This window comes from Alicyclobacillus fodiniaquatilis (assembly GCF_042678105.1).
GTDB classification, from domain to species: domain Bacteria; phylum Bacillota; class Bacilli; order Alicyclobacillales; family Alicyclobacillaceae; genus Alicyclobacillus; species Alicyclobacillus fodiniaquatilis.
In genome coordinates this window covers 130,397-224,419 of the sequence record NZ_JBHUCX010000083.1, presented here as the reverse complement: position 1 = coordinate 224,419, position 94,023 = coordinate 130,397, and the positions used below count along the sequence as shown (strand labels likewise).

The following is a 94,023-nucleotide window of genomic DNA, read 5'->3' as shown; positions in this document are numbered from 1 at the left end:
AGTATGGTCTGATCGCATTCGAGAACTTGAACACGCAGGGCATGGTCAAGAATCACCACTTGGCAAAGAGCATCGTTGATGCGTCATGGAATCAACTCGTCACACTCACCGCGTACAAAGCGGAAGAAGCTGGTCGTGGTGTTGTGCTGGTTGATCCCAAGAACACAAGTCAACTTTGCTCAAACTGCGGTGAAATGGTACCGAAGAAGCTCTCCGAACGTACCCATCATTGCGAACACTGCGGATACGTTCAGGACAGAGATATCAACGCCGCAAAAAACATTTTGAAGCGTGCAATATAGCGTTACTGGTTGGCTTGGACTGAGCCTTCAGGACATAACGTAGGCGGGTTGCGCCATGCGTGTTCTGAGAAGCCCCTGCCTTTAGGCATGGGGAGTGGTCACCAGAGAAGCTTTCAAGCTGTATGACAATTTCAATGACAGTGTGGTGTACGGCATGTTGGACAGAGAGTGGAGCGTATTGCGCAGTGCGGGTACTACCAAATAAGAGAGATGATGGTGAGTTTTTATGATTCCGTTTGCAGCCTTATTTGATATGGATGGAACGATATTCAAAACGGAGACAATTGTGGATTCTGCTTTTGAAGCCACATTTACAAGCTTACGAAATGAAAACAAATGGCATGGCGAAACCCCATTAGCGCAATATCACTCAATTCTTGGGGTTCCGTTGGAACAAGTTTGGATTGAAGTTATGCCAGAGGCCTCTGATGAGGTGCGGCGAAAGGCCGATCAATTGCTTTTATCATTCTTAATCGAAGAATTGAAGTGCGGAAACGGTGAGCTATACGAAGGGGCAAAGGAAACGCTTGTGGAGTTAGCTGAAATGGGAGTCCCTTTGTTTATTGCGAGTAATGGTTTAGAACCATATATTGATGCAATTATTGAATCCGAAGGATTGCATGCGATATTTCAAGATTTATATAGTGCTGGTCGTTTTGGCACAATGTCAAAAACCGAACTCGTTTCTAAGCTATTGAATGATTATGGAATTCAATCTGGGGTGTTTATCGGCGACCGGAAAGGGGATATAGTCGCAGGGGCTCAAAATGGTCTTACGACGATTGGATGCCAATTTGGTTTTTCTCACTTCAATGAACTGAAAGACGCAGATCACATGGTTACTGAATTTTTTCAGATAGGAAAACTGATTAAACGTGCTTACCAATCCGTGTTGAAATAGAGAGTGCAAAAATTTCATTTCAAGTAACCTTAACCGCCACATGCATCTCGGTAGTTTATGCGGCACAAGTGTGGTTTTCTTCTTCAATGATATAATCGGAGTGTTGAAAATGGTCCAGATATTGGAGGCGTGTAAATGGAACACAATATTGAAAACATGGAGGCAATACGTACCCTGTTTATAGGCCTGGTTGAAGCCTGGAACAATGGGGATGGTATGGCTTACGCCAACCATTTCACTGACGACGCGGATTTTGTTACGGTCAACGGTATATATCTAAAAGGTAGAGCGGAGATCGCTGAAGCTCATCAAAGGTTGTTTAACGGTCCATTAAAAGGATCGAAACTGGAGTTAACGGAAGATGTCCATGCTCGATTTTTGACTGAGGATATTACAATTGTCCACGGTGGTGGGGAAGTCAAATTAGAGAATATGAATGACAATCCAGAAGACCGATTGTCAATCAACACGAGTGTCGTCGTTCGTCAAAATGGGGAATGGAGAATTACGGCATTCCACAATTGTAGTGTACAAAAGATACAAGGTGGATTTCGGAAATAGGATAGTTATTCATAGGTTTCTATTTAGAGCGGGAGTGTGAATGTTTAACAAGCTTCGCAATTCGTTCTCTGCATCGCTACATTCCAACGCGACCCGGTAGTCGCGTTTTTGTTACTTGAATCTGTCTTACACACTGAACAACTTTATGTCGAGGATCGCGCCGTCTTGGGTTGATTGGTATTATTGTGCAAACGAAGCTACGTTTAAATGGAGGGGGAACATGAACCAATCTCCAATGATTCGAGGTAAAACAGTGGTACTTAGAAAGCCCAAAGAAAGCGATATTCTGGATCGCTTTAAGTGCGGGAGAAGCAAAGAGCTTGTCAGAATGTATGGCGGGGACACACGGCACTTAAAACCGTTCACGATGGAAGATGCAAAAAAGTTTGTTGACAGCGTTTTATCGCATGAGCTTGATTGGTGTATTGAATTTAAGGGACGGTGCATAGGCCAAACACGACTTACCTTGAGTAGGGAGGATTACCGTGCGAGATATGCAATTGGCATCTTTGACACTTCCGAATTAGGCAAAGGTCTTGGAACCGAAGTTACTCTACTGGTGCTACGGTATGCTTTCGAAGAACTGAAACTACATCGAGTAGATTTAAGAGTACTGGAATACAATCATCGTGCAATTGCTTGCTACGAGAAGTGTGGATTCATGAAAGAAGGCATAGAAAGAGAAGGAGTTTTTATTGAAGGTAAATTTGAAACAGATGTTTTCATGAGCATTTTAGATCGAGAGTACGCAGCTAAAAAAGGGACCTTTGTCCAGTGAAGATGGTGAACACTCGGGTGAATCTTTAACAAGGGTCGTGATTCGTTCTGCGTCTCTCCATCCCCATTGAGTCGCGTCGATTGATTTGGGTCGCCTTGTATCTGAACGCATATGAGTGGAGCTGTGTACGGCGTCATCCCATGTGCCATTTTAGCCACTCCGTTTCGCCACCTCGCCTTCGTGGCGTTACGTCAAAACCGCGTCGGCTTGGTTTGATTTCTTTTGTTTTGTTATCAAAAGTTTAATGATTGTTCTTGTAAACACTGGTTGAGGTGAAAAAATGATACTGCATAATGGCGACATACGATTACGTCCGCTTGTTTTGCCAGATGACATTGATCTAGCAGTTCCGTGGTATCAAGACCCAGAGCTGCTGTATTACTCCGAAGGTGGAGCCGGTGCAGTTCCGTATGATGCAGACGTGGTTGACAAGATGTATAAATACCTGTTGAACAAAGGTGAAGTCTTTATTATCGAGGTGCAGACCGCTGATGGCTGGTTCGCCATTGGTGATGTGGCTCTTTGTACGGATTGTCTGCCCATTGAAATTGGTAACGCAGAATATCGGTCCAAGGGTATTGGCGCTAAGGTACTCGACTTAATCATAGACTACGCCAAGTCTCAAAGGAGAGAGAAGCTATTTGTTAACGGTATATACACATACAATGAACGCTCCTACCGTTTGTATAGAAGCCGTGGATTCTCTGAATTAGAGAGGCGTGTTGATGATGATGGGAACGAGTGCATACCGATGGAATTGTTCTTGAAAGGGCGCGAATCTTGAAGAAAACACCATATCACCTCCTGTATCATCATTTTAACACGCTATGACTGGCGTGTTTCTATTGCTGCGTTTTTCACGTCGTATCTCTATACGAAAAAATCAAAACCCAGTCACCTTGCAGCACCTGATTTTGGTATTATTGTGTAAATGGGCGTTTTAGTCCAACAAGAAACTCGGTAAAAGGACTGATGTCATGATACGCAATGATGCGCTCATCGACTTGGGAGGAAGGTATCTTCACGAGTTAAACCTATCTCACGTGAAATACGCATTCGCTGGCGGTTCAGTGGGACGTGGAGATGCTGATGAATTCAGTGATCTTGACATCACAATTTGCGTGGAAGAGTCTGAAATATACGAAAATAAAAATCTAGTTTATGAAGGTGAATTTGTTCAGGTGGACTTCGTTGCGCCCATTATTATGAATGCGATTAGCGAAAACCCACTAGAATATAGATACTTGCTGGAATCAAAGCCATTGTATGATCCGCTGGGGAATTTCAAAGCCATTCAAAATCATGCATGCCAATACTTTGGTTCGACTGTTGGACGGATGGAGACTTTGAGTCAATGGACGAAGCTCGTTGAGCAAAGGAAGCAACGGGCCATCCAAAGTATTGACCAGAATATCCCGTATTCAGCTACCGTCGCTGGCGGAGCCGCTTGGGCGGATGCCGCCTTTATGGCAATGTTCTTTGCGTCTGGTTCTTGTTCCACAGGCAAGTTAATTCCTTGGATGGAAACCAACTATGAATTTCAAATCATTAAAGATATATGCAAATGGCTCAACGTATCCGATGAGGATGTGCCGCTGATTTTACGAACCGTGGAACGCTTTAGAGAGTTCTTACAGGGGCAATATCCAGATAGGGCAAATGATTTTGTGCTTTCACCACTCCAAGATGCTTTAAATGCAAAGAAGGCAAAACGCTTGGTAAACACAGGTCAATTAGCAAATTTGGCTTGGCAGTTTTCAGGAGAAGCATTTTGGCTTTATCTTGAAACTTCTAATGGATTGTCACTAGACGAATATGTTGAACGACTACCGAAACCTTTGGCAATGGATTTAGAGAGAATCGGTTTTGCGAAATTGGATTCATTCTCAATACATGAACTCAGCAGAGTAGCAGATGAATTGATGCTCCGCATAAAGGGAGATTCATTATGATAAAAAAGATGACGTCTGCAAATATGAATGACTATAACAAGTCAAACGATGGCTTCGTTGTTTCAGGACGGATTATACCCAAGTATGAAGACAACACGTGGACATATACGGAGGAGATATTTTCAGAGCCATATTTAAAGCAGTATGAATATGAAGAGATCGATGTAAGTTATACAAATGAAAAGGGAAAAGCTGTTTTTTTGTACTACGGAGACAACGAGTGTATTGGTCAGATTAGGCTTCGTTCCAATTGGAATGGTTATGCTCTTATCGAGGAAATTGGGGTCCGTAGCGATTGGAGAAAACAAGGTATCGGAACGGAGTTATTGAAAAAGGCCATTGAGTGGGCAAAGCAAAAGAACTTTGCTGGAATTATGCTCGAAACGCAAGATGTTAATGTTTCAGCTTGCCATTTTTATGCCAAAAACAATTTTGTAATCGGTGCAGTTGACAATATGCTGTATTCTAATTTTTCCACAGCCAATGAAATAGCGATTTTTTGGTATCAAAAGTTTTAGTTTTATTTCGAAGGTATAGAATCCTTATGTGTCAAGAGGTTGCAAATTATTAACAAGCCCGCGCTTCGCCGACATATCGATGCGGCTCTGGTCGAGTCGATCCGGATTACTTGAACTACAGAACCAGCACACAGCATGTAGATTGGGAAAAACTATATATGAGAGGGATAATATGATAACGAAAATAATCGATGGAGTATCATTTGAACTGAAAGCAGATTTTAATTTTGATTTTCCTTATGAATATGGTCAGGACAAGTAAGAGCGTATTGAATCAGCCGAGGCAGGTAGGATCCAAAAATCTCGCTAATGTCACTAAAATGGGCAAATAGTTGCATCGTTTAACACCGATAAGGGCTCGTGCCCATACCGCACAAGCCCATGCTCATTTGCGCTCGTTGAATACATTCCCAATGTGGCTGAGGACGTTGTTCTCACTTTAAATCAAAAATGCCCTTTCCCGTTTCCATATGGATTGGCAGTGATGAATGCTCATGTTTAATGATCCAAGATCCATTTTCTTTTCTCAACCCGAATGTGAATCGATTGGATATCTGACGAAGTTTCTCCCCAGATTGGGTATAGGCAGCGTACGTGACACGACAATGGGCGAAGGCGAGATTGTCATTTTCTTCAATGACTACATCGTCAAAATCGGTTTTGAGTACAACGTCTTCCTCGCGCAAACCATCAAACCATGCTTTGACGCCTTGCTTCCACTTCGAGATTCCGATGCACGCCCAATCATTCCAACAATCATAAATGTGGATGTCCGTAGCGTATGTAGATAAAAACTTCTCAACATCTTTCTCATAAGTCGCCGCTTTGTAATTTTCCAGTACATCTTGAACGTGATCGAAAACTGCTGTCATGTATAAAATCCCCTCCGGTATTGAAGTATATGGCCTGGATTTAACGGCTTTTCTGACAATTCCGCCACTGACCAATCACTCCTCAATGATGTGATTCACATATATAGACGAACAAACACACCCCAAATCATCGGGGCAGCATAGAACATTTTCATTTTGTAGATATTTCCTATCCTGAGAGTAAAGTCGATACCTCGGTGCCGCGCTATCCGCGATGCCTTGATTGACTTGTATTTTCATGGATCTGCTGGTGCGGGATGCGTCACGCATGGCGGTCTATTGGTTGATTGGCATTCAGTCGACTTGGTAAACCAAATCGCGCATACAGTGCAGCATCGATAAACGTGTGGATATGTGCAATTTTACTGTCTTTGACCTCCAGCACATGTATGCCCCAGGGTTCTAAAGTTTCGTTCGATCCCGCTGGCACATATTGTGCAAATGCAGGGGTGTTTCCGTTCACTGTGACTGGCACCAGTCGGGAACCCACGCAGTGGCTTTTCGTAGCTTGGTAGAAGGAAACGAGATTGGATCGACCACGAACCCACATGACAAAAGGTGGCATGGACAAGCTGCCATCTTCGTGGAAGAGTGCCATCAGCGCGTCGATGTCGTACGCTTCGAAAGCGTCAACATAGCGGTTAAGCAACTGGAGATCGATAGTGACGTCCAAGTCGCGAAACGCCGCTGACCGAAGATTGGCTTGGCTGATGTTCTTTCGCGCTCGTTGCAGGGCGCTGTTTACACCTGCCGCAGTCATTCCCAATGCATCCGCGGATTCTTTGGCTGACCATCGAAAAACATCGCACAGAATGAGGACTGCTCGTTGGCGAGGCGGTAAGGTTTGCAGTACAGCGATAAATGATAGGCGAATGGTATCTTTTTGAGCCACCAATTCGGCCGGATCGCGAATGGTGCCAGGCGCTGGCCAAACCCAGGCGGTCAGAGGCAATTGGTCCTGCGGTTCGCTGATTGGTGAAGTTGGTCCAGACAGGTCCATGGGAAGCGCGCGTCGCTTCGCACTCCGCAGCTTGTCCAAACAGATGTTGGTGGCAATGCGGTACAGCCAAAATCTGCGCGAAGATTCTTCCCGCAACTGATCCCAATTCTGCCACGCGCGAATGAAGGTGTCTTGCACGGCGTCATCTGCATCGAAAATGGAGCCAAGCATCCTATAACAGTATTGGGTGAGTTCGGGGCGTAAAATCTCAGCCGCAGCCAGCTCGACTTGCTTTTCACTCATGACAGCCGCCCTCCTTTTAGCTTAAACCTCTTTCAACTTTAACACGGATACGAGAGATTTTACGTGTCATTCTCTGTGGCAAAGAAAAAGTTCCTTACCGTGGACGTAGAAGGCAGGTAATCCTGTCTCAACCCACGAAAAGGAACACACGTGATCGCAATCTTCTTTTTCACATATAGAGCAGTCATGCCTGAAAACAATTTACATTTGGCTCAGCCAATATTGTAGGGCTTCACTTGGAGGCGCCGCCCCATTCCTGATGGACATCCGCAGCATGTGAAGAATCATCACAGACCGCCACACAGTCATAAACTCATCACTCACTGGCGCTTCTGCGGTATAACCGTCAAAGACACTCTTTTGATCCGCAGTCGCTCGCCATGGCATGAAATCATACGCAGGGTGGTTGATGTAGGCGTCGCCAAAGTCGATCACGCCAGAAAAAGTATGGTTCTCTACGTTAACAAATGTGTGCGGTGGACCTGGATTGGCGTGGAGCGCAACCGTTCCAACATTTGCTGGAAGTGCATCCAATACACGCTTCGCCACTTGTTCAGTTGTGATGGTCAGCGACCAGCCGGTTGGTCTATCTCCCAGTTGTTCAATCACTGTCGCAAACGAGTGCTGGATGGCGTCCTTTACATCAGTTACACAGAAGTCTCCTTGGAACAGTGGACTTTCTTGAAAAGGTGTTTGGTCGAGCGAATGGATATGCCTTAGCGTTCGTCCTAAGTCATAGAGCACCCGATGTCGCTCTTCACCTTCGAGCTGTAACCATCGCCATGCCACACCGGGCATGCGCGTCATCACGGTATATTCGATGTCGCCGTCTTTTCCATATCCGAGAACACGCGGAACTGATATATGTTCATCTTTTGCACAGATTTGATTGAGGAAGAAAACCTCTTTTTCCAAGCTGGTTTGAGGCCGGATTTTAGACGGACGTTGTGTCTTCAGAACGAGGTGATCGTCGACGAGATAAGTGCGGGCTCGATTTCCTGTTTCATCGACCTGCTTTACCTCCCGCGCCTCTGGTACATGCCTTTGTATCAAATCAAGGACAACTTCATTGCTGAGTACGGGATCCAGCGTGGTATTTATATCCTTCATTCTCTTGATTCCCCACTCTCTTCGTTCGACACATCTTCACTGGGCACTTGAGTGACTTCAATTTCTCCTTCACCATCTTCACGTTCATAAAGGTCAAATAGTTCAATGAACTCGTTCCGAATTAATTCGACGGCTTTTAATTCTCCACTGACAACCTGGTGGATTGCCTGTAATTCCGGTTGGGCCAGTTGCTGAACAAGTGTTGCACGCTTGACGTCCAACCGCTGCAAAAACTCAAGCGCACGCCCACGGCGGAATGTTTGGGGGCCATGATGCCTGTGCCCATGTCCAGGCCCATGATGCCTATGGTGTCCAGGTTTCTCGTGCCCACGATGTTCTCCATGTCTCATCTAAATCAATCTCCTTGTATGCACATGCAAGTGCTTTTGCATCGGATTGTATACAAATGAATACATCATGTCAACTCAGATATTTCTTCGTTTCATGCAACCTTCATGAATGCGCTCATACGCTATCAAGCTATTTTCAACTTTATTTCGGCATAATCAGTAGTATTAGATGACTTCAATTTGCGGGGGTGCATGTATGCGGTGGATCATTGGAGATGTACATGGGTGTTTCGCGGAATTGATCCGGTTGCTGCAAAAAATCGATTTTCGTTCAGACCGAGATCATGCAATCTTCCTTGGGGATCTCGTCGATCGCGGTTCTCAGTCCAAAGATGTTCTAGACTTTGTTCAAGCTGGTCAGGCGAAAGGGTGTTTTCAGGTCGTTCGCGGCAACCACGAAGACGATTGGATGCGTGCGGTACGTACAGGTGTAGTCGATTGGTTCAGCAGCTTGTATCCGGAGACGTGGAAGAGTCTAGCTGGGCGGGATGGTATCAAACGCTTGGCGGATTGGACAGAAACGCTGCCTTTTTATGTGGAAACAGAATGCGCTTTGTTGATTCACGGCGGGATGATTGCGGACAAGCACTATACCAAACAGGATGACAAGGACTTTTTATGGTCGCGCAATTCCGAGTTTATTCCTGCTGAATATCGCGATAACAAGTTGATAGTGCATGGGCACACGCCGTCGGAGTATCCGATTGTGTTGCCGGATCGCATCAATATTGACACGGGCTGCGTATTTGGTGGGCATTTGACCACATTGTCTCTAGATGCATTGGAGCGAGGTGAAATCGTTTGGCAGAGTGTGGAGGGGTGGGGCAGGCGAGAAGTATGCTGACAAGCACTAACTATAGCCTGGAAAAGCTTCCAACCAATCAGGGCCAAATGGCTTTTAGGAGCTCCGCCGACACTGATTGACAAGGAGAATATCTTCAATGATTAAGAATCTATCATAATGCTTGAGAATTTAGCGAAGTTGCCATACGGTAAAAGGAAGAGTGCTCTTCGACAGCGAAATAACAAAGTGCACATATATTTGAATGCGTTTTCAAGTGGTTGGTGGTGGGCACTGTCACCATTTGCTCCGGTCAATCGATGTTATTGTGATAACGGTAACTCAACATCGGCCGATGCGTAGGGTTCGGTAAGTTTGAAAGAACGGAGGATAGGGTATGAGCACAAAGGTCGAAACCGCTCAACAGACGATGAGTTCGCGGGAGCGGTCATTTGCGGTCTTGCACTTTGTCTGCCGGATCATTCTGGCGGCTACGTTTGGCATATCGAGCATTCAGAAATTTATTTTCCCGACGGCGTTTGAGAAGATTCTTCAAGCCTATCATTTAGGGAACGGAATCGCGCATATTGCCGTTGCGCTCATTCCCTTGCTGGAGTTTGCCCTGGCGGTGACACTGCTGTTTGGCATCGTCATCAGAACTTCGGCAATGACGGCAATGGTCGTATTGGCTGTCTATATTGCGCTCATGGGCGTCAGTTTGTCGACTGGCAACGTCAATCATGGCTGTGGTTGCTTTATTGGCGTGTCCAGCTCACATTCATGGGCAACTTACGTGGTGGGGGGAAATTCCATCACCATCGCCGATGTCATTCGCGATTTATTATTGCTTTTGGTGGCACTGGTTGTTTGGCTCACGCGCGACCCAAAACTTGGTCTCGACAAATTTTGGACCAACTCACCTGACTACTGGCGTTGGTATCGAGGGCATGGGTATCTGACGGGAGCTTTGATCATCGTTTTCGCAGTTTCAACCGCCTTGGCGGCGATGGCAGAAGTAAATTTGAACCGCGTTCAAAATGCGCCGCTGTCGATGGCAGCAGACTTTCATCCTAGCGCGAAAATTGCTATAGGGAAACAAGCGCCAAATTTCTCTTTGCAGACGGCAAATGGCGCGAAGTATTCGCTGAAAGCCTATCGAGGCAAGGTGGTGCTACTGGAATTTTTCGCGATCTGGTGCTCGGATTGTCATGCGGAAGCGCCCATTGTCAATCAACTTGAGAAGACATTCCCAGCCACGAAGTTTCAAGTGCTCTCCGTGATTGCGAGCCCGTATTCGAAAGACTACGAAACGTCTAACGGATCGGACACCAAACCTTATACAACTGCTGATATCAGCTGGTATAAGCGTACATACCACGTGGAGAACCCAATTTTGCTAGATCCGCAGTTTTCTGTGACCAATGAATACATTCAACAATCCTATCCGAATCTGATCTTGATAAATGGACAGGGCAAAATCGAAGACACTTACATTGGACCCACGCCATTGAACAAAATCAGCGCCGCCATCAAAAAGTTGTTGCATTAATTGTTTGATTGAAGTGACGCCATGTGGCCGGAGTGATACAATGTCGCCACCCCGGCCATATTGAGTGATATAGGCCATTTCATGTTTACGAGCAACGAGTTTACGGATTGAGTGGCGATTCAATTTCCCGAACAGCATGTTCCCAGGTGGGGAAATAGTAAAGCGCATGTTGCATCAATACGGGATTGGATTGTTTCACTTTCTTCTTATTCAAAGATTCGCCTTGTTCACCAAGCTGCTTGATTTGAGTTACGACTTCTTCTGCGCTCATTTCCAGTTTCATCGTAGTCACTCCTGTCAGCTGAGATGGGTACATCCCCAGTCTGTCCCTTGATGCGGCGCATTAGACGCACCAAATGGCGTTATCTACGCCTGTCCAGCGCGTGATAAGCGTAGATAACTGTCTTAATAGGCTGTGATGATTCCACGCTTTCTATATTCCGATGGTGGCATCGAAAAGTGGCGTCGGAATGCGCGGGTGAAGGAGTAGAGGTCTGGATAACCGAGCGAAAGCGCGATCTCCGTAATGCTGTAATGGGATGTTTCCAGCATTTCCGCCGCCTTGCTCATTCTGATGTCTTGTAAATACTGATTGGGACTCAAGCCGTATTTTGTCGCGAAGGAACGTGAAAAATGGGAGCGGTTTAACCCGGTGCGCCTGACCACATCGTGAACTGTGATGCCATCCATGTAGTGGAGGTGGATGTATTCTGCCGCTTTGCTTAACCAATCGTCGTCTTCATCCAATTGGCGTTCTATCGCCTGTATCGATAGTTCGTGAAAAAGCGCATAAATCAGGGAAAGGATTTTCGCATCATAGCGTGATGACGCGTTGCTTGTGTCCATTTCTGCGAGCAGTGCGCAAATGTCGTCGATCACGCTTTCGACATGCGGGTTCAGGATATTTTTGAGAATCAACTTGTTTGGCGCAACTCGAAGCTTCTTTGCAAGAATTGGAGCTTGTCTGCCGCCTAGCGCAATCCAGAACATGCGAAGCGGTTGGGGAGATGCGGAAAAGACGCTTTCGTGCATCTTTTCTTTCTCCGCATGCGGATATCCATATTGATGTGTGAGATTTGGCCAAAGACAAAACATATCGCCGGATTCCAAGATGTCGTTTTCATTGAAGACCAGCTTGCCTGAACGGATGAAATGGAAACTATAATATGTGATAAACCGCGGCCCCATGTGATAATTTGGTTTGGCGATATTTTGCCCAGCGCGGATGAGCCATAGTCCGCTCGTCTTTTCAAGCGACGAAGGCGTATGGAACCAATGATCCACAAATTCGTGATTGTGTTCTCTCATGCATCGCTCCTCCTCACAAATTGACCAATCTATTTGCAACAGAATGACATTTTGCAGCATTCATATAAAACTTATAATACGCCTAGGTCCACCCGTTATCTAATTTTTGACTTTCTGCTCGCCATCGCTTTGCTTGCATCAAATCAAATCTTTGCGAGGTGAATGAATTCGTGTCAACCACAGCAAGTATCCACGTGAATTGTTCTAAATCGCTTCACCGCATAAGTCCATATCTATGGGGAAATTTCGTAGAAGACATCCGTGATCACATGGAAGCGATGTTGGCTTATCCGATAAAAGGGATGGATTTTGAACAGGAAGCTGACGCTGCGCCAGGAGTTTCCGGGGCTTGGACGCCCATCACCAATGGCAAGACGACACATTTCAGTCTGGAACCTGCTGCGCCTAAACATTCAGGTCACAGTCAGAGTATAAAGGTATACAGCGCGGACAAAGGGTTTGCTGGACTGTCGCAAAACATTTCTGTGCAAGCGGATACAACTTACACAGTCAGCATTTACGCGCGGGCTTCTTTGGAAATCAAATCCGCGGTCATCGACTTGGTCCATCCTTCTACTGGAACGGAATATGACAGCGCAACCATCACTTTTACAAGTCATGATTGGCGAGCGTACGCAGGAAAGCTCCATGTGCCGGCAGGCTGTACACAAGCTGTGTTCAGAATTCGAGTGTTTGCAGGTGAATGGGAAGATTCCATCGTGTCAGGAATGGTCTGGTTCGATCACGTCTCATTGCTTCCAGCCGACCACGTCGCAGGGGTCAAGCGCGCTGTATTTGAGCTGACAAAAGAGCTGAATTGTGGCATGTTGCGATTTGGCGGAAATCATATCAGTTCGTATCACTGGCAACATTTTGTCGGGCCGATTGAATATCGACCATCCATGCGAAACGAAGCGTGGGGCGGATGGGCCACCAAGTATTTTGGCACGGATGAGTTGATTGAATTTTGCAGGATGGTCGGTGTAGAACCGCTGATTTGCGTGAATTTTGGTTCAGGAACGCCAGAGGAAGCCGCTTTGTGGGTGGAGTATTGCAATGGCGATGAGACGACCGCAATGGGCGCGTTGCGGGCATCGCACGGCCATCCTGAACCTTACAAAGTTCGGTTCTGGGAGGTTGGCAATGAAGTCTACGGCAAATGGCAGATTGGCCATTGTGACGCGAGGGCTTATGCGACGCGCTATCTGGCGTTCGCCCACGCGATGCAGGCGGTGGATCCGAGCATCACGCTGATGGCTTGCGGTCATGTGGAAGCGGCTTGGAATGAAACCGTATTGCGTACGGCTGGCGAAATGATGGACATGCTCACCGTACACATCTATCCAGGAATCAGGAACATGGGGCAATCATCGTCTGCAAGCAGTGTGGATGTGTTCAAAACCATGCGTTGTTTTCCCGAATACACTAGGCGCATTTTGCAGAAGGCAGCGCGCTTGATAGAGGGAGCGCCGTATTTGCGCCACATTAAGCTCGCTTTGACGGAGTATAACACGATGTACCAGCCGCAACCGGAGCGGCAGGGGTTCGCGTACGAACATACACTGCAATCCGCTGTTGCCAACGCTGCAAATCTGAATGAGTTGATTCGCGGTGGTGATCGGATCGAAGTCGCCAATTTTTCCGATCTCGTCAATGGCTGGCAGGGCGGTTGCATCCGTGTAGGCGACTATCTCGCAGATCAGAACCACGGGGAAAAGGATGACATCTGTCGTCATCATGTCGTGTATGGCACGCCGACTTATCATGTGCTGAAGTTATATGGCAACAGCGGCATTCGCCAGATGCTTTCAACTTCTGTGGCATGCGACGAGTTTCAAATCGAGGGAGAACACGCTTGGACGGATTTGGACAAAGCGCCGGTGCTGGATGTGGTTTCAGGCTTGGATGACGAGCGCGCAAATGTCATCGTGTTTGTCGTGAATCGAGGTCTGGAAGAGATGGAATGTCACTTTGATTTGGACGGTTTCTCTAGTGAAACAGGTCATGTCTGGGAAATATCGTCTGATGACTTAAATGCGCGCAACACCAGCCAAAACCCGGATGCCATCAAGTGTGCTTCTACTGAAATTTATCAGATGAAAAATCAGTATCGTTATCGTTTGCAGGCGCATTCGGTTTACAAGTTCAAGTTTCACAAGCGCAACCATTGATGCTGTCGAAGGTGTCATCAATGGCTTCATCAGGATGATGAACGTGTACCAGCAAGCAAAAGGAAAGGGGCGCGAAAACGAATGGCGAAACGTCCAAATGTCATCGTCATTTTGAACGATGACATGGGGTATTCCGACATCGGTTGTTACGGCGGCGAGATCGACACACCTAATTTGAATCGACTCGCAGCCAGGGGAATCCGCTTTACGCAATTTTACAATACTGCGCGTTGTTGTCCTTCTCGCGCTTCGTTGTTGACCGGATTGCATCCGCATCAGACTGGGGTTGGCCTGATGGTTGACGATTTGCGGCCAAACGGCTATCCCGGCAATTTGAACGAACATTGTGTGACCATCGCCGAAGTGTTGAAACAAGCAGGGTATCGCACCTATATGTCTGGAAAATGGCATGTGGCTTCGGATAAATTCAATGCAAACGACACCTGGCCGCTGCAAAGAGGGTTTGATCACTTCTATGGGATCATCAATGGCGCGGCCAACTACTTTCAACCCGGGACATTGGTGCGGGATAACACAAACATCAATGCAGAAGCCCGTGCGGACGAGCACTATTATTTCACAGATGCCATCAGTGACAATGCGGTTGATTTTATCAAGCGACATCAGCGCGTGGGTGGCGATGATCCCTTCTTCATGTATGTGGCGTATACGGCGCCGCATTGGCCGCTGCATGCGAAGCAGGCGGATATCGATAAGTACAAAGGCCGCTTTGACGCCGGGTGGGATCAGCTTCGCGAGGCGCGGGTGAAGCGCATGGTCGAGATGGGGATCATCGACGCTGCTTGGCCATTGTCAGAACGGGACCCGGCTGTCCCTGATTGGGAAAGCGCAGATGACAAAGCGTGGCGGTTGCGCTGTATGGAAGTCTATGCCGCGCAGATTGATTGCATGGACCAAGGGATTGGCCGGATCATCGAAGCCTTGGCGGAGGCGGGTGAGCTTGAGCAAACGCTGATTCTCTTTTTGGCGGACAATGGCGGATGTGCGGAGGAATTTAATCCCTCGACGGGGGAGGGCTTTATCCGCAACGGCATAGCGACTGCCCATACAAAGCAAGGCGAACGCGTGTCGTTTGGCAATGCGCCCCATCTCATGCCTGGCGCGGAAAACACGTATCAGAGTTATGGAATGGCCTGGGCAAACCTCTCAAATACCCCTTTCCGTCTATACAAACATTGGGTGCATGAAGGCGGGATTTCCACCCCTTTTATTGCACACTGGCCAGCGGGCATTCAGGATAAAGGCGCACTGCGTCATACGCCAGCGCAGTTGCCAGATGTGATGGCCACGATTTTGGAAGCGACGGCATCTACTTACCCAACACACGACAAAGGTCACGTGATTGAGCCTTGTCAGGGTGAGAGCTTGTTGCCCGTTTTCCATGCGGACCGACAAAGAGCGACGCCGCTTTATTGGGAACATGAAGGAAATGCTGCCATACGGATTGGAGATTGGAAACTCGTTCGCAAGTATCCCGGTGAATGGGAGCTATATGATATGCAGCGGGATCGCACCGAGGTTGACAATGTCGCTGAGGCGCACGTGCAAACGGTAAGCGAGATGCGCCAGCAGTATGAGGATTGGGCGCGGCGCTGTGGCGTGATCCCACGGGAACAAATACTAAATATCATGCAAAGCAAATAAAAACAAAGTGTTTCAAGGTTGAAATCCACATCCAATCGGCATAGATTTAAAGCAGAGAGACTTGGAAGACAAGCATGAACGCGAGTAGTCCCCCTGCCGACGAGGAAATGATGCAATTTTGCAGTAAACGACAGGAGATGATTTCTTGGCAAGACCGAATATTCTGCTCATTACCAGCGATCAACAACATTGGGACACCATTGGGGCGTTCAATCGCGAGATCTCGACGCCGAACTTGGATCGCTTGGTCAAAGAGGGGACGACATTCAAGCGAGCTTATTGTCCGAATCCGACGTGCACGCCTTCTAGGTCCTCTATCATTACGGGTTTGTATCCCAGCCAGCACGGCGCTTGGACATTAGGCACCAAATTGTCTGAAGACAAGCGTACAGTCGGCGATGTGCTTATGGAAGCAGGGTATCGCACATCTTTGATTGGCAAGGCGCACTTTCAACCTTTGCAAGGAACAGAAGCGTATCCGTCTTTGGAGTCTTATCCGACGCTGCAGGATTTGGATTTTTGGCGTGAGTTCTCTGACCCGTTTTATGGGTTCGATCACGTTGAACTCGCGCGCAACCACACCAATGAAGCGCATGTCGGCCAACATTATGCGCTTTGGCTTGAGGAAAAAGGATTCACCGATTGGCGCAAACACTTCCTGCCGCCGACTGGGACGATGGATAAAGCCGTGCGCCGAACGTGGGGAATTCCCGAAGAATATCATTATGACGCATGGATTGCCGAGCGAACGAACGCCATGCTGGAACAATATCAAAATGACGAGGAAAACTTCTTTTTATGGGCGAGTTTCTTCGACCCACATCCGGACTATTTTGTGCCAGAGAACTGGGTAGACATGTACAATCCCGACGATTTGACAATTCCGTCCGGACAACCGGGGGAACACGAACAAAATCCACCGCACTTTCAATTGACACAGCAGGCAGAGCCCGACTTCTCCGCTTACCGCGAAAGCGGGTTTGGTTGTCACGGATTTCACTCGCATGTGCATGATCCAGCTGAACTGAAAAAAGATGTGGCCATCTATTACGCGATGATCAGCCTGATGGACAAATACATTGGAAAGATTCTCGATAAGTTGGATGAATTAGGTTTGGCGGAGAATACAATCGTCATTTTTGCCTCCGACCATGGCCACTTTTTTGGTCAACATGGCCTGATTGCCAAAGGCGCTTTTCATTATGAGGACATGATTAAGGTCCCTTTTTTGGCCAGATATCCTGGCCACATCCCTGCTGCTAAGACATCCGATAGGATGCAGTCCTTGGTCGACTTTGCGCCGACCGTCTTGAGCTTGGCGGGCATTTCTGTGCCGCATGAAATGACAGGCGTGGATCAAAGCCGTGTATGGCTTGGTCAACAGGATATGGCTAGAGATCACATCCTCTGTGAGAACCATCACGAACCAACCTCCATCCACCTCAAGACGTATGTCGACGCGCGTTATAAAATCACGGTTTACTATGGGCAAACGTACGGCGAACTTTATGATTTGGAGGCGGATCCGAACGAGTTTCACAATCTCTGGGACGATGAGCAGTATGCCGAGTTGAAAGCGCAGTTGCTGCTCAAATATATTTGGGCCGAGCTCGGAAAAGAATCGATGTGGATGCCGCGAATCGCTAGCGCATAACTATGAAATTGATAAAGAAGCGATGGGAGGTTTTTGTATTGAGCGCACCAAGAAAGAAACAACCGAATGTCATCGTCTTTTTTACGGATCAGCAGCGGTGGGACACGACGGGGATTCATGGAAATCCATTGGGGTTGACCCCAAACTTTGACCGCTTTGCGGCGAACAACACACATGTTTATCACTCTTTCACTTGCCAACCCGTCTGTGGTCCGGCCAGATCGTGCTTGCAGACAGGGCTTTACGCCACGACAACAGGGTGTTTCAGAAATGGCATCCCGTTGCCAGCCGACAGCAAGACATTGGCGCATCATTTCAAGGCGGCGGGCTATGATACCGCCTACATTGGGAAATGGCATTTGGCAGATGGCGACCCTGTGCCAGAAGAAAAGCGGGGGGGATATGCGCATTGGCTGGCGGCGAATGCGCTGGAGTTCACGTCCGACGCGTATGATGCGGTGCTGTTCAACGAGGCATGCGAACGGGTCAAACTGCCAGGGTACCGAGTGGATGCCTTGACAGATGCGGCCATCCGCTACATCAATGACCATCAGGAACATCCTTTCTTCATGTTTGTCTCCTATTTGGAACCGCATCATCAGAATCATCGCGATGACTATCCCGCGCCGGATGTGCTCCGCGAGCAATACGCAGGTCGCTGGACACCACCGGATCTGGCAGCGCTTGGCGGGACAGCGCAGCAACATTTGGGTGGCTACTACGGGATGGTGAAACGGCTGGATGAAGCGTTTGGTCGCATGCTGGATGCATTGAAAAGCCTCGATTTGTCGGATGACACGGTTGTGCTCTACTCATCGGATCACGGGAATCACTTCAAGACTCGAAACGGCGAATACAAGCGCTCCTGTCACGAAGCTTCGATTCGGGTGCCGACGGCCATTGGCGGGCCGGGATTCCAGGGCGGAGGACGTTTGCAAGAACTCATCAGCCTGATTGATCTGCCGCCTACACTGTTGGATGCTGCAGGACTTCAAGTGCCGAGCGAAATGGAAGGCAGGTCCGTGTGCCCTTTGGTCAATCGAACGGACAAGACGTGGCCGGACGAGGTGTTTGTTCAGATCAGCGAAGCGCAGGTTGGGCGCTGTATTCGGACGCATCGCTGGAAATACAGCGTTGTAGCGCCGGACAAGGACGGAGGACGCGACGCGGGTTCTGACGTTTACGTGGAGGAATTTTTGTACGACTTGGAGGCAGATCCATACGAGTTGACCAATTTGATTGGCCTCGAATCTCACAGTGAAGTTGCTGGCAAGCTACGGGCAAGATTGATTGAAAGAATGGTGGAACATGGGGAAACAGCGCCAGTGATTGAGCCAGCGCCTTCCAGAAAGAGCGGGCAGCGTCATGTGGCGGCTCATGAAATCCCGTTTCACTGAAGTGAGAGATGGAGGATAGGAGCAGACGCGACTTATTCGGACCACGTTCCATAAGGGAGAGGATAAAATGTCTAGTACAGGTCCTCAGGTGCGATGGGAAGACACTGCGAAATCAGGTGCGGAACCGACGCCGTCATGGTTAGAGCGGTTGCGTTTGCGGAATTTTTGGTTCTGGCGCAACATCGGCGGCCCACTGCCGCATTCAGCCCCGGAGCCTTTGCGGCTCCGCGGGATTTTTCATCTCATGAGTTACATTCGTCACGTCTGGTGGGCGGCAATCGGGCTTTTGGCCACCATATTTATCTCCGGCTACCTCGGCGTGCTGCCGGCTTTTGTCATCAAACAGATTGTAAACCAGGACATCACGGTGCATAGCACAGGCCCACTGTTCAAGGATATTGGTCAACTTATCATCTTATATTTGCTCATTGCGCTGGTCAATGTGTTGAATGGCTGGCTGGGGAGTTGGTCAAACAGCCGCATTGTCTGGCGGATGCGGGAGGATATCTTTCAGCGGCAACTCTCCATGCCTTTGAGCAAACTCGTGGGCAGAGGTGCAGGACAGACGACGGTGCGGGCCATCAACGAAGTTGGCGTACCTGGCGGGGATTCGCCCGTATTCTCTGGCGTCGCGGGTATTCTGAATACGATTACATCCGCCATCAATAACATTGTGACGCTCATTTCCGCCGTGATCGCCATGTTCGCATTGAACGTCGAACTCACGCTCTGGAGTTTCATCCTGCTCCCCATCGCGCTTGTGCTCGCGGTTTGGTGGGGGAGAATCGCGTATGGCGCTGCACATCGCCAGTATGAATCGCTGACGAGTCTCACAAATTTTCTTCTGCGGCACACGACGCGGGAGCGGTCACTGCTTGACGCGCTACTGGGGCGCAGGCGGCAGGTGGCACGCGAATTCAGCGAACAGAGCCGCATTCTCACAAACGCGTCGATTTTCGAGCGCGTGTTGCCCAATTGGTACAACAATCTATTCACCATCATCACGGGCGCAACCACCGGGATCATCTGGCTTGTCGGCGGCCATCACGTTTTCGCGGGCACGCTCACGGTGGGCGTGGTCGTTGCGATGATCTCGCTGATCAGCAAACTGAATGGGCCAATCAATTCTCTCGCGGACCTGTGGTTTTCCTTTCGCAGCCTGGCTGCCATTGCCGACAGAGTGAGTCAAGATTTGGAGGATCGGTCAGGAGAAGCAGACGGACAAGAGGCGCATGCCGCAACAGCCACACCGCTCATGCCACCCTATACACTCAATGGGGCTACACTCTCAGATGAGCGCGGAGCAACGTTGGTGTCGAATTTCAACTTCACGTTGCACGCTGGGGAAGTATTGACCGTTGTGGACTCGTTGCTGCCAGAAGACGGCGCGTGGTGCTGGGCCGCCTCGTTTGCAGGCTGGTTGCCGCTCGCCAAGGGCGCGCTTGAAGTAGGAGGCGTCCGGTTGGATGGGGTTGATGCAGCGCGACATCGCGCAACCATCTCTCTAGTCAGTAGCGCGGTTCCAGTTGTCGGGATGACATTACAACAACTCTGGCAGGCCACAGCCCCAACGAGCGATGAGCAGATTTGGAGAAAAGTGTGGAAGGACACGGTGGATGACGCCATCGCGTTTCCTCGCTTAGATCTGGACTTAGATGACGAAATATTCACACCAGTTGTTCGCTTTGCGGCGAATTTGGTCGCTGCGCAGTTGCGCGGCACGACGGTGTGGGTCGTTGTTGGCGAACCGGATGGGGTAGAGTGGCATTGGGCGAAATTTGGGAAAGCGGTCATACGAATTCAACCTGCGCCAACACAAGTGGCTGCCGGTTCTCGTTATTTGATCCGGCGGCAGGATGGCTCAGTCATGTTGGATCCGGCGCTGGAAGTGGCGGAAGCATGCTTGACCGCCGCAGTAGCGCAGAAGGTCGTTCAGCCGGTCAAGCTGGGGTGGTCGCCTAGCATCTTGAAGGGAGACGGTGCTGGCTGGTGGGCCTCGATGGGGTTGCGCCGCAATGCGACCAAGGAGACTGGCCGTTTTTTTGTTCCGTTCAAGTGGCTGTTTGACTACATTCGCCGTTATTGGGTGTATTGGTTGATCATTTTGGTGCTCGGCGAGACGTTGGCCACGTTCGGGCAGACGCTCAGTCCCCTGTTCTCGAAGAATATTCTCGACAACGGCATCACTGACCACAATCTAGGCGCGTTGAACATCAATGGCTTCCTCATCATTGTTTTTGGGGTCATGCAAGGGATATGCAACGCGCTGTTTGTCACCTTGTTTGTGCAGTCGGGCGGCAAACGGATGTGTGGCGAAATCCGCGAAGATTTCTTCGCGAGTCTCATGCGTGCGCCGATAAACTTTTTCCGAAAACATGATTCTTCGGAGATTGCCACACGGGGGATCAACGATATCAACGCGATTTTCAGCGGCACGGATCAGTTGATCAAGGTGCTGACATGGCAGATTATACCGAATATACCGGGCATGGTCTTGCTCTGGACCATCGGTGGAGCGCGATATGGTTTTCTCACACTGTTGGTAGATTTGCCGTTCATCGCATTGACCATTTGGGTGGCGCGGTTGAATTCGTTGCTCCAACAAAGACTTTTCCAAATCGTGGGCGCGCTGTTCAGCGAATTGCGGCAAATGGTCAGTTTGCCGCGAGCCACACTCGTGCGCGCAACTGGTATGGAATCGGAGCAAACCGCTGTGATGTCCGCGTTAAATCACCTGATTTACCGATTGGGGCTCGTGCAATCACTGCGAACAAACTGGTATGCCACGGTCAGTACGATTGAGGGAAATGCGTTGACCGTCGTCTTCTGGTTGGTCGGTGGCTTGGCAGTCATCCACGGTCATTTGACCCTGGGCGTTTTGACCGCCATCATGACCTATTCGCAGTTGTATATTGGCCTCGGTGGGGGCGTCAGCAGCTATGTGACCATTTACGGGACACTGGCCAATGTGGACCGTGTCGCAGGATATGTTGACACCGCCGTGGATGTAAGCGCTGTGAAGGCGGATCGGCTGACTGACACAGATACACAAACTGCCACCCAGGGAGATAATCATGTACTGTCGATGACACCCGGAACGGTTCAACGAATACATGGGACGCCGCAATATGTCGCCGATATGCGCGATGCGATGCTGCGTTTGCGGCCTGTCGCAGGCATGGATGTCCGCGTAGGCGCGGTGCACGCGCATGATGTCGATCCCGACACCTGGCGCAAGACCGTCGCTTGGATCACGTTGGACTTTCCTTTTGCGGGGGCGTCCGTGCGTGAATTGCTGGACTGGACTGCCACATCAGCGCAGGCGCTCGCAGAGGCCAAACGGTTTTTGCACGCGGATGGCGAGAACGCCGCGCTTGATGTCCCAGCCGATCGTTGGACGCAGGGAAGGAAACCTGAACAGATGCTGCAGCTCTTGGGCGCGCTAGCCATTGCGCAACAAGCACGCTTGGTCATCGTGGAAATACCCGCAGCTTGGGCGCGTCAAGCTGAGGCGTTGATTCAATCCTTGTCGTCGTATTTGACCGAGAGTGCAATGGTGGTACTAGAGGCTGACGGCGAAGATGAACGCCCGGCTTAGCCATTCAGCATGAGAGGCATCCTAAAATACCCGTTGTCATAGCAAGAGCAGTTCTGCGCAGATGTGCGTGGAACTGCTCTTTTTCTGCTTTATGAATGAGTGTCCGTCACACAGCGGAAGCCAGTATGGCCCGCAGAACTGTCGGGGGTATTCGAGCTGCGCGCGGCCACTCTGTATCGATTGCAGTAAGAGTCATGGCAGAGATAGGAGCCACCGCGAATGATTCGATTCATGCCCTTCGCGGGCCCCTTGGGATTGCGGAACGCGCTCCGCCGATAATAGTCGTTGGCAAACCAATCTGCACACCATTCCCAGACATTCCCGCAGACGTTGTGCAGTCCATAGCCGTTTGGTTCAAAGGCATCAACAGGGCAAGTTCCCAAATACCCGTCCGATCCGGTGTTTTTCTGCGGGAATTTCCCCTGCCAGATATTGCAATGATGCTGCCCGTTTTGGCGAAGGATGTCTCCCCAAGCGTATCGCTTTTGCACAAGGCCACCTCGTGCGGCGTATTCCCACTCGGCCTCAGTCGGCAGGCGCATGCCCACCCATGCGCAATAAGCCATCGCATCATTCCAACTGACGTGTACAACAGGGTGATTCAATCTGTCGGCAATGTCGGAATCTGGTCCCTCTGGCGTCCGCCAGGTGGCTCCTTTCACGGCGATCCACCAAGGCGCCTGCGAGGAATACTGGGTGATCTCGTCTAACAGACTGGCATCGAGAAAGCTGTAAAATACGAACGACCAGCCATATTTTTCAGCGTCTGTCTGGTAGCCAGTAGCATCTACAAACGCCGCAAATTCCGCATTCGTCACTGAGTGGCGCGAAATGTAGAACGCGTCGAGCGACACCTTGTGGACTGGACCTTCGCCGTCGGCCGGAAAACCTTCATCGCTGTCTGTGCCCATGAGAAACTCGCCCTTGGGGATGTAGACCATGTTTTCCAGCGTTGGTTTGGTCTTTGCAATGTTCATTTGAGTGGATGAGGGAGAAGCATGCGCTTGGACAACTGCTCCTGCCCCTTCCTGTTGGTTGTCAACCGCCAAGCTCTGACGAGAAGTCGTGCCACAACATGGGGCGGGTGGTTGGTTGTCAACCGCTAAACTCTGACGAGAAGTGGTGCCACAACATGGAGCGGGAGAATTTTTCGTCATGTAAATGCCTCCTTCATCAGCGGATAAGAGGCAATCCTGCCCCTGATTTGATTTGTCTTACCCCTTGCTCACACACGCCATAGGACAACCAAGCGCATTTGCTGCACAAACGAGGAATGTCAGCAGGCTGCATGTCTGCAATCAGGGCATCCTCTAGTTCTTTCCAAGTTAACTTCTGTCCAACTTTAAGTCCTAGTTTGCGAAGAACGGCTGCGTCGTGATCGTAAACAGATGTATTTTTACAGTGATAAGGTTGATTGTCAGGAAATTTACGACACAATTCGTCCGGACCGAGCACCAGTAAGATCTCGGTTTGCGGATTGTTCCGGAGCGTCTGGTGAATGCGCGTCATGTTCTCGACGTATTCCTGTGAATATCCCATACCTTGGTAACCCAATAGGCATAATAGGTGATGTCCGCGCAGATGAACCATAGGTACATTCCCCACATGAGTCATGACTTGTTTTAAGCATATCGGATTCTGATAATTTGTCCAGTTCATATCAGGGTTGATAGCGCGTTTGGCGGGAGCGGCTGAATGTATTTTGGACAAGCTTACGACGATAATTTTTGTTTCCTAACAGGCCGTTTTTGTACACATCACAAATGGTTTTAGTGGTCGATCACAATGGAAGCTCAAGTCGATGAATTGGAAAAATTTCGGTTGACTAATATTTACATATGACAGGATAATGGCTTCATGGGAGGCTTTTGAACAGGAGGGGAACAAGTGGTGACCGTATCTGTAATCGCACAGTTAGATAATATATTGAATCGGAAAAAACAGAAACGCGCGCCAGGATGGCTCGGTGACGCCATTTACGGGGTCAATGATGGTCTCGGCGCGATTTTCGGCATCATCGCTGGTGTCGCTGGGTATACCCCGAACAGTCATGCCATTTTGGTCGCTGGCTTTTTTGGCGCTGTGGCGAGCACGTTGTCGATGGGTGCTGGGGCATGGTTGTCGACAAAGTCGAAAAATGAACTGATGGAGAGCGGATTTCAAAAAGCGCAGGAAGATATTCGTCGCAACCCAAGTCACGAATGCAAATCATTGTCACTGATATATCAGGAAAAGGGATTTTCTGAAGCAGAAGCGGAACACATCGCCCAAACCATTGCATCTGACGAAAGCAGATTTTTGCAGGCAATCGCGCAAGAAAAACATGGATTGCACGAATCGAGTCGCGGGAACCCGTGGTCTTCGGCTGTTTTCGCCGCATTGTCCACTTTTGTGGGGGCAATCGTACCATTGCTTGCATTTTTCTTTATGCATGGAGAAGCGGCGCTTGTGGCTGCGGCGGCAGTCAGTTTGTTCGCCCACTTTGTCGTCGGCGCGGCCAAGAGCGCTGTCACGGTGCGTTCGTGGTGGGCAAGTGGCATAGAGATGACATTGGCTGGCGTCATCGTCGGCGCGCTTTCCTATATCCTCGGCGTCCTAGGCAATGTCATGCTCGGATGAATCAAAGCAACGCGGATGGCGCGGCACCAAGGTATCATGTTATTTCTAGGGTAGAAGGAGCGAGGCATTTATGGCGACGACAGCCATTCGCTTTGAGCAAGTCCATTTCGAAGTGGATGGTCATCCATTGTTGAAAGAGATTCACGCAAATGTGAAAGCTGGCGGCATTACGGCACTGATTGGCCCATCTGGCGCAGGAAAGAGCACACTATTGTCCCTGTGCAACTTGCTGCGGACACCCACAGCGGGGCATATATATGTCGATGACAAAGAAGTGAGGGACTGGGACATCCAAGTGCTGCGCCAAAAAGTAGGTATGGTATTTCAGTCGCCGACGATCTTCCCGGGGACTGTAGAAGATAATTTGGCGTACGGCCTTCGGTTGCATGGCAAGTCATTGGCGGATGGCGTCAGCTTGTTGCGGGATGTGGGGCTGTCGGAAGATTTGTTGCAACAGGCGGCCGATGAACTGTCCGGTGGGCAAAAGCAGCGTATCGCGCTTGGGCGAACACTTGCGATGGAGCCGCAAATTTTATTGCTCGACGAGGTGACCTCTGCGTTGGATGTCCACGCAAAACAGGAGGTTGAGCGGACCATCCTCGCGTTGCAGAAGAAAATCAATGCGACCATTCTCTGGGTGACCCATGACTTGGCACAGGCAAAACGAGTCGCGGAGGATGTCTGGTTTATGCAAGATGGGCAATTAGTGGAGTCCGCGCCTGCGGACGATTTTTTTTATGCACCAGCAACCAGTGGCGCAAAGGCGTTTTTGGAACACATGGAGGTTACAGAGCAGTGAGCTTTTTGACGTTGGCATTCACATTGGCGTTTGTCGTGGTGGCGCTCGTCCTCTCCTTGTGGCTTAAATTGGGCGTGGAACGGGATCTCGTCATTGCCACTGTGCGAGCAGCCATCCAGTTGATTCTCGTCGGTTATATCTTGAAGTTTGTCTTTCAGGCGAATAACGCAGTGCTGATTCTAGCGATGGTCGGTGTGATGATTCTTGTTGCGACATTGAATGCGCGCACCCGGGCCCGTTCTATTCCTGGGGTGGGTTGGCGGATTGCAGCGGCGCTTGTCGTGACAGAACTGGTTACGCAAGGTTTGCTCATTGGTCTCAAGGTCGTGCCTTTTGAACCGCGGTACGTCATTTCCATCAGTGGTATGATCATCGGGAACGCGATGATTGCCGCTGGTGTATTTTTAAACCGTCTGCAATCCGAGGCCAGCAACAAAAGGAATGAAATAGAAGCGGTCCTGGCCATGGGCGGGACGCCGCGGCAAGCGATTTACCCTCATTTAAAACAGGCGATTCGAGCTGGCCTGATTCCAACCATCGATTCCACCAAAACCACTGGGCTTGTCCAATTGCCAGGGATGATGACTGGCCAGATCATTGCAGGTGCTGATCCGGTGCAAGCCGTTCGGTATCAATTGATGATCCTTTTTTGTATTTTGGCTGGCGCATCCATCACCAGTATTTTAGTAGGCTTTTTGACATATCCACTGTTGTTTACCCGCTTCCAGCAACTCTCGCACCGGGTTTTTCGCGCGCCGTGATCGAAAAAGAGGACGGCAAGTCGAAGGTACGTATACATAGCGAAGCGTTTGGCCAAGGGGAAAGTGCAGCCTATGAAAGTCGGCTGCAAAAAAACGATCATCTTGCGTTGAAAAGGAATTATCGTAATAGCTGGGGAAGTTATGAATGGTCATTACTTTTAGATGAGATTGGTCACTGAAGGAGGGAGGTCAGTCACGATGGAACAGGTTGAAGTTCGATTGTTGCAGCCTGGAGAGTATCCAGCTGCTGTTGCATTATCAGATGTCACATTTCGCGATGTTTCACAAAAATCAATGGGAAGCGCGTTTCCAGCGATTTTTTCGCCAGCGCTGTCTCAATGTTTTGGCACGTTTGTCGACGGGAAATTGGCTGCTTTTATGGGACTGGTGCCGTCAGTGGTGCATGTAGGACCCTCGCGGTTGATGGTGTACTCCTTAGGGTCTGTTTGCACACATCCGAATTATCAGGGCAAAGGGTACGCCAGTATGCTTTTAGCTCAGGTCCAGAACTTCATTAGACAGGCAAATGCTGCGCTTCTGCTGGTTTCTGGAGAGCGTTCTTTGTATACGCGCGCCAATTGCTTTGCGTTCGGTCAAGTGTCAGAAATAACGCTTGAAGCGGATTCAGATGCGATCACGGCGGCTGAAACCGACATTGTCATCCGGGAACTAGAATCGAGGGATTGGCTTACGGTGCATGCATTGGCAAGTGGGCGTGCAGTGCGCTACGAACAAGGTGTTTGGGAAATGGCGACGCTGGTGGAATCAGAGGCGCATGCGAGCTGTGTGCATCTACGGCATAAAGCCTTAGTGGCCGAGCGGGATGGAGAACTTGTGGCGTTTGCCATCTTGGCCTTGCCAGAACGAGAGAATCAGCCAGGGCTGGCAGTGGAGTGGGGCGGAGATGCGCAAGGCGTCGCAGCGATTTGCCGCTTTGCCACGGCGACATCCGGATTGGCGCGTTTGGTCGCGCATGTGCCTTGGCATGAAGCAGACCTTATCGAACAATTGACGCAGGGGCCACATCAAAGCAAACAGGCGCATAATCAAGGAACGCTGTATGTGACAGATGTTTCCTTGCTGCTGACGCAGATGAAGGCCTATCTGGCGGAAAAGGATCCCGTATTGTCAGCGCAGCTTGCTGTGGAAACGGACGAACAAGGCGCATACCACTTGACCTTAGGAACTGAAAAAGTTGTATTGGGGGCAGAGGATTTGATTTCCTTTTTCTTCAATCCGACCTGGGAAGCGACAAAAGCCAGCGATGAGATGGGAAGACTGCGCCAAAAGCTTTTTCCGCTGCCCTTTCCGTACACAGCTGGGCTGAACTACGTGTAGGAAACACAGCTTTTCATATCGTTTCCCTCTAAAGTTGGTATCTTGGCCAGCGCCATTCGCGTTGCTTCGATTGGCGGATGTTTTTCGCGATGCCGTTGGTGTGAGACACATCACGCATCGCGGCCCGTTGAAGTGGCATTTTGGGACGCGCTCATCCTTTGGGTGAACGCGTCCCAAATCGTGTGCGGCTGTCTGACCATCGTGCTGTTCACATACACGACACCTTCCATGTTTACATATCGCATTGGGCGCGATGATATGGCACCAAAACTGTCCTGGTTTACTACCCTGAGAATAAAGTCGGCACATGGGCGAGCGTCATTCGTGAGTTGATGCCTATGTATTCAATGCGATCACGTCAAAGCAAAGTGGAGTATGCGCATGAAAGATAATGTGTCTGTTTTAAAGATGATCCTCGGCAGCAGCAGGGGGTCAATTGCCGCGTATTGCGCGCACGCGGAGGCCCGAATTGCCCGTATTGACACGCCGTGGGTTGTATGGGGTGGGCCTTTTGACACTTGGCACATTGAACATCCGCATGTGTTGGAGATGCTTCTGCAACATCGTTGTCAGGATGTGGATGTCGTCGAGATCGAGCAAAAAAGTAAGGATAATCCTGCAGGCAGGGCGACGGTGGGCAGGCCTGTGCTTTGGCGGACAAAGACGCTGCAAAAGCTACTCAGTCAAAACCCGCCAGTCATTCCCTCGCTGCAGTTTCTGACGTACGATTTGGCCGCACACATTCCCCTTGAGGCGCACGCGCGCATTTCGCAGGCGGAAAGTGGCTTAAACCACAATCGAGCACAGCCGTTGGTTCCGACAGACGAGGCGCATGCGCTGATCTTGCCTTTGCTGTCAACGCAAATAAACGCAAACCCAGTCACCGCAGACATTAAGGTGTCCGTCATCACTTGCGCCTACAATAGAGGCGCAGATATCAGTTGGTGTATCCGATCGGTCATGGCCCAATCCGCAGACAATTGGGAAATGCTCATTGTCGACGATGGTTCCACAGACCAGACACCAGATTGGTTGCGGGGGGTAGCACATCCCCGTATACGCATTTTGCGCAATGAGCAGAATCTTGGTAAAGCGCGTGCGCTCAATCGGGGATTGGCCGCGGCCAACGGGGATTATGTGCTTGAGCTAGATGCGGATGATTGGTTGACACCGCATGCCGTGCAAGCACTATCCCAGGCAATGGACGAACGTGACCATCGCGTTGGCATGCTCACCGGACAGCATCACCTATGGTATCGTGATAGGCGAAGAGATCTGTATTACCGCGGTCTTTTTGGTGGTGGGCAGTACTGGAAATTTGACCGCAAAGAGGCGCTGCCCCCCATCCCGCGCTTTTATCGTGCCAACGCCCTACGGGCTGTCGGTGGCTGGCCAACGGATGATCTGTCTTCCGGTCGCCTGTTCGAGGATATTGCAATTTGTACGAATCTGCTCAAGAAATATCAGATTGATACACTGGAAACACCTTTATATCATCGCGTCATACACGCGCAAAGCATCAGCCAACAAAATACGGATAAATATCCTCATTGGGCAACGCGTTGGTTTGCTGATTAAACGAGAATGCGCACAAAGTCGATGTTGTTCGTCAAAATGTTGATGATTTGACCGGAACCGCCGTATGTCGTGGCGGTTTGCTGGATTTCAATCAGCCCGGTTTGAACACTGATGAGTGTGCCGCTCACGAGTTCGTTTGGAACCATGATTTCCGCTGATTTGTCGATATACGTTGACAGCATTTGTTGAAAGTTCATCGCTCTTGTCCTCCTCTTTGCCAGTGGGCCTTGGATTAAACTTGGACCGTTGTGATTTTTGCGAAGGGCACCACCAGGAGATCCCCCGTGCTCTCTTGCAATAAAACGGCGTCCGTACCCACTTCCACAACGGTTCCACTGACCGTGCCGCCGGGCGTGGAGATGGTCGCAACTTGATTGATTGCGCTTTGCAACAGATCTTGCAGTCCTGGAAATGGCGTAATGCCGGTTTCAATTTCCGTTTCGAGTTGTTGGACAGTGGTGCTTAATGCGCTCACTTCTTGTTCGAGTGCCGTCTGTGTCGTGGCAAGTTCGTTGATTTCAGTCTGCATTTCGTTTTGCGAAGCTTTCAGTCTATCAAATCGATGTTCCGTTTTTTCTTGCGCTCTCGCCAGATGATGCACCTCTTTTTGCAGTTCACGGATGCGTTTGGCGATACGCCCCTCCACACGTGGCTGGCGAAACGGTTTTTTGCGTTTAATTACAATACTGCCTGTGACAATGGTGCTCGTGCGAATCGCCTTGTCGGTTCGCGGATCTGCTGGCTTCATGACATCATGACCTCCTAAATCGATTTTGTGTCAGTTTGACGAAGCAGATATAAACCTGTCTCGATATGCCTTCAGTACGGACTTGTAGGGCATCAACGTGTCCAGCATTGAGTCAATGCATTGTTCCATGGACATGGGCTTTTGTGGCAATAAACAGGTTTGAAAACGTTCGTGTGCCATTTTCATCGGGTGTTCTTCGCGTTCTGTACGGGGATTCGTCATATGCGTAATTTGAACGTTCATATTTTTGCGTTTGGTGACGTTTTGGAGTGCATTGGCAAGATCCACTGGACTTGCGAGATGCGTATATTGGTTGTAAATAGACAATTCCTCCGTTGGGCCTTGTAAAACGAGTTGCACAATGGAAGTTGCAGCCTCTTCGAGTGGAATCATCGGTTTCTTTTGATACCCTTTGCCGTACACCGTGATGGGGCAGTCAGCCAATGCTTGGGCAACGAATCGGTTGGGCAAAACCCCAAAATAGAAATCAAAATCGAAACGGGTTGACAGCCGTGGGTCAAGTTTGGTTTCAGTCGTATCTGCTCCAAACACGATTGCCGTGCGCAATTCGCTGATAGGCAAACCCCATTGGAAATGGGCCAATCGCATGTTGGCGGCGTCTTGGCATTTGCTCATGTGATACCACGATGTGGCCATGGCTGGATATGGAACCCGCTCCGGTTTATTGTTCCAGCCAAGCAACGTGATATCTCCTTCTGGGATATCCATCTCTGGTGCGCCATAGATTCCTGTCGTCGTCGTTTCAATGAAATGACATGTTTTCAAGTTCAGTTCATACAGTCCCCACAAGAGATTGCGACACATCTGGTTGTTGTTCTCTTGGGTGAAATTCGCCCGTTCACCGTTGATTTGTGAATAGGGCGCAGATGGTTGTGCTGCGAGATGAACAATGGCCCTAGGCCGATATGTCTGCAGTAGCAGATAGACTGTATCCCTGTCGGTCAAATCTGCTTCCAGCATGGATATATTGGAAAACCCACAAGCTGCAGCGCTTTTCACTCGTTCTGCAAGAGATTCAATCGGTGTCGCAGAGACGCTCCCCACTTCTTCCACCCATTTTCTGCGAGCGAGGGAATCTACGCCGACAATCCGTTCTTCAGGAAATGCAGCGCTCAATTTCAGGAGCGTCGGCCAGCCTAAATATCCATCAGCACCTGTCATTAAAATCATCTGTGCACCTCCCTTATGTGACGGTTGTTGTGCAGCTAGGCAAAAGTCAATGCGAGATTGATGACTACTTTGTTCCGTCCCACCTAGCTTATTGAGAGGAAGCGCAAGATGCCTGGACGACTGGCCTGTGTACGTCGCAAATTGGCGCAAATTGGCGCAAACAAGGCTTTTGCCCGCGCTGTTGTCACACTTTGGCATAGCTTGTGCTAGGGGAGTGTTTTGTAGAGGAGTGTTTCAAGTGATTTTAATAACTGGCGCAAATGGTTATATCGGGCAGGCACTGACAAACAAACTGCATGATTTGGGAATTCCTTGTCTGCCAACAGATATTCGTGGTTTGACGAATGCAAATGTGAAGATGGACGAACTGGATGTCACAGATGCAAAAGCATGGACAAGATATTTGCAGGCGCACAAGGAGATTGATACGATTGTGCATCTTGCTGCCGAAAGTTACATTGACAGATGTGAGGCGAATCACCAGGCCGCATTGAAAACCAACGTCGGTAGCGTGATACACATGTTGAATGCGGCGGCAGACGCAGGTGTTCAACGCATCATCTTTCCATCGTCGTTCACTGTGTATGGACCGGACAATGTCGAGATCGAAGAAAGTTCACAACTGCATCCGAAATCCTTGTATGCGCATATGAAAGTGTGGGCAGAAAATCTGTTGGATCACGCCCATGCCTCCAGCGGGTTAGAGGTGACCATTTTCCGTCAATCGAACATTTGCGGTGTCGGACCGGTTGCAAAGCCGACCGTTGTGCAAACGCTGCTGACCCGCTGGCAAGCCAAAAAACCAATCACCATTTTTGGCGATGGCGTTCAGATGCGAAATTTTTTAGATCTTCGCGACTGTGTCAACGCGTATCTCTTGGCGATTCGCCAGCCAGTCTTGGGCACTTTCAATCTGGGCGGACCGAGCACCTTGTCCATTGCCGATCTCGCCAAGACCATCAATCGGATGGGACAGGCGCGATGTGGGTATGAAGTGCCGATTGATTTTGCAGAGAAAAAACGGCAGGACATTGAACCACAGGCGTTGTCTTGGACCGCTTGCGGCTCAAAATTGGAGAGCTCGTACGGTTTTCAGGCCAAATATACGATAGAAGATACGATTGAGCAGATGATGACACAGATGATGGGGATGGATGCGCAATGAAAGATACAGTCAGCGTCATGATTCCATGTTTCAACCATGGCCATTTTCTCGCTGAAACCATTGAAAGCGTCTTGGCACAGACCAAGGCGGTAGACGAAATCATCGTGATCGACGACGGTTCGACAGATAGGACCAGTCAGGTGGCCAGTTCGTACCTTGATGCCATTCAGTACGTGTACAAGGCGAATGGCGGCGTGTCCACCGCTTTGAATGCGGGGATTCGTCGCGCCACAGGAGACTGGGTCTGCTGGCTGAGCGCGGATGATCTATTTATGCCAAACAAAATCGAGAGACAACTTGAGTATGTGCGCGTGCATCCGAACGTGGGGTTGGTTTACACGGATTTTTACATTGTAGGGGAAGATGCGAACGAGATCATCAGTCGGGCGAGATCGTCCACTTTTTCCGACCGGAAGACATGGGAAGAACAACTGTTGAAAACAGGTTGTTTGTTCAATGGATCAACCACGATGATTCGCAGGACGCTGTTCTACAAGGTAGGGTTGTTTCATCCAGAATTGCTGCATTCGCAGGATTACAACATGTGGATTCGCCTAGCTGGGGCGTGCGATTTCGGGTTTGTGCCTGAACCTTTGGTGAAGTATCGGTGGCACAAAGGCAATGAGGAGCACAGGGAGAAACCGAATGAATACAGGGAACGGGCGCGGCAATTGCGCTAAATGAGCAGACACAAATCGACCCCAAGGTAACCACAGTTACTTTGGGGTCGATTTGTCAGTCGGTTTTGTGAATGCGGCCATTCAACCATTGTACGCCATAGAAGCAGCGATTCGCATCGCGGATGGCATCCCCGATGTCCAATGCGATTCTCCCAAGTTCGGATTTGATCATCTGCATGTAGAGCAGCGTTTCGACACCTCCGGACAACAGGGCAACATCAAATTGCGGACATGCTCTGATTTGTTTGATGACGCTTTCGCTCGTTCCCTGAGCTGCGATGGCCCCCCAGACGGTATAGCCATTTCGCTGCAGAAAAGCCATGTCCGTCCTCGCAGTGTGCGAAACGACGAGCAAGCGTTTGTCTTTGAGCCACAGTGGTAGAAAACGTCCGAGATGGTCGTATTGCAACTGCTCCAAGGCGCCAGCGTCCACCCACTCTCTTGCAGGGGATATGGAGCGAATGTCATTGATCATCCGCATGGCGGACGCATGGTCTTCCAGGTAAGGAACGCCTAGGATGTCCACATTCCGAAGCGCCGGCAAATACAAGTTTCTGTAGGCGCGGTAGTTCAATTTCACCCATACTGCATAATCGAGCATGCGCACGGACAAGGGGCGCTGTTTGCGAAAGGCATCGCGCAGTTGCGCTGCTAGCCAAAGTGGATGGCGAACGGTGGGTGTTCCTTGTTTTCTCTTCTTTCTCGCGGCATTTTGAATCCAGATGGCGGGAAACGTGTAGAGTGGCATTGCCGCCGCTTCGGGCATCAATTCATTTACCCCTTCTTGATAGCCAGTTTGCACGTCTAGGGCCAGTGATTTCTGATGTTGTGACAAATGGCGATTGGTCATCAGGTTTTCGTGCAGGATATGTCCTTCGAACGCCCGGATGCCAGTCACCCATTCATCAGCCCCTTTGCCGATGTCGATGGCGACGACCTGACGTGTTTGCGCCAAGCGCGCGCAAATCGGAACGGATGCGGCGCCTGCCGCAACTAAGGCGAGATCGAAATGAAAGGTGGCGGCTTTTTGTACGATGCGTTCGACATCTCTTACACCACGCACCGGGGAGAGGGCAGCTATCACCTGTAGACCATGCTTTCGCAAAAATGGCATCAAACGCAGGCTTTCGTTGCCGATGCACAGGATGCGCAGGGCAGGGCGACGCAAGATTTTTGCCAGTTTGCCTGATGCGATGAGTTTATAGGCTGCCGTTGAATCACACCATTGTTGGGCTGCCAGAGCAATGTCGTTGGCTGCAAGGACGTCGAGCAGCGGTCTTTGCGTGAGGCCATGTCGCAAAATGGGCAACCCGATGACCGAGGCAGACTGGATTGCGTCCAAGAGTTGCGCGCGCTCCTCGTCTTCATTTGTTTTTGTTTTGGCATAACCGGCATTCTCGTATCCTTTTCGCGGGATGTCGAGATAGGGCACCACCACGTCGCGCGCAACGCCTAAAAAGCCGCATTCAGTATCACCGAGACTAATTAATGAAAAACCAGTACCGTCGTTTAACGCCGTATCAATTTGCTGTTCGATGTCATTGACGCTCAAAGTGCGCAGTTGCGCGTTGGGCGCTTGTTCTTGTCCGCTTTCGGCGATGATGTCGGCCAGTGATTTGTCGAACGGCAGATCAATGAGATGCGGCCACAATTCCTGTTTTGCCATTCGTTTCGCATAGGTGAAATTTTTTAATGGCACACTGTTGACGGCCGTATGCAGCACAATGGTCGGTCGGTTTTGCACAAATTTGTACAGCGCATCATTCAATTCCGTCGCATATCGTTCCCATGTGAATTCCTGCGCTTTGCAGAGCGCCTGCTCTTTCATGCGGCCCCTGTCTTCTTCGCTCATTCCCTCAAGTGCATACAGGATGGTTTTGGCCAAGCGGACGGGATTTTTGATGGGCGTTAAAAATCCAGTTTGTTGGTGGGTGATAAAATCAGAGACGCCGCCGCAATCGGTGGATACAACCAGCGTTTTGCAGGCCATGGCTTCCAAGACGGGAAAGCCAAACGATTCAAACCAGGACGTGCACACAAATAAATCGGCCTCTTGATATAACTTTGCCAGTTGGGCGTCTGTCAGCGATTCGTGTATGCGACATGGCAGTTGCTGTGTGTCTAATCGATTGTCTGTGCAAACCATATCGATATGAAGTGGATGTTTGGCTGCGCTTGTGACGATTTTCATCGCTTGCACAAAATCCTCGTAGCCCTTAAACGCGTAGCCTGCGTTTGGGTCACGCGCGATGTAGCAGATGCGCTTGGTTTTGCGATGAGGGTGCTGCGCTTGGTTCGGTGTGAAGACGGACATATCGACACCAGGGTGAACCACAGTGCTGTCTTTTTGGCATCCCTCGTAAATTTGCTTTCGATGTCCTTCAGATATACTCAAAATGGGTATTGGCAGCATATATGTGTCCAGGCTATTCGTGGCATCTGGCGTCCAAAGCGGTTCGAATCCAGCGCTAAATCGAATGCACTTGGTCGGTGCAGCCTCATAGGCGGCGTGCACGGTTGTGTAATAGTTTGGCATATACACATCAGCGCTCGGCATGGATGCAGAATCCAATGAACGAACCCGCTGCACTTGGGCGGTCAGTGGATAATCAATCGGCTTTCCTTCTGGAATCAGGACGATGACTTCGTGCCCTGACGCGCACAACCGATTTGCGGTTTCTGCTAACAGGCGACAACCGCCTCCCAGATGAAGGCTTCCCACAGGTATGACAATTCTCAACATTCATCTCCCCTAAAAAACCATCAATATCAAAATATCGTACGCAGCGAACCACGATTTGCATGTGACAGTTGTCCTGTACCGATGATCGAAGAATACATAGTGTGAATATGATTACATGCGGTAATTTACGCAAGAAACGAGGCGCGGTGATGGCGGATGTGGGTGTAGTCATGCCTGTTTATGAGCAAAAGACGACGTATCTGCGCAAGGCAATCAAATCCATGCTCAACCAAAGTTATCGTCATTTCAGATTGGTTATTGTGTTGGATGGTTCACCGAAGGCGGTTCGAACCATTGCGCGGCAAATGGCGAAAGGTGATCACCGGATAAAAATCGTTGAGCTCGCCCACAACCAAGGGGTGGCGCATGCGCTCAACGCCGGTTTTGACGTCTTGTTGGGGCGCGAAGACATTCGCTATTTGACATGGGTGTCGAGCGACAATATTTATTACGCGGACTATTTGGAGCTGTTACGCCAAGCGTTGCGTCATGCGCCAAGCAAGGTGGGATTGAGCTACAGCAATTTTGTATTTATCGATCACGCTGGCCATAAGACATCATTTATATGGGATGAGCGCAGTTTTCGGCGTTGGCAGCGGCAAGCGAAAGAGGAGTTGCTGGACGTTGATTTTATTGGGGCTTCCTTTATGTACAAGCGCAGGCTGGCGGAACGCATAGGCCAATATCGTTTGGATCCGATACAGGATTATGACTATTGGCTACGCTTGACAGATCATCATGACATTACCTATGTGGATAAAGCGCTGATGGCATACCGATTGAACTCGACTTTCAGCGTTTCCACCGAGTTGAACACCTCTATCAAGCAACAGCGTCTTGCCCGCTGTAACGAACAGATAGCGCGTATGGAAGCGCGCCAGCGCCGTGACATTCCATGTGAAACCACTGTGCTCATTCCAGTGACATCCTGTAGTGACGGGCTGCTGAAGCAGTTGGACACTTTGTTTAATCAATCGTATGCCAATTATACCGTATGGCTGGTTTCAACCGTGAAGACAGAGAAGTTGTCGGCGTTTATCCAGGCGATGCCAGATCCGAGAGTGTCGATTTTGCCTGCCACCTCTGCAAAGATCAGCACCGCTTTGTCAGATCACATCGAGGAAATCAAAACACCGTTCACATTTGTTTTAGAGGATGCGGCAAAGCATCCGGCAGATGTGTATCAGTTGCGTCAATTGGTTCACACATTGAAAAATGCGCCGACACATATTCCGGGTGTGCAACAGCTTGACGCCGCGGTGATTTATAAGTCGGGCATTGAGAAACGTCATGGCAGGACAGTTGGCCTTTATCGCTCTGAACATTTAAAAAGTCATATGCAAGTGATGGGCAGTAGTGCCTTATAAGCGCATCGAAAGCGAGGATGCGCCTCACGATATGAAGACACAAATGTGTTCGTGCCAAGTGTCTTGTCGCAAATACCAGGAGAAAACTTAGGAGAATATGTTGTCAGCGTTTTGCAGAATGGCACGGTTGTCTGACTGTATGTCGCCCATGTTTCATGAAATGTACCTTCAGATATTGAACCGGGCGCTACATAGGGCGATTGCAAAACGCTGAACAATTGAACGTAAATAGAAAATTGATGGTCAACAAGTGATGGGGAGCGCCATTATGCAATTCTTTTTTGTGTCTTGCGTCTGTGCATCATCCATGCCTTACTGACGACTTTCATTGCCAATTGTTCATCTTTGATGGTCGATACAATCGCTGTGCCAAAGGTCTTAAAAAATTCTAATTGCGTCATTGAGGACACCCCTTAGGTCAAAACTTTATTTTGATTATATAGGAACACACGTTCGGTTGTCACCTATAAATTTTAAGAGGATGGGGAATGAAGATAGGGCGCGCGTAGGGCATGCGAGTCGTCATGTTCCATATATATCAATTTAATGTTATTTTTAATTACGTAAATAAAAGAAAATTGCAATGTGTGTAAGATTTTATTACATAAAATGTTGACGAACGCATCTCGTCGCCATATTCTAAATGCAAGTAAAGAAAAGCGTGAGGTAAGGGGAATGCGCATCATGTGTTTCATCGGAAACATCAAACATGATGTTTTGCATATAGATTCGGGGGCGCATATGTAGCTTATTGGGGATCGGAGCTTCTCGGGCTGAAGGATTTGTGCGAGGGGGGTTTCGATGAACGTGGATCCATCATTTGAGACGGTGATTTTTACACAGGTGGATGGAGTGCAAAATGCGCTGATGTTGAAGGAATTGCGTGCGGCAGTGGAGCGACAGGAGATTCGGATTGTCGATATCAAACGCAATCGGGATCAACTGGTTGTCATCTTTCGCCGGCTCTTGTCCTGAGACGGATAAGGGCCGAACCATAGGGGGCTTTTATTGAGTCCCCGCGCATGTTTTTCACTGGGCTCTCCACGCAACTCCTGATCTTGCGGACGAGAATTTCTCGTCCGTCTTTTTTTGTATGGTGGTGGAGAACTTTTCAATTGTCAAGCCGTATCGCTTGGTGTGCGCATGTCTTGCTGTACTTGTAGTAACGCGCGAGCGGCCAGACTCAAATAGCGTTCACGTCGATAGGCAAACACCAAAGTTCTTGTCGGCGCGGATGTCAATGATGCGTACAACGGTGCGACTGGCATGTGGTGGTGGATGACCATTTCAGGGACTAGTGTGATGCCCAATCCGTACGAAACCAAGGCTTGCGCTGTTTCGATGCTGCTGGTTTCAAAGGCGATGTTGGGCTGAAAGCCGCTTTCTGCACATAATTCCATCACGGTGTGGCGAAAGCCAAATCCTTGTTTTAATACAATAAACGGTGCAGTCGATAGGTCTGACAATGGTAGATCAGGCGCCTCTGTTTGCTGATGAGGCGATGCATTTGGATATGCCTGTATGACAGTCTGGCGAATTTTTTCTGTCATCCAGGTTTGTATCTCCCGTGGCAGAGCCAGTAAGAGTGGCTCGGTGAACATCGGCTGGGTGGCCAAGCGCGTATCGGCAACCGGAAGCGCCAGGATAGCGATGTCAACCAATCCCTTTACCGTCAGGTCAGTCAGGTTTTCCGTGGATTCTTCGACAAGGCGAATTTGGACGTTTGGGTATTGGGCGCGAAACGCCTGTAACAGCGGTGGGAGCACATGTCCACCGGTGATGGCCGTCGTGCCGATGTTGAGTTCATGTCCCATGCCTTCGCTGCGCTCGAGCATTTCCCGTTCGAGATCATCATGCATTTTGACCAGTTGTTCGGCCTGTTCCACAAAGCGAATGCCATCCGGCGTCGGTGTCACGGAACCATGTCCGCGATAGAACAGCGTGACACCCAAATGGCGCTCTAATTTTGCGATTTGTTGGCTCAGGGAGGGTTGGGCAATACAAAGGCTTGCAGCAGCCTTGGTGAAACTTTGCTTTCGGTAAACTTCCAGCACGTATTCCATCAGCCGTATCTCCACCAGTTTGCACCTCTCCAGCGTGAACGTCATTCCAAGTATTATACATGGATAACCGCGATGTATCATGTCTGCACATTTTGGAGGTTATCGCGAAACGGCCAAAAGTTTGCGCTTTTTTGCGAAAAATATGAGATGATCACTATGCGCTTTGCGTTCTTGTACTGGAACGGGCGCATATACTGCCATGCGTGATGCATCCCGCACCAGCATAACCATGAAAATAGCAGTCATAGGGCATCACGGATGCGCGTAGCACAAAGTATCGATTCAATTTACAGGGTGATGTAAGGTCGGTGTGAAAAAAACATGATGAAGGAGGAAGTTGCATGCTGCGATTATTGGGCATGATCATTCGATTTATCGTCTCGGCGTTGGTCCTGTTGCTAGTATCGGCAATTGTGCCGGGATTTTCGATTTCCGGTTTTGGGACTGCGCTGTTTGCCGCAATTGTCATCGCCGTCATTGGCTGGTTGTTAGAACTTCTGCTGGGGAGGAATCATGGCCGCGGCGGTAGAGGTCTCGTCGGATTTGTGTTGAGTATTGTAGTGATTTATGTGGCGCAGATTTTTGTGTCTGGAATGCATGTCACTGTGCTTGGCGCCATTCTTGCTGCGTTCATCATCGGTATCATCGATTTGTTTGTGCCAACGGAGCTCAGAAAATAGACGTATACATCACTTCTTGAAACAGGCTTTGGCTGCAAAGTCGTTGCATGCTGGTGCTGGCAACATAGGTGATGTGTAGCCTGTAGCCAAAGAAGAACCCAATGGCGGATTGGCCGTAGCTAGTCTCGTTGTCGTTGGTCAATCCGCCATGGGGGCTAAGTGTTCTGTGCCATGCGATGCTGAATGGCATCCATGAGGTCGTTTTTGTATGTCGTCACATGCGCTGCGATGAAATTGCGCTTTTGTGTAAATTCGGTGCGAATTCCCTCGTTTTTCAATCCAGGCAGGTTGATATCCACTGTGAGCAAAGCAGCTTGCACAGCCGCCTCCAGCAGCAGCACGGAAATGCCAAGATCTGATAAAACATGTTTGTTGGCACTGTCTTTGATGGTGTGAATCTGTTCTAATACTTGCATCGCGGTTTCCGCTAAATGGAGCGGCACTTGCGCTGCGGCGACGGTTGCCGCCTGGATTTGCTCGGTGCGTATCGCTTTTTCTTCGGCTGTGCTTTTCGGCAATTTGATGGCGGTCATGTAGCGATTGAAAGAGATCATATCCGCTTCGAGCAACGTCTCAAAAGTGGTGATGTATTCCTTCATTTTCATGGCCAACTCGTCCATATCCGCTTCTACAGATGCAAATTGGGCGCCTTGGGTAAGGTTGGCCACCATGGAGGTCATGGATGCGCCGAGCGCTGCGACCAGTGCCGCGACACTCCCTCCACCGGGCGTTGGCGCGGCAGACGCAGACGCATCAATAAACGAGCGAATGGATTGATTAAATACAGTCAATGTGGATCCGTCCTTTTGCCATGCTAAAAATGAAATTGGTAACCCTGCGTACGCATCCCGATGCCTCGACAGGCATTCAATCTCGCGATTTTGCGCTGCAGGACGTGTCGCGCATGGTCTATGTATTCGTTTGAATTTGAATTAGCATTAGCATGTGTCTTGGCGAGGCAATAGTCAACCTTTTGACGCCATGTTCGCCGTAGCGAAGTTCTTGATGGTTGGTACCGCGTGGATGGCCAGCGTGTTCGTGCCAGCAAAAAACGTCATTTGATATGTTGGCTCGTTTGCCGCTTGTCTTTGTCGGTGCTTTGTTTTTGTGACACACTGGGTTCATCTGTATTCTCTTTTTTGTCCATTGGCAAGACACTGAGTCCGCCGGTTGGCTCCAAAATGGCGTATTCTATGTTTTCGTAGTTGAAGTATCCTTGCTCGCGAAGCATCTGCTTTAACAAATCCAGGTTGATTTTGCTCTGTTTGAGATGCTTATATATGTATTCGCCGTGGTGTATTAACACAACCGGCTCTCCACTCGTGATTTTGCGAAATCCCCGGTTTTTTAACGACAAAACGGAAGCGATGATGGTGACAGCCGAAAAAAATACGAGTTCCATCCCACTGTCTATCACGCCGTGTACATTGTTCGAGGAGAGCATGTTTGCGGCAATGTTTCCCATGCATGCACCTGCCACCCAATTAAAATACGTCGCTTGGCTGATTTGCGTCTCGCCGATCCAGCGCACCAACGCCAACAGCAACGCAAACGTGATCACGGAAACGCCTGACATAAAAAACCAGTGAGTATACATTTGTTCCCCTCTTTAATATCGAAAAATAGCTTTTGATTGCGAGCTATCCATCAATTGTGTATCTCCAACAGGGAAAATATACTCGGCGTTGGAAAATCGGGCTGAACCGTGTGAGCGTATCGGGATCGTCCGTAAACGAGGACGCACCGCGCCAGGCAAGCGTATCAGCGTATGCGCTCGATCCCGCTTTGCTCGCCAGCGCTGTGCGATTGTAGTTACCTAGTGCAATGCGCCTGTTGGAATGGCTATGATTCTTGATTGTCTGTCATCGTATCGTGCGTATAGACGATTTTTTGTATCGGCAAGTCTACGCCGTGCTTCATGAACTCAGCGCGGATTTGTTGCTGCGCGAGACGGACGATGCCCCAATGTGTGCAGGGATTGCATTCGGCGGTCGCTCGTAAGGTGTAGCTCGAATCATTGAGGGCCTGTACACCGACCACACTCGCGTTGCCGACGATATTTTCCTGTTCCTTTTCCAGTGTTTGCATGACTTGTTCGATAATCGGTATCGCTTCTTCGGGCGGTGTCTTGTGACCAATGTTGATGTCGATGACCGCAATTGAATTTTGCTTAGAATAGTTGGTGGCTTGTGTAATGTCCCCATTCGGGATATACACCATTTCACCTGTCCATATTTTGATGACCGTAATCCGCAAGCCGACAGAGTAAACAGTGCCAGTGATGCTATTGATGGTCACCGTGTCGCCTACGCCAAATTGATCTTCGAACAGGATGAAAAATCCATTGAAAAAGTCTTTCAATAGGCTTTGTGCGCCAAAAGCAATGGCGATGCCTGCGACGCCAGCGCCTGCGAGCAGCGCTTCAATATGTACGCCGAACAGTGGGAGAATCGTCAAGACAAGCACAAAGTAAATCGTGTATTTGACCACGTTGACGAATAGTGATTCCAGCGTTTTGCGCCGTCGTTCGTCCATCCGGCCGTGTAGCAGAAGCAAACGGCGCAAGACGCGTGTCAACAGCGCCATCACGATTTTGGTCGCAATGAAAAGAAGTATAATTTTGATGATATTCCATCCCACATGCTCCAGACCTGCTGTGTGGGAAGCGAGAAAGTGTGTAAAACTTGACATCATGATGCGATATCACCCTATCTTAAAAATTAAATCAGTACCTTGGTGCCGCGCCATCCGTGATGCCTTGGTTGACTGGCATTTTCACAATATGCTGACACCGCATTTGAGCGAAGGACGGTTTTCGCCATTGTCCTCCACTTCTACACCGCCCTGTTGCATCCTTCTGTCGACATGCTGCGTTACGCCTATAGATGGTCAAGCATTTTTACAATTATCCTCGGTATACCATAACGGATGTGCATTTACGATAATGTGGGTACACCGTTGCTAGCGCGGATGAATTTGTAGATGAGTATAGCAGGGAGGATACATGTCATGTTGGAAAACCAGGTTCAAATTCGGGCGCTTCGTGAAGAGGATGATTACCAGGTCATTTTAAACCTGCTCAATCAGACCATCAAGGTGCTGCACCCCAATACGCAGATGTCGTTTAACGGACATACCCCCGAGTATTTAAAGGAGCAATTCTGCGACAGCGCCACGGGTTTCGTGGCGGAAAGGAACGGCGAGATCATCGCGTTTATGGGCGTCCAGCTATCCGAAGAAACGCACAACGCGTCGCTGATGTACGGTGTGACAGAACCGGATGTGGGCATATTGGCGGAATTGCTGGCACAGTGCAGTGCGCTAGTGCGTGCGAAGGGGGGAACGAAGATCATTCTGAGATCCTACCTCGATTTCGGCCAGATCAGAAATCAGATGATCACGCTGTGGGAGCGTCTGGGTTTCGTGGCGGACGAGTATGTGTACACTTCGACGAATATGGATGTGCGGAAGTGGGCGGCGCCAGATGATTTGGACCTATCCGGTGTGGAGCCGGTCATTCCCATTACCGAAATGAAGTTGAAGGAGATACACACCATGTTGGTGGAAGATGGACAAGCTTCCGCAGCGTCCATGTTTCAGAGTGTCTACCTGCAAGATGAGCCTATCGATAGGCGAGACCATGTGATTCTATCGTTTAAACCTGACGGTGCAGAACATATCGCTGGTGCTGCGTACTACAAAGTTGTATCTGGCGCACAGGGGTGCAACGCCTTGGCTTTTGGCATTTATTTTCGCGTCAATCGCGATGTGAGTAGAAGTGAAAAGAGGCGCTTTCTGCAAGCGACTTTACAGTCGATGAAACAATTGGAGATTCAGCGCGCCGTCAGTCGCATCACGTTTAAAGACGCGGATGTGTTCGCCGCGATGGCGGCGGAAGGATTCTATAGCATTACTGCGCAAGTCCACTCTATCAATCTGACTTTGTGGCTCAACTAGATTGCCATGCGCGATGCGTCCTGCGCCAGGGCATCGACTTTATTTTTAGAGTAGGGATGGCGTCACATGAAGCGATATATCAATGCACGTGAAGTGTTGCCGGCAGAATTGATCAAAGAGATTCAGAAATACGTCAAAGGACAGCATCTGTACATTCCGCAAACGGAACGTGAGGACTGGGGGGCGTCGACCGGGAGCAAAGCGGCGTATCAAAAGCGAAATACCAAAATATTAGAACTGTACAACAGCGGCGTCAGCATCATCGAGTTGACGGAAATGTACGGATTGAGCGAGGAGCGAGTCCGAAACATCATCTATGAAAAACAACGAGATGAGTAGGTAAGCCATCCTGATGCATGGTCGGCTTTGAAACTGTCTGAATTAAAAAAAAGACAAAGGCGCTTCGCGCGGACGGACTTGTGGACAAGCCACAGTGTGCATCCGCGCGGGCGCTTTTATTTGAAATCAGCTGGGGAAATACACGACGAGGTTTTTCGCCAGCATGAGATATAGGGTGAATTTTATTTGAAAGTAGGGTATGTTACGCTTGAATAGAGGTCATCTCCTCATGCAGTTGCGCGTACATCAACGCTTCTGATTTTGCGATTTGAGCGCCAACTGTGTACATGGTTTCCAATTCTTTTGGTTGCGTGAACTGAACCAGAATGTCCTTGCACAATTGATAATGATGTGGTTCATGCTCATCTGCGTGAACATCCCAAAACAACAGATTGAGCGGTGATGTATTGTATTTCTCATGGCGCAGGCCGTTTGCGATGGTGCCCATCACTGCGCCAGCGAACATTTCAGAACCTAGACCCACAGCAGCCATCGCTTCGAGTGGTGCAGCGGATCGAAAAAAATCGATAAATGTTTGAATGGCTGTTGACACTGCGTTTGACATGGGCACGAGCGGCACCCCCCGTTGGTCAAGTTCGACATTCGGGTGAATGGAGCGCAAGAACGTGTGGTACAACCGCTCATGCGACTTGCCTGGCGCGCCTCGTCCTGCCTCGTCCCACAAATTATCAGCCAATGGCACCCACCAAGTGTCCAGAGGCGCCATGGCGGAGATGGCCGCGCCGAGAACGCGAGGAAAATGGCGGCTGTAATACGAATATTGCACAGCAAAAAATTGGACTTGGGGTATCGTATATTCACCGTTTTGCAGTGTTTTAAAAAATATACCGTCCATAAACTCAGCTTGGACGAGTTGATCCATCGCCTTTTCAACATCTGTATAGGTTTGGAACATGTATGAGCCCTCCTCAAATCCGCAATCCCTGATAGTTTATCAGAAAAGATGGAAAGCTGAATTGTGGATGGCAGGATAGTCAATATTTATTCACTCATGAATTTGATGCCCGTGATGAGGTGCAAACACGGATGAAGAAAGAGAAGAAAGTAAAACCAGTACGAAAGATCTTCCGCATCAATGTCGTTTACATGATGGTGTTTGCGTCATTCACGGCATTGATATTGCGCGGTGCATATATTCAAATTGTCCAAGGCGCTTCCTTTCGGCAGGCGGAATTAAACACGCAGGTGGAAAAGATTCCGGAGGTGCCGCAACGTGGATGGATTTATGATGCCAACGGTCAGGTATTGGCCATGAACAAGCCATCCATGAGCGTGATGTTGGATCGCTACAGTACTGTATCGGATGCAGCGTATCGGCGGATCGCTAAAGTATTGGCGCCAGTTCTAAAAAAATCGTCGAATCAACTGTACAAGCGCATGACATCGAACGGATCCGAAGTGAACGTGTTGTTGGCGACAAATTTAACGGATGCGCAGGTGTCCTTTATTGCAGAACACCATTCGGAATTGCCCAATATCGATGTTGAGCAAGACTATCAGCGGTATTATCCCAATGGTGATTTGGCCGGACATGTGCTCGGGTATACTGGCCGCATCAATCAAGGCAACGAGGCGCACTATGCGAAGCTGGGGTACAAGCCAGTGCAAACGGTCGGCGAGACTGGACTGGAATGGCAGTACGAGCATGATTTGCAAGGGAAAATTGGCTATCAACTGGTGGCTGTCGACGCTTCTGGGGACGCCATCCGCAATGTAGGTTCGATGCCACCGCCAACAGCTGGGAACAACATTCAATTGACGCTGGACGGACATATGCAAGCCGAAGCGCAGATGATTGTACAAAATTTGATTGACTCATCATCAAGCAGGGATTTGATTCAAGAGGCGTCTGCCGTCATGTTGAATGTCAAAACCGGCGGCGTCATCTCGATGGTGAGCTATCCATATATCGATCCCAATTGGTATACGAATGGCAAGGGGATAGGCGCGCATCAGGCGTATTTGAGCGAACCGTTCGTTCAGACCAATACAGCCATTCAGAATTACGAATTTCCAGGTTCGACGGTCAAGCCAGCGAATGCCATCACCGCTTTAAAGGCCGACGTCATATGGCCAGGGTATGTCATGCAAGATCACGAGTTCACGTACATCGGCTCGGATCCGACGCCAAAGGACGACGACGGCACCAATCATGGTTTGGTCGATACTGTAAAGGCCATCGCTGTATCCTGTGACACATTCTTCTACGAGGTCGGATTACACCTTGGCAAATGGTATGGCGCCGATGGCAGTCACGGCGGCTCATACCCAGCAAGCGTCGGATCGTACCAAAAATACCAGAACACCGATTTTGCCAAGGGCATCAACCAGCTGTTTCAGGGCGAGTGGAATTTTGGCTTGGGTCCGTTGACTGGCATTGATTTACCTGGAGAAGCCAAGGGTGTCTTTTATATTGAAGACGATACACAGGGCAACAAAGAAGTCACGTATGACCTCAAGAAAAGTGAACAATCCATTGCCAAAACGGGGAAGTACGTAAACCATGGTTCACCGGCTGACTTGGCGAATGCAGGCATTGGCCAATCACAGGAGTTTACGACCACGCAACTTGGCGAGTATGTCATGACGTTGGCCAACAACGGGAAAAAACTGCAACCGCATTTGTTGGACAGGGAATATGGGCCGAATGATACGCCAACCAGTGGTACGAAACCGCTCAAAACGGTAAAGACAAAGGTCACAGGACAGGTAAAGGCAAATCAGCAATATTTCTATCTTGTGAAGCAGGGGATGTATGGCGTGACAACTGGTTCGGATGCGACGGCGTCGGGTTTGTTCGGATCAAATTATCAAGTAGCTGCCAAGACGGGAACAGCGACCATTTATGTCAAGCCCAATGGGTCTAGCGCTTCGGTCAAAACAGACAACTCGGTGTTCATCTGCTACGCGCCCTTGAACAATCCACAGGTTGCGTTGGCGGTCATGGCGCCAGGCGGTGGGTATGGTGCGTCATTCTCGGGGATTATTGCGAAAAAGTTATTGGATGCTTATTTTGATGAACATCATGCATCGTTTATGCCGAAAAAGGATTGGACGAACACGAAAATCCCTTCGAACTGGAAGGCCTCGGCGGCATATACGCTTCCTGAACAGGGTCACTTGAATTGAGAAGTTTCCAAAACGAATTTTGACAAAATGTCCCCGCATGAATCAGTCCTGCATAAAGGGGGATGATTCATGCGGACACTGGATTTAAATGGCTCGGAATGTTAAAGTAGTGTACAATGGAGTCTTTAGGTTTGATGTAATGCTTTCGTAAAATCTGTCCGTTTCCATCTCGAATTCATGAGGGGGATGACTGTATGTTTGGCAAGAAAAACGAAGAAGTATTGCCGGATGTAAAAACCGATATCTGGTCGTGCACCAATGAGGATTGCAATGTTTGGATGAGACTGGGCTTTTCTTTTGATGAGCAGCCAAAATGCCCGGTCTGTCACGCGCCGATGGAAAGAGACGTCAAGGATTTGCCGGAAATCAATCTGGAACGCAAGTAACCCCAGTTATTGTTTGCAAATCACTCTCTGAAAACAGCTAATGTTCCGTACTGCACCATCTGCGGTGCTTCGATGGACTGGTGGCTACAATGGTCCTACTGGTGCGTTGCGGCACCCCTTATGGTGATTTGTTGAGATTGGAACGCTCCACTCATTTCATCAACGTCCGAATACCCACCTTTAACAGCCTACCTGCTTGATTCATTCACAGTTCGTACAAGAATTGCGTCTTGCCAGTCACCACTCTGTGTGCCAAAATCAGTTTTGTTGTTTTCCTGTCGTATGATTTTCAGGATAAGGAGCTTCGCGGTGGTCTGGCACATATTAGATATCATCGGTACGGTGGCGTTCGTCATCAGCGGCGCCATTGCTGCGATGGAAGAAAAATACGATCTATTCGGCGTTGCCCTGCTCGGATTCACGACGGCCTTCGGCGGCGGTGTCATCCGCAACTTGCTGTTGGGAATCCCTGTTTCCTCGCTGTGGGGACAACAATTGTTGCTGATGACAGCGAGCGGATCCGCTTTATTGATGTTTTTCTTGCCGATCCGGCGCATTCGCTATTTGCATACATTGTTGCCTATTTTTGATGCGATTGGGTTAGCGGCATTTGCCGTTCAAGGGGGAACCTACGCTGCTGTACATGCGCATCATTCGGTTGCCGATATCGTGGTTGCTTCGACGATTACTGGTATTGGTGGCGGTATTGTACGTGATTTACTGGCAAACCGACATCCGGTCGTATTGCAGCGCGATGAGTTTTACGCAGTTTGGGCGGTGCTTGACGGTCTGGCCATTGCATACGGCTTTGGCATCGCGGCGTGGCAAGCGTACTTATTGTTCATTGTGACCGCCATATTGCGTATGTTATCCATTTATCTCCGTTGGCGTGTGCCACGGCCATTGTTTTCGTTGGATAGGCAGGCATAAAAAACTGGACGACTGTATGAATCGTCCAGTTTTTGATTTTCGCTTTGAAATCATCCATATGCATATGTGCAGTGGATATCAATCTGCTCTGTCCGTGGCGGAGGATTCGCGTTTTGATGAAAAGACACCGATAATACCACCGAGCAGCAGTACGACACCTGGTGCAAGAAAGGTCAACTGCACGCAGACAAAACCGCCGATACCTCCGATGAGCATCATCAAACCACCGATTTTCGGCCACTTTAGGACGACCGCAGAGGCAACTAAGGCAATGACTGAAAAGACAAGTGCGCCGATGGTTCCGGTTGTAACATGAAGTGAGGATGTTTTATCTGTTCCGCCATAAAAAACGTCCATCAGAGATTGGACGACCGCAATCAAGCCGCCAACCAGACCGATGAGTAGAGATAGCATGTTTACACCTTCTTTCAATCTACTATAGTTTAATCTATTGTCGGAAATAAAGGGGGGCAGTCCAAGGTTCGTGACATATATCGGAACTTTTAAGGAATGGACGGTGAATGCAAGCTGCCAAATATAGAATGACAATTGGAGGGGGATGACACAGAACACATAAAAAAACCCACGTTGGTCAGCCAACATGGGCTCTAGGATGACGAAATTAGTATTTTACAACATTTGCAGCTTGTGGGCCTTTAGGACCTTCAACGATGTCAAAGCTTACACGTTGGCCTTCATCCAGTGTTTTAAATCCATTGCCTTGGATTGCGCTGAAATGTACGAAAACATCGTCGCCACCTTCAACTTGGATAAAGCCGAAACCCTTTTCAGAATTGAACCACTTTACAATACCTTCCTGCATGACAATTCCTCCACCAGTGCCAACACAGCACAACTAAAATTCACATTTGCATAATAAAAGCCGTTCTCGAACTGACCCATAGAGGCCAGAGAGAGCGGCTCCTGCATTATAACTAAACTGCTACATGCAAATGGGTATTGAGCACAATATACACGAAAATTCAAAATAAGTCAAACCTCAATATGGAATCTATCCGTTAACGCCTCATTGCGATTTGGCTGTTTTCCAGATGATTGGCGCTTGCCCAAGTGTTTGCATCATATCGTTGTACAACAATTGACCTGCCAACTCGTGGCCTGCTTGGTTGGGATGCCAACTGTCACCTTTATACATCTTGTATGTTTGATTGTGTGCAGCAAGGTAGTTTGTCATTTGCTGATTGAGATTAAACGTATACACATTTTTACTATGGAACGAAGCAGCGACTTCGAACTCAGCAGCAATCAGTTGGTTGACGGGAAACTTGTCGTACGTGGCGGAAGCTTGAACCACCGGTGGGCTGACCATGAGCACAACGGCGTGCGCCTGAAGCGCTTGGGCGATTTCTTGGTGAATCGCCTGTTTAAAGGATTTTTCTTTTGTATGTTTACTGACATCGTTCATCAATCCCCAAGAGATGACCACAATTTGTGGTTTATCCGTCTTCATCCATTTTTCAAAAGTGCCTGGCTTACTTTGTTGCAACCAACTGGCTGTGCCGCCGACCGTCGTTCTGTCCACGTACTTGTAGGTCGTATTGGTCGAACTGGTCAATTGGCTAAAGGCGCGTTTGATATAGGAATTGTCATTCGGATCCTTCCATCCATGGGCCATAGAACCGCCCACAACATCGACCGTTTCGGTGTTCATCGTCGATAAAAGCGAATTGCTAGCTGGGATGCTACTTGGCGCAGATTGGTCCTGGAAGGCTTGCGCTTGTCCGATATCCCAGCCCAACAAGCCGACGACAAGCGTACTCAAACAAACCAACGCTGTCCATGGCCACAGTTTGGATCCTTTCTTCGTACCTCGCAAGGCAATCCCTTCCTTTACCACTTCTGTTTTTCGGGCACATCAACAGATTCTATGCTCAAATCTTTGAAATTGGATTGAAGCCTTACCAGAAGGCACAGTGAATGCACATGCTGGGCCCGTCGCCCATACGATGCATAGCAATGCACAAAAAGGGAGGCGGATGATTTGTTGACACCAGCCCACTGGGTCTATCTGATTGTCGTCCTGCTTGTTATCGCTGGTATGGCCATGCGGCGTGGCGTCATTTCACTCTGCATCATTGGGACCGTTGTCATGGGATGGGTATACTCGCATAACTTCATTACAGGATTGCAGACGTTATATAAGGCGAACGTGGCGAGCGCGACGACGCTGATGGGAATCATCTTGATTATCGGCATGATGATTTCCCTTTTGCGGCTGTTGGAGAATATCGGGGCTGATCAACTTTTTCTGCGTCCCATTCAAAATTTGTTCCGCGGTCCTGCGTCTGCCTTTTGGGGAACGGGGATTGTGAAAGGCGTCGTTTTCCTCATTCGTTTGGCCGACGCCGTCAACCATGATGTTAGGTCCGTTTTTGCTGCCCATCGCCTTGCGCGTGGGATTGCCAGTCATTGGCGTGGCGATGGCCATGAATCTATTTGGGCATGGGATTGCCCTGTCGGGAGATTTTATTATTCAAGGCGCGCCCAAACTGACCAGTTCGGCGGCAGGGGTTACAGTAAGGCAGGTCATGCGCGCAAGCGTGCCACTGGTCATCACCGCCGGCGTGATCGCGACAGGACTTGGTTATTGGATGTTGCGCCGGGATATGAAGCGCGGCAAATTGACATCTGTTCCGCAAGGGGGAGAAGTGACGCAAGACAAGGATGTCAAGCTGTCTGCCAAAATTGCGGCCATTTTGGTCCCGCTCGTATTTTTGGCTACCATCGTCGCCACCATCACGCTTGGACTCAAAGGGGACGATGCAACGGCGCTGATCGGCGGCGTCAGCTTCTTGTTGTTCATTGTCATCGCCTTTCTTGAATATCGGCATCAAGCGCCTCAAGTGGTGATGACCTATGTGCAGGAAGGATTTACATTCTCCATGAAGATTTTTGCACCTGTCATTCCCATTGCCGGTTTCTTTTTCATGGGTTCGCCGGACGTTGCGCCGCAAATTCTCGGCAAAGGCGCACCAGGCTATTTGTTCGATCTCGACAAAGCGCTCGCGGCGCATGTTCCTCTGTCGATGGCCACAGTTGCCATCATCATTGTCCTGGTGGGCATCATTGCCGGGCTCGATGGTTCTGGTTTTTCAGGATTGGTGTTGGTGGGCACACTCGCGCAGGCGCTCGGAACGCCAGTCGGCGCGAATGTCGCCATGTTGGCGGCGCTTGGTCAGTTGGGGTCCATCTACAGCGGTGGCGGCACACTGGTTCCCTGGGGCGTGCTGGACGTGGCCGGTGTGACTGGCGTGAACCCGGAGGAGTTGACAAGACGAAATTTTCTGCCGGTGATGGCGGGCCTTGCTGGCGCGACGGTTGTCGCCATTGTCCTGATGTAGTGAAGTTGCTTTCCTTTGATAGGTCACTTTGGTCACTGATAGGCTCATGCGCCGCCAACTGTTCATCCAAATCATCATACTTGCGCTCCGCCGCTTTTCTATGCATGCGAAATGTGTTAAAAGTGGGGGAGTCGTTGTTCCAGGAGGGCCTAAGATGCATCGATGGACAGAAATACCGCGGCGATTGGGAGAAGAACGCCAACCACTGCGGACAATATACATGTGTTTCTTTGCTGTATTTGGCACGCTGGCGAATCTGTACGTCGGTCGCTTGCAGGGCGTCGTCGCCCTTGTTTATTTAATCGTGAGTGTCGGTTCGCTTGCAATCGTGTTGCCGTTTTTTCGACGTTCGCTCTTTCGCAAGGCGGATCCGCTTTACACCCATCGTTTGTCAGGCGCGCCGTGGTCTTTAACGGGTTGGCGGATTTACCTCTACTTCATCGTGCCAGCATGTTTTGTCGCCATCATTCAATCGTTTAGCACATTGATTGGCTTGTTTTTGGAATTCAACCAGTCGAATGTGCCCACACAGCCATCTGTCAATGACTACATCACGCCATTCCTCGCCGGGACAGAGGAGATATGGCGTTGGTCGATGATTGGGACGGTCGTCCTCATTGGGCGATTGGTGATGCGGCGGTCATGGGAAAATGGCAAAGTGCGTGGCGCCGTGTTTACGGTGGCGTTCGTGCTGAGCTCCGTCAGCTTTGGGGCGGGACATATTCTGGAGTTCAGTCGGGATCGACTGCAGGCATTGTTGTTGTTTAGCATGTTGGGGGCTTTGCTCGCGCTGATGACCATCGTCACGGGACGCATTTTGTTGGTGATGTGCACTCATATTGCATATGACTTGTGGGTCACCGCTTTGGCGGATGTGCATGGCTATCAGGCAGCGCTTGGCCTGCTCGTCTACGTTGTGTTGCTCCTTGCCCCTGTCGTCACGTTGATTTGGCATCGTCGTCTCTTCGATGTCAGCCCGACGTGGCGCGAACGCGTCACGTTGTCCGCACACCAGGCGACGTGGCAAGAAGATTATCAAGCGGTGGCCCAAGAACTTGGCGCGGTGTTTTGCCGACGTAAAAAATTGCATGTCGATCACGTCGGCAGCACGTCGGTTCCAGGTCTCCTCGCCAGACCCATCATCGATGTGCAAGTTGGTGTCAGTTCACCTCGGCTCAAACGCCGTGAGCGAAAACAATTGACGCGTTTGGGATACGAAGTGTGTGGCACGGTGTATGTGCGCGACCGATTGGACTTGCGCCGCAGCCAAGGGCAGGCGGTCAATGTCTATCTTGTCGAAGCATATGGGAAGATTGCGCATGCGAACATCCAGATTCGCGAATATCTGTTAAGCGAACCGCGAATTGCGGCGGAGTATGCGGCGCTAAAGCAACGCGTTTTAGCGGATGGGTGCCTACGCGAAGATAGCTATATCAACGCCAAAAGGCCATTTATCGCCAAATTGTTGCAGGACATCTACGCGAATACAGAGCTATAGTCGGAAAGGAAAAAGCAGGGCAGGGTAGGCGGACGCAGCGCGTACCCTGCGCTAGGGCAAGGTTAATTGGCCAGTTTATCCTTGTTTTACAATGAATATACCCGCCGTTTTTTCCGGTAACACATGTCCGCCGCGAACATCTATTGATTCTCGCACGCGATGTCTCGCAGCGTCTGTGTCAGTTGATGAACGTCATGCAGTGTTGCAGAAAGATGCTCCGCATCCGCCGCCTGTTGTTCTGAGGTGGCCGCAATTTGACTGCAAAAGGAAAAGGCTTCCTCAATGCTACGCGTAATTTGCGTCATGTTGTTCGTGATGTCCACTGTCGCTTTTTGCGACTGCTCCGCCAACTTGCGAATTTCCTTTGCCACCACAGCAAACCCGCGACCTTCTTCGCCGACGCGCGAAGCTTCAATGGATGCATTGAGTCCAATGATTTTCGTTCTCGTCGCCAGATCTGTAATCAGTTCATTCACTTGTTGGATGGTGCGCGTTTGTTCGACCAATGCCTGAATCTGCGCAAACAACTGACCTTGAATCGTCGAGAGATTTGTCGCATGACGGGCGTATTCGCTGGTGGATGTAGCAACCTGATTCGATAGTGTGTGCAATTCTGCCGCCAAATTCTCAATGCGGGCTTGATGTGTACTCACGCCCCAACTGATGACACCAGAGACTTCTTCCCCGTTCCAGACGGGGATGCACGCGCAGGTGTACTCCCTGTGAAATACGGATTCTTCCGCTTCGACGGTCAATTTGATGGGTTGTTTTTCCTGAAGGGTGCGGTAAGTGATGGAGCCCTCGGCAAGTCTATCACCTGTGGTGATGCCAAGGCCAAGGTTGTCGGTGCAATAGATATATTTCTCTGTATCACTGATGGCAAGCGTGCTTTTCGGAGAATATGTCCCCAATAGCATCTGGATAATCGGCGCGAATTTTAGTAATTCACTTGTTGTCAAGGGCGTTCACTCCGCTTCGTGTGCTTTAACTCTCCTATGTATTTCGTGAAAAATACGAGAACTCCTAGTCGGGGAACGCCATTTTTCGACTTTTTTTGACAACTGCCCGCAACGTGCGTATTGCAGTCGGGCAGTTGCCATTGCTGAAACAATTTATTTCAACGTAATGGTGTTGCTTTGACCAATCATGGCGGCGCCATCGGTATTCTGGTAAATCAATTTCACGATGCCAGATTGCCCTTTCATCGCCGATGGATACAAAAACGAGAGTGTTTGGCCGTCCCCGCTCACTTCGAATCCTGGAATGGGTTTGCCTGTTTGACCGCTGCGCACTGCCTGTTCATAGGTGTTGACGACGGATTGGCCGTTTGAGCCAATCCATTCGAATTCTACCAAACGGTATCCTTTTGGCGGATTCTGAATGCCAAACGTGAATAATCCGCTTTGTATTTCTTGGTCGACGACAACAGACGGCGCGACCTGTGTTTGGGCCATGCTGTTGACCGTGGCTTCTGGATAAAACACAGAGATGTGGTCCAGTTTTGGATCCGCCGTCGTCGCGCTTGGCTTAGGGAAGATCCACAACAATTGGAACTTGGGTCCGGCAGGATACATCAAAATCGTTTGTGTAGCCGTCGAGCGCGTTTCACCAGGTTCACCCAGCACTTGTTTTACCTGCGACAGCGTGATTTGCTGCAGTTTTGGGCTGGATGAGCGAATATCAAAGATTTGCGATCCTTTGTTGAAGCCGAAGGCTGCGTCGTGGCTTGGGAATGTGGCGTACATCCCAGCGCCAGCCTCATTTTGGCTGCTGGGTTGTCCCCAGGCCTGTGAGACTTCGTCGATTGTAGCAGTGCCGTTGACGTACGGAATATCCATGACTTTCCCAGCGGTGGCCAATTGCATCGATTGGGAAATCAACTGCGTCGTATCATTTGTCTCTGTGCCCTCTGGCGCAGACGAGTTGGCTGGGGTAGACGAACTTGTCTGTGTGGCGCCAGTGGTGGATTGGCCAGTTGTTTTGGTGTTGTCATCGTGATTTTTTGACACACTTGTAGATGGATTCGTCTTTGCAGCCAGCGTTGGGGTTGCCGAATTTGCACCCATGCCACATCCGGTTAAAATTGTGCACCCGAGAATCAGAGCTGTTGCTGTCAAGGTTGTTTTTCTCATTGGTCACGCCTCCATTGTTCCTGTCTACCCTGTAAATCAAGTCGATACCTTGATGTTGCGCCATCCGCAATGCTCCAATTGACTGGCATTTTCATGGTTCTACTGGTACGGGATGCATCACGCATGGCGGTCTATCGTTAGAGTGAGCCTATTTGCTGAAGTACATGTGTCCAGTTCTTGCTCGAAATCAAATTGACATGTTTGCACACACCATCTGCGATGATCCCACTTGATTCGTGTGCCCCTGTTTCTGTCGATGCAGAGGATACCTCACGTATAGCGTTCTATGAATTAGACGAAGCAATGTCTGAAATGGTTACAGCGCGAATGCCGGATGGTGCATCAGCCCTCGGATGACGGGCGGATCGTGTTGACCTTGTTTTATGCTTGCGCTACCCTAAAAATAGAGTGATAATTTTTGCGTGCGCCAACTGCGATGCGCTTAACTTCATATGAACCACTAGGGGTGCCATTTTGGCTGAGACAAGGACCTATCCTTGAACTCTTGGAACCTGATCTGGATGATACCAGCGGAGGGAAGTGGACGTTTGCTATGTCTTTTTTGCACTGGCTGACCAAACCACTCCGCGGGGAGTGGTTTTTTTTGTTCACGGCGCTTGCGAGAACGGACGTAAAGGAGCGAATCTGGTGCAAATAAGCGATACCGGGCACGTAATCAGAGCATTGACCATCGCTGGATCGGACAGCGGGGGTGGGGCGGGGATCCAAGCGGATCTGAAGACGTTTGCCGCCTTTGAAGTGTATGGCGCGTCAGCATTGACCGCGCTCACCGCACAAAATACGCAAGGTGTGCAAGGCATATACGAAGTCGCGCCGGAATTCCTGCGTCAGCAGGTGGAGTCGGTGAATGGAGACATCGGCTTTGACGCCGCCAAAATCGGCATGTTAGGCAGTGCCGCCATGACAACTGAGGTTGCCGACATCATTGCGCGCGCGGAGATGACAAATCTCGTTCTCGATCCGGTGATGGTCGCCAAAGGCGGCGCGTCGCTCTTGGAGGATCACGCTGTACATATGCTGAAAACGCGCTTGTTGCCACTGGCCACTGTGCTGACGCCCAATCTGCTCGAAGCGGAAGTTTTGTGTGGTTATCCGATTCATTCCTGGTCAGATTGTCAGCAAGCTGTCTCTGACCTCGCGAAGATGGGACCGCAGTGTATTGTGCTCAAGGGCGGGCATGCAACTTGGGGAATCTCGCGGACGCTTCCGGATGACGCAAACGGGGCGCAGGTGTTTGATCTCGTGTTTGACGGAAGCGCCTTGACCACATTCTACGCGCCGCGGGTGTTTAGCCGCAAGACGCATGGCACAGGCTGCACACTGTCTGCTGCAATTGCCGCCTGTCTGGCGCGGGGAATGAGGGTACTGGATGCCATCGCCACAGCCAAGACGTTTGTTTGGGAAGCGATGGTCAGCGCTGCTGCGTGGGATGTGGGAACAGGTCATGGCCCGCTGGATCATTCAGTAGCGCCACGGTTTAGTACAGGAATTGAGGCTGGTGGGACATACCGCTGGCACAATGACGGACGATTCCATTTGGAGGGAATACGCATATGAAATGGTCTGAATATAGTCGGAATGCTGCAAATCATCTGTGGGAGGCCAGTCTGTCGCATCCATTTGTACGGGAAATCGCAGATGGGACGTTACCCATCGAAGCGTTTGCGCACTACATTCGCAACGATGCGCTGTACTTGCGCACATTCGCGCAGGTTCAACGAATGGGGGCCGCCAAGGCGGACGCGCAGTTGGGTGCGCGCTTGCGTGCGCATGCGGCGAACACGGATGATGCGGAGCGGGCGTTGCATCAAACGTTTTTCTCCATGCTGGACATCGCTCCACCGGATGCACAGGCGCTGCCAGCGCCGACGGCGTATCGCTATATGTCTCATTTGATCACGGTGGCGTCATTGGGCACGGTCGCGGAAGTGGTTGCGGCCATTTTGCCTTGTTACTGGCTGTATTGGGAGATTGGACTTCACTATCGCGACGCCCGGCCAGAACATCCGGTTTATCAGCGCTGGGTTGCAACGTATGGCAGTGCGTGGTACGGCGAGCTTGTGCGAGAACAACTTGAGCGTGCGGACAACTTGGCGGCAGCGGCTTCCATTGAAGAACAGCAAAAAATGACACGGCATTTTTTGCTTTCGTCACAGTACGAATTGGAGTTTTGGACCATGGCGTATGACTTGGAAACCTGGCGTTTTGAAGAATGCGAAACGCAGTGAAGGTCACAGCGTTCATGCGAATGGCTTCAACCAAAAGAGGTCTAACCACACTTTGCCTATACATAGGCATAAGGTGAAGAACACTGGTGTGTGTATCATTTGTGAGGAGCACGAGTGGATGAAAGCCAATTACAGAGTGCAATTACAGGTGAATGTGATATCGGGGAATTCAGGAGTGTATTTCGGCAATACGAACGTTATTTTCGGCGTGAGCAATCATTCGAAATCCAACACTGGGTTTGGTGGCGTTGGTTCACAGAATAAGATGTATCAAAACCTCGGCATCGTCTATGACCCAGATTGGATTGACACGCCGATTGACGACAGAGATGTTCATGTTTATGCGCCTCACCACGATCACAGCGCCGAAAGTGTGATGAACGCAAAAGTGGATTCCATCAACGTCCAAACGGTGACACAAAATTCGGGGATTTTTGTTGGCGATGCGGATATCACTGGACTTGATTCGCATGAGAAAAACAATATTGGTTTGGGGTTGGTGTATGGGAATCAAAACCTGGAGGCGGGCAATGTGAACATCGCGTACGATCCCGATGCAATTGATATGCCAATTGACGATAGAGACAATAAGTCGGCGGTATTCATCGCGCCAAGCAGCCCGATGCGGGTAAACGGTGGGTAGTTGTGATTTTGTCAGCATGATGTTGAGGCTGTAGCCATACTTTGATGAGAAACCGATGTGTTCACTGTGGAGGTGGAAAGATGCCGAACATGATCTCATTTGGTGTGATGAATGTGAACACACCGCAGCAAAATGCTGGTGTATTTGTCGGCCAAGTCAATATGACGGGTTGGGATGCAAATCAAAAGATGGATATGGGGCACGGTGGAACATACGGGATATTCTGTTTTAGCATCGGAAATTTGAATTACAATTTTGACGGCTTCGAAGTGATTGATGGAGTTATCGCAGATCAGGACATCAAGGGGCAGGTTGCTGCGACACTGTAGACATTGCGCACGACAGTCGGGGGGGATGAGGATGCCGAGTATGATCAACGTCGGCGTGTTAAATGTCAATACGCCGCAACAGAATGCTGGTATTTTTTTTGGTGAACTCAACATGACAGGCTGGGATGCCAACCAAAAGATGGTTCAAGCGGAAGGCGGTCAGTTCGGCGTATTTATGCTCAACATGGGCATTGTGAACAATAATTTTGACGGCTTTGAACTGATGGATGGAAACATGTTGGATCAGGATTTGAAGGCACAGGTGAGCGGCAACCTGTAAGGCCTCCATGCTCAATGAACCAAACAAGTGCAAGCGGGCTATCCCAAAGCAGAGAAAATTGCTGGGATAGCTTTTTTTTTCGATGTAATCGGTTTTATTCCATCTAAATAATGTTGCATTTCAATACTTAATGTAGGTGTTCAGATTTTGTTAAGCGCTTATACATATACTTGTCTATAAAAGTTTCGACACAAACCGACAAAAACCGCCCGAGATATAGATGCTGAACATTCGTCCAGGCGTTCCCTCGTTTTCAACATACAATGGATGGATTACGCGAGGGGGTGGAGCGTGTGTGTACGAAAGCAGAATGTCAGCGTCATGTCGGACAGTGGGTTCGATTTCAGACTCCCTATGGCCATCATCAGGGGATCATCGAACGGATCAATGGGGATAAGGCCATAATTCTATCCCCGAAACAGTACGTACCTGTCCAGTTTGCAAGCACAGATGTCTGTGAGGATGACATGGGAAAATTGGATGTCGCCTTGGCTTGGTGGGGCGGTGCTGGCCGGGGTTACCCGAATGGCGCCGCTGGCTATCGGGGCGGCGCGTACGGTTATCCAGGTGGTTACGGTTACCGCGGCGTTTGGGCGCGATGGGCGGTTTCATTTTTGGTGATTTACGCTTTGTGGGGGCTATTTTTGTGGTAGACCGCCATGCGTGATGCGTCCCGTGCCAGCAACATCATGAAAATGCCAGTCAATCGAGGCAGCGCGGATGGCGCAGCACCAAGGTGCCGCATGATTTTCAAGGTAGAGCAGTCGGGCAGTGCCGATAGCGAAAGCATAACTTCACTGGCCGCATCATAGTGTGTATTGGGGGGATGCCAGTGAAGTGGATGGGCATTTTTCTTTTGACGATGTGTATGGTGACAGTTTTGATTTTTGTTTCGATGGCATTGTACGCGCCGATGTGGGTGTTTTTCGTCGAAATGGCCGTCATAGCGGCGCTTTATGCGTGTGTGCTGTACACGGCGCTCTCCAGGCGCGATGGCCGGAAATCGTCTAGTCCAGCAGATACACAGTTGTCAGAGTGATTCAACCGAAATCAAGCTGCAATATGAACAGGGATGTCGGACGAATTCCGGCGTCCCTGTTCATATTGTGCAAGTGCAGGACTACGCCATTTTACCGAGCTTCAAATTGATCGCGTCAGCCAGAATTACTGTTAACAGCAGATTTCGGTCGGCAACTTGTTCGTTGCTTTTGAGATGCGTGAAATGACGGGTGAAGTGCGTCCAGTTATCGACCTCGACGGCTCCAACTCATCAATAAAAACATCACCGCAATGACCGCGAGAATCGCTCCCAGCCATTCAAAATTCTCCGTAGTAAGACGATTTCCAAAGACAACGTCTAGTAATAAAGAGGAGAGAATCGTCCCCAGATATCTTGATGTCTGAAACAAGCCGGAGGAAACACCGATCATTTCCTTTGGTGTGCTTTTGAACAAAGCTGCTTGCATGCCGACATTGTTTAGCCCATTTGCGATACCAAATGCGGCTAGTGCAAAACAAACGCTGATAACCGGCGAAGTTTGCCGCAAGGTGGCCATCCATACCGCCCCGAACACCATCAGAACTCCGGACAGAAGCAACGCTGGCCGAGAGCCCGATTTTTCTATCCATCGTCCCGCTATCGGTGAAGCGGCCAGCGAACACAAACCTAAAGATAGCATGAGAAATCCCGTATCGAGTACGTTTAGATGTCGTTCTTCTTGCAAGTATGTCGGCAGTCCGAAAAACAGGGAGTAGTATAAGATATTTACAAGTACGAATTGGAAATGGACCCAGGTCATTGTCGGGTATTTACCGAAGCTACGTAAAGGAATGAAAGGGGTCGACGTCCTTAATTCCCGCCATACGAATAGTCCCATCGCTATCAGACCAGTCACACCGCTGACGTAATGACTGACCGACTCCGATGATAATGCTGCGATGAGTATGCCGACCATTCCTACGCAGAAAAGGAGTATTCCCAAGCCATCCACCAAGTTTAACAGCGTGCGAAACGACATCTTAATGGAAACATGGATTTCCAGATTGTCCTTCGGAATCGTCCATGATGCAATTACAAAGCTTGCTACTATGAAAGGAATATTCACAAGGAAAATTGCGGGCCAATTCCACCAGTGAATCAAAAAGCCGCCTATGGAAGGGCCAAACGCTGAAGCCCCAGACAAGAATACTGACAGAACCGACAACGCACCTGCTTGTCTCTCGGTGATATAGATGCGAACCATTGCCATTCCGACTGCCGCAATCATACTTGTACCGATTGATTGAAGGACACGGAATCCAATCAACCAGCTATAGTTAGGCGATAGCGGAGCAAACATCGATGTAATGAAGACAACGATGAGTCCGGCGAGAAACACTTTCTTTCTCCCGAATAAGTCGCCGACTTTTCCCATAACAGGCTGTGCAATCGCACTCGATATATAGAACGCGAATATCATCCATGACACGTCTGTGAAGCTGATTTGGTATACGCTTTGCAGTTTCGCTATGGCTACAGAGATCATTGAGGAATTTAGTGGATTCAATAGAATGCCAAGGCTGATGGAAGCCATGAACCATGTGCGTCGAACAGTCATTTCCGGTCTCCTCCTGAAGTATATTGACGCCATGGTAAATCAGATTCAAAATGTATTCCAACGCATTTGAATTGATAAATGCATTGATTCTAAGGAATGAATGGTGGGGATGGGATGGAGCTGCTTCAGTTGCAGTACTTTCAGGTGGTGGCGAGACTGGAACATATGACCAATGCCGCACGAAGTTTGCACGTTACTCAATCTTCGCTAAGCAAGACGATCCAACGCTTGGAAGAGGATTTAGGCGTGCCTCTATTTGATCGGAGTGGTCGAACGCTTCGATTGAATCAGTTTGGCCGCGCCTTCCTTCATCGTGTTGACAAAGCAATGTTTGAATTAGAACAGAGTAGGCAAGAGATTCGCGATCTGTTGAGCCCAGAAAGTGGTTCGGTTGAATTGGCCGTGAACACCGCTGGCACGTTACCAGAAATCTTGCAAAAATTCCGCGGGAAGCAGCCTCACGTACATTTTCACGTGCAAGTGTCAAGCAAAGAGGAGATGTGTACACTTCTCCATCGAGGTGAGGTTGATTTCTGCTTATCGTCTCCACCAGTTCGAGGTGACGATATTGAATGTCAAGTGATGTTGCTTGATTCAATCCTTGTGGCCGTTCCGAATGGGCACCGATTGTCAGCTCGGAGTAGTATCGCAGTTACAGAACTGAAGGATGAATGGTTTGTCGGCTTAAAAAGAGGTTATCCAACTCGTGACTTAACCGACCGTATTTGCCAAACGCTTGGGTTTGCACCCAAACACGTGTATGAGGGTGATGAACCAGCTAGGCTTCGTAGTCTCGTAGAAGCTGAAATCGGAATTGCTTTTGTCCCAGCGTCGTCTACTTGGCGTTCTATGCAGGGAAGTGCCAAATATCTTCGAATGGAGCATCGTGATCTTATCCGAGAAATCGGCTTATCATGGCACAGAGGTCGCTACTTATCGAGAGCTGCTCTGGAATTTCGCGAAATCGCAACAGAATACTTCAATGAGCTCGTTCCCAAATAAATAACTTACGTAAGCAATCTAGTGTGAATATACTCGCACATTCGGATGTCGGGTCCGATAGTGCTTTCTTGGCGTACGATTTTTTCCGTTTCGTGACGTAATCCATTTTGGTGTAGAGACATGACTTTCCTGCAGGGACTGACAAACTTTTGTAGAACGAATAGTATTGCTCACAATGATTTCTAGAAGGGGTTTGACGTAAGGTTATGAAACAGCTTGTACATTGAGCGGTTTTGCGCCAGATGCGATGCATACGGAGAACCGCTGGCAGGCGTTTGGTTCAGTTTTGGTTGATATGATTCAAGAACGTGATAAGCACGATGAATGGGAGTAATGGTGTGCGATCTCTGTGGACAGGCATTCAGAAACTTGAACTGTTTGAATGGATTGGCGGATTGGCTTCAATTGCTGCGTTGGTGATTTTCTTTGCTTATGGTCATGCGCTCGATTTGATGGTTGGCCAACCTGGCTATCACTGGCATATGTTCGCGGTTGTGGTGGGCATCTATGCGCGTTTTGTGCCATACGCCATTGTCATTGGCGGCGTTTTATTGGTGGGGGCATCGTTTCTGCTGCGCCAGCGCTCCAAGGACATCTTCAAACGCTTTTTCTTCGCGTTGCGCATCTTCTTGGCGTACTGCATTTTGCTGATTGTGTTTCGCGTTGTCAACTTTTATGTTCCCGTGCTTCATCCGGGGCTGGATGACAGTGTAATTCAACACATCGACCAAACCATCTTCGGCAATCAGGTGTCGTATATTCTCCAGCCGCTTGCGCGGCATTGGTTGACGTATCTCCTGACAGGCGCATATGTGTCGTGGTTTTGGCTGCTTTTTGCCACCATTGCGCTTTTGATGGTGCAGGGTCGACGTGCGGCTTCTGAATATCTGTTTGCGACACTGATTGCTTTTTATGTCGGATACGTCTGCTATGTGTTTGTGCCAGTGATTGGACCAGGGTATACGCTGCATTACAGCGTTCAGCTGGGCGCCATTGCACCAACGTATACAGTGCATCGCTTGTTGATTTCCCGCGATTGTTTTCCCAGTTTGCATACCGCCACGTCTGTATTGATGGTGATATATGTCGGCAAATATGCGCGCAAGTGGTTGTTTGCCTACGTCCCGCTTGCGGCCATCATCATCTTCGCGACGTTGTATTTGCGGATTCACTACGGAACAGATGACATTGCGGGGATCATCCTGGCGGTGATGATCGCTTGTTTGGCGCCGTTTGCCTATCGGTGGTGGGAAAGGCGTCGAAGCGGTGTGCGCGCCGAGCGACAAACTGCGGCAAAACCATATGGACCAGAGAGCGACAAGAAAGCAGGCACGTCCTAAAAATCGACAAATGTCATTTTTGGAGATAATAAAAATACGGTTACTCACCCCCTGAGTAACCGTACAATCGATCACGCTTCGCCTACAGTTCTGCTGCCCCTTTGCGTGACCCTGACCGTCTTAGCGATGGCTGGTTCTCCCTCTGCGCGTATGTTGCTGCGAATAACCGCCGTTTGGTTTGTTGGGCCGCCTGTTGCCGCTTTGATAAGCCGGTTTTTTGATGCGAATAGGCTGTTCTGCTGTCAATTTGATGGGTATTTCATTTGTGCCTTTGATGAGCAACTTTATCGCAGCGGATACCAGCAACAAGGAATCTTGCTGTTCCAGCAGTTCTTCGGCCAGTCCCTTAAACCCGTTGAGGGAATCTTGTTGGCAGGCATCAAGCAATTGCTCCATGGCAATTCGCTGCTTGCTCAACTTCGCTTCAGCTAAAGTCGGCAGCGGCAGGCGTTGGATTTTTCGCTTCGTAATCCGCTCAATTTGATGGAGATGCGGCACTTCACGTGCTGTGACAAATGTTGCTGCAATACCGCTCTTGCCAGCCCGCCCCGTTCGGCCGATCCGATGCACATAGCTGTCGATGTCCTGCGGAATGTCAAAATTGTATACGTGCGTAACCCCCGAGATGTCAATGCCGCGTGCAGCGACATCCGTAGCGACCAGCACTTCCAGTTCGCCTTCGCGGAATTTTGCCATGACGGAATCGCGCTGACGCTGACTGAGATCCCCATGTAAGCCGTCTGCGAGGTAGCCGCGCGTTTTGAGGGCGTTGGTCAACTCGTCGACCCGCCGTTTCGTTCGACCGAAGACAATGGCCAATTCCGGGTTTTGAATGTCCAAGAGGCGTGTGAGCGCGTCCAGCTTGTGATTTTCAGAAACCTCGTAATACACCTGCTCAATGGTAGGGACGGTCACTTCACTCTGTTTCACAGTGATCACAGTGAAATCGCGCATGAATTTCTTGGCGATTCTCTGCACGCCCATTTTCATCGTGGCGGAAAACAAGAGCGTTTGCCTTTCAGCGGGACAAGCCGACAAAATGGTTTCAATGTCTTCGACGAATCCCATGTCCAACATTTCGTCCGCTTCGTCAAGCACAACCATTTTGATATCTTGCAAGCGAACGGTTTTGCGATTCATATGATCCATCAGCCGACCAGGTGTCGACACAATCACATTCGGTTTATTTCTAAGTGCGCGAATTTGCCGCTGGATATCCTGTCCGCCGTAAACCGCCAGCACTTTTACGCCTTTGACTGCACCGACGCGTGCAATTTCCTCAGCCACCTGAATGCACAATTCCCGTGTAGGCGTGAGAATTAAAGCTTCAAGTTTTTGATCACGCGGGTCAATTGCCTCGACGACCGGAATGGAGAAGGCAACTGTTTTGCCTGTGCCGGTCTGTGCTTGGCCAATCAGATCTTGGCCGGTCAACGCGATTGGAATGGCCTGCGCTTGAATGGCCGTTGTGGATTCGAATCCCATTTCCTGGATGGATTTTAGGATTTCTGGACTCAACTGTAGTGTTTCGAAAGATGCCATGATTAAACTCCCTTTTTCTTAACAGATGATCTCTAGCATATCATTGATACAAAATATAAAATTCATACTTCTTCCCCAAAAATAGAAGCGGCGCCCTGGTGTCTTGCCATGAACGACACGCTCATATTTCATAATGCTGCTGATGCGGGGAAAGCAGGAGAAACGTTGGCGCGGGCCGAAAAATGGTTAAGTAAAAGATCGCCAATCCTTATTCAAGAAAGCAGGCACATGCCAGTGAAACGGATATTCCCCATCAGTCTTCTCTGCGCTTCATCTATTTTAACCGTTGGCCTTCCTTGTGTCCAAGCAGCGGCTGCTACCGCGGATCCATCATATCACGCCATTCGTGCAGAGTTGGAAGGAAAGCCTTTTTCGGCCATCTCTGTTCAAAATCAAACTTATATTCAATGGGGCGCGTTGCAGGTATTCAAAACCCCTTATGAATATCTGGCAAACGGGAAGTTTGCCATCACCGGCGGCGTCATCCAAGGCGTCGTGTTTCATGGCACGACGTATCTGCCGTGGGCAGAAGTTGCAGCGAAGGTCAAAGCGGTGCGGTTGAAGGACGGCGAATTTAACTTTATCGACGTGCCCGTCAGTCATGATTATCATATCGTCATTGACGGCAGTGAAAATGTGAGCGCGGGCGCCGCTGAAACATTACAGGTGACCGTATTGGATGGTCATCAGGGCGTGCCGCACCAATGGATTCACATCGCGGTCACAAGCACAGATGGCCAGGCAAAAGTAACGCCTGTTGCAGAGGAGCAAGACGTTACAGATAAAAATGGCGCATGCGAATACGCATTGGGCGCCCCCAACCCGGCGACACTAACCGTTCAGGTGACTTGGAAAGATCCGAGTGGTAAACAGCAAACGGCAAGCGATGATATCACGTTTAAGTCTGCTGCCGCGACAGAGACGCCAGTGCCTGCAGGGGAACAGGTTGTGGCGACGGCGCCTGTGCTTTTTGACGACGACGCTGTGTATTTTCAGGCACAGGCTAACAATCAAACGACCATGTTCCAATTGGATACAGGGGCATATGAGACGCTGATCACCAAAAAACTCGCTGATGCGCTGCATTTGCCCAACTTGGGCAATGTGCAAATTGAAGGCGTCGGCGGTAAGGCAACGGCCTATAACAGCGAAATCTCCCTGACGATTGGCGGGGTTCGCTTCAACAACATTCCGTGTGTGGTCGAGAGTAGCTATACAGGGACACCCTTGTTTGGCTATCGATTTTTTTCTGACAACGGGTACGATTTGCTCGTATCCCAAAAGCATAATACGCTGACGATACTGTCTTGAGGCTTAATCGGTCAGCCAAGCAGACTTCTCCAAATCCGCTGCAAGCAGGGACGCGGCCAAAGCGTGACCTGCCGCATTTGGATGCCAGCCGTCTGCGGCGTACTGCTTCCAAGTCTGATGGTGATCCGCCAAATAGGCCTTCATTTGCGTAAATAAGTCAACCGTATGGACGTTTGGATTGTCCATCTGTTTTACCGTAGCCAGTTCAGCTTGGACGGCGTCTGTCTCTTTTGAACCAAATTCAACATAAGACGCGCCAGTGATTGGCGGTGTGACAATAACCACTACCGCGTGCGTATTCAATGCGTCTTTGATTTCTTCAGTTACCGCAGCGTCGATTTTGGACTGTGGTGTTTTTTTATAAAGGTCGTCCAGCAGTCCAAAGGAGATGACCACCAGGTTCGGCTTGTCCTTTTTGAGCAGGCCGTCCATTTTCTTCACGAAACCAGTTGGGCCGAGTCCCTCAATCGATTCGTTAGTAAAGGCAAATGTCTTGTTTGTTTGTTGATTGAGCGTTCTGAAGGTACGCGCGAGATAGCCGCCCATCCCTTTGGCGTCTACCCATCCGTGTGCGGCTGATCCACCGATGGCCATCACCTGCACTTTTTGGCCTAACTGATAGACGGGCTTATGTTCAGCGAGCGTCTTTCCTGTCTTAGGCGGAGACACAGGCGAATTGCGTTTCCACCAAAAACTTGATATGCCAAGGGATAAGATGAGAATGACAACCACTGCCCAAACGGATTTCTTCAAAAGTATTAACCTCAATTCTGATTGTTTGTCATGAAGGATCATATCACGTTTACCAACAATGATACGCCAGCACATCGCATTTATATATTAACGTGTGGCATTTGAATCAGGTGTCGGTCTTTTAGGATGATTTTTGTCGCGGATGGCATGCTAAATGAATGATCACGGCAATCTAATTCCAGGGACGGTGTCAGCGATGCGTTACGAGCAAATACGGGATACCTTGATTCGGACCAAACAAGATGTCGAAGAAAGATTGGCTCATGCAGAAAACGCCCGTTTGAACGAAAGCATGCGGGATCAGTTCTCAGAGCTCTCCTTTGTGGATAATCATCCTGCGGATGTGGCCAGTGAAGTGTATTTGCGGGGGCTTGACGTTGGACAGCGCGTGCGCGATGAGGCCCATCTGGCGGATATAGACAGTGCGCTGAGCGCGATGGAGAACGGAACGTATGGGACCTGTGAAAAGTGTCAACAACCGATTGATACAGAACGTTTGATGGCCATGCCCACCGCTCGTCTGTGTCTCACATGCCAGCGGCATGAAGAGCGTCTCAATACGCCCCATCGTCCAGTGGAAGAAGAAGTGTTAGCCCCAGGATTTGGCCAATACGATCTCGATGAAAAGGACGCTACGGGTTTTGACGCGGAGGACAGTTATCAGGCGGTTGCGCGCTACAATATCGGTTCAGGTGGTATCGATTCAAATGATCATCTGAACGACATGGATGACAACGAAGGCATTGTCGATGAAATGGATCGCATTTCACAATCGGAATATGAAGATCAATTGCCATAATCTCGTGTGTTCATCCAATTCAGGTTGTCAGCTCAAGCGAATGTTCACTGTGTATACTACCGCGCGCATACGGTGAGGTTATCCATGTGGTCATCAATTTGCAAGGAGGGCGAATGCAGTTGAAGAATGATCCGACGTCTGATGGCAACCAGTTACATGGTGAAGCGCATTACTTGGACTCTGTGATGGCGCAGGTTTCAGAATTACAGACGGATGGTGGCGTATCTCCGGAACTTCAGCATCAGCCCACAAATCAGCTCAAATCACCACCACCACAGATTCCACGTCGGAGAACCGGGCTGAAGCATTGAGTATTTCAGCGGCGTGGCTTTGCCACGCCATATTTGCATGTAGATGATGGCAAAATCATGACGGTGACCGGAGGAACAAGATTGGAACCCATTGTGCCATTTGAACCTGTACGTCACGAGACAATTCCACTTACAGGAGAGTGGATAGCGCAGATCAAGTGGGATGGCGTACGACTGTTGACCTACGACGATGGCAGGGGTGTCTGGTTAGGCAATCGGCGCGGTCGTGATCGAACAAAACATTATCCGGAGTTGGTAGAGGTTCAGCGGTATTGTCGCTGTCAATCAGTGATTCTCGACGGGGAAGTAATTGCACTGGGGCCGGACGGGAAGCCGAGTTTTCATGAGGTGATGCGCCGTGACGGCATTCGGCGCATGGAGCGCGTTGAGGGCATGCTGTCTGTAGCGCCCATCACATATATGGTATTTGACGTTTTATACTTGAATGGGGTATGGCTCACGAAACGTCCGTTTACAGAGCGGCAGAACATGCTTGCCGATATTTTGCTGCCTGATCAGTCTGTCCAACTGGTGACGAACCACAACGATGCAACTGCGCTGTTCGAGGTTGTCAAGGAATTCGGGATGGAAGGCATTGTGATGAAACGGCCGGAATCTCCCTATCTCGTCGCTGGCAAGAACGACAACTGGGTGAAGGTCAAGAATTACAAAGATGTCGTTGCCGTGATTGGTGGCTACACATTGGCCGACAGCGGCAAAGTCAATGCGCTGCTCTTGGGCTTGTATAATGGAGAAGGGGAATTGTGGTACATAGGCCATAGTGGAACCGGCAAGCTCACAGAAAAAGAGTGGGGAGCGCTCACAGGCATTCTACAGTTACAGGAGATTGATGAGCGGCCATTTGCCAACACGCCGGATCGCCGGAAAAATGCGTATTGGATAGTGCCAAAGTATACGGTAAAGGTGCAATTTGCCGAATGGACAAGCCATGGCACGTTGCGCCAGGCAAGCATTCAGGCATTTGTCGATATGGATCCACACAAGTGTGTGTTTGAGTCGGTTTGAACGGATTCAATTTGGGGCAGGAACTAAATGCGTGATCGAACGAAGGATATTTGCATGAAGACCGTGATTTTTGACTTTGACGGCACCATTGCCAATACGCTTCCTATCGGTTTTTATGCTTTTGAAAATGTGTTTATCACATCGACTGGCTGGAGGATTCTGTGACAGTCCCTCTGTTCTTCAGCTTAGTTGACTTTAAGATCACGAACGAAAGCGCGACGATGACCAAACACGCCCAATAGACATTCCGATAACCAGCGAATTGGGCAATGGCGCCTCCGGCCAGATTGCCAATCAGCATGCCGATACTAGAAGCATTGGAATAGAACGTTGTCGCGATGCCCGGCGATTCGGGCAACAGATCTTGAAAGTAACTGAGACCAATCCCCATGACAATCGCGACAAACGTAGCCTGGAGAATCTGTATGACAAAAACGAGCCAAATCTGCGGCGTAAGGCCAAGAATCGCGTAGAGCACCCCCGCGATCAAACAACCATACATCATCAGCACATGATTGGAGATTTTCTTTGCGATGGCGCCGAGCCCAATCATGATGGGAATCTCCAATCCCGCGCACAGGCTGATGACAAGGCCGACGTCATGCGCTTTCGCATGAAGGGTATGCACGATAAAGAGGGGGGTATTCAAATTGTAGGTAAACGCTGCCATATACAAAAGTATAAAGGCAGCAAAAGGTTTGTATAAATCTTTGTGTCGATTGGATGCGGCGAAGTTCGTTTGAACAGGTCGAGCGCCGGTTGCCACTGGTTTTCGCTTCAGAAACAGAAAAACGACGATGGCAATGATGAGAAATAAACTTGAGGTGCAGAGAAACAAACCTCGATACCCAGCTTGTGCCAACACGATGGTTCCGAATAGCGGACCAATCAGGAAACCCAAAGAGAACAGTGAGCGCAACGTGGAGGTGGCAAAAGTGCTGTCGGCCGATTTGCTGGCGACGGTCGCCTCCCGCGCGTAGGCAAAGATCTGCGGCATAGCGGGCGCGCCACATCCAGCCAAAATGCCGATGATAACCAGCAAAAGAAAGTAATTGTGAAAAAGCAGATATGTGACATACACAGAAGCGGACGCAATGGCTGCAAACAAAATGATGTATTTGCGATCAAACCCACCATCAGTTCGACGCGCGATCAAAGAATTGACCAAAACGCCGCACAAGGAATTCACGGCCATTAATATGCCATAGGCGCCAGCGGTCATTCCAATGCTTCCGGTGCAGTAAAGCGATAAATACGGCCCGCTGATGGCGGATGCCACACCAATTAGGCCAACACAGACGACGAATAAGCCATACCCCTTTATGGTGAATAAGTTCAGCAGTCGGTGATACACTGGTAAGCCCTCCTGTATCTCTATACACATATTTGTCGTGGGCGCACTCAGTTGTCGCTGATTTGTCCACCAAGTAAGGCCATCTATATGAGGCAGGACAAGATTATCATCTTGAAAGACGATAGTACATACTTAATATTGCGAATTCATGTACTATATTGCTGTGCTTACGACAGCAGAAAGACACACAAGAGAGGGATGATGAGCATGACCACATTGTATCTCGTACGACATGGTATAAAGGTAAAAGAGATTGGGGATGTTCCCTTATCTGCCAATGGATTGGAACAGGCCAAGCTTACCGCTTCCTTACTCGAAGATAAATCGATAAAACATGTCTATGCCAGCCCACTTAGGAGGGCGAAGGAAACAGCGCAGTGCATCGCTTCCCCTCATGCGCTCCCTGTTTTGGAGGATGACAGATTGCGAGAGCGGGCGAATTGGGGGGACTTGGCTGGCCAGACATTTCAGGAATTTGTTGATATGTGGAATAGATGTTCAAGGGACCGCGAGTACGTTCCGCCCGTTGGGGATTCAGCACAGCGGGCAGGTGAGCGACTCGACGCATTTGCAAAGGAAGTCAGTAAAGTACACGCAAATGACGAAATTGTCGCGGTTACGCATGGAGCCATCATTACAGATTTTATGATTAATTGTCTTTCACTTGACGAACTAAACCAGCTTCACCCCCGGTTTCTTGAGATGCAGAGTCAGCTCATTCCCGAATGTTCTATTACGGTGATCCAAGTCAACGATCGTGGATATCAATTGCAGAGATTTGCCGATGTTCGTCATTTATAATATCTCCACCAGTACATTTCATGGGACAGGCGTGGTTACACACGTTGTCTTTTTGCCATACGATGTGAGCAAACGAGGCTATAAGACGCGGTTGTGAAGGGGTGAACCAACAGGCACTGAGATTCAAGTAGTTTCACTTTGAAATGAGTGACAATCATATATTTTGATGGGCTTGTGGGGGTGTCCATGTGAACGGAGAGACAAAGACGCCACAAGAAAGAATTCAATCCTTGGAAGACCGCTTTTCTTCATTGGAAGTTGGGATGGATCGGGTGGAGCAGGCGTTGACAAAAATGGGGGAGCAGTTTGAGGATTTGAAAGAAAAATTGGACGCTCGCTATCCGACACAAGAGAGCGTCAATCTCCGATTTGATGCGCTGTGGAAAGACGTGATCGACATGAAGGAGGAGCACCAAACCGTTCGCAAGGATGTCGAGCGCTTAAAGGGTGGGTTCTACAGATTCGTTGGGGGTGCTGCGGTTGCGGGCGCCTTGATTGGGTACGGACTTGAGGTGCTGCACATGTGGAAAGGATGAAGGAGGGGCTTCATCCCACCATGGCAGATGAGGTGCTGGCCGTCCCGTCTGCTTGTGTGAACCGTTGTGATGGTGATGAGCTCAAACTTTATCTGCGCAACATCATTTCTTGGACGGTCATCAACCAACTGACGATTCTGTCAGTGTCAGGTTCATCTGGAAGCGCGGTATGTCGGTAGGCGTCGTTCATTTTGTCCTTCATTTCCGCAGCGAAATGTTCCACCTGCGCAATGTTCCACGCGCCATGTTTAATGGCAAGCAGTTCTTTCGCATCTGGCCTTCGAACTCGAACAATGCCCTCCGTCAAGATTTCATACCCCATCCGATAAAGCCGGACAACGTGGCTTGCATGTTTTGTGTCGTATCCGTATTTCTTGATCCTCGCTTGATGGGCACCGTGTCTCCCGCCAGGATTGCGAAGCTTGGCGAGCTGATGGTGGGCGTAACCGCCGAATGTATGAAAAACGCGTTTGCTTAAAAACAAATGGGCCATTTTCTGTAATTGTTGCGCTGTAGGCGTTGATTTGATGATGCAATCGTCTGGGGAAAACAGTGCATCCAAAATGTTTGGATTGGCATCCAGTGCCAACTTGATAAATTTGGGGAGGGTATACAATACGACATCAGGGTCTTTCGTCTCAAATTGGTCATTCCATGATGCTAGACCGACCAACATTCCTCGTGAAGCTGGAATGATTCCCCGATAGTCATTGTCGCTGTCGACTGTATTTGTGCCATATGCATGTGAACCTGCTTGTACAATGAGCAGTGCATTTTTAGGAAACATGTGCATAAAAAGTTTCTGCCTCCAAAAGACGTCGTTATCATTGCCGTATGTGATGTTTTTGCGCTTTATAAGCTAGCAGCCTGTCCATTTCAGACGAACTTAACGGTTTTTGCGTTCTGTTGAGGGTTGTTGTCCTTAACATCATCGTGATGTGGGCATAACATATGAAATACGGTGCGGATTGGAGGCTGACATGGAACAGCATATCACATTTGAACGTCACATTCGCGATACGGCAATTGTGTTCTTTACTGTGTTCGCAATCATCAATGGGTTACCTGATGATGGCTTCAAACATGTATGCAAGTGCAGTGCAACTTTGTTTTGCACAGTCAGGCTAATCCTTGCCATCCTCATCCTTTTGCCAGAAGAGCTTTTTAAAGATGCTTGATGCACTTCAATTTTATGACAAACAAGTGATGGTTGTTACAAATATAGGCAGGATGAGGGATTATCACGCCAACATTTTCACTCATTTTTCGGAGGCTGTTTCCCAAAAGGTATAACCACAGGCTTCATCTTACGGAAAAAAGACCGCCATGTGCGGTCTTTTTCACATTGCCCTTTTTGCGTATTTACCATCACACGCCTCGAATGTGCACCCACAACTTTACCCTTTTTACAAAACCATTAGGAAATCTGCACATCACTTCAACATGTTCTCAATATGCGATTGATATCATTCAAAGTGAAAAAGTAGAGAGGTGAGATGATATTACTACAACGCTGGAGGTCGTGCGAATGAACAGCGAGGATATGTTCGAATTAATCTGGACCCAAAAGACAGCAATTCAACAAATGCACTCAGCAGGAAAAAACAATGCCACATTTATATGTCCATTTTGTTTTCAAACGTCTTATATCCGTTTCACAGAGAGTGGAGGCTATTATTCATACTGTTCGCAAGGGTGTTTCAGTGATCGACATGATGAAAACAGCGGATTTATATCTGGGTAATGACAGCAATGGGCTTTTATTTTTCCAAACACCGTTATTGGTAACATTTTGGTTCATACACCTCAAATATCTGTAAACTGGCCTGCCATTGAAACTTGTCACCAAGAAGATAACGAAAGTTTGGAAATTCATTTTTGTAAATCATCTGTGCTTCAAATGTGTCCCAGAAAGTAATCCATTGGTATTCGCCAGTTTCGTAATCTGTCAGGAAGTCTGCCTTCACGAAACCTTTCTGTTTTGAGAGCCACGTCATGGCTACATTGGCCATGTGTTGCGCCTCCCATTCTGTATCTGTGCCAAGGACAAACTTCACCACGTGCGCATACATCGGCAATGCTCCCCTAATTTATAATATCTCAAATATATTATGGGTAACGGCTTGTCCAGATTCCTGACATCTGATATTTTGGGACCACCTGCCAGTGAAGTGAACCCGATGAATCGGCAGCAACCGCCTTGGCCATGAGCAACCGGATGGCCGTATTGGAATGTCTAGTAGTTTCTGAGGACGGTTGATCTCACCCGTGAACTTCGAATATCCTTCATTTGTATGAGGCCCCCGCCAGAAATGGGGGGCTATTCGTTTATAATCCCGGGGGAATGAATCATGGAATTGAAGCTGCTCGAAGCTTTTGCAGTCTTGTCTGAGGAGTTGCATTTCACGCGTGCTGCCGAGCGGCTCGGTATTGCTCAGCCCACCCTCAGCCTACAAATCCGCGCCCTGGAAGAACAGGTAGGTTTGCCCTTGTTTGATCGCATCGGCAAGCGGATCACGTTGACCCAGGCCGGGGTGGTATTGCTCAAGCATACCAAACAAGTGATGCAAACGATAAAGAGTGCGCAAGATGAACTTGATGATCTCAAACATCTCTACACAGGAACACTCAACGTGGGTATGCTTTCTGGGGACTTAGACTTCAGGCTGACAAACATTGTCATTGAGTTTCATCGAGAATTTCCTGATATCAAACTGACCCTGCAGGGGTCAGTAAACATTCGTCAAATGGTGCTGCAAAATCAAGCGGACATTGGTTTGACCGTTCTGGGGCATGAGGATGATAGAATCATTCAGATTCCACTGATTCATGAGACATTCGGGATTGTAACAAGTGAGCGTCACTCGTTGGCGGATCGGATAGAATTCCCCTTTGTTGATTTACATAGATTACCGCTGATTCTCTTCCCGAAAGGTTTTGTTGGAAGGGATTTAATCGATTCGCACAGTGATGAGAAGGGCATCCGTTTGGAACCCATCATTGAAACCTCAACAGTGCCTTCCATCATCAACATGGTGCGCAATGACCTCGGCGTTTCTGTTTTTTCAAGGCAACTCATCGAGTCCATTGGTGGAGATGATTTGCGGTTCATTCCGCTTGTTGATCCAACGCCATTTCGTGACATCGGCATCATTTATCGCTCTGACCGTTACATCAGTCACGCGGCGAGATCGTTCGTCAATAAACTCATTTCTCGCTTGAAGCACCTGCGTTGAAAGTTCATTGCGATTTTTAATGATATGCATTAGGTTCATTGAATTGTTTTATTCTCTGTTGCTTCGTACACTGTACATAGGCTTCAAGGTCCAAGCATATGTGGGGGGAATGTTGTGAAATCGCGCAATCAGATTTTTGTGTTCGCCCTATTTCTAGCGGCGTTAAATTTAAGGCCGGGGATTACATCTGTATCGCCTATTTTAAATGAGGTGAGCGATGTTCTCGGGATGAATGCTGTTGTAGCAAGTCTGTTGACGTCTATTCCGGTCTTGTGCATGGGCATTTTTTCGCCGATTGCGGCGCGACTAGGCGCGCGCATGGGCACTGAACGGATACTTGCAGGATCAATGGTTATGATCGCATTGGCCACAGTGCTTCGCATTTTTACGCACTCATCACTGTACCTTCTTTTTACGTCATTTTTGCTTGGTATCGGGATCGCCACGGCAGGGCCGCTTCTCGCAGGGTTTATCAAGCACCATTTCCCGACTAAGGTGTCGTCGATGATTGGGCTCTATTCTGTGGCGATGGTGATTGGCGCAGCTGCAGGCGCGGGGCTTACGGTGCCCATTCGCATGTGGTTTGACGGCTCTTGGCGTTGGGCGTTGACAATGTGGGCCATTTTGGCCTTGGTGGCGATTCCGATTTGGCTATTCGCGTCAAGACACCCGGATGCGTCGCACAACGCGGCATCCGCGCCACAGCATGTGCCACTTCCATGGAAAAGAGGACGAGCTTGGGTCATTACGATCTTTTTTGGGCTGATGGCTTTCTTGTTTTACGCATTCACGGCGTGGCTGCCGCCCATTGCTCAATCTATGGGATGGAGCGCGACTTTTGCGGGAACCGTTTCGACGGTGTTTACACTGGTCCAGATTCCGGTCACGTTCATTCTCCCATTGCTCACGCAAAAATTTCCGCATCGCCGATTTTGGTTGATGTTATGCAGTTTGTCTGAACTCATCGGCGTGGTTTTACTGCTGCTTCCCCATGTAAATCCCATTGTTGCCGCCGTTTTTATCGGGATTGGCGCTGGGGGCCTTTTTCCACTCTCGCTCTTGTTGCCCATCGACGCAACAACGACCGCATCAGAAGCCAGCTCGTGGTCAGCGATGGCTCAGTCCATCGGCTACATCATTGGCGCGTCTGGACCGATTTTCGTAGGTATGTTGCACGGCGCTTTCAATGGGTTTGCCGCAGCGCTCGGTTTGTTGGGGGTCATCGTGATCGCCATGTTGATTATAGGGTTTTTTATCACACACAGGCCGGAATCAGTGTTACGCTAATGTGTGTGCAGCGATGTCATTTTTCAAGCTGATTTCGAGGATGAACGCCTACAATCGAAGCGTACTTCATGTAGACAAATCATGAAACGGGTACCCAAATCAGGTTGGTTTACCGGGGGGAGCCGTTTCTCATCACCCCCACTCTTCGGAGTGGGGGATCGACTTTTGTGGACGTAGTCGGAAATATTCTTCTCCCTGTCTGACAGTTGGTTGACCGCATGGACCAGCTGTGTATGGTGCGGCTCACCTATGGCTTCTTTGCAAGCGCAATCCATTCGTTGGTTGCAAAGCTCAAAACCGTCTCGTCCTGGATGACAACTTCAAAATCTTTTTTGATATCCAAAGGCGCATGAAGGAGCATAGATGACACGGCCAATCGATGCGCGTCAGTGGGCGCCATTCTGTCCACCCATGATTGTAAGAGGTAGGTTTTCTTCCGTACGTTATCCTGTGTGATGGTAAATCCCTGTTCCTCCAACAAGCGTCTCCATTGAATGACGGAAAGGCATTCGACGTGACTCGGATCCCGAATCGTTTCTACAAGATTGACAAAATCGGCCAATGATTTGTCGTCCGGAGCGACATTGTCAATCAATAGGAAACGTCCATTTGGCCGCAACACGCGCGCGACTTCGCGAATAAATGCGTCTGGATGGGGAAAGTGATGTGGTGCGATGCGACAGGTGACAATGTCAAACGAATGATGTAAAAAGGGCAGTTCCTCGGCATCTGCCAACACGTACTGCGCGTTTTGCACTCCACTCTCGGTCAGGTGGTTTCGGGCAGTTTCAAGCATGTTCTCCGTCAGATCTGTCACCGTCACACTGTGGACAAAAGGGGCGAGCGTCTTTGCCACATGTCCGCCGCCTGTCGCGATGTCGAGCGCGACGTCATGGGAAGTGGGCTGCAGCCATTCGACGGCAAGGGCGAGATCGCTTCCATGAGCATGCCCTGGACTTGACACGTATTTCTCGGCATTTTGCCCAAATTGGGCTTGGACGTGCTGTTTGATGGCGTGTTTGTCGTGCATTTTATCCCCTCCTTGTTATGCTCATTTTACCTGTACAGCGAACGAGTGAGACATAGGTTGTCATCATAGGGACATCGAAAAATGAAATGTCGTGCAGTGGTCTACTCCCCTCTTTTCATGCCAAAGAAGTTGTACCCCGAACAACCTCCCTGCTCAAAGGGTCGAGCATTGGCATACCATACTGCAAACATTCCGAATGAATGTTTGTCTCTAGATTGCCATCGTCCCACACCAGCAACAAGTTCAATCAGCATCGCGGATGGCGTCCGCAGCGGTGCCGTTTAGAGATAGGAGGAAGTGCAATGGGTGAGATCTCATTACCGCGAGTTTTAATCGTGTCCATACCAAAAGGGGGAACGCATCTATTAATGCAGGCGGTGCTTGGTATTCCTGGTATGACGCAGACCAGGAAGAATGTGTTCAAGCCCAGCACCAATCCCATCTTGCCTGGCCAGATGGGCGTGATGCATTTGCCACACAGTCGGCAGATTGAGCGATTCCTGAAAGACAATCAGGTGAAAGTGTTGTTTATTAGCCGAGATCCAAGGGATATTGCTGTCTCCATGATGCACTTTATTGCAAACGCCTTTCCGTCCCACGTGCTTTACCCAGCATTTCAGCAATTTTTGGTGACGAAGCAAACCCGCTTGTCCGCCATCATCAATGGGGTAAAGTTCAACACAGATATCGTGGATACCGTATTGGCCAATTCGTTGCACGTTGCGAGTGGTTTTAGCGAATTCCCCAATATTTTCGAGTCTTGTTCACCGTATTTGCCTTGGTGTAAGGCGCGAAACGTTTGTCACGTGACATTTGAGGAATTGGCACAGCCTTCTGACAGGAGAACAAAGGCGTTGGGGCGGATAGTCGATTTTCTTTTGGATGATCCGTCTAGTCTGCAAATGCCGAAGCCTGTGATGGTCGCCAAAATGGAGCAGAATATCAATCCAGCGGTATCGCCTACATTTCGCGCTGGGCGGGTGGGGGACTGGAAACTGGAGTTTGAGCCTCAGCACAAAGCGGATTTTAAACGTATTGCGGGTGACATGTTGATTGACTTGGGCTACGAACATGATTTGTCGTGGTGATTTGTTTTTACAGGTCTTCTCACTTTTGCAGTGCACGCTGCGGCTCCATTGCGCTGCGCCATGGTCACAGTTGGTGGAGTCCGACTAAAATCAGCATCAATCCAGAAACCAATGACGCATATTTGCCGAGTAATTTTGCGATGACGCCAATGCCGATCACGTTTCCGAGTAGCATCATGATGTATCCCCAAACGGTAATGCTGATAACGGTCGCCCATAGTGTGGCCGCATTGGCGACAGTAGCGCCAAATCCACTTGCGATATTGGTGAAAGAGAGCGCCAGCCCAAGCAGGATGCCTTCTTTCCACCCCGGTTTTTTGATTTGTATCTTCGTTTTCTGCTTTGAAATTTTGGGATGAACATAAGATGAATACCAGAAAAACACGCCGATGCAAACGAGTACAATGCATGCTATCCATTTCGCCTGAGGAGCGCTGATGTAGTGCGAAATGATTTGGCCTCCATATGCACCGAACAGCGCGGTGCAAAAACCGACAATGTTGACAATGGCCATGACCTCGCGGGGGAATTTAATTTGCGCACTTCCGTAAGCGATGCCTGTGCCGCAGTTGTCGAAGTTTGAGCCAATGCCAATCAAATTTGCTGTGATGAACGCAGTTAACCAGCCCATTCCCCACGCCTCCGTTTTCGCTCCCTACCAAGGTATGGGGATCGCCTGCTGTTCGAACAGGGCAAAGCGACCAGGCCGTTCACCTAATTCATGAAAAGCGCCGATAGCGTATGTCCAATATCTATCATGTGAATATTTTTATATTGAATTTTACACATCAAGGAGGCATTTGGACTTAAAGGAATCAGTTAGACACTACGCCTGAACAGATGAGGGAAGCAGGCCTTGGTGATCATTTTGTCGATCACGATCCTTATACATGTTGTGGCATAAGACAGGCCAGTTGTAGTGGCCTGTCTTTGTCTGTGTAAAGACTGTTTATCCCTGTAATTACTGATAGCCGTTCATGTCGCGCATGGTCTGCATAGATTGTGGCGGTTGTTATTATTTCTTGTGTACGGATTTGACGATAACCGTTTGGCCGAGTTTGAGGTTGATGACGTGGATATTGTGCACGAGGTCGATCCCGCTCTTTACGAAAATGGTGTTGTGAAATCCTCGATTAATCACCAGTGCTTCGCCTGTTTTCAGATGAACAGTCATCGTGTCTGACGTTTCATGATCACGCGTGAAGATGCGCGTTTGACCAACGCTCATTTGTACGGCAGATATCATAGCTATCCCTCCTGCCACAGTGAATGCAGTCAGGTAGAAGCTTGTCTCCGCAAAAAACGGGTGTCCGAAAAAATCAGCGATGAAGTGACGTTGTTGCCTGTGCCTCCCCCCTCTTTGGTTTTGATCTGAAAGCACCGAATGTATGGCCAAATCATGTCGAAATAGAACGGGCGTGTGTCCTTTTAAAACGATTTTGCTGTGCGTAAGAAGGCATCATCTTATGTGCAGAGGGTTGTTTTGTATGGGTTCATGTACCGCACAGTTTATCAGGGCACTGGGTGGGTGAAGGTGTCGAAAAATGAAAGATGGCGCTCTGTGTTGCATAGGTTGTGAACAGGAGGTTGATGTAGATGGCGTTTACGCGTGTTTATTTACTGGAAACAGAGGAGCCGTTAGAATTCAAGGGGATCCAACCTCAATATGTCGTTGACAAATTGAATCATTCAAAGCAACAGTTTGTTGAAGTGGATGATGGTGTCTGGGTGAATAGGGCCAATGTCCTTTTGATATCAAGAGTTGGATAGAATTGCGGTAGAAAGTCGGATCGAATTGTGCGAACTTGATGTTTTTAAGATAATTTTGAGGTAAGCCAGTTAACATCATCTGATGACTTAACCACTCAATCCGAAGCCTTCACCTTTGCGGTGGGGGCGTTTTTTTGTAGTTAAGGCCAAATTGTATCAGTGCAGTTCTAGTGGCGGATGCTGGCAATATCCTGGGAATGAAAAAAAGCCAATTTCCAACCCGGAGGTTAGGAGATTGGCCTGTTGCTCAACTTGTGACTCTTTCCGTTACGCGCACTGGCCGCGGTAAAGCCGTTCAACATCTTGCGGAAAAAGTTGTTTGACGGATTCACAACTGCATGACCGCGACGATTGTTTGCAGCATTTTCAAGTCTTGCTTGATACACAAATTGCATGCCCTTCGTATCCAAAGGTTGCATAATACAGCACCTCTTTTCTTTTGTTGGTTACATTATATAGCCGTGTCATCAGCAAAAGTTGGCGGTGAAACGTTTACAATGTGAACGTTTTTTCGTGTAAATCGCTTGCATTGTGAACATTGAATTTGTAACCGCTGCCATAATGCGGGTAACTCGCTGACCAATGCTCAAATATTTGCATCTGTCTGCTCATCGTCGTATACTCATTCCGAACAGAACATATGTTCTTGTGAACGGCATGATGTAGTGGAGATGAAGAGACGATGGGAATTGCTGATGGCAACCTGTTTGAGAGCATGCGCTTAATGCTACCTGAACATACAGATGTCATGACACGTTTGAAGCGTGAGCAGCAAATCAAAAAGAAACCGATTCTTTCTCAACAAAAATGGGAGGATATAGGATATGTCATCAGCGATGCAATTGAACATCAGACGTCCGTTTGCATTCAATTGTTCAATTCATTTGAGGATGAATTCTTAGAGGGCATCCCAGAGGCACGGGATGGCGTTTTGTACCTCAATATCAATGGTGATCGGAAAAAAGTGCCGTTTGACCGCTTGATTGATGTTGAGGCGCTTTAAATTTAGAATTGCCAAACGGATGTCATATCTGAAGAGGGAAAAGCGGATTGCATAATCCATCGTCTCCTGGACACATTAATCTTTGTAAGGAGGATGATGTGTAATGGTGACAACCTTTTAGGAAGTCTCAAGACCATCTGCGACTTACGGAAAAAGACCGCCATGTGCGGTCTTTTTCATGAGGCAAGGCATTTTACACCTCACACCCCCAAACGAAACACAAGCGTACTCCAATACCTCTGTGATAGGTCCATGAATAAGAAATCCACTCAGAATGAAAGAAGCCCGTGTGCAGTCATCCATGTCTGAATTGTGAAATCGAGTTGCAAATCACATAATTCGTTTTCTCATGAGGAAAATTGAACTATGGTCTTTCCTGGTATTTCACAACAAAGGGATGGGGATGAATATGCAGAAAATCGCTCGCAGAACAGTAAATGCCTTATGCGCGCTTATCTTCGGCACGACAACTTGCATGTTGACGAACTGTGTATCAAATGTGTCTGCTGCGACAAACGTCAAGAAGATATATTTGACGTTTGATGATGGACCGGATGCCGTTTATACTCCCTTAATCCTCGACATTTTACATAAGGAACACGTAAAAGCGACGTTTTTTGTATTGGGCTATCGTTCGCAACAGTCTCCATATATCATACGAAGAATTCACAATGATGGGCATGAAATTGGCAATCACGGCTTCTATCACACGTATATCGCCCACAAATCGAAACAATGGGTAGAAAGGGACATAAGCCGAACGGATGCAGCAATAGAGGCCATTTGCGGTGTTAAACCCAAGTATTTTAGACCGCCGGGCGGCATTTTGAGCGAATCGGACGGCGCGCTTGTGCGCAAAGCTGGACATCCAATTGCGATGTGGACTTTGGATACGAATGATTGGAAAGGGAAGCCTGCATCATCCATCATCTCCATTGTAAAAAGAGAAGCGCGTCCGAATGCCATCATTCTCATGCACGATGGGGTACCTTCCAGTCGAAATACGGTACAGGCGCTACCTTCAGTCATTCGATATCTGCGCTCAAATGGATACACGTTTGCAATGTTGCCGGAACAATATCAAGGAGAGTATATCGGAAGGAAAACGGATACCACCAACTACAGATTGAGGTGAATTTACTGTGAGGGGGCGTTTTCAGAGCGGCAGGATATCAGATGTGGGCTTGTGTAGTAAAGCAAGAAACGAATATACCGCACCCAGACGATGACGTATCGAGGGTGCGGTATATTCGTCGATCACACAACCATTTTTCGCGAAACATTTGCGGTTAACAACCCCAATTGATGGGGAACTGACGGCGAGAAACCATTACCGATCCGATGGCACACCAGGTTTTTGAAGAGGAATAAACAGATCGATGATCCCGATGACCAACGAGGCGATTAAGGCGCCGAGCAGTGTGACTCGCATACCGGGAACAACCCATTGGGCGGCATAGAGAATGACGGCGCTGGCGATGAATCCAATAATGCCGCGTCCATAGTTTGTGATGCGTGGCCCAAACATCGCTTCAATCGCCCAACCAATCAGTGAAACGACGATTGCCGTGATCACAGCAGACCAAAAGCCGGCAATTTGAAATCCAGGTACAAGAAAGGCCACAAACATATAAACCAATGCCGATACGACGAAACGGACGATCGTTCCAATCCAGTTCATTTGGCTCCTCCTTTTAAGCAGTCTCAAATGTATTGTTCCATTTTTTCCTCCAAAATAAACCACGATGAGGTAGTCCACTTTTAGAGACAGCTCCGTCATTTTGCATTGATGGCGATTAATGAGGGTAAAATTCATGTAGGTACGTAAGCAAGCAGACGTGGTGCCAACTTTATGATCGTTCAAATAAAACCCTAATGCTGGAGGGAACACGTGGATGAACGGCGAAGATGCACTTGAATTAATTTGGGCGAAAAAAACGTCCAAACAACAAATTCAGTCGCTTGGGGAAAGGGAAGGTACGTTTGTGTGTCCATTTTGCGGAGCAACGGCCCACGTATGCTGTTTGAGCGACGAATACGTGTCATATTGTTCGAATGGATGCTTTGGTGAACGAAGAAATTGAGCATTTTTTCGATCCACTGGTTATCTGTCAAGTTCACAACATGCGTTCATTTCCCTCCAACGGTCACAGTTTATCCAAGTTCTCATCACCTACATGATCATTCACCGCATCAGGGATCACTCCTGTTTGATCTGCTTGGTGAAATCGTAAGGGATAATGTTCCATCTTGAAGGATGGAACAGCAGCAGTGCGTTCGCGAACTGGAAACATCAAAAGAACCCGCCGAAGCGGGTTCATCCAAACTAGCCAACTCTTGCTATCGAAACGACATTGTCTTTATTGACCCAAACCCCATCATCCACCTCAACCATCTGATTGTCCGAATGATTGAGTTTGTCCACGACACTTTGCGGTTGGAGATCCTTAAATTCCAAAGGCTCCTCTTTTTCCATTAGAAAAACACGTGTATAAGCTATTGTAGCCACCTCCTATATATACATTATGTAAACAATGAAGAAATCCTTCTTTTTTCTACAGAATTCTGAATGGTTTTTTATTCATCATAAAATTTTTCCCTTATGATGGTAATGATGGATTGGAGGGATTCTGTGAAAATAGCACACAGGGTATCGGCGGGGATGGCGGCAATCGCCTTAATTGGAGGTGCGTTAGATGTTTATTTTCATCATTCATTACGCTCCCAAACATCTCGCGATTACGTCCTGACGAACGATAAATTCGATGAACAGACGATGGAAGCCATTCGTGCTGATCTCGCCCAATATCATGTCTCGTCCACTCCTCAAGATCACGAAGTCTATATGGTGACAGGAGGGCTTGGCATCGCGAATCCCCGTATCATGGGATGGGATTCTGGTGGAAATATGGATTTTGGCGGTAACCAGGGAGGTGATCCCATATACAATTTTCAATTCACTTCTCAATCACCTGAAACATGGAAAACCAATAATCAACAACATGGTCTTATGAAATCAGTGCCATGGGTTCTGAAACACACAAAATCAGGAATTCCATATTATGAATGGGATATGACTCGATATCAAAAGGTCCAATTTTACTTCAAAAAAGACAGTGTATATGTTTTGTTGACGGTGGACTATTGGCTAAGCGAGCCAAAGCCGACATTTCCGGCAGGTGTGCTCTCCCATCTTGTTCCGGTCGGTAATCCAGTAACGACACAGCATGGCAACCCGTAATATGACACTCAGAGTATCTTCAAGTTAAGAAAAAATTTAATGGAATTTCGACAAACTCATGCTAAAGTAGATTATTGGGAGGAGAAACAAACCTGCAAACACGCGCTTACAGGCATCGCAGATGCAGGTTTGTGTTCTCGTTTATATCATCGTAAAACGACAGTCGGTTATGTCGGTGCAATGTGAATCTCCGTAATTTTACCTTTTTTGAAATTTCGATAAACAGTATGTTGCATCAGTATAAAACAAAAAACTCTGCGGCCACAAAGCATTTCATTTCCGTATCCTCGAGTGTCAGACCTGAATCATCTTCAAGTTCCCATAGTGACATTGACAGACAAAAAGATACCTCATCAGCAATCGCGCTGATGAGGCGTGAGTAGGTAGTAAGGGTGATAGGACAAGCGTAGCATAGGTTGATCCTGATATGTGTATTGTGGAATATTCATCATAATGTGTGCCATCTTCTGTGGTGAAATCATGACGGCTCGGATGCCTGTCGTACTCGACTTTCTCGTTACTCATCCAAGCAACATATTCACGCATCATCTCCACTAATTAAACTAGTGACCAATATTAAACGTTGGACAATTGAATAAAAAAATCAGACGATAACGACCGGATGTAATGGATGTCATGAAGAAATTGTAAGAGAGGGAGGAATGCGGAATGAAAACGAATGAGGTTCTTTATCACCAGCGGAAAATGGATATCGATATTTGGCTGCAGTGACACCAGTGAAACAAAATAAATAGTGCCATCCGTCGCAAACTGAACAATAAAAAACGTCACTGTGTGTTCACAGTGACGCTGGAAGATTCACGTTTCATCTGTTCGACTGCCCCAACAGTTTCATTAAAATCTGCTGGATTCCAGCGAACGCTGTCGGTCTGTTGTTGACTGTAAGGGCACAGTCATAAACCGTGTCGTATCAACAGTTTTTAAAGCTGTGGTGCCGAGAACCGGACTCGAACCGGTACGGGGTTGCCCCCGGCAGATTTTAAGTCTGCTGCGTCTGCCATTCCGCCACCCCGGCAAGATGACTACACTTCCGCCGTTTTTCATTCTGTCTGACACAACAGACAAATCCATGCGGGTTAAAACGACGTTGGATATTTGTTCCGTTGGTATTATAGCATTAGACGATGGACTGTTCAAATGAAATCTAACGAGCATCGTAAAAAATCCACTGAGGAGCGTTCGCTGTGTTTTTGGTCACATGAACCCTGTGATATTTAAAGCCGTTCCCGCTGCGGGAAGAATGAACTGCCACAGATAAAAAGTGAACATGTCTATACCCCATTGTGCATATCCATGTAGTGCCAGACAGGTAAATGGGCATCGGGCACATAAGGACTTGGAATATCTGCGGGGGTGAATCAGGCATGCTTCGGGAAGATGATTTTGATGAGCAGTGGGATCGCAGATACGGAACAAGTCGTGTGGTGGGGATGGCGAAAGATCCGCACACCATCTTTGTCTATTGGGAAGTGGATGATACACGGCGCGCACTCATCGCGAGGCACTTTTGTGCCCAGTGGGATACGCTTGCGCTTTATTTGTGTGTCTACGATGTGACAGATTGTTGGTTTGACGGGTACAATGCGCCACTGATTGCGCGTATCCGCGTTCAGTCAGAGGACAATTGGTATATCCACAACCTGCAATCGGATCGAAATTATGTCATCGATTTGGCGACAACTTCACTAGATGACCGTCTATTCTCCATCCACAGGTCGAATGTCGTCACGTTACCACTGGACAAAACAGCCGCGTTGCAACCAGAGGTGCAGTTTGCTTGCACGATACCACCACCAGAAATATCCCATGTTCATCCCTATGCGTCTCAATTTGATGGATATCACATCTGTGAATAGGTGGTCATGCGCTGTGTATTGACATGCGCATGCCGTTTTTGTGGTACGGAGGAGCTTTGATTTACAGCATAGGAAGGGGACACGCTATGACAACAGGCTATTTGAATTTGGTCCTCCATGCACATTTGCCGTTTGTGCGCCATCTGGACAGAGACGATAGATTAGAAGAACGCTGGTTGTTTGAGGCCATCACCGAGACCTATATTCCGCTGTTGCAGATGTTTCAGCGTTTGGTCAGGGACGACGTCGACTTTCGCGTGACCCTATCTTTGTCACCGCCGCTTATCTCAATGCTGGCCGACGGACTGTTGCAGGTGCGCTACAGAAGTTATCTGCGCAAATTGATTTCGCTGGCGGAGAAAGAGGTTGTTCGCACGCAAGATGAGCCGCAGTTTCACACGTTGGCTGGTGAGTATTTGCAGCGTTTTCTCGATATACAACAATTTTTTGAGTCATACGATGGCAACATTCTGCCAGCCTTCGGCGAGTTGCGCGATGCAGGGAAAGTGGAGCTGATTACCAGTGCTGCTACACACGCGTTTCTTCCTTATATTCAAACAGATGCATCCCTGCGCGCACAAATTGCCACTGCCATCGACGTCTTCGAACATCATTTTTGCTTTCGTCCGAACGGCATGTGGTTGCCTGAATGTGCATACACCCCGCGAATTGAGCATCACCTACAGGCATATGGAATCCGCTATTTTTTTGTCGATGCGCACGGTTTGGCAGCGGCTCAACCACGCCCTGTTTTTGGCGTGGCATCTCCGATTTTGACGCACGGTGGGACAGCTGTGTTTGCCCGCGATGAAGCGTCATCTCAGCAGGTTTGGAGTTCTGAATCTGGTTATCCCGGCGATTTTGACTACCGTGAATACTATCGCGACATTGGGTACGATCTCGCTGACGATTACATCCGTCCCTACATTCATCCCGACGGCATTCGCGTCAATACAGGGATCAAGTACTACCGCATCACGGGGACGGGTGGCGAAAAAGCGCCATATGATTTTGCGCGCGCGCGTGAAAAAGCGGCTGTGCATGCTGGGAATTTCCTGTTCAACAGACAAAAGCAAGTGGAATACCTGAAGCGGGTGATGGGGCGCACACCTGTCATCACTGCGCCTTATGATGCCGAATTGTTCGGTCATTGGTGGTATGAAGGCCCCATATTTATTGAGATGTTGCTTCGTAAACTCCATTTTGATCAAACGGAACTGAAGACCATTGCGCCATCAGAGTACTTGGCGCTGTATCCAGATTTTCAATCATGCCAATTACAGATGTCGACATGGGGACGAGGGGGCTATGGGGATGTCTGGCTGAACGGGCAAAATGATTGGATCTATCCAGCCTTGCACGATTGTGAACAGCAGATGATTCACTTGGCCAATGCGCATCCAACCCCAAACGGACTTGTTGAGCAGGCGTTGAATCAGGCGGCGCGCGAGCTGATGTTGGCGCAAAGCAGCGATTGGGCATTCATCATGGATACAGGGACTATGGTCGATTATGCAGTCAAGCGAACGAAACTGCACATTCATCGGTTCCGCGCGTTAGCAAACATGATTCGTGAGGAACACATTGACACCGCTTATTTGGCGAACCTGCATGCGAACGACAATATCTATCCAGCCATCAGTTATCAGATCTATCAGACAAACATAGCGCGTGATCAAATCAGCCATACTTCGTCGAGGTTGCGCGTGTTGATGCTCTCTTGGGAGTTTCCGCCGTTGACTGTAGGTGGATTGGCGCGTCATACCTACGATTTGTCTAGACACCTTGTCCAACAAGGGATTGAAGTGCATGTGGTCACCATGGCCATTGGCGACTATCCCTTGTACGAAACCATCGAGGGCGTACATGTTCATCGCGTTCGCGTGCTGCAACCAGACGGTGGCGAATTTACGCACTTCATCTTGCAACTGAATCTGATGATGTTGGATGCATGTCACGCCATGGTGGAGCAAGACGGGGTGACGTTTGATCTCATCCATGCGCACGACTGGCTCGTATGCGACGTTGCCAAAACATTAAAGCAGCAGTTCGAGATTCCATTGATCGCGACCATTCATGCGACTGAATATGGGCGAAATCATGGGATTTACACAGACATGCAACGGCATATTCACCACTTGGAATGGGAACTGACGTACGAGGCGGCCCGCGTTATCGTTTGCAGCACCTATATGAAACAAGAATTGGAGACGGTTTTTCGCTTGCCATCAGATAAAATCGACGTGCTTCCAAACGGTGTGGACAGGGCGATCTTACAGGCGCCTGCCACTGCGCAAACACCTCGTCAGGATGTCGTCGCTATCGACAATTGGACACCAATGGTGTTGTTTGTGGGCAGGCTTGTTCGAGAGAAAGGTGTCCACTTGTTACTCGCGGCTATACCGTCCATCTTGGCTGAATTTCCTCAAGTGAAGTTTGTCATTGCTGGCAAAGGTCCAATGCAGGACGATCTCGTCACGCAAGCGCAACAACTTGGCATTGCAACACACGTTGACTTTGCGGGTTTTGTATCGGATGAGGTGCGCAATGGTCTACTGCGTGAGGCTGATGTGGCAGTCTTCCCCAGCTTATACGAGCCGTTTGGCATTGTTGCACTGGAGGCAATGGCTGCCCGAACGCCAGTGGTTGTCGCGGACGTAGGTGGGCTGGGGGATATCGTTCGGCATGCGCACAACGGTTTAAAAGCGTTCCCAAATGACGTGTCGTCTCTTGCTGAACAAATTAAATGGTTGCTTCGGGAACGCGAATTTGCGAATCGACTGGCAGACGTCGCGGAGCAAGCGTTATCCCGCTTTGATTGGCAACATATCGCAAGCAGCACCATTGGTGTATATCAACTTTTATTTCCTGGGCAAATCGCGGTTGAAATGGTCCGATGAACTGAGTGTCATTTATTTTTTGACGGGATGGCATGTAAACGAATACGTCTTGTCATACTTTTTTTTAAATAATTATATAATCCCACATCACAACATCACTGTGCAGGCAAAGGGGACATGGACATGAAGGCTGTGATTATGGCGGGGGGCAAAGGCAGCAGATTACGACCATTAACGAAACGAATACCGAAACCGATGCTCCAACTCTTAGACCGTCCCGCAATGGAGTATATCGTCGAGTTGCTCGCCATGCACGATTTCAATGACATCACCATGACTGTGTGCTATATGGCGGATGTCATCAGGGATTACTTTTCGAACGGCAAGGATTGGGGTGTACGCATACACTACCAAGATGAAATCGTCCCCTTAGGAACAGCTGGTGGGGTAAAGGCCCTACAGCATCAGCTACAGGAGACATTTGTTGTGATGAGTGGCGATGCACTCACAGATTTCAACTTGTCACAGGCGATGGAAACACATCGACGCTATGGTGGGATAGCAACATTGCTGCTGACCAGTATCAACTGTCCACTTGGCTATGGTGTGGTTGACGTCGGAGAAGATGGGCGAATTCAAAATTTTATTGAAAAGCCAAAAACTTGGGTTGAAGGGAACTCGTATTTAGTCAACACGGGCATCTACATTTTTGAGCCAGAGATTTTTCAGTATATCCCTGCGCAGCAGCCATTCGACTTTGGCCGTGAGCTATTTCCAATGCTTCTTCAGTTGAAGTTGCCGCTCTACGGCTTTGAAGCAACAGGGTACTGGTCAGATGTGGGGACGTTGCAACAGTATTATCAGACGCAAATTGATATGATTCACGGTCGGGTCCATGTCAATCTCCCTATTGAATTAGCATCGGTTTTTTGATGCAAGCGGGATCGGCTATCTTGCGATTGTCTGCCTTTGTTGGAATATTCTAAACGAAATCAGATGGATAAACGCCCATATTTTGCACACCCTTTACGCTCCCACTCTAGACTGTAGGGAGAGGGAGGGTGTTTTTATATGCGAGACCAAGTGCAGCATGTTTTAGACGCATTGCGGCAACAGAACGGCCTCTATGTAGCAAGCCCTTCAAACACATACCACTATGTCTGGATTCGGGATATCTGCTATATCTCCCTATCCGAACTCCATCGTGACGGTGGCAGATTTGAAGAAACTTATCACAGTATGCTCGATATTTTCCGGAAATACGAATGGAAGTTGACGTATCACGCCAAGCACAGGCCACGGGCGGTGTACGAGTATATCCATCCTCGGTATAGCGCGGACACGTTGGAAGAAATTTCAGAGCCGTGGGGGAACGCGCAAAATGACGCCATAGGCGCTTTTTTGTTTGGCATTGGTCAAGGGCTGCGGCGTGGGAAACCAATGCTGCGAGATGAGCGGGATGCACATATCATATCTTTGCTCATTGCATACCTGGAGACCTTAGAATATTGGAACGACGAAGACAACGGCATGTGGGAAGAAAATCGAGAACTTCATGCAAGCAGCGTCGGTGCGTGCGTTGCAGGGTTGCTCGCCGTTCAACCGTACTTTGCCGTGAGATGGGAAATCATTCGAGCTGGGTTCCGTGCGCTATACGAACTTTTGCCACAAGAAAGCGTTAGCAAATCATGTGATCTCGCGCTTCTGAGTTTGGTTTACCCCTATCGTTTGCTGCCACCAGATTTAGCACAAATCGTTGTCACAAATGTGGAAGAGCAACTGTTGCGCCCGAGAGGCGTCATTCGGTATAAAGGAGATCAGTATTATCAAGATAGCGGAAAAGAAGCGGAATGGTGTATGGGATTGCCGTGGCTGGGTCTCTGCCATGCTGAACTGGGCAATCGGGATCAGAGCTTGTCGTATTTAGCTTTGACCATGCGGGTGATGGCGGAAAATATGCAGATTCCTGAATTATACCTTCCAGAACAGGGCGTCGCGAATGAGAATGTGCCACTTGGTTGGGCACATGCGCTGTTTTTGGTTTTATACGACAGACTGTGTGGTACCGCATAAGGAAGATGCTCTTCATGCAGATGGTATGCTGATGAGATGTAGATAAAGGGAGGGGATCAACAATGCTTGGTCCCCTTTTCGGGCTGCTACATGGAAAAACGCGTGCCAGACAAGCACGCGTACGCGGGTTACGCTTGGTTCTTTAAAGCGAGAATTTCTATTCGCTGTTTGCCGTATTCACCAGCAAGCACGTCTAATTTCTGTTCAATGTCACTTAATTTTTGATTGGTTTGAGGGATTTTGTGCCTCAGAATTTGGACGACCATATTGTCTGTACTGACGGAATGTCCTTTGATTTCTTCGACATCTCTGGCTACATTATTGATGCGTTCTGACAGTTGTTCCTCGACGCTGTCGATGCGCTCCGATAGACGTTGCTCGACGCTGTCGATGCGCTCTGACAGATGTTGCTCGACGCTGTCGATACGCTCTGACAGATGTTGCTCGACGCTGCCGATGCGCCCTGACAGATGTTGTTCGACGTTGCCAATGCGCTCCGATAGACGTTGCTCCATCGTTGACATTTCGTCCTTCATCGTCTCTAGAAATGCGCGCAACTCGTTATCCATCCACATCCCCTCCGTCACGAAAATGATAGCTCGTATTTCAAATGGCGTATATATTCATTTTGTGTGCCTGCAGATCTCATAGTATCAGTGACAAGTTTTTTGCGCAGTCACCAAACCGCGTCATCTCACACATACATGGTCAAAAAAGTCGGTCTGGTTGTTCCGGCGTTGTGAGGTGAACAAAATTGCAAACCATAAAATACCTTTTACAGAACCGTCGCTTGAGCACCATCATTGTCGGTTTGCTGGGAGCTGTCAAAATCATTACCAGTGCGTTGGGCTGGAACTTCATCACCAATCAGGAAGTGAATGATATCGCGAATGGAGTGGCAGCGTTGTTGACACTCATCACTGTCGTCATGTCACATGAGAAACCAGCGAAAAATCAAGCTGCAGGACCACCATCCACATCGGCGAATCCAACACAGGGCAAGCAAACAAATGGCGCACATACAAATGATCCCAGCGGCACAGGAACCAGTGGAGCGGCCACACATATTGACCCACCGGATCCAAGTGCGGCGTCGGACGGTTATGCACGCCCATAATAATTGTTCAATATAGTATTTCCATACAGATGGCAGTGGGGTGAAGCACCTTAAAGGCAGAACAGGCATCATCTCATGTGAAACCATCAATGATTTTGAGCGTGGTCTGTGAGGGCGCATCAATTTTGTATTGCATTTTGTAACAAATTGCTTTACGGTGCGTTTTTAAGGTGTATAATAAGAGTGTACATTTAGGGTTATACCTAAGGGTGTACAGTCTAAAAGGACGGCCCAATTGCCGCCATGGAGGTTTTTTGATGCAAGAAGGTACGGTAAAGTGGTTCAACGCAGAAAAAGGGTACGGTTTTATTTCTGTCGACGGTGGAGATGACGTATTTGTGCACTTTAGTGCCATCGAAGGCGACGGTTTTAAGTCTTTGGACGAAGGACAG

96 protein-coding genes, 1 tRNA gene, 1 pseudogene and 1 riboswitch are annotated in these 94,023 nt (G+C 49.0%); of the genes and pseudogenes, 60 read left to right on the top strand and 38 right to left on the bottom strand.

Features of this window, described 5'->3' with window-relative positions; genetic code table 11:
* The 7 genes from ACFSB2_RS20680 to ACFSB2_RS20650 form a co-directional block, all read left to right on the top strand.
* On the top strand, positions 1-302 hold a 302-nt coding region (locus ACFSB2_RS20680; protein ID WP_377945001.1), incomplete at its 5' end, for an RNA-guided endonuclease InsQ/TnpB family protein.
* 226 nt (positions 303-528) lie between these two features.
* Complete coding sequence (locus ACFSB2_RS20675) at positions 529-1,203, top strand: HAD-IA family hydrolase (protein WP_377945000.1); 675 nt, start codon at positions 529-531, stop codon at positions 1,201-1,203.
* A 135-nt stretch (positions 1,204-1,338) separates the two neighbouring features.
* Positions 1,339-1,764 carry an SgcJ/EcaC family oxidoreductase gene (locus ACFSB2_RS20670; RefSeq protein ID WP_377944999.1) on the top strand — a complete coding sequence of 142 codons (426 nt, stop codon included), beginning with the start codon at positions 1,339-1,341 and terminating at the stop codon, positions 1,762-1,764.
* Positions 1,765-1,984: 220 nt separating this feature from the next.
* Positions 1,985-2,542, top strand: a complete 558-nt coding sequence (locus ACFSB2_RS20665; RefSeq protein ID WP_377944998.1) for a GNAT family N-acetyltransferase — start codon at positions 1,985-1,987, stop codon at positions 2,540-2,542.
* Between the two features lie 280 nt (positions 2,543-2,822).
* On the top strand, positions 2,823-3,326 hold the full coding sequence (locus ACFSB2_RS20660; protein WP_377944997.1) for a GNAT family N-acetyltransferase: 504 nt from the start codon (positions 2,823-2,825) through the stop codon (positions 3,324-3,326).
* A gap of 193 nt (positions 3,327-3,519) precedes the next feature.
* Entirely contained in the window at positions 3,520-4,494 is a 975-nt protein-coding gene (locus ACFSB2_RS20655) for a nucleotidyltransferase domain-containing protein (RefSeq protein ID WP_377944996.1), read from the top strand.
* Complete coding sequence (locus ACFSB2_RS20650) at positions 4,491-5,012, top strand: GNAT family N-acetyltransferase (RefSeq protein ID WP_377944995.1); 522 nt, start codon at positions 4,491-4,493, stop codon at positions 5,010-5,012. The genes ACFSB2_RS20655 and ACFSB2_RS20650 overlap by 4 nt, the downstream gene beginning before the upstream one ends.
* Before the next feature lie 434 nt (positions 5,013-5,446).
* Here ACFSB2_RS20650 and ACFSB2_RS20645 read toward each other — a convergent pair whose 3' ends face one another.
* The 4 genes from ACFSB2_RS20645 to ACFSB2_RS20630 form a co-directional block, all read right to left on the bottom strand.
* Positions 5,447-5,884 carry a YybH family protein gene (locus ACFSB2_RS20645; RefSeq protein WP_377944994.1) on the bottom strand — a complete coding sequence of 146 codons (438 nt, stop codon included), beginning with the start codon at positions 5,882-5,884 and terminating at the stop codon, positions 5,447-5,449.
* A 262-nt stretch (positions 5,885-6,146) separates the two neighbouring features.
* Positions 6,147-7,127, bottom strand: a complete 981-nt coding sequence (locus ACFSB2_RS20640; protein ID WP_377944993.1) for a sigma-70 family RNA polymerase sigma factor — start codon at positions 7,125-7,127, stop codon at positions 6,147-6,149.
* A 201-nt stretch (positions 7,128-7,328) separates the two neighbouring features.
* Complete coding sequence (locus ACFSB2_RS20635) at positions 7,329-8,237, bottom strand: phosphotransferase family protein (protein ID WP_377944992.1); 909 nt, start codon at positions 8,235-8,237, stop codon at positions 7,329-7,331.
* Positions 8,234-8,587 carry a hypothetical protein gene (locus tag ACFSB2_RS20630; protein ID WP_377944991.1) on the bottom strand — a complete coding sequence of 118 codons (354 nt, stop codon included), beginning with the start codon at positions 8,585-8,587 and terminating at the stop codon, positions 8,234-8,236. Before ACFSB2_RS20630 ends, ACFSB2_RS20635 begins: the two co-directional genes overlap by 4 nt.
* Before the next feature lie 196 nt (positions 8,588-8,783).
* Here ACFSB2_RS20630 and ACFSB2_RS20625 point away from each other — a divergent pair, with 196 nt between their 5' ends.
* Positions 8,784-9,431, top strand: coding sequence for a metallophosphoesterase (locus ACFSB2_RS20625; protein ID WP_377944990.1), 648 nt, complete (start codon positions 8,784-8,786; stop codon positions 9,429-9,431).
* 334 nt (positions 9,432-9,765) lie between these two features.
* Positions 9,766-10,917 carry a MauE/DoxX family redox-associated membrane protein gene (locus ACFSB2_RS20620; protein WP_377944989.1) on the top strand — a complete coding sequence of 384 codons (1,152 nt, stop codon included), beginning with the start codon at positions 9,766-9,768 and terminating at the stop codon, positions 10,915-10,917.
* Positions 10,918-11,017: 100 nt separating this feature from the next.
* Here the strand turns inward: ACFSB2_RS20620 and ACFSB2_RS20615 are convergent, their stop codons facing one another.
* Complete coding sequence (locus ACFSB2_RS20615) at positions 11,018-11,200, bottom strand: hypothetical protein (protein ID WP_377944988.1); 183 nt, start codon at positions 11,198-11,200, stop codon at positions 11,018-11,020.
* A gap of 122 nt (positions 11,201-11,322) precedes the next feature.
* Positions 11,323-12,225, bottom strand: coding sequence for a helix-turn-helix transcriptional regulator (locus ACFSB2_RS20610; protein WP_377944987.1), 903 nt, complete (start codon positions 12,223-12,225; stop codon positions 11,323-11,325).
* Positions 12,226-12,395: 170 nt separating this feature from the next.
* Here ACFSB2_RS20610 and ACFSB2_RS20605 point away from each other — a divergent pair, with 170 nt between their 5' ends.
* The 5 genes from ACFSB2_RS20605 to ACFSB2_RS20585 all read left to right on the top strand — a co-directional run bounded on the left by ACFSB2_RS20605 (position 12,396) and on the right by ACFSB2_RS20585 (position 22,710).
* A complete protein-coding gene (locus ACFSB2_RS20605; protein WP_377944986.1) occupies positions 12,396-14,396 on the top strand; it encodes an alpha-L-arabinofuranosidase C-terminal domain-containing protein in 2,001 nt (666 codons plus the stop codon).
* Between the two features lie 81 nt (positions 14,397-14,477).
* Positions 14,478-16,061, top strand: coding sequence for an arylsulfatase (locus tag ACFSB2_RS20600; protein WP_377944985.1), 1,584 nt, complete (start codon positions 14,478-14,480; stop codon positions 16,059-16,061).
* Between the two features lie 145 nt (positions 16,062-16,206).
* Positions 16,207-17,715 (top strand): sulfatase family protein, encoded by a 1,509-nt coding sequence (locus ACFSB2_RS20595; protein WP_377944984.1) that lies wholly within the window; start codon positions 16,207-16,209, stop codon positions 17,713-17,715.
* Between the two features lie 38 nt (positions 17,716-17,753).
* Positions 17,754-19,112 (top strand): sulfatase-like hydrolase/transferase, encoded by a 1,359-nt coding sequence (locus tag ACFSB2_RS20590; RefSeq protein WP_377944983.1) that lies wholly within the window; start codon positions 17,754-17,756, stop codon positions 19,110-19,112.
* 67 nt (positions 19,113-19,179) lie between these two features.
* Positions 19,180-22,710: an ABC transporter transmembrane domain-containing protein gene (locus ACFSB2_RS20585; RefSeq protein WP_377944982.1), complete on the top strand. Its 3,531-nt coding sequence runs from the start codon at positions 19,180-19,182 to the stop codon at positions 22,708-22,710.
* An 89-nt stretch (positions 22,711-22,799) separates the two neighbouring features.
* Here ACFSB2_RS20585 and ACFSB2_RS20580 read toward each other — a convergent pair whose 3' ends face one another.
* Entirely contained in the window at positions 22,800-23,867 is a 1,068-nt protein-coding gene (locus ACFSB2_RS20580; protein WP_377944981.1) for a formylglycine-generating enzyme family protein, read from the bottom strand.
* Between the two features lie 16 nt (positions 23,868-23,883).
* The gene (locus ACFSB2_RS20575) at positions 23,884-24,300 is read right to left on the bottom strand and encodes a DUF1284 domain-containing protein (protein WP_377944980.1); all 417 of its coding nucleotides are present in this window, start codon (positions 24,298-24,300) and stop codon (positions 23,884-23,886) included.
* Positions 24,301-24,600: 300 nt separating this feature from the next.
* On the opposite strand from ACFSB2_RS20575, the gene ACFSB2_RS20570 reads away from it, so the two are divergent.
* The 5 genes from ACFSB2_RS20570 (at position 24,601) to ACFSB2_RS20550 (ending at position 29,805) form a co-directional block, all read left to right on the top strand.
* Positions 24,601-25,329 (top strand): VIT1/CCC1 transporter family protein, encoded by a 729-nt coding sequence (locus ACFSB2_RS20570; RefSeq protein ID WP_377944979.1) that lies wholly within the window; start codon positions 24,601-24,603, stop codon positions 25,327-25,329.
* Positions 25,330-25,399: 70 nt separating this feature from the next.
* Positions 25,400-26,128 carry an ABC transporter ATP-binding protein gene (locus ACFSB2_RS20565; protein WP_377944978.1) on the top strand — a complete coding sequence of 243 codons (729 nt, stop codon included), beginning with the start codon at positions 25,400-25,402 and terminating at the stop codon, positions 26,126-26,128.
* Complete coding sequence (locus tag ACFSB2_RS20560; RefSeq protein WP_377944977.1) at positions 26,125-26,889, top strand: ABC transporter permease; 765 nt, start codon at positions 26,125-26,127, stop codon at positions 26,887-26,889. Before ACFSB2_RS20565 ends, ACFSB2_RS20560 begins: the two co-directional genes overlap by 4 nt.
* A gap of 198 nt (positions 26,890-27,087) precedes the next feature.
* A complete protein-coding gene (locus ACFSB2_RS20555; protein WP_377944976.1) occupies positions 27,088-28,227 on the top strand; it encodes a GNAT family N-acetyltransferase in 1,140 nt (379 codons plus the stop codon).
* A gap of 381 nt (positions 28,228-28,608) precedes the next feature.
* Positions 28,609-29,805 (top strand): glycosyltransferase family 2 protein, encoded by a 1,197-nt coding sequence (locus ACFSB2_RS20550; RefSeq protein ID WP_377944975.1) that lies wholly within the window; start codon positions 28,609-28,611, stop codon positions 29,803-29,805.
* Here ACFSB2_RS20550 and ACFSB2_RS20545 read toward each other — a convergent pair.
* The 3 genes from ACFSB2_RS20545 to ACFSB2_RS20535 are packed head-to-tail and all read right to left on the bottom strand — an operon-like array spanning position 29,802 to position 31,744.
* The gene (locus tag ACFSB2_RS20545; RefSeq protein ID WP_377944974.1) at positions 29,802-30,002 is read right to left on the bottom strand and encodes a hypothetical protein; all 201 of its coding nucleotides are present in this window, start codon (positions 30,000-30,002) and stop codon (positions 29,802-29,804) included. The genes ACFSB2_RS20550 and ACFSB2_RS20545 overlap by 4 nt on opposite strands.
* Before the next feature lie 35 nt (positions 30,003-30,037).
* Positions 30,038-30,553 carry a hypothetical protein gene (locus tag ACFSB2_RS20540; RefSeq protein ID WP_377944973.1) on the bottom strand — a complete coding sequence of 172 codons (516 nt, stop codon included), beginning with the start codon at positions 30,551-30,553 and terminating at the stop codon, positions 30,038-30,040.
* A gap of 30 nt (positions 30,554-30,583) precedes the next feature.
* On the bottom strand, positions 30,584-31,744 hold the full coding sequence (locus ACFSB2_RS20535) for an NAD-dependent epimerase/dehydratase family protein (RefSeq protein WP_377944972.1): 1,161 nt from the start codon (positions 31,742-31,744) through the stop codon (positions 30,584-30,586).
* A 238-nt stretch (positions 31,745-31,982) separates the two neighbouring features.
* Between ACFSB2_RS20535 and ACFSB2_RS20530 the strand changes: the two genes are divergently transcribed.
* Both ACFSB2_RS20530 and ACFSB2_RS20525 read left to right on the top strand, forming a co-directional pair.
* The gene (locus tag ACFSB2_RS20530; RefSeq protein WP_377944971.1) at positions 31,983-32,909 is read left to right on the top strand and encodes an NAD-dependent epimerase/dehydratase family protein; all 927 of its coding nucleotides are present in this window, start codon (positions 31,983-31,985) and stop codon (positions 32,907-32,909) included.
* Positions 32,906-33,589, top strand: a complete 684-nt coding sequence (locus ACFSB2_RS20525) for a glycosyltransferase (RefSeq protein ID WP_377944970.1) — start codon at positions 32,906-32,908, stop codon at positions 33,587-33,589. Before ACFSB2_RS20530 ends, ACFSB2_RS20525 begins: the two co-directional genes overlap by 4 nt.
* Positions 33,590-33,644: 55 nt before the next feature.
* On the opposite strand, the gene ACFSB2_RS20520 is transcribed toward ACFSB2_RS20525, so the two are convergent.
* Positions 33,645-36,329 (bottom strand): GT-D fold domain-containing protein, encoded by a 2,685-nt coding sequence (locus tag ACFSB2_RS20520; RefSeq protein ID WP_377944969.1) that lies wholly within the window; start codon positions 36,327-36,329, stop codon positions 33,645-33,647.
* Positions 36,330-36,481: 152 nt separating this feature from the next.
* Between ACFSB2_RS20520 and ACFSB2_RS20515 the strand changes: the two genes are divergently transcribed.
* Positions 36,482-37,699 carry a glycosyltransferase family 2 protein gene (locus ACFSB2_RS20515; RefSeq protein WP_377944968.1) on the top strand — a complete coding sequence of 406 codons (1,218 nt, stop codon included), beginning with the start codon at positions 36,482-36,484 and terminating at the stop codon, positions 37,697-37,699.
* Between the two features lie 266 nt (positions 37,700-37,965).
* On the opposite strand, the gene ACFSB2_RS20510 is transcribed toward ACFSB2_RS20515, so the two are convergent.
* Positions 37,966-38,100 carry a hypothetical protein gene (locus ACFSB2_RS20510; protein WP_377944967.1) on the bottom strand — a complete coding sequence of 45 codons (135 nt, stop codon included), beginning with the start codon at positions 38,098-38,100 and terminating at the stop codon, positions 37,966-37,968.
* Between the two features lie 400 nt (positions 38,101-38,500).
* Between ACFSB2_RS20510 and ACFSB2_RS20505 the strand changes: the two genes are divergently transcribed.
* Positions 38,501-38,674: a hypothetical protein gene (locus ACFSB2_RS20505; RefSeq protein ID WP_377944966.1), complete on the top strand. Its 174-nt coding sequence runs from the start codon at positions 38,501-38,503 to the stop codon at positions 38,672-38,674.
* A gap of 143 nt (positions 38,675-38,817) precedes the next feature.
* Here ACFSB2_RS20505 and ACFSB2_RS20500 read toward each other — a convergent pair whose 3' ends face one another.
* The gene (locus ACFSB2_RS20500) at positions 38,818-39,777 is read right to left on the bottom strand and encodes a LysR family transcriptional regulator (protein ID WP_377944965.1); all 960 of its coding nucleotides are present in this window, start codon (positions 39,775-39,777) and stop codon (positions 38,818-38,820) included.
* Between the two features lie 329 nt (positions 39,778-40,106).
* On the opposite strand from ACFSB2_RS20500, the gene ACFSB2_RS20495 reads away from it, so the two are divergent.
* Positions 40,107-40,442 (top strand): phage holin family protein, encoded by a 336-nt coding sequence (locus ACFSB2_RS20495; RefSeq protein WP_377945008.1) that lies wholly within the window; start codon positions 40,107-40,109, stop codon positions 40,440-40,442.
* A 155-nt stretch (positions 40,443-40,597) separates the two neighbouring features.
* Here ACFSB2_RS20495 and ACFSB2_RS20490 read toward each other — a convergent pair whose 3' ends face one another.
* The 3 genes from ACFSB2_RS20490 to ACFSB2_RS20480 all read right to left on the bottom strand — a co-directional run bounded on the left by ACFSB2_RS20490 (position 40,598) and on the right by ACFSB2_RS20480 (position 43,136).
* Entirely contained in the window at positions 40,598-41,233 is a 636-nt protein-coding gene (locus ACFSB2_RS20490) for a cyclodeaminase/cyclohydrolase family protein (protein ID WP_377944964.1), read from the bottom strand.
* A 263-nt stretch (positions 41,234-41,496) separates the two neighbouring features.
* Positions 41,497-42,039, bottom strand: coding sequence for a DUF421 domain-containing protein (locus ACFSB2_RS20485; RefSeq protein WP_377944963.1), 543 nt, complete (start codon positions 42,037-42,039; stop codon positions 41,497-41,499).
* Between the two features lie 245 nt (positions 42,040-42,284).
* Complete coding sequence (locus ACFSB2_RS20480; protein WP_377944962.1) at positions 42,285-43,136, bottom strand: mechanosensitive ion channel family protein; 852 nt, start codon at positions 43,134-43,136, stop codon at positions 42,285-42,287.
* Positions 43,137-43,451: 315 nt separating this feature from the next.
* Here ACFSB2_RS20480 and ACFSB2_RS20475 point away from each other — a divergent pair, with 315 nt between their 5' ends.
* Both ACFSB2_RS20475 and ACFSB2_RS20470 read left to right on the top strand, forming a co-directional pair.
* Complete coding sequence (locus ACFSB2_RS20475) at positions 43,452-44,399, top strand: hypothetical protein (RefSeq protein WP_377944961.1); 948 nt, start codon at positions 43,452-43,454, stop codon at positions 44,397-44,399.
* A 66-nt stretch (positions 44,400-44,465) separates the two neighbouring features.
* Positions 44,466-44,738, top strand: a complete 273-nt coding sequence (locus ACFSB2_RS20470; RefSeq protein WP_377944960.1) for a CD3324 family protein — start codon at positions 44,466-44,468, stop codon at positions 44,736-44,738.
* 202 nt (positions 44,739-44,940) lie between these two features.
* On the opposite strand, the gene ACFSB2_RS20465 is transcribed toward ACFSB2_RS20470, so the two are convergent.
* Positions 44,941-45,654, bottom strand: a complete 714-nt coding sequence (locus ACFSB2_RS20465) for a TenA family transcriptional regulator (protein ID WP_377944959.1) — start codon at positions 45,652-45,654, stop codon at positions 44,941-44,943.
* Positions 45,655-45,785: 131 nt separating this feature from the next.
* Here ACFSB2_RS20465 and ACFSB2_RS20460 point away from each other — a divergent pair, with 131 nt between their 5' ends.
* The 3 genes from ACFSB2_RS20460 to ACFSB2_RS20450 all read left to right on the top strand — a co-directional run bounded on the left by ACFSB2_RS20460 (position 45,786) and on the right by ACFSB2_RS20450 (position 49,204).
* On the top strand, positions 45,786-47,888 hold the full coding sequence (locus tag ACFSB2_RS20460) for a peptidoglycan D,D-transpeptidase FtsI family protein (RefSeq protein ID WP_377944958.1): 2,103 nt from the start codon (positions 45,786-45,788) through the stop codon (positions 47,886-47,888).
* A gap of 194 nt (positions 47,889-48,082) precedes the next feature.
* Positions 48,083-48,274: a cold-shock protein gene (locus tag ACFSB2_RS20455; RefSeq protein ID WP_377944957.1), complete on the top strand. Its 192-nt coding sequence runs from the start codon at positions 48,083-48,085 to the stop codon at positions 48,272-48,274.
* A 309-nt stretch (positions 48,275-48,583) separates the two neighbouring features.
* Positions 48,584-49,204: a trimeric intracellular cation channel family protein gene (locus ACFSB2_RS20450; protein WP_377944956.1), complete on the top strand. Its 621-nt coding sequence runs from the start codon at positions 48,584-48,586 to the stop codon at positions 49,202-49,204.
* A gap of 78 nt (positions 49,205-49,282) precedes the next feature.
* On the opposite strand, the gene ACFSB2_RS20445 is transcribed toward ACFSB2_RS20450, so the two are convergent.
* The 3 genes from ACFSB2_RS20445 to ACFSB2_RS20435 form a co-directional block, all read right to left on the bottom strand.
* The gene (locus ACFSB2_RS20445; RefSeq protein WP_377944955.1) at positions 49,283-49,618 is read right to left on the bottom strand and encodes a hypothetical protein; all 336 of its coding nucleotides are present in this window, start codon (positions 49,616-49,618) and stop codon (positions 49,283-49,285) included.
* Positions 49,619-49,826: 208 nt separating this feature from the next.
* A complete protein-coding gene (locus ACFSB2_RS20440) occupies positions 49,827-50,027 on the bottom strand; it encodes a cold-shock protein (RefSeq protein WP_377944954.1) in 201 nt (66 codons plus the stop codon).
* Positions 50,028-50,231: 204 nt separating this feature from the next.
* Positions 50,232-51,041: an SGNH/GDSL hydrolase family protein gene (locus ACFSB2_RS20435; protein ID WP_377944953.1), complete on the bottom strand. Its 810-nt coding sequence runs from the start codon at positions 51,039-51,041 to the stop codon at positions 50,232-50,234.
* A 538-nt stretch (positions 51,042-51,579) separates the two neighbouring features.
* Between ACFSB2_RS20435 and ACFSB2_RS20430 the strand changes: the two genes are divergently transcribed.
* Positions 51,580-52,566, top strand: coding sequence for a hypothetical protein (locus ACFSB2_RS20430; RefSeq protein WP_377944952.1), 987 nt, complete (start codon positions 51,580-51,582; stop codon positions 52,564-52,566).
* 154 nt (positions 52,567-52,720) lie between these two features.
* Positions 52,721-54,064 carry a GrpB family protein gene (locus ACFSB2_RS20425; RefSeq protein WP_377944951.1) on the top strand — a complete coding sequence of 448 codons (1,344 nt, stop codon included), beginning with the start codon at positions 52,721-52,723 and terminating at the stop codon, positions 54,062-54,064.
* A 140-nt stretch (positions 54,065-54,204) separates the two neighbouring features.
* On the opposite strand, the gene ACFSB2_RS20420 is transcribed toward ACFSB2_RS20425, so the two are convergent.
* The gene (locus ACFSB2_RS20420) at positions 54,205-55,023 is read right to left on the bottom strand and encodes a methyl-accepting chemotaxis protein (RefSeq protein WP_377944950.1); all 819 of its coding nucleotides are present in this window, start codon (positions 55,021-55,023) and stop codon (positions 54,205-54,207) included.
* Positions 55,024-55,176: 153 nt separating this feature from the next.
* Entirely contained in the window at positions 55,177-56,196 is a 1,020-nt protein-coding gene (locus ACFSB2_RS20415) for a YjgB family protein (protein WP_377944949.1), read from the bottom strand.
* 452 nt (positions 56,197-56,648) lie between these two features.
* Positions 56,649-56,752, top strand: a riboswitch (TPP riboswitch).
* 92 nt (positions 56,753-56,844) lie between these two features.
* Here ACFSB2_RS20415 and thiD point away from each other — a divergent pair.
* The 7 genes from thiD to ACFSB2_RS20380 all read left to right on the top strand — a co-directional run bounded on the left by thiD (position 56,845) and on the right by ACFSB2_RS20380 (position 60,736).
* Positions 56,845-57,774, top strand: a complete 930-nt coding sequence (gene thiD, locus ACFSB2_RS20410) for a bifunctional hydroxymethylpyrimidine kinase/phosphomethylpyrimidine kinase (RefSeq protein WP_377944948.1) — start codon at positions 56,845-56,847, stop codon at positions 57,772-57,774.
* Entirely contained in the window at positions 57,771-58,445 is a 675-nt protein-coding gene (gene tenA, locus ACFSB2_RS20405; protein WP_377944947.1) for a thiaminase II, read from the top strand. The genes thiD and tenA overlap by 4 nt, the downstream gene beginning before the upstream one ends.
* Before the next feature lie 118 nt (positions 58,446-58,563).
* On the top strand, positions 58,564-59,088 hold the full coding sequence (locus ACFSB2_RS20400) for a hypothetical protein (protein WP_377944946.1): 525 nt from the start codon (positions 58,564-58,566) through the stop codon (positions 59,086-59,088).
* Positions 59,089-59,168: 80 nt separating this feature from the next.
* Positions 59,169-59,417 carry a hypothetical protein gene (locus tag ACFSB2_RS20395; protein WP_377944945.1) on the top strand — a complete coding sequence of 83 codons (249 nt, stop codon included), beginning with the start codon at positions 59,169-59,171 and terminating at the stop codon, positions 59,415-59,417.
* Between the two features lie 31 nt (positions 59,418-59,448).
* Positions 59,449-59,697: a hypothetical protein gene (locus ACFSB2_RS20390; RefSeq protein ID WP_377944944.1), complete on the top strand. Its 249-nt coding sequence runs from the start codon at positions 59,449-59,451 to the stop codon at positions 59,695-59,697.
* 293 nt (positions 59,698-59,990) lie between these two features.
* Complete coding sequence (locus ACFSB2_RS20385) at positions 59,991-60,350, top strand: hypothetical protein (protein ID WP_377944943.1); 360 nt, start codon at positions 59,991-59,993, stop codon at positions 60,348-60,350.
* A gap of 179 nt (positions 60,351-60,529) precedes the next feature.
* A complete protein-coding gene (locus ACFSB2_RS20380) occupies positions 60,530-60,736 on the top strand; it encodes a hypothetical protein (RefSeq protein WP_377944942.1) in 207 nt (68 codons plus the stop codon).
* 84 nt (positions 60,737-60,820) lie between these two features.
* Here the strand turns inward: ACFSB2_RS20380 and ACFSB2_RS20375 are convergent.
* Both ACFSB2_RS20375 and ACFSB2_RS20370 read right to left on the bottom strand, forming a co-directional pair.
* Positions 60,821-60,955 (bottom strand): annotated as a pseudogene (locus ACFSB2_RS20375) (Tn3 family transposase); the annotation flags it as partial.
* The gene (locus tag ACFSB2_RS20370) at positions 60,942-62,294 is read right to left on the bottom strand and encodes an MFS transporter (protein WP_377944941.1); all 1,353 of its coding nucleotides are present in this window, start codon (positions 62,292-62,294) and stop codon (positions 60,942-60,944) included. The pseudogene ACFSB2_RS20375 and the gene ACFSB2_RS20370, both read right to left, overlap by 14 nt.
* A 114-nt stretch (positions 62,295-62,408) precedes the next feature.
* Here ACFSB2_RS20370 and ACFSB2_RS20365 point away from each other — a divergent pair, with 114 nt between their 5' ends.
* Complete coding sequence (locus ACFSB2_RS20365) at positions 62,409-63,296, top strand: LysR family transcriptional regulator (RefSeq protein ID WP_377944940.1); 888 nt, start codon at positions 62,409-62,411, stop codon at positions 63,294-63,296.
* Between the two features lie 338 nt (positions 63,297-63,634).
* Entirely contained in the window at positions 63,635-64,636 is a 1,002-nt protein-coding gene (locus tag ACFSB2_RS20360) for a phosphatase PAP2 family protein (RefSeq protein WP_377944939.1), read from the top strand.
* A 120-nt stretch (positions 64,637-64,756) separates the two neighbouring features.
* Here the strand turns inward: ACFSB2_RS20360 and cshA are convergent, their stop codons facing one another.
* Complete coding sequence (gene cshA / locus ACFSB2_RS20355) at positions 64,757-66,178, bottom strand: degradosome RNA helicase CshA (RefSeq protein ID WP_377944938.1); 1,422 nt, start codon at positions 66,176-66,178, stop codon at positions 64,757-64,759.
* Between the two features lie 108 nt (positions 66,179-66,286).
* Here cshA and ACFSB2_RS20350 point away from each other — a divergent pair, with 108 nt between their 5' ends.
* Positions 66,287-67,489, top strand: coding sequence for a retropepsin-like aspartic protease (locus ACFSB2_RS20350; RefSeq protein ID WP_377944937.1), 1,203 nt, complete (start codon positions 66,287-66,289; stop codon positions 67,487-67,489).
* Positions 67,490-67,492: 3 nt separating this feature from the next.
* Here ACFSB2_RS20350 and ACFSB2_RS20345 read toward each other — a convergent pair whose 3' ends face one another.
* Positions 67,493-68,242 (bottom strand): SGNH/GDSL hydrolase family protein, encoded by a 750-nt coding sequence (locus ACFSB2_RS20345; RefSeq protein WP_377944936.1) that lies wholly within the window; start codon positions 68,240-68,242, stop codon positions 67,493-67,495.
* Positions 68,243-68,396: 154 nt separating this feature from the next.
* Between ACFSB2_RS20345 and ACFSB2_RS20340 the strand changes: the two genes are divergently transcribed.
* The 3 genes from ACFSB2_RS20340 to ACFSB2_RS20330 all read left to right on the top strand — a co-directional run bounded on the left by ACFSB2_RS20340 (position 68,397) and on the right by ACFSB2_RS20330 (position 70,378).
* Positions 68,397-69,041, top strand: a complete 645-nt coding sequence (locus tag ACFSB2_RS20340; protein ID WP_377944935.1) for a TraR/DksA C4-type zinc finger protein — start codon at positions 68,397-68,399, stop codon at positions 69,039-69,041.
* A 119-nt stretch (positions 69,042-69,160) separates the two neighbouring features.
* Positions 69,161-69,352 (top strand): hypothetical protein, encoded by a 192-nt coding sequence (locus ACFSB2_RS20335; RefSeq protein ID WP_377944934.1) that lies wholly within the window; start codon positions 69,161-69,163, stop codon positions 69,350-69,352.
* Between the two features lie 81 nt (positions 69,353-69,433).
* Positions 69,434-70,378 (top strand): ATP-dependent DNA ligase, encoded by a 945-nt coding sequence (locus ACFSB2_RS20330; RefSeq protein WP_377944933.1) that lies wholly within the window; start codon positions 69,434-69,436, stop codon positions 70,376-70,378.
* A 136-nt stretch (positions 70,379-70,514) separates the two neighbouring features.
* Here ACFSB2_RS20330 and ACFSB2_RS20325 read toward each other — a convergent pair whose 3' ends face one another.
* A complete protein-coding gene (locus tag ACFSB2_RS20325) occupies positions 70,515-71,732 on the bottom strand; it encodes a sugar efflux transporter (protein WP_377944932.1) in 1,218 nt (405 codons plus the stop codon).
* Positions 71,733-71,939: 207 nt separating this feature from the next.
* Here ACFSB2_RS20325 and ACFSB2_RS20320 point away from each other — a divergent pair, with 207 nt between their 5' ends.
* Both ACFSB2_RS20320 and ACFSB2_RS20315 read left to right on the top strand, forming a co-directional pair.
* A complete protein-coding gene (locus ACFSB2_RS20320; RefSeq protein ID WP_377944931.1) occupies positions 71,940-72,533 on the top strand; it encodes a histidine phosphatase family protein in 594 nt (197 codons plus the stop codon).
* 188 nt (positions 72,534-72,721) lie between these two features.
* On the top strand, positions 72,722-73,069 hold the full coding sequence (locus tag ACFSB2_RS20315) for a hypothetical protein (RefSeq protein ID WP_377944930.1): 348 nt from the start codon (positions 72,722-72,724) through the stop codon (positions 73,067-73,069).
* A gap of 88 nt (positions 73,070-73,157) precedes the next feature.
* Here ACFSB2_RS20315 and ACFSB2_RS20310 read toward each other — a convergent pair whose 3' ends face one another.
* A complete protein-coding gene (locus ACFSB2_RS20310) occupies positions 73,158-73,862 on the bottom strand; it encodes a nucleotidyltransferase domain-containing protein (protein ID WP_377944929.1) in 705 nt (234 codons plus the stop codon).
* Between the two features lie 187 nt (positions 73,863-74,049).
* Here ACFSB2_RS20310 and ACFSB2_RS20305 point away from each other — a divergent pair, with 187 nt between their 5' ends.
* The gene (locus tag ACFSB2_RS20305; protein WP_377944928.1) at positions 74,050-74,247 is read left to right on the top strand and encodes a hypothetical protein; all 198 of its coding nucleotides are present in this window, start codon (positions 74,050-74,052) and stop codon (positions 74,245-74,247) included.
* A gap of 600 nt (positions 74,248-74,847) precedes the next feature.
* Here ACFSB2_RS20305 and ACFSB2_RS20300 read toward each other — a convergent pair.
* Entirely contained in the window at positions 74,848-75,081 is a 234-nt protein-coding gene (locus ACFSB2_RS20300; RefSeq protein ID WP_377944927.1) for a hypothetical protein, read from the bottom strand.
* 339 nt (positions 75,082-75,420) lie between these two features.
* Here ACFSB2_RS20300 and ACFSB2_RS20295 point away from each other — a divergent pair, with 339 nt between their 5' ends.
* Positions 75,421-76,305 carry a LysR family transcriptional regulator gene (locus ACFSB2_RS20295; protein ID WP_377944926.1) on the top strand — a complete coding sequence of 295 codons (885 nt, stop codon included), beginning with the start codon at positions 75,421-75,423 and terminating at the stop codon, positions 76,303-76,305.
* Between the two features lie 114 nt (positions 76,306-76,419).
* Positions 76,420-77,592, top strand: a complete 1,173-nt coding sequence (locus tag ACFSB2_RS20290) for an MFS transporter (protein ID WP_377944925.1) — start codon at positions 76,420-76,422, stop codon at positions 77,590-77,592.
* Between the two features lie 247 nt (positions 77,593-77,839).
* Here ACFSB2_RS20290 and ACFSB2_RS20285 read toward each other — a convergent pair whose 3' ends face one another.
* The gene (locus ACFSB2_RS20285) at positions 77,840-78,622 is read right to left on the bottom strand and encodes a class I SAM-dependent methyltransferase (protein WP_377944924.1); all 783 of its coding nucleotides are present in this window, start codon (positions 78,620-78,622) and stop codon (positions 77,840-77,842) included.
* Between the two features lie 302 nt (positions 78,623-78,924).
* Between ACFSB2_RS20285 and ACFSB2_RS20280 the strand changes: the two genes are divergently transcribed.
* A complete protein-coding gene (locus ACFSB2_RS20280) occupies positions 78,925-79,710 on the top strand; it encodes a sulfotransferase domain-containing protein (protein ID WP_377944923.1) in 786 nt (261 codons plus the stop codon).
* Positions 79,711-79,774: 64 nt separating this feature from the next.
* Here the strand turns inward: ACFSB2_RS20280 and ACFSB2_RS20275 are convergent, their stop codons facing one another.
* Together ACFSB2_RS20275 and ACFSB2_RS20270 are read right to left on the bottom strand one after the other, a co-directional pair.
* Positions 79,775-80,341: a manganese efflux pump MntP gene (locus tag ACFSB2_RS20275; RefSeq protein ID WP_377944922.1), complete on the bottom strand. Its 567-nt coding sequence runs from the start codon at positions 80,339-80,341 to the stop codon at positions 79,775-79,777.
* A gap of 384 nt (positions 80,342-80,725) precedes the next feature.
* Positions 80,726-80,956 carry a hypothetical protein gene (locus ACFSB2_RS20270; protein ID WP_377944921.1) on the bottom strand — a complete coding sequence of 77 codons (231 nt, stop codon included), beginning with the start codon at positions 80,954-80,956 and terminating at the stop codon, positions 80,726-80,728.
* Positions 80,957-81,306: 350 nt separating this feature from the next.
* Between ACFSB2_RS20270 and ACFSB2_RS20265 the strand changes: the two genes are divergently transcribed.
* Positions 81,307-81,480, top strand: coding sequence for a hypothetical protein (locus ACFSB2_RS20265; RefSeq protein ID WP_377944920.1), 174 nt, complete (start codon positions 81,307-81,309; stop codon positions 81,478-81,480).
* Between the two features lie 227 nt (positions 81,481-81,707).
* On the opposite strand, the gene ACFSB2_RS20260 is transcribed toward ACFSB2_RS20265, so the two are convergent.
* Positions 81,708-81,899, bottom strand: a complete 192-nt coding sequence (locus tag ACFSB2_RS20260; RefSeq protein WP_377944919.1) for a hypothetical protein — start codon at positions 81,897-81,899, stop codon at positions 81,708-81,710.
* A gap of 263 nt (positions 81,900-82,162) precedes the next feature.
* Between ACFSB2_RS20260 and ACFSB2_RS20255 the strand changes: the two genes are divergently transcribed.
* Both ACFSB2_RS20255 and ACFSB2_RS20250 read left to right on the top strand, forming a co-directional pair.
* The gene (locus ACFSB2_RS20255; protein ID WP_377944918.1) at positions 82,163-82,483 is read left to right on the top strand and encodes a YolD-like family protein; all 321 of its coding nucleotides are present in this window, start codon (positions 82,163-82,165) and stop codon (positions 82,481-82,483) included.
* A gap of 409 nt (positions 82,484-82,892) precedes the next feature.
* Complete coding sequence (locus ACFSB2_RS20250) at positions 82,893-83,618, top strand: polysaccharide deacetylase family protein (RefSeq protein WP_377944917.1); 726 nt, start codon at positions 82,893-82,895, stop codon at positions 83,616-83,618.
* Positions 83,619-83,813: 195 nt separating this feature from the next.
* On the opposite strand, the gene ACFSB2_RS20245 is transcribed toward ACFSB2_RS20250, so the two are convergent.
* Both ACFSB2_RS20245 and ACFSB2_RS20240 read right to left on the bottom strand, forming a co-directional pair.
* Positions 83,814-84,164 (bottom strand): phage holin family protein, encoded by a 351-nt coding sequence (locus ACFSB2_RS20245; protein WP_377944916.1) that lies wholly within the window; start codon positions 84,162-84,164, stop codon positions 83,814-83,816.
* 645 nt (positions 84,165-84,809) lie between these two features.
* Positions 84,810-84,959, bottom strand: a complete 150-nt coding sequence (locus tag ACFSB2_RS20240; protein ID WP_377944915.1) for a hypothetical protein — start codon at positions 84,957-84,959, stop codon at positions 84,810-84,812.
* A 156-nt stretch (positions 84,960-85,115) separates the two neighbouring features.
* Here ACFSB2_RS20240 and ACFSB2_RS20235 point away from each other — a divergent pair, with 156 nt between their 5' ends.
* Positions 85,116-85,724 carry a hypothetical protein gene (locus ACFSB2_RS20235; RefSeq protein WP_377944914.1) on the top strand — a complete coding sequence of 203 codons (609 nt, stop codon included), beginning with the start codon at positions 85,116-85,118 and terminating at the stop codon, positions 85,722-85,724.
* Between the two features lie 950 nt (positions 85,725-86,674).
* Here ACFSB2_RS20235 and ACFSB2_RS20230 read toward each other — a convergent pair.
* Positions 86,675-86,760: transfer RNA gene (locus ACFSB2_RS20230), tRNA-Leu, on the bottom strand.
* 349 nt (positions 86,761-87,109) lie between these two features.
* Between ACFSB2_RS20230 and ACFSB2_RS20225 the strand changes: the two genes are divergently transcribed.
* The 4 genes from ACFSB2_RS20225 (at position 87,110) to ACFSB2_RS20210 (ending at position 92,514) form a co-directional block, all read left to right on the top strand.
* Entirely contained in the window at positions 87,110-87,601 is a 492-nt protein-coding gene (locus ACFSB2_RS20225) for a DUF4912 domain-containing protein (protein ID WP_377944913.1), read from the top strand.
* Between the two features lie 86 nt (positions 87,602-87,687).
* Positions 87,688-90,501, top strand: a complete 2,814-nt coding sequence (locus tag ACFSB2_RS20220; protein ID WP_377944912.1) for a 1,4-alpha-glucan branching protein domain-containing protein — start codon at positions 87,688-87,690, stop codon at positions 90,499-90,501.
* A 123-nt stretch (positions 90,502-90,624) separates the two neighbouring features.
* Positions 90,625-91,374 (top strand): nucleotidyltransferase family protein, encoded by a 750-nt coding sequence (locus ACFSB2_RS20215; RefSeq protein WP_377944911.1) that lies wholly within the window; start codon positions 90,625-90,627, stop codon positions 91,372-91,374.
* A 138-nt stretch (positions 91,375-91,512) separates the two neighbouring features.
* Positions 91,513-92,514 (top strand): glycoside hydrolase family 15 protein, encoded by a 1,002-nt coding sequence (locus ACFSB2_RS20210; protein WP_377944910.1) that lies wholly within the window; start codon positions 91,513-91,515, stop codon positions 92,512-92,514.
* 128 nt (positions 92,515-92,642) lie between these two features.
* Here the strand turns inward: ACFSB2_RS20210 and ACFSB2_RS20205 are convergent, their stop codons facing one another.
* Positions 92,643-93,083 (bottom strand): hypothetical protein, encoded by a 441-nt coding sequence (locus ACFSB2_RS20205; protein WP_377944909.1) that lies wholly within the window; start codon positions 93,081-93,083, stop codon positions 92,643-92,645.
* A 185-nt stretch (positions 93,084-93,268) separates the two neighbouring features.
* Between ACFSB2_RS20205 and ACFSB2_RS20200 the strand changes: the two genes are divergently transcribed.
* Both ACFSB2_RS20200 and ACFSB2_RS20195 read left to right on the top strand, forming a co-directional pair.
* On the top strand, positions 93,269-93,631 hold the full coding sequence (locus tag ACFSB2_RS20200; protein WP_377944908.1) for a hypothetical protein: 363 nt from the start codon (positions 93,269-93,271) through the stop codon (positions 93,629-93,631).
* A 257-nt stretch (positions 93,632-93,888) separates the two neighbouring features.
* On the top strand, positions 93,889-94,023 hold a 135-nt coding region (locus ACFSB2_RS20195), incomplete at its 3' end, for a cold-shock protein (RefSeq protein ID WP_377945007.1).

What these genes read in the sequence shown, in the direction of transcription:
- ACFSB2_RS20675 (WP_377945000.1), top strand. Translation starts at nt 529, where the DNA reads ATGATTCCGTTTGCAGCCTTATTTGATATGGATGGAACGATATTCAAA.
- ACFSB2_RS20670 (WP_377944999.1), top strand. Translation starts at nt 1,339, where the DNA reads ATGGAACACAATATTGAAAACATGGAGGCAATACGTACCCTGTTTATA.
- ACFSB2_RS20665 (WP_377944998.1), top strand. Translation starts at nt 1,985, where the DNA reads ATGAACCAATCTCCAATGATTCGAGGTAAAACAGTGGTACTTAGAAAG.
- ACFSB2_RS20660 (WP_377944997.1), top strand. Translation starts at nt 2,823, where the DNA reads ATGATACTGCATAATGGCGACATACGATTACGTCCGCTTGTTTTGCCA.
- ACFSB2_RS20655 (WP_377944996.1), top strand. Translation starts at nt 3,520, where the DNA reads ATGATACGCAATGATGCGCTCATCGACTTGGGAGGAAGGTATCTTCAC.
- ACFSB2_RS20650 (WP_377944995.1), top strand. Translation starts at nt 4,491, where the DNA reads ATGATAAAAAAGATGACGTCTGCAAATATGAATGACTATAACAAGTCA.
- ACFSB2_RS20645 (WP_377944994.1), bottom strand. Translation starts at nt 5,884, where the DNA reads ATGACAGCAGTTTTCGATCACGTTCAAGATGTACTGGAAAATTACAAA.
- ACFSB2_RS20640 (WP_377944993.1), bottom strand. Translation starts at nt 7,127, where the DNA reads ATGAGTGAAAAGCAAGTCGAGCTGGCTGCGGCTGAGATTTTACGCCCC.
- ACFSB2_RS20635 (WP_377944992.1), bottom strand. Translation starts at nt 8,237, where the DNA reads ATGAAGGATATAAATACCACGCTGGATCCCGTACTCAGCAATGAAGTT.
- ACFSB2_RS20630 (WP_377944991.1), bottom strand. Translation starts at nt 8,587, where the DNA reads ATGAGACATGGAGAACATCGTGGGCACGAGAAACCTGGACACCATAGG.
- ACFSB2_RS20625 (WP_377944990.1), top strand. Translation starts at nt 8,784, where the DNA reads ATGCGGTGGATCATTGGAGATGTACATGGGTGTTTCGCGGAATTGATC.
- ACFSB2_RS20620 (WP_377944989.1), top strand. Translation starts at nt 9,766, where the DNA reads ATGAGCACAAAGGTCGAAACCGCTCAACAGACGATGAGTTCGCGGGAG.
- ACFSB2_RS20615 (WP_377944988.1), bottom strand. Translation starts at nt 11,200, where the DNA reads ATGAAACTGGAAATGAGCGCAGAAGAAGTCGTAACTCAAATCAAGCAG.
- ACFSB2_RS20610 (WP_377944987.1), bottom strand. Translation starts at nt 12,225, where the DNA reads ATGAGAGAACACAATCACGAATTTGTGGATCATTGGTTCCATACGCCT.
- ACFSB2_RS20600 (WP_377944985.1), top strand. Translation starts at nt 14,478, where the DNA reads ATGGCGAAACGTCCAAATGTCATCGTCATTTTGAACGATGACATGGGG.
- ACFSB2_RS20585 (WP_377944982.1), top strand. Translation starts at nt 19,180, where the DNA reads ATGTCTAGTACAGGTCCTCAGGTGCGATGGGAAGACACTGCGAAATCA.
- ACFSB2_RS20580 (WP_377944981.1), bottom strand. Translation starts at nt 23,867, where the DNA reads ATGACGAAAAATTCTCCCGCTCCATGTTGTGGCACCACTTCTCGTCAG.
- ACFSB2_RS20575 (WP_377944980.1), bottom strand. Translation starts at nt 24,300, where the DNA reads ATGGTTCATCTGCGCGGACATCACCTATTATGCCTATTGGGTTACCAA.
- ACFSB2_RS20565 (WP_377944978.1), top strand. Translation starts at nt 25,400, where the DNA reads ATGGCGACGACAGCCATTCGCTTTGAGCAAGTCCATTTCGAAGTGGAT.
- ACFSB2_RS20555 (WP_377944976.1), top strand. Translation starts at nt 27,088, where the DNA reads ATGGAACAGGTTGAAGTTCGATTGTTGCAGCCTGGAGAGTATCCAGCT.
- ACFSB2_RS20550 (WP_377944975.1), top strand. Translation starts at nt 28,609, where the DNA reads ATGAAAGATAATGTGTCTGTTTTAAAGATGATCCTCGGCAGCAGCAGG.
- ACFSB2_RS20545 (WP_377944974.1), bottom strand. Translation starts at nt 30,002, where the DNA reads ATGAACTTTCAACAAATGCTGTCAACGTATATCGACAAATCAGCGGAA.
- ACFSB2_RS20540 (WP_377944973.1), bottom strand. Translation starts at nt 30,553, where the DNA reads ATGAAGCCAGCAGATCCGCGAACCGACAAGGCGATTCGCACGAGCACC.
- ACFSB2_RS20535 (WP_377944972.1), bottom strand. Translation starts at nt 31,744, where the DNA reads ATGATTTTAATGACAGGTGCTGATGGATATTTAGGCTGGCCGACGCTC.
- ACFSB2_RS20525 (WP_377944970.1), top strand. Translation starts at nt 32,906, where the DNA reads ATGAAAGATACAGTCAGCGTCATGATTCCATGTTTCAACCATGGCCAT.
- ACFSB2_RS20515 (WP_377944968.1), top strand. Translation starts at nt 36,482, where the DNA reads ATGGCGGATGTGGGTGTAGTCATGCCTGTTTATGAGCAAAAGACGACG.
- ACFSB2_RS20510 (WP_377944967.1), bottom strand. Translation starts at nt 38,100, where the DNA reads ATGACGCAATTAGAATTTTTTAAGACCTTTGGCACAGCGATTGTATCG.
- ACFSB2_RS20505 (WP_377944966.1), top strand. Translation starts at nt 38,501, where the DNA reads ATGAACGTGGATCCATCATTTGAGACGGTGATTTTTACACAGGTGGAT.
- ACFSB2_RS20485 (WP_377944963.1), bottom strand. Translation starts at nt 42,039, where the DNA reads ATGTATACTCACTGGTTTTTTATGTCAGGCGTTTCCGTGATCACGTTT.
- ACFSB2_RS20480 (WP_377944962.1), bottom strand. Translation starts at nt 43,136, where the DNA reads ATGATGTCAAGTTTTACACACTTTCTCGCTTCCCACACAGCAGGTCTG.
- ACFSB2_RS20475 (WP_377944961.1), top strand. Translation starts at nt 43,452, where the DNA reads ATGTTGGAAAACCAGGTTCAAATTCGGGCGCTTCGTGAAGAGGATGAT.
- ACFSB2_RS20470 (WP_377944960.1), top strand. Translation starts at nt 44,466, where the DNA reads ATGAAGCGATATATCAATGCACGTGAAGTGTTGCCGGCAGAATTGATC.
- ACFSB2_RS20465 (WP_377944959.1), bottom strand. Translation starts at nt 45,654, where the DNA reads ATGTTCCAAACCTATACAGATGTTGAAAAGGCGATGGATCAACTCGTC.
- ACFSB2_RS20460 (WP_377944958.1), top strand. Translation starts at nt 45,786, where the DNA reads ATGAAGAAAGAGAAGAAAGTAAAACCAGTACGAAAGATCTTCCGCATC.
- ACFSB2_RS20455 (WP_377944957.1), top strand. Translation starts at nt 48,083, where the DNA reads ATGTTTGGCAAGAAAAACGAAGAAGTATTGCCGGATGTAAAAACCGAT.
- ACFSB2_RS20445 (WP_377944955.1), bottom strand. Translation starts at nt 49,618, where the DNA reads ATGCTATCTCTACTCATCGGTCTGGTTGGCGGCTTGATTGCGGTCGTC.
- ACFSB2_RS20440 (WP_377944954.1), bottom strand. Translation starts at nt 50,027, where the DNA reads ATGCAGGAAGGTATTGTAAAGTGGTTCAATTCTGAAAAGGGTTTCGGC.
- ACFSB2_RS20430 (WP_377944952.1), top strand. Translation starts at nt 51,580, where the DNA reads ATGATGTTAGGTCCGTTTTTGCTGCCCATCGCCTTGCGCGTGGGATTG.
- ACFSB2_RS20425 (WP_377944951.1), top strand. Translation starts at nt 52,721, where the DNA reads ATGCATCGATGGACAGAAATACCGCGGCGATTGGGAGAAGAACGCCAA.
- ACFSB2_RS20415 (WP_377944949.1), bottom strand. Translation starts at nt 56,196, where the DNA reads ATGAGAAAAACAACCTTGACAGCAACAGCTCTGATTCTCGGGTGCACA.
- tenA (WP_377944947.1), top strand. Translation starts at nt 57,771, where the DNA reads ATGAAATGGTCTGAATATAGTCGGAATGCTGCAAATCATCTGTGGGAG.
- ACFSB2_RS20400 (WP_377944946.1), top strand. Translation starts at nt 58,564, where the DNA reads ATGAAAGCCAATTACAGAGTGCAATTACAGGTGAATGTGATATCGGGG.
- ACFSB2_RS20395 (WP_377944945.1), top strand. Translation starts at nt 59,169, where the DNA reads ATGCCGAACATGATCTCATTTGGTGTGATGAATGTGAACACACCGCAG.
- ACFSB2_RS20390 (WP_377944944.1), top strand. Translation starts at nt 59,449, where the DNA reads ATGCCGAGTATGATCAACGTCGGCGTGTTAAATGTCAATACGCCGCAA.
- ACFSB2_RS20370 (WP_377944941.1), bottom strand. Translation starts at nt 62,294, where the DNA reads ATGACTGTTCGACGCACATGGTTCATGGCTTCCATCAGCCTTGGCATT.
- ACFSB2_RS20365 (WP_377944940.1), top strand. Translation starts at nt 62,409, where the DNA reads ATGGAGCTGCTTCAGTTGCAGTACTTTCAGGTGGTGGCGAGACTGGAA.
- cshA (WP_377944938.1), bottom strand. Translation starts at nt 66,178, where the DNA reads ATGGCATCTTTCGAAACACTACAGTTGAGTCCAGAAATCCTAAAATCC.
- ACFSB2_RS20350 (WP_377944937.1), top strand. Translation starts at nt 66,287, where the DNA reads ATGAACGACACGCTCATATTTCATAATGCTGCTGATGCGGGGAAAGCA.
- ACFSB2_RS20340 (WP_377944935.1), top strand. Translation starts at nt 68,397, where the DNA reads ATGAATGATCACGGCAATCTAATTCCAGGGACGGTGTCAGCGATGCGT.
- ACFSB2_RS20320 (WP_377944931.1), top strand. Translation starts at nt 71,940, where the DNA reads ATGACCACATTGTATCTCGTACGACATGGTATAAAGGTAAAAGAGATT.
- ACFSB2_RS20310 (WP_377944929.1), bottom strand. Translation starts at nt 73,862, where the DNA reads ATGCACATGTTTCCTAAAAATGCACTGCTCATTGTACAAGCAGGTTCA.
- ACFSB2_RS20305 (WP_377944928.1), top strand. Translation starts at nt 74,050, where the DNA reads ATGGAACAGCATATCACATTTGAACGTCACATTCGCGATACGGCAATT.
- ACFSB2_RS20300 (WP_377944927.1), bottom strand. Translation starts at nt 75,081, where the DNA reads ATGGCCAATGTAGCCATGACGTGGCTCTCAAAACAGAAAGGTTTCGTG.
- ACFSB2_RS20295 (WP_377944926.1), top strand. Translation starts at nt 75,421, where the DNA reads ATGGAATTGAAGCTGCTCGAAGCTTTTGCAGTCTTGTCTGAGGAGTTG.
- ACFSB2_RS20285 (WP_377944924.1), bottom strand. Translation starts at nt 78,622, where the DNA reads ATGCACGACAAACACGCCATCAAACAGCACGTCCAAGCCCAATTTGGG.
- ACFSB2_RS20280 (WP_377944923.1), top strand. Translation starts at nt 78,925, where the DNA reads ATGGGTGAGATCTCATTACCGCGAGTTTTAATCGTGTCCATACCAAAA.
- ACFSB2_RS20275 (WP_377944922.1), bottom strand. Translation starts at nt 80,341, where the DNA reads ATGGGCTGGTTAACTGCGTTCATCACAGCAAATTTGATTGGCATTGGC.
- ACFSB2_RS20270 (WP_377944921.1), bottom strand. Translation starts at nt 80,956, where the DNA reads ATGATATCTGCCGTACAAATGAGCGTTGGTCAAACGCGCATCTTCACG.
- ACFSB2_RS20265 (WP_377944920.1), top strand. Translation starts at nt 81,307, where the DNA reads ATGGCGTTTACGCGTGTTTATTTACTGGAAACAGAGGAGCCGTTAGAA.
- ACFSB2_RS20260 (WP_377944919.1), bottom strand. Translation starts at nt 81,899, where the DNA reads ATGCAACCTTTGGATACGAAGGGCATGCAATTTGTGTATCAAGCAAGA.
- ACFSB2_RS20255 (WP_377944918.1), top strand. Translation starts at nt 82,163, where the DNA reads ATGGGAATTGCTGATGGCAACCTGTTTGAGAGCATGCGCTTAATGCTA.
- ACFSB2_RS20250 (WP_377944917.1), top strand. Translation starts at nt 82,893, where the DNA reads ATGCAGAAAATCGCTCGCAGAACAGTAAATGCCTTATGCGCGCTTATC.
- ACFSB2_RS20245 (WP_377944916.1), bottom strand. Translation starts at nt 84,164, where the DNA reads ATGAACTGGATTGGAACGATCGTCCGTTTCGTCGTATCGGCATTGGTT.
- ACFSB2_RS20240 (WP_377944915.1), bottom strand. Translation starts at nt 84,959, where the DNA reads ATGGAAAAAGAGGAGCCTTTGGAATTTAAGGATCTCCAACCGCAAAGT.
- ACFSB2_RS20225 (WP_377944913.1), top strand. Translation starts at nt 87,110, where the DNA reads ATGCTTCGGGAAGATGATTTTGATGAGCAGTGGGATCGCAGATACGGA.
- ACFSB2_RS20220 (WP_377944912.1), top strand. Translation starts at nt 87,688, where the DNA reads ATGACAACAGGCTATTTGAATTTGGTCCTCCATGCACATTTGCCGTTT.
- ACFSB2_RS20215 (WP_377944911.1), top strand. Translation starts at nt 90,625, where the DNA reads ATGAAGGCTGTGATTATGGCGGGGGGCAAAGGCAGCAGATTACGACCA.
- ACFSB2_RS20210 (WP_377944910.1), top strand. Translation starts at nt 91,513, where the DNA reads ATGCGAGACCAAGTGCAGCATGTTTTAGACGCATTGCGGCAACAGAAC.
- ACFSB2_RS20205 (WP_377944909.1), bottom strand. Translation starts at nt 93,083, where the DNA reads ATGGATAACGAGTTGCGCGCATTTCTAGAGACGATGAAGGACGAAATG.